Genomic DNA, 113,460 nt, shown 5'->3' with positions numbered 1-113,460 from the left:
CAAGCATGGCGATTAAAATTGGCGCGCCGCGGGAGGTCACCGCAAGCGAGGCGCGCGTGGCGCTGACACCTGACAGCGCGGTGCAACTTGCGAAACTTGGCTATAGCAGCATCATCGAAACGGGTGCTGGTGTTGCGGCTGGTTTTTCCGATGATGCCTATCGCGCCGCGGGCGTCGAGGTGGCGCCGTCGGCAGAGGCGCTGTGGGGTTCGGCCGATGTGGTCGTCAAGGTACGGCCGCCCGAGCCGAGTGAAGTCGCGCACCTGTCTGCGGACAAGACGCTGATCTCGTTCTTCTATCCCGGCCAGAATGCCGAACTGCTGGAGCTTGCCAAGGCGAAGGGCGCCAACGTCATCGCCATGGACATGGTGCCGCGCATCAGCCGCGCCCAGAAGATGGATGCGCTGTCGTCGATGGCCAATATCGCCGGCTATCGCGCGGTGATCGAGGCCGGCAACAATTTCGGCCGCTTCTTCACCGGCCAGGTAACGGCCGCCGGCAAGGTGCCGCCGGCAAAGGTCCTGGTGATCGGTGCCGGCGTCGCCGGACTTGCCGCGATCGGTGTCGCCACCTCGCTCGGCGCCCAGACCTATGCCTTTGACGTGCGTCCAGAGGTCGCCGAACAGATCGAAAGCATGGGCGCCGAATTCGTCTATCTCGATTTCGCTGATGGTGAGGGGGGCACTCAGCAGGACGGCGCTGCCACCGGCGGCTATGCAGCCCCGTCTTCGCCGGAGTTCCGCGAGAAGCAGCTTGCCAAGTTCCGCGAGCTTGCGCCGCAGATCGACATCGTCATCACCACGGCGCTGATCCCGGGCCGCGACGCGCCGAAACTCTGGCTTGCCGACATGGTGGCCGCAATGAAGCCGGGATCGGTGGTGGTCGACCTTGCGGCCGAACGCGGCGGCAACTGCGATCTGACGGTTGCCGACCAGCGGATCGTCTCCGACAACGGCGTCGTCGTCATCGGCTATACCGATTTCCCGAGCCGCATGGCCGCGCAGGCGTCCACGCTCTATGCCACCAACATCCGCCATATGCTGACCGACCTGACGCCGGGCAAGGATGGCAAGCTCGTCCACAATATGGAGGACGACGTCATCCGTGGCGCGACCGTCACCTTCGAAGGCGCGATCACCTACCCGCCGCCACCACCGAAGATCGCCGCGATCGCGGCGCAGAAACCCAAGGAGAAAGTGAAGGAACCGACGCCGGAGGAAAAGCGCGCCACCGAGGCCGCAGCCTTCAAGGCCCAGACGAAGAGCCAGTTGACGCTTCTCGCCGTCGGCACGGCGCTGCTGCTTTTGGTCGGCGCCTTTGCGCCGCCGGCCTTCATGAGCCATTTCGTCGTCTTCGTGCTCGCCTGCTTTGTCGGCTTCCAGGTCATCTGGAACGTCTCGCATTCGCTGCACACCCCGCTGATGGCCGTTACCAACGCGGTATCGGGCATCGTCATTCTCGGCGCGCTGCTGCAGATCGGGTCAGGCAACTGGCTGGTGGTGCTGCTTGCGGCGCTGTCGGTGTTGATCGCCACGATCAACATCGTCGGCGGCTTCCTCGTCACACGGCGCATGCTCGCCATGTTCCAGAAATCCTGATCGGGCAGGGGTAGATATTATGATGATCGGTATCGTATCGGCCGCCTACATCGCGGCAGCCGTCCTCTTCATCCTCTCGCTCGGCGGACTTTCGGGCCAGGAAAGCGCCAAGCGCGCCGTCTGGTACGGTATGACGGGCATGGCACTCGCCATTGTCGCCACGGTCTTCGGACCCGATGTCGGCAACTGGTTCATCATCGTCCTGATGATTGCCGGCGGCGCCGTGCTCGGCCACTTCGTTGCCTCCCGCGTCCAAATGACCGAGATGCCGCAGCTTGTTGCGGCCCTCCATTCCTTCGTCGGTCTCGCCGCAGTCTTCATCGGCTTCAACGCCCATATCGAGGCGGCTGATGTCGCCGCCCTCGATGCGGCGGCCCGCTCCGCATTGACCGGCTTTGCCGCGATCCTCGCGCACAAGGAACCGGTGGAACTGTCGATCATGAAGGTCGAGGTCTTCCTCGGCGTCTTCATCGGCGCCGTCACCTTCACCGGCTCGGTCATCGCCTTCGGCAAGCTTGCCGGCAAGGTCGACGGCAAGGCGAAGAAGCTGCCGGGCGGTCACCTGCTCAACGCCGGTGCTGCTCTTCTCTCGCTCGTTCTGCTGGTGCTCTACGTCAATGGTGCCGGCACCTGGACGCTGCTTGTCATGACGCTCGCCGCCTTCTTCATCGGTTATCACCTGATCATGGGCATCGGCGGCGCCGACATGCCGGTGGTGGTGTCGATGCTGAACAGCTATTCCGGTTGGGCGGCCGCCGCCATCGGCTTCACGCTCGGCAACGATCTGCTGATCGTCACCGGCGCGCTGGTCGGCTCCTCGGGTGCGATCCTCTCCTACATCATGTGCAAGGCGATGAACCGCTCGTTCCTGTCGGTCATCCTCGGCGGCTTCGGTGCAACCACCGGTCCGGCAATGGAAATCACCGGCGAGCAGATCGCCATTGATGCCGATGGCGTGGCCGCTGCCCTCAACGACGCCGACAGCGTCATCATCGTGCCGGGCTACGGCATGGCGGTTGCGCAGGCGCAGCAATCGGTCTCCGAGCTTACCCGCAAGCTGCGGGCGGCCGGCAAGAACGTCCGCTTCGCCATTCATCCGGTCGCCGGGCGCCTGCCGGGCCACATGAACGTACTCCTGGCCGAGGCGAAGGTTCCCTACGACATCGTGCTCGAGATGGATGAGATCAACGAAGACTTCCACGAAACCGACGTCGTCATCGTCATCGGCTCCAACGACATCGTCAATCCGGCCGCCCAGGAAGACCCGAACTCGCCGATCGCCGGCATGCCGGTGCTCGAAGTCTGGAAGGCCAAGCAGGTGTTCGTCTCCAAGCGCGGCCAGGGTACCGGTTACTCCGGCATCGAGAACCCGCTGTTCTACAAGGACAACACCCGCATGTTCTATGGCGACGCCAAGAAGAGCATCGACCAGCTGCTGCCGGCACTGGCGTGACGACAGACTGAAACGGAAACTCACCGCCCTGCATATAGGGCGGTGAGTTTGCTTCCGTTGACGAACGGCTGGCGCGGAGAGCTGCGAGTTGCGTTGAAGCGCTGGTCGGTACTTTAATGAGCGTTTCGTTCTCGCCACAATCCTGTAACTTGAGCCGTGACTGCATTGAGACTATATTGCAGTCAATGAAATCAAGATGGAGTGTCTGACTGTGGCTGTTTTGACAATCCGAAATGTGCCTGAAGAAGTGCACAGAGCCTTGCGTGTTCGGGCGGCGGTTCACGGCCGCAGCACAGAGGCGGAAGTCCGAGATATCTTGGAACTAGCTGTAAAACCGGAAGAACGTGTCCGGATGGGAGACGCCTTGGCTGAACTCGGCGCGCGGGTTGGTCTGACCAACGAGGATTTTGAAGTGTTCGACCAGGTGCGGGACAAGGTGCCGGCGAAGCCAATGAGGTTTGGATGATCATCCTGGACACGAATGTTGTCTCGGAAGCGATGAAGCCGGCGCCGGATCTGGCAGTGCGCACTTGGTTGAATGACCAAGTCGCCGAGACTCTTTATCTGTCCAGTGTGACGTTGGCGGAGCTGCTGTTTGGCATCGCCGCGCTGCCGGAGGGGCGTCGTAAGAAAGCGCTCGCCGAAACACTTGATGGCCTGCTCGAATTGTTCGGTGATCGCGTATTGCCGTTCGACGCTGCGTGCGCGCGGCATTATGCGGATCTCGCAGCAAGGGCGCGAGCGGCGGGGAAGGGCCTCCCGACGCCTGATGGGTACATCGCCGCTATCGCAGCCTCCAAGGGTTTTGCAATCGCAACACGCGATACAAGCCCCTTTGAGGCGGCAGGTGTCCCTGTCGTCAATCCTTGGGACCGCCTCTAAACTTGGCATTCGCCAAACAGCGAGGCTGACTTAGACGTTATTGTCGGGGTCGTCCTGCGCGGGCCGTGCAACGCTGCTGCGCCCGCCGGCGTCGCCCTAGGCGCCGAAAATGCCGGGTAGGTCGGGTTTGACGACCATCAGGGCTATGACCAGGGCGAAAAGTAGGATCGATGCCAGGCGGCCGCGCAGGGCGCGCTTGTTCCCAAGAAGCGCCCGGATTTCTATTTTGTCGATCGCGCCTTGAAGGGCTGGTTGCACCTGTGCCTCCCATGGCCGTACGAACCTGCTTTCGACAACCATCAACGTGGCGATCAGGGTGAATGACACCAGTAGCCAGGGTGTCGATAGCGGCCACCCGCCCAAGACGATGAGCCCAATGCCTCCGGCAATCCCTATGCCCGTGAGCAGGCCCGCAATTCTGTTTGCGGTCAGGGCCAACTTTGCGGCCCCGATTTGCCCTCGCGAGGCAGTAATGAAAAGCAGCTCCCGTGCTGCAAGCAGCAGAAATGCCGTGCCCATGGCCGCGGCATGAATCATCACGACGTGTGCGTACATCTTCCTGTTACCTTGGTCTGGGGCTTCGAGAAGCGGTTGCTTGACCGCTCGTGTGGCATTCGATGTCGAAACGAGGCTGGTTGTCGGAACGGCCGCGTGCAGACAAATTGTGAGCGATTGCTCGCAAAAATCTACTCGCGTTCGGGACGCTGTCTCGGCGCGCGCTACGCCTCCAAATTTCCCCGGCAATTCACGCAGTTGGCCGCAGGCGTTCACGGAGCGGCGTCACGTTACCAAGACCCTGCTCGCATCTTAGATGTCTGGACCCGGAGGACGTTACTTCAGGTAGCGTGTGATCAGCGTCGTCACTTCGTTGATGAAGGCGTCGACGTTCCCATCGTTTAGCTTCTCTGGACTGTCGACGACCGCGCCGTGCGTCAGCGCTTCCGTGCAACTGACGCAGATGTAAGCGGCCAGGTCCAGGTCCACCGGCCGCAGTTCTGCCTTGTGCAATTCGAGATACGCCCTGATCAGCTCGTAGAACTCTCTGCCAAAGCCGTCGATCGTGCCAATCCGTCCCGCACGTGGCGTTTCCTCAATTAGCACCCGATGGAGGTCCGGGTCCACACGATGCGCATCGATCATCGCCTTGACCAGTTCGCGCACTGCATTGTCGAGCGGTAGCGTCGCCACCTTTGCGAGGGTACCCCGCAAGACATCGACCATCTCGCCCTTATGCCGTTCGATGACGGCAACGACGAGCGCTTCCTTGCTCGGAAAATATTGATAGAGGGAGCCGATGCTGACGCCGGCCTCCTCGGCAATGCGATTTGTGTTTGCGCGTTCAAATCCTTCCTTGATCAGGACACGCGCCGTCGCTTCCACCAGCGCCTCGATCATCGCTCGCGAGCGTTGCTGCGAAGCGGCCTTTCGGGGCGTCAGGAGAACTTTCTTATCCATTCGGCTTTGATCCGGTCGCGGCGGCTCACCTTCAGTTGGCGATCGATAGCGTCTGACGCGGCGTTTCCATTGGCGAGAAGCCGAAGCGCTTTTTGTAGCAGGTGGCAAAATACTGGCTCGATGAGAAGCCGCAATCAAAGGCGATATTGGTGACCGAATGGGCGCCGCTCTCGAGAAGCTGCCGTGCGGCGTTGAGCCGGAGCGTCTGGAGGTAGCGAACCGGCGTCATGTTGGTCAGCACCTGGCAATGCTGCGAAAATTGCGTGCGGGAAAGATTGCACTCCGCCGCCATGTTCTCGAGCGTCCACTCCTCGTCGAGCGCGTGACGCAGCCGTTTCAGAAAGATCTCGACCGTGCGTTTCGAGCTTGCGAGAGCAAGATCCAGAACCGGTGCCTGGCTTTCCAGCATCTGGCGGAATTGCAGCAGCATCATCGAAATTAAAAGGCGCAGATGCGCTTCGCCACCGTCGATATCGCCGCCTGCCACCACCTCGTGGATATCGAGGAAGGTGCGGGCGACCTCGCGCGAGGCGTTGTAGGAAATCTGTTCGTTCTTCGACAGAAGTTCGCTCAGGCGCTTTCGGTCGCGTTCGGGCCAGCCGATCCAGTCGGGCCACAGCCAGGTTTCGTGCGGGCGGCGCACGCCCATATCCATGAGCACCCAGATGATATGGCTGGCGCCGACATTGGGATCGCCGAGCGCGTGCAACTGCCAGGGTCGTACGACGAACATCTGGCCTTCCTTGATCGTCGTCCTGCGGCCATCCATTGTGATCGTCAATGATCCGCGCGCCAGATAGGCGATCTTGACCCCCTCGTTGCAATGTTCGCGCAGGCCCCAATCCTGCGGGGTGGTCGCATCCCAACCGCCGACGGAGCAGACCTGCGGCAGCGCCGCGCCGAGATCGATGCCGGGATAGCCGCGCCGCGTCCAGGCGTTGAGCGACACCTGGCCCGCAAGCGAGGCCTTCATCAGGTCCTGGCAATTGCCGGCATAGAGCAGGGCGCCCGGTTCGCGGAAGACCGCGGGCCGATTGATCGCCCGTTCGTTGCTGCTCCTCGTCATGCTGCTCCCCCGCAGATGTATAAAATTTACCAGTCGTCTATTTCGAACGCCGGCAGCGATTTATTGCGCAATGCTTGGGCATCATCAAGCGACATTTTGGAGGCGCTGGTGATTTGCCGTTGAAACTCAATGGCATGGAGGGGGATTGGGAGGATTTTGCCGGTGCGGATAGGCTTCCACACGGATGCGTTCAACGCGGCCTACTGGTCGTTTGAAAAATGCTTGCAATGGGCAAGCGACAACGATTTGCACTTCATCGAATGCGGTCTGATCGACGGCGTGAGCTGGATCCACGGACTGGGTTATCAACCGCATGTCGCGCTCTACGAGGATCCCGTCCTCTTGCGTCGCAAGATGGATTGCTACGGCGTGCGCTTTTCGCAGGTCGATGCGGCCTATCCGCTGTCTGGCGAGGACGGGCCGCTTAGAGGTGTACCCTATGTGCTGAAGTCGATTGCCTGGGCAGCGCAGGCCGGTAGCCCCTGTGTCGACACGACAGACGGGCTCCACATGCCGCCCGGACTGACCGAAGAACAATCGATGGCGCTGATGAAGCGCAGCTACGAAAAGATCGTCGAAGTCGCCGAGGCGCACGAGATCGTCGTCAACATCGAGCCCCATGGTCATTTCACGACGCGTCCGGAATTCATGGAGCGCATGCTCGCCTTCGCAGACAGCAAGTGGCTGCGCATGAACATGGACACCGGCAACACGTTCATCGCCGGGCAGGAACCGCCGCAGTTTCTGTCGCGGTTCATCGACAGGGTGTCTCATGTCCATCTGAAGGACGTGTCGCCGTCGCTGGCAGCGGCCGCCCGCGGCGGACAAACCGGGATCGCGGTCAGCCATTGCGCGCTCGGCGATGGCGTCAATGCCGAGAACATCAAGGCTTGCCTCGCCACGCTTCGCGACCATGGCTACGACGGTGTGCTCAGCCTCGAATGCGAAGGCGCCGGTGGCCCGATGAACGAAACGTCACTGGCCTGGATCCGCGCGACCTGTCGCGATCTCGGCATCTCTTTGAATTGAGTGCCCCATGAAGCTTGGTATCAATCTCCTTTGCCTGACCGATTTCGTCGAGGAGAGGCATCTCGACAACATCGGCCGGTTGCGCGATCTCGGTTATGACGGCGTCGAAGTGCCGGTTCTATCGGGCGAGGTAAGCCATTACGAACGCCTGGGCCGCGAACTGGACGGGCTCGGCCTTGGCCGGTCCACCACATCGATCGTCCCGACGCCTGAGGCAAACCCCGTCAGTTGCGATGCCGACGTGCGGGCGCGCGGGCGCGCCCATCTCGACTGGGCGCTTGACTGCGCCATCGCCCTTGGCGCCGAAAGCATGGGTGGGCCGTTTCATGCGCCGATCGGCTTCTTCACGGGCCGGGGCGCCAGCGAAGACGAGCTGAAACACGGGGCCGACGCGCATCATGCACTCGCGGAGCGGGCGGCGGCCAACGGCATGCATTTGAGCCTCGAGCCGCTCAATCGTTTCGAGACCTATTATCTCAACACGATGGAGCAGGCGCGTGCCTATGTGGATCGCGTGGCCCATCCTGCCTTCAAGATCATGTACGACACCTTCCATGCCAATGTGGAGGAGCGTCGGCCGGAGGCGGCGATCCGGCTGATCGGCCAGGATATCGGTGTCTTCCATGTCTCCGAGAACGATCGCGGCATACCGGGGCGCGGGCATATCGACTTTGCGGCGATGTTCACGGTGTTGAAGGAGATCGGCTATGACGGTTGGCTGACGCTTGAGGCATTCGGCGCCGGGCTTCCGGCGATTGCGACGGCGACCCGCGTCTGGCGGCCGCTGTTTCCCGACTTCGATACGCTCTTTTCCGAGAGCGCGACATTCATCCGCAAGACATGGGCTGCAGCATGAACACGCAACATCCCGCCATCGAAATGCGCGGTATCACCAAGAGTTTCCCCGGCGTCAAGGCCTTGAAAAGCGTCAGCTTCTCCGCCCATTGCGGCGAGGTTCATGCGCTGGCTGGCGAGAACGGTGCCGGCAAGTCGACGCTGATGAAAATCCTTTCCGGCGTCTATCGGCCGGACGCAGGCGCGGTTGTCGTGAACGGCGAGGAACGGCATTTCACGCATCCGCTGGCGGCGATCCGGGCGGGCATTGCTGTCATTTATCAAGAATTCTCCCTGCTGCCCGAGCGAACCGTCGCACAGAACATCTTCCTTGGCCGCGAGCCGACGCGTCGCGGTCTGATCGACCACAGGGCGATGAACGACGAAGCGCGGCGCGTGCTTGCGCTGTTCGGCTCGGCACACCGGATCGAGCCGAGCACTGTGGTCGCCGACCTCGACGTCGCCAGCCAGCAACTGGTCGAGATCGCCAAGGCGGTGTCGCTCGAGGCACGGGTGATCGTGATGGACGAGCCGACGGCAGCGCTGAACGAGGCCGAATGCGAGGTGCTCTTCGGTCTCGTCGACACCCTGAAGAAGAGCGGTGTGGCCATCGTCTACATCACCCACCGCATGCCTGAAATCACGCGGTTGGCCAATCGTGTGACCGTTCTCAAGGATGGCGAGGTGGCGGTTCGCTTCGACCATGTGCCCGAGCCGGAGGCGATCGTGCGCGCCATGGTCGGCCGTGACCTTGGCGATTTCTATGCGGAGCCGGCTGCACCGCAGGAGATCGGCGACGTCGCGCTCTCAGTCCGTAATGCCGGAAACGGCCGGCTGAAAAACGTGTCCTTCGAGCTGCGCGCCGGCGAGATCGTCGGCTTTTCTGGCTTGCAAGGGGCAGGGCGCGTTGCGCTCGCGCAGGCGATATTCGGCCTTTCTCCCTTCACCGAGGGCGAGATCACCCTTGCTGGTAAGCCGGCGCGGTTTGTCAGTCCGCGCGAGGCGATCCGCGCCGGGGTCGGGCTGCTACCGGGCGATCGCAAGGCCGAAGCGCTGGTGTTGATGCAATCGGTCGTCGATAACGGCATGCTGACGTCCCGCGCGCTGTCCTCCCTTTCCGGCAATGCCAATGCGACGTCATTCGCCTCGACGGAAGCAATGGAAAAGCTGCTGCGTGAACTCGACGTGCGTGCCGGCAGCTTTGCCCAGGACATCAAGGCACTGTCGGGGGGCAACCAGCAGAAAGCCATTGTCGCGCGCTGGCTGGCGCTGGCGCCTCGGCTGTTGATCTTCATCGAGCCGACACGCGGGATCGACGTCAACGCCAAGGCCGGGATCTACCACTTGATGCGGGATCTCGCGCGCAAGGGCACGGCCATCATGATGGTCTCGTCCGATCTTCCGGAGGTTCTCGGCGTATCCGACCGCGTCCTTGTGATGCGGAATGGCGAACTCGTCGCGGCGTTTTCGCGCGGGGTCAGTGAGGCCGACGTGATGTTGGCGGCAACCGGCGAGGAGGCGGTGGCAGCATGAACAAGGCAAGTCTCATCCGGCGTCCGGCCTGGCGCATGGAACACTACGCGCCGGCGCTGCTGCTCGGGCTGGCCGTCCTCATCTATGTCGCGATTGCGCTCAGCCTCGGCCTGACACGCTTCCTGACGCCGGAGGCGACCGTCTCCATCCTCAATCGGTCCATCGCGCTTGGCATCACCGCCGTCGGGCAGACCTTCACCATCCTCGTCGGCTCGATCGACCTGTCGGTGGCCCATCTCATCTCGGCCTCGGCCGTGGTGTCCTCCGCGATCATGAACGGCGATCCGGCGATGATGGTGCCGGCGGTTGTTGCGGTGCTCGTCATGGGGGCGGTGGTCGGCACGCTGAACGGGCTCCTGATCACCCGCCTCGACGTCAACCCGCTGATCGCGACGCTCGGCATGGCACTGATCATTCAGGGCTGTCTTGCCTCCTTTCATGGCCGGTTCGGCGGTTCGGTGCCGGATGCGTTCCAGTATTTTGCCTATGGCGAGGTGCTCGGGCTACCGGTCAGCCTGATCGTCTTGGCGCTGCTCGTCCTCGGCGCATGGATCGTGCTGCGCTTCACGCGCTTCGGATCCAACATCTATTCGGTTGGCGGCAACCGCGACACGGCGCGTGCGGCTGGCATCAATACGACGCGGGTCGTCATGGCGAGCCATATCATCTGCAGCCTTTGCGCAGCGCTCGCCGGCCTCTACCTGGCCAGCCGCCTGAAATCCGGCTCGCCCTGGATCGGCACGGAAGGCGCCTACGATCTGGAATCGATCGCGGTCGTCGTCATCGGCGGGACGATCCTTGCCGGCGGCAAAGGCGGGATCTGGGGCACGGTCGCCGGCGTGATCATCTTCTCGCTGATCGATTCCATCTTCAATCTCGCTGGCATCGACGCCTTCGCCAAGCAGGTGATGCGCGGCATCATCATCGTCGCCGCCGTCGCCTTCTACGCAGTCCGTTCAAAGAGGATAGTGGCATGATCCAGGAAACCGTCGGCTCCGCAAAGACGCGCCGCGTGGCAAGCGCTGGGCGACTGCCCAAGATCAATCCCGTCTTCTTCGTGCTGGCAGCCCTTCTCGTTGCCATCACGTTTTCGAACCCGAACTTCATCGAGCCCACCGGCTACATGAATTTCCTGAAGCGTGCCGCTCCTCTCGCCATCCTCGCGGCCGGCCAGATCTACGTCATCGTGTCGGGCGGCTTTGACTTATCCGCAGGCTCGCTCATCACGCTGACGGTGGTCGGCTCGTCGATGCTGCTCGACAACAGTGCCGATGCGACCTGGTGGGTGATTGCGGTCATGTATGCGGTAGGGCTTGCCGTCGGCGTGGTGAATGGCCTGGTCGTTTCCTACCTCCGGGTGCCGTCATTGATCGCCACGCTCGGCATGATGATCACGCTCAATGGTGCTGCCTTCATGTGGTCGAGCGGTTCGCCGCGCGGCTATCTGCCGGAGACGTTCCGCTTCTTCGGGCGCGCCAGCCTTCAGGGCATTCCGCTGATCCAGTTCCTGCCGGTGGCATTGCTGGTGCTTATGGTTGTCGGCTTCGTCCTGTTCTGGCTGATGCATCGCACCAATCTCGGGCGCATGTTGCACGCGCTCGGCGACAATCCGCGGGCGGCGCAGATGTCGGGTGTGCCGATCGTGAGGGTGCGCGTCATCGCTTTTGTCGCCTCGTCGCTGAGCGCGGTGACGGCGGGCATCCTGCTCGGTGGATTTGCAGGCGTATCGACTGATGTCGGTGTCGGCTACGAGCTGCAGGCGATCACCGCCTGCGTCATCGGCGGCGCGCAGCTTCTCGGCGGTCGCGGCTCCGTTTCGGCCTCGATTGCAGGCGCGCTGACGCTGACCGCCATCTTCACGCTGCTCAATTTCATCGGACTGCCGAAGCCGACGCGCGATGTCGTCCAGGGCCTGATCCTGATCGCCGCAGTCGTGCTTGCCACCTACCGGCGCAACCGCGCCGGCGGGACCTGATTTCGCCGGCCTCAAGCCGTCGGGAGGAACTGAAAAATCATGATCAATGGGAGTGAGACATGAAAAGATTGCTGACCGCCGCCCTTTCGGCGGCACTCGTCGCCGGCACGGCGCATAGCCAACAGCTGAACTTCGACGATACAGCCGAGTTCGACAGACAGCGGACGCTGCTGACGGCCAAGGCCAATGGTCCGGAAGGAGAGCCGTGGCAACAGTACTACGGCGACCAGATGGCCGACACCGCAAAATACAAGAAGCCAGGTCTCTACACGATCTGCTTCTCGAACGCCGGCGTGAACAATGCCTGGCGGGTAACCGGCTGGACGAACATGCAGGCCGAAGTGAAGCTCCATCCGGAGATCAAGGAGCTTATTCACGTCGATGCCGAAGGGTCCGACGACAAGCAGATCGCCGACATCGACGACCTCATCAATGGCGGCAAGTGCTCGGCCCTGATCGTCTCGCCGAATACGACGGCAGCCCTGACGCCGGCGGTCGAGAAAGCCTGTGCCAAGTTGCCGGTGATCGTCTTTGACCGCGGCGTCAACACCAAGTGCCCGGTCACCTTCATCCACCCGGTCGGCGGTTACGGCTTCGGTATCCAGGCAGGCGAGTTCGTGGCGGCCACGGCACCGGCGGGGGCCGACGTCCTGATGCTGCGGATCGTGCCGGGTGTCGATGTGCTCGAGACCCGCGCGTCCGCGGCCAAGCGCATTTTCAAGGAGACCGGCCTGAACGTCATCGGCGAGGAATTCACCGAGGGCGACAATGCCAAGACCAAGTCGATCGTCGAAGACTACCTGCAACGGGGCAAGATCGATGCGATCTGGATGGATGCGGGTGCGACCGCGGTTGCAGCCCTCGAAGCCTTCGAGGATGCCGGCCTGCCGCCTCCGATCATTACCGGCGAGGACCAGCAGGACTTCCTGGTCAAGTGGAAGTCGGAAGGCTTCAAGGCGATTGCCCCGACCTATCCGACCTACCAATGGCGCACGCCAATCATCGCGGCAGTGAAGGTGCTGCAGGGAGAGGCCGTGCCCGGCCCGGAATGGGTCATGCCGCAGCCGGCGATCACGGCAGAGACGCTTGACCAGTATGTCGACGCCAAGATGCCGCCGCTGCATCACGCCATGTGCGGCTGCGAGAAGCTGCCAGACTATCCCGCCGCCTGGGGTGGAAAGTAAGCTTGGAGACCGAGCCGCTTGCGGCTCGGTCTTAACTCCTCAGCTGAGTAGCCCGGCTTTCTCATCGTTTTGGGCGGCCTTCGGCTGACGACCGAAACGTCCAATCGCTACGGCCGTGACAACAGCATCGAAATGCCCTGTCCGACGCCGATGCACATGGTAGCAATCGCACGCTTCGAACCCTGCGCCTCAAGCTCCAAGGCCGCGGTGAGGGCCAGACGCGTGCCGGACATGCCGAGCGGATGGCCGAGCGCGATGGCGCCGCCGTTCGGATTGACGTGGGGCGCATCGTCGGCCAGCCCAAGCTGCCGCATGCAGGCGAGCGCCTGTGCGGCAAAGGCTTCGTTCAACTCGACGATATCGATGTCGCCGATGCCGAGACCAAGGCGCTCCAGCAGCCTCCGCGTGGAAAAGACCGGACCGATGCCCATGATGCGCGGCGCGACACCGGCCGTTGCCATCCCGTCGACGCGGGCCAACGGCTGAAGTCCGTAACGCTCGACTGCGCCGGCCGAGGCGAGAATGAGCGCGGCAGCACCGTCATTGACGCCGGAAGCATTGCCGGCTGTCACCGTGCCATTGGCGCGGAAGGGTGTCTGCAGGCTGCCGAGCTTTTCGATCGTCGTCTCGCGGGGATGCTCGTCGTGTTCGACCCATGTCGTCTCGCCCTTGGGTCCTTTGATCGCATAGGGGGCTATTTCGCGGGCGAAGCGCCCACTCTTTTGCGCAGCTGCCGCGCGCGCCTGGCTGCGCAGCGCAAAGACGTCCTGGTCTTCGCGCGAAATGGAAAACTCGGCGGCGACGTTTTCGGCGGTCTCCGGCATCGAGTCGATGCCGTATTGGTGTTTCATGACCGGGTTGACGAAGCGCCAGCCGATCGTTGTGTCGTGGATCTCGGTGCTGCGCTGGAACGGGCCTTCCGCCTTCGGCATGACGAAGGGTGCGCGCGACATGCTTTCGACGCCACCGGCGACCATGATCTCGGCTTCGCCCAGCCGGATCGCCCGGGCGGCGTAGCCGACAGCGTCCAGACCGGAACCACAGAGCCGGTTGATCGTCGTTCCCGCAACCGTCTGCGGTAGACCGGCGAGCAAGGCGGCCATGCGGGCAACGTTACGATTGTCCTCGCCCGCCTGGTTGGCACAGCCAAGTACGACTTCGTCGATCGCTTCGGCCGGAACGGACGAAACGCGCGCCAACGCCTCGCGGATAACATGCGCTGCCAGATCGTCCGGGCGGGCGCTCGACAGCGCACCGCCGTAGCGGCCGATCGGCGTGCGGACGCCGCCGATGATATAGGCTTCAGCCATGAGATTTATCCTTTGTTTTGCCCGGCGGCGAACATCGGCCCACCCTTGTGCGCGGGAAATCCGTAGCCGTTGATCATCACCAGATCGATGTCGCCGGGACGCGCCGCGATGCCTTCGGCGAGCAGCGCGTTACCTTCGTCGTGCATGGCGTCCAGAAGCCGGCTCATGATCTCGTCGGAATTAAAGGCGCGCGGCGTGATGCCCTTGGCTGCCCGCGCCGCCTCGATCACCGCCGTGACATCAGGATCGACGGTGCGCTTACCATCGGGATAGGCATACCAGCCGCGGCCACTCTTGCGGCCGAGACGGCCGGCCTCGCAGAGCCTGTCGGCGATTTCGACATAGCGTGCAGCAGGATCGCGGGCCGCGGCCTGTCGCTTGCGCCGTGCCCAGGCGATCTCGAGCCCGGCCATATCGTTGACGGCGAAGATGCCCATCGGAAAACCATAGGCCTCGAGCGCGGCGTCGATCTCGTGCGGGAGTGCTCCATCCTCGAGCATGAACTCCGCTTCGCGGCGATAGGCCGAGAAGATGCGGTTGCCGATGAAGCCTTCGGTGACGCCGGTGACGACCGGCAGCTTGCCGAGGCGTTTGACGAAGGCAAGTGCCGTCGCCAGCACGTCCGGCGCCGTCTCGGCACAATTGACGACTTCGACGAGCCGCATCACGTTGGCGGGCGAAAAGAAATGCAGGCCCACGACGCGCGAGGGATCGCCGGTAGCCGCCGCGATCGCATCGGGATCGAGATAACTGGTGTTGGTCGCGAGAATGGCGCCGGGGGCGACAATGCCGTCGAGCTTCTGAAACAGCTCCGTCTTGACCGTGAGGTCGTCGAACACCGCTTCGATGACGAGGTCAGCCTTCGCCAGCTCCGCAGCGTCAGCCGGCGTCTGAAGCCGCGCCAGGCATTCGTCGCGCCCATTAGCGGTCAACCGTCCGGCCCGCACGGCCTTCTCCAGCGTCTCGGTGATGCGCGCCCGTCCGCCGGCGGCGGCTTCTTCCGTCTGCTCCAAGGCGACCACGCGGTAGCCGGAGGTCAAGGCGGAGACGGCGATGCCGGACCCCATCAACCCGGTGCCGACCACGCCGACGGTGACGACCGGCCGAAGCGAAACTTTATCGAGCCCCTCGACCTTGCCGGCGGCGCGCTCGGCAAAGAACACATGCCTGAGGGCTGCTGACTCGGTGGAATCGCGAAGCCTCAAGAAGGTCGCGCGTTCCTCAGCCAGTCCCTGTTTGAGGTCGAATTCTCCGGCTGCCTTGACGAGGCGGGTTGCCTCGGCGGGGGCAGCCTGGCCGCGGGCCTTCGCAAGAACCCTCGCTTCCGCCGCGCCGATGGCTTCGCCGTCCGCAGGCAGAACCGCGATCATGCCGGTCCGACGGAGCGGCTTGCCAGCATGCACTTGAACGAAAGCCAGCGCGGCGGTGACGGGATCGGCGGCAAGGCCGTCGGCAAGCCCAAGCGTCACAGCTTCGGCGCCCTTGACGACACGCCCGGTTCCGATGAGTTCGATCGCCGCGACCATGCCGATCAGGCGCGGCAGACGTTGCGTCCCGCCGGCACCCGGGACAAGGCCGAGTTTTACCTCCGGCAGGCCGAACGACGCCTTTTCGCCGGCGATGCGGCCGTGGCAGGCAAGCGCCATCTCGCAGCCACCGCCAAGGGCGGCGCCGTTGATGGCGGCGATGACAGGTTTGTCGAAGGTCTCGATGCGCTCCATCACCTCAGGCAGCACCGGTTCGATCGGCGGCTTGCCGAACTCCCTGATATCCGCGCCGCCGATGAAGGTGTTGCCGGCGCCGGTGATGACGAGACCCGCAATCGCCGGCTGTTCGGCAACATGATCGAGCGCCGCCGTCAGGCCGGACCGCACATGCGCGGAGAGCGCATTGACGGGCGGGTTGTCGATCGTAGCGACGAGAACATCGCCTTCGAGACGGGCGGAAACGCTTTCGGAAAATCGGATCTCGGTCATCGCGGCCAACCTCAATCGGGGACGACGGCGGTGGCCTGGATCTCGATCTTGGCGCGGTCTTCGACGAGCGACACCACCTGCATCGCCGCCATCGCCGGGAAATGCCGGCCGATCGTCTCGCGATAGGCCTGGCCGATGCCGCGCAGATTGCCGACATATTCCTGCTTGTCGGTGAAGTACCAGGTCATGGTGGTGATGTGCTGCGGTTCGGCGCCGCCGGCCGCAAGCACCGCCACCACGTTCTTCAGGGTCTGGCGCACCTGCTCGACGAAATCGTCGGTCTCGAACTCGGACTGCGCATTCCAGCCAATCTGGCCGCCGACGAAGACAGTGCGGCCCTTGGCCGAAACGCCGTTGGAATAGCCGATGGGCTTAGCCCAGCCTTCAGGTTGCAGGATGGTGTGCATCGGTCGTCTCCAGATGTTGTGTCAGCGCGGCGCGGATATCGTCCGGCCAGGCAAAAGAAGCGTGCGTGTCGAGCGAGGTGGCAACGACCCGCTGTCTTGCGGCCCAGAGCACCGTGTCCCTTGCCGAGACCGTATGCTCCATGTCGAGCGAGGAGCGGCCGATGCCTACGACCTTGAGCGCGAAATCCAGTTCGTCGCCCTGGAAGCCCGGTCGAGAGAAGGTGAGATCGAGCCGCACCGTCGGCACGCCGATCCGCCGCTCGTCGTTCATGGCCTTCCAGGGAAAGCCGAGCGAGGCGAAGAAGTCCTCCGTCACCCCGACGAGAATGTTGAGGTAGGACGGGAAATAGGCGATCCCCGAGGGGTCGCAGTCTCCAAAGCGCAGCGGTCTACTGGTCCTGAACATTTGTGCCGGACCTCAGTTCGCAAAGGCAGCGATGCCGGTGATGGCACGGCCGAGGATCAGCGCATGGATGTCGTGCGTGCCCTCATAGGTGTTGACCACTTCGAGATTGACGAGATGGCGAGCGACCGGAAATTCGTCCGAAATGCCGTTGCCGCCGAGCATGTCGCGCGCCGTTCGGGCGATCTCCAGCGCCTTGCCGCAGGAGTTGCGCTTGAGGATCGAGGTCAGTTCGACCGGTGGATTGCCTTCATCCTTCATGCGGCCGAGGCGCAGGCAGCCCTGCAGGCCAAGGGCGATCTCGGTTGCCATGTCCGCGAGTTTCTTCTGGATCAGCTGGTTGGCGGCGAGCGGCCGGCCGAACTGCTTGCGGTCGATTACATATTGCCGCGCCGTTTCGTAGCAGGATTCCGCTGCACCGAGCGCGCCCCAGGCAATGCCGAAGCGCGCGGAGTTGAGGCAGGTGAAGGGGCCCTTCAGGCCGGTCACCTCGGGCAGCATGTTTTCGCCCGGAACGAAGACTTCCTCCATGATGATCTGGCCGGTGATCGAGGCTCGCAGGCCCACCTTGCCATGGATCGCCGGGGCGCTCAGACCTTTCCAGCCCTTTTCGAGAATGAAGCCGCGGATCAGACCATCCGATGTCTTCGCCCAGACGACGAAGACGTCGGCGATCGGCGCATTGGAGATCCAGGTCTTGGAGCCGGAAAGCAGATAGCCGCCATCGACCTTGCTAGCCTTCGTGATCATCGATCCGGGATCTGAACCGTGGTCCGGTTCGGTGAGGCCGAAGCAGCCGATCTTGGTGCCGGCAATCAGTCCCGGCAGGTATTTGCGCTTCTGCGCTTCGCTGCCGAAGGTGTAGATCGGTACGATGACAAGCGAAGACTGTACGCTCATCATCGAGCGGTAGCCGCTGTCGATGCGCTCGACCTCGCGGGCGATCAGGCCGTAGGAGACATAGTTGAGGCCGGCGCCACCGTATTCCTCAGACACCATCGGACCGAGCAGGCCAAGCTCGCCCATCTCTGCGAAAATCGACGGATCGGTTTTCTCGTGACGGAAGGCCTCTTGGACGCGCGGAGCCAGCCGGTCTTCGGCATAGCGCTCAGCGGTCTGCCGCACCATGCGTTCTTCTTCGCTCAGCTGCCCATCCAGGTTGAACGGATCCTGCCAGTCGAATGACGCTTTCGAACCATGCATGTTCGACACCCCCTCGTTATCGTCCCGTGCCCTTCATCAGCTCGCGGCCGATGATGAGCTTTTGCACTTCGGTCGCGCCCTCGTAGATCCTGAGCGCGCGGATCTCGCGATAGAGCCGCTCGGTGATCTCGCCGACGCGCACGCCGCGGCCGCCAAAGAGCTGCAGCGCCTGGTCGATCACCCATTGCGCGTTCTCGGTCGCCGTCATCTTGGCCATCGCCGCTTCGCGCGTCGTCGGTCGTTTCTGCACGTCGCGCTGCCATGCCGTACGGCCGGTCAAAAGGGCTGCCGCGTCGATCGCGGTCGCCATCTCGCCGAGCGTGCTTTGCGCCGTCGGCAGATCCGAAAGAGTCGCGCCGAACATCTTGCGGCTCTTTGCGTGCGCCACCGCCTCGTCGAGCGCGCGGCGGGCAAAGCCGATTGCGGCAGCAGCCACGGAGGGGCGGAAGATGTCCAGTGTGCGCATGGCGATCTTGAAGCCTTCGCCGGGCGTGCCCAAAAGCTGCGAGGCTGGGATGCGGCAATTGTCGAAGCGAAGACGGGCAAGCGGATGCGGCGCGATCGTCTCGATGCGCTCGGCGATCGTGAAGCCCGGCGTATCGGCAAAGACCACGAAGGCCGAAATGCCGCGCGTGCCGGGCGCCTCGCCGGTGCGGGCAAAGACGGTGTAGACATCGGCGATACCGCCGTTCGAGATCCAGGTCTTTTCGCCGTCGAGCACGAAGTGATCGCCGTCGCGCCGCGCGGCGCATGCCATCGCCGCGACATCAGAGCCGGCCTCTGGTTCGGAAAGCGCAAAGGCGGAGATCCATTCGCCGCGGGCGACCTTGGGCAGGACAGCCTGCTTCAATGCCTCGGAGCCGGACAGGCTGATTGCACCGGTGCCGAGTCCCTGCATGGCGAAGGCAAAGTCGGCAAGGCCATCTGCATAGGCAAGCGTCTCGCGGATCAGGCAGAGCGAGCGGCTGTCGATCTCCTCGCTGACGCCGCCGAACGCTGAGGGCACGCAATGGCGCAACACGCCTGCATCGCCGAGTGCTGCGACGAGCTGCCGACAGGCAGCATCGACATCGGCGTGGTCGACTTCGCCGAGGCCGCCACGGGCCACGAATGCGTCGAGCTCAACAGCGAGCGCACGGTGGCTGTCATCGTAGAACGGCCAATCGAGATGATCGCGAGAAGGCGGGCGCAAGGCCGTGTCATGGGAACTCATGCTCAGTTCCCCTTGAATTCCGGCTTCGCCTTGGCGGCAAAGGCCTCGAAGGCGCGACGGAAGTCGCCGGTCGCCATACAGATCGCCTGCGCCTGCGCTTCCGATTCGATCAATTGGTCGATGCCCATCGCCCATTCCTGGTCGAGCATCTTCTTGGTCATTGCGTGTGCGAACCACGGACCGTCGGCGATATTGCGCGCGAATTTCTGGGCCTCTCCAAGCAGCGACGGACGCTCGTGCAGGGCATTGTAGAAGCCCCAGGCGTGGCCTTCCGTCGCGGTCATGACGCGGCCGGTGAAGAGCAGTTCGGCGGCGCGGCCCTGGCCGATGATGCGGGGAAGTATGCCGCAGGCACCCATGTCGGCACCCGCCAGCCCGACGCGGGTAAAGAGAAAGGCCGTCTTCGCCTCCGGCGTTGCCACGCGGAAGTCCGACGCCATGGCCAGGATCGCCCCGGCACCAGCACAAATGCCGTCGACCGCAGCGATAACGGGCTGAGGGCAGGCGCGGATCTGGCGCACCAGTTCGCCGGTCATGCGGGTGAAATCCAGAAGATCGGGCATCGGCATGCGCGTCAGGGGCTCGATGATCTCGAAGACGTCGCCGCCGGAGGAAAAGTTATCGCCGGCGCCGGTCAGCACTACGGCGCGCACGTCGCTGGCGCGAGCAAGCGAACGGAAAAGATCGCAGAGTTCCTCGTAGCTTTCGAAGGTTAGCGGGTTTTTCTTTTCCGGACGGTTGAGGGTGATCGTGGCGACCCGCCCGTCGGCATCCGTCTCGAACAGGAAGTGCTTGGCCTTGTGGTCCTTGAAGGCGCGCTTCTTGGCCTGCATCGGATTTGTCATCTCTATCCTCCGAGAACTTCGCCGCCGGCGACGGCAACCGCCTGGCCGGTGATTGCGGTCGCTCGCTCCGACGCCAGCCAGGAGACGGTGTGGGCGACTTCTTCCGGCGTCACCAGGCGCCCCTGTGGGTTGGAGCGAGTAAGGCTGGCGCGCGCTTCCTCGCGCGAGCGGCCGGTCTTTTCGCTGATCGTATCGAGCGCACCATCGATAAGCGGCGTGTCGGTGAAGCCGGGACAGACGGTGTTCACGGTGACGTCGGTGCGGGCAAGCTCAAGCGCCAGTGCGCGCGTCAGGCCGACGACGCCGTGCTTCGATGCGCAATAGGCCGACACATAGGCATAGCCGGTGAGGCCCGCGGTGCTCGCGACGTTGACGATCCGGCCGTTGCCGGCCCGCCGCACGGAGGCAAGCGCTGCCTGCGTCACCAGGTAGACGCCGGTGAGGTTGATGGAAAGCACCCGCTGCCAAAGCGCGAAGTCGGTCTTTTCGAACGGTGCCGAGGGCGCTTCGCCGGCGCAATTGACGAGAACAGCGATGTCTCCGGCTTCGGCAATTGCGGCCGCAATGCCTTGCTCGACCACCTCCGGGTTGGTCACATCGAAGCCGGCACGGACAAGGGCATGCCCGCCGGCAGCAAGGATTTCGTCCCGCACGGCTTCAAGTGGTGCTGCGCGCCGACCGGCGAGACTGACCACGTGGCCGTCGGCGGCGAGCCTAAGGGCGATCGCCTTGCCAATGCCGCTTCCGGCACCGGTGATGAGGGCGTGTCTCTTGCTCATGGCTTGCCCGCCGTCGTTGCGGCGCGCGCCAGGTTGTTCACATATTGCGCTCGAGCCGAATGGTACTGCTTCGGCCAGAGCTGCTCCTCGTAGCCGATCTTTGCCGCCTCATGCATGACGAAGGACGGGTCGGCCAGATGCGGACGGGCGATCGCGCAAAGATCGGCGCGACCGGCGGCAATGATCGAATTCGCGTGGTCGGCCTCGGAAATCGCCCCGACGGCGATGGTCGGGACCTGGATCTCGTTGCGGATCTTGTCGGAAAACGGCGTCTGGAACAGCCGGCCATAAATCGGCTTTTCCTCCTTCACCACCTGGCCGGAGGAGCAGTCGATCATGTCGGCGCCCGCCTCCTTGAACAGGCGGGCAAAGATCGCCGCATCCTCGGGCGTGTTGCCGCCCTCGTGCCAGTCATGGGTCGAGAGGCGCACCGACATCGGCCGGTCCTCGGGCCAGACCTTACGGACTGCGTGGAAGACTTCGAGCGGGAAGCGGGCGCGGGCGGCATGGTCGCCGCCATAGTCGTCGGTGCGCAGATTGGTGAGCGGCGACAGGAAACTCGACAGCAGGTAACCATGCGCCACGTGCAGTTCCAGAATATCGAAACCGAGGTCTCGGGCCTGTTCGGTGGCATGCACGAAATCAGCGATGACCCGGTCCATATCCTCCCGCGTCATTTCGCGCGGCGTGTCCGAATGCTTGAGGTAGGGCAGGGCGGATGCGGAGATGAGCGGCCATGCGCCTTCGTTCAACGGCTGGTCGATCCCCTCCCAGGCGACCTTCGTCGCGCCCTTGCGGCCGGCATGGCCGAGCTGGATGCCGATCTTGGCGGGGGTTTGATGGTGCACGAAATCGACGATGCGCTTGAAGCCCTGGGCCTGCTCATCGTTCCAGAGCCCCAGGCAACCGGGCGTGATGCGGGCATCGGCCGACACGCAGGTCATCTCCGGGAAGATGAGGGCGGCGCCGCCCATGGCGCGCGCGCCGAGATGGACGAGATGAAAATCGTTCGGCACGCCGTCGGTCGCCGAATACATGGCCATCGGCGAAACGACGATGCGGTTCCTCAGTGTCAGGCCGCGAAGCCTGAACGGCGTAAACATCGGCGGCGGAACCGTCCCGTTCGCCGCGGGCTCGACACCGGCGCGCTCGGCAAACCAGCGCTCGAAACCCTCGAGCCAGTCCTTGTCGCGCAGGCGCAGGTTCTCGTGGCTGATGCGCTGCGAGCGGGTCAGCATCGAATACATGAACTGCTCGGGCTCAAGTGTGTCGGCATAGCGCGTGCCGACCACTTCGAACCATTCCATGGCGTTGCGGGCGGCGTTCTGGATGCGGGCAACATCGACGCGGCGCACTTCCTCGTAAGCCGAGAGCACGGCCGGGATGTTCGCCTTGTCGTGGCCGAGAATGTCGAACTGGCGCGTGAGCTCGATGGCGTCATCGATCGCAAGCTTGGTGCCCGAGCCGATGGCAAAATGGGCGGTGTGGGCGCTGTCGCCCATCAGGACGACGTGGCTGCGCCCGTTGAAATGGCTCCACTTCTCGCAGATCAGCCGGCCGAAGTTCAGCCAGGCAGAGCCGCGCAGGTGCCGCGCATTGGTCATCAGCTTGTGGCCGTCGAGCGTGCCGGCAAAGAGCTTTTCGCAGAACGCGATCGACTGGTCCTGGTCCATCTGGTCGAGGCGGTGGGCCTTGAAGACGTCGTCGGTGGTCTCGACGATGAAGGTCGAGGTGTTCTCGTCGAAGCGGTAGATATGCGCCTGGAACCAGCCATGTTCGGTGCGCTGGAAATCGAAGGTGAAGGCGTCGAACTTCTTGTCCGTGCCAAGCCATACATAGCGGTTCGGCCGGATCACCATGTCGGGCTTGAAGATGTCGGCGTATTTGTTGCGGATCCTCGAGTTGACGCCATCGGAGGCGATGATGAGGTCCGCATCGGCGAACTGCTCGTCGCTTTCCACGTCCTGCTCGAACAGCAGCTCGACGCCGAGTTCGAGGCAGCGTTCCTGGAGGATGTTGAGCATCTTCTTGCGGCCGATGCCGACAAAGCCGTGGCCGGTCGTGCGGATCTTGCGGCCCTTGAAGACCAGCTCGATATCGTCCCAATGGTTGAAGGAAACCTCGATCGCCTCGGCCGTTTCCGGATCCCACTGCCGCATCGACTGCATGGTGGCGTCAGAGAAGACCACCCCCCAGCCGAAGGTATCGAAGGCGCGGTTTCGCTCGACCACCGTGACGTGGTGCTCCGGATGCTGCCGCTTCATCAGCAGCGCAAAATAGAGGCCGGCAGGTCCGCCACCGATACAGACGATCCGCATGTCGTTCTCCTCCCGAGTTCCGGCTGCGCGCGTCACCGTCGAGCTGGCGCAAGCGGCCATGCCGGACTGTTGCAAGCAGGGTGGACTCGTTCCGGAGAAATTTCAAGCTTAAAATTGTTTTGAACAGACGGGACGCCGACGCCGGCTTTTGCAGCGCAGGCAAGCGCTGTCGAATCGCTTCAAGGCCGGTGCGGCAGAAGGCAAGGGAGGATAGGAAGGGGCGAGGCGCGCGGCCTCAGGAGTTTCGGCCAAGCGAGGCGATGATCGACCGCTTGAGCGTGGCAAGCTCATCCATCAGCACGCCGCCGTCCTTGGCCGGAAGGCCGGCGAACAGGTCCGAGATCCAATCGGCATGCCTTGCCGCCATCTTCTCGAATTCGGCGCGGCCGAAGGGGGTAAGGGCGATGATCTGAACACGCCGATCGGTCGGAAGCGTCGTACGGTTGATGTGGCCGCTCTCGGTCAGCCGCTCCACCAGCACCGTGATGTTGCCGGGCGAGACCATCATCCGCTTGGAGACCTCGCCGAGCACCATGCCGTCAGGCGCGCGCTCGAGCTGGGCCATCAGGTCGAAACGCGGCAAGGTCGAATCGAAGTCTTCCCGCAGCCGCCGACGGATTTCGCTTTCGACCAGCGTCGAGCAGGTCAGAAGACGCAGCCATAGCCTGAGCTCTGCGCGGTGATCGCCCGGAGCCTCGAGCGCCTTGGTCTCGCCATCCACCCATTCCGGCGAGGTGTCGAACTTGTCTTCACCCATCATTCCCAACGTCCGCTTCCAACCCTTAGCCGCAAATCAGCGGCTCTTTCGTTTTTCTGCTTTTAGAGAGGTAAGCAGGTCTTGGACAGGTTGTCACGGGCCGTCATTTGGACGCAAGGCCGGGCACTGCCTGGGTGAGCGATGGCGACGCGCGACCGCCATCCTCGGACTGGACATAGACGTTGACGGTAAAGCCGATGTGCTCGGCCATCAGGGTGCGGGCACGCTCGATATCGCGATCGAGTGCTGCCTCCATCAGCTCGGTATGGTGCTCGATCGCCATGGCGTCCTCAAGCGCGGCAACGGCCTCCTCGTAGCCTGCACTCATGCCGGCAGCAGCCCGCATCGTCGGCGCCAGGCTTAAGAAGCGGTGGTGACGGCGAAGCTGGTCGGAGATCGTTGCCTGAAACCGAGCGAGCCAGCGCGATCTTGCAGCGCTGATGAGAGCCGTATGAAAGCCGGCATGTTTTTCGTCCCACTCGTCGACTTCGCTCTCGGAGAAGCGCTCGACGGAAACCTTGCAGCGCGACAGCCGGTAGTGTGCCGTGACCACGGCGGATTCCCAGGCGCTGTCGCCGTTCTCGATCGATTCGATGAGCAGCGGCATTTCGACGGCAAGGCGGGCGCGGGTGAGGTCGTCGAGTTCTTCGCGTGACACCGGAGCAACGGCAAAGCCGCGATTGCTGATGGCCGTCACCAGCCCTTCCGCCTCCAGCCGCGAGAGGGCCTCGCGAAGCGGCGTCCAGCCGATGCCGTAGCTCTCTCGCAGCGTGCTCAGCTTCATCGGCGCGCCCGGCTTCAGCCGCGTCGCAAGGATGTCGCGGCGCAGCAGCCGGTAGGCCGATTCCGTCTTGGTCGACTGTTCTTGGTCTTGCATCCAAGTTCCCTTAGCGCCCACACTCGGGTTGAGACAAATATATATAGTTCAGCGCCTCGAATGAAAATATATATATTAATTTGACAAGAGGCCGGGGCGGTCCCATGATCCGCCCAAGCCGCCGAGGAGGGCGGTAACGCTCGTCAAATTCTGGGAGGGATGTATGAGCAGGCTTAAGAGCACGTGGCTTTCGGGATTGGTTGTCGCCGGCGCAATGGCATGGGGACTGGGCGCGGCTGCTGCCGATCCGATCCGCATCGGCATTGCCAATTTCGGCGAGCATCCGCAATTGAACGCGTCGATCGCCGGCTTCAAGAAGGCACTGGCCGAAAACGGCTTCGTCGAAGGCAAGGATGTCGTCTACACCGAGAGCCACACCAATTTCGACGCCTCGCTGGTTCCGCAGATGATCGCCAAGCTGCAGGCCGAACAGCCGAAGCTGGTCTATACGATCACCACGCCGGTATCGCAGATCGCCAAGAAGGCGCTCGCCGGGTCCGGCATTCCGGTGGTCTTCTCGGCCGTTACCGACCCGGTGGCCGCCAAGCTCGTCCCGTCCTGGGAAGCCGGTGACGACGGCATGACCGGTGCGACCGACCTTCAGGACGTGGCCGCCGTCATGGCCTTCACGCACAAGCTGCTTCCGAACGCCAAGCGTTTCGGCGTGCCCTATAATCCGGGTGAAGCGAACGACCAGGCCCTGCTCGACAAGATCAAGGAAGCGGCCCCTGCTGCAGGCTTCGAGGTCGTGGAGGTCGGCGTCGACAACGTCAACGACATCCAGCAGCGCATCGCCTCCTTCGCCGGCAAGGCCGACGTGATCTACACGCCCGCATCCAACCTGCTGCAGCCGGCGATCGGCGCCGTTTCGGCAGCCGCGCGTCAAGCACAGATCCCGATCGTCAACTCCGACGACGGTGCCGTGCGTGACGGCGTCGTGCCGGCAAGCTTTGCGGTCAACTACGAGCAGGTCGGCGTCAATGCCGGCAAGATCGCCGCCCAGATCCTCAAGGGTGCAGACCCGAAGACCATCGCACCGTCGCGTCCGGCCTATGAAGATCACGCGCCGCTGATTTCGAAGAAGGCGGCCGCCGCCTTCGGTATCGAAGTGCCGGCAGCGCTTGCGACCGAATGCAACTGCGTGGTCGATTGATCTCCGTCTTGTCTCTTCAGTGACGGCGCCCCGAGCGCCGTCATCTCATAAGTTAAGGGGGAGCCAATGCTGGAAATCAGATCGGCCCGCAAAGTCTTCTACAAGGGGCAGCCGGACGAAAAGGTCGCGCTCGACGGCCTCAATCTCAGCCTTGCCACGGGCGAATTCGGCGTCGTCATCGGCTCCAACGGCGCCGGCAAGAGCAGCATGCTCAACGCCATTTCGGGTGCATTGGTGCTCGATACCGGCCAGATCGTCATCAACGGCGACGACGTGACCGCAACGCCCGTGCACAAGCGCGCGATGCGGCTTGCCCGCGTGTTCCAAGACCCGATGCGCGGCACCGCCGCCTCGATGACGGTGGCCGAAAACATGCTGCTTGCCGAACTGCGCAGCAACAAGCGCACCCTGCGGCGCGGCCTGAACGCGACGCGGCTCGCCACCTACAGGGAACGCCTGTCGCTTCTGGGTCTCGGCCTTGAAAACCGTCTCGACACTCGGGTGGAGCTTCTGTCCGGCGGCCAGCGGCAATCGCTGTCCTTGATCATGGCGGTCGGTGGCGAGCCGGAACTGCTGCTGCTTGACGAGCACACCGCAGCGCTTGATCCGCGCACGGCAGATATCGTCATGCAGGCGACGATCCGTGCGGTCGAAGCCTTGAAGCTGACGACGCTGATGGTGACGCACAACATGCAGCATGCCGTCGATTTCGGTCACAAGGTCATCATGCTCGATGCCGGGCGCGTGCGCCTCGAGATCGATGGCAAGGAAAAGGCGCAGACGACCGTGCCGGATCTGATTGGCCACTTCTCCGTCAAAACCGACCGCATGTTCCTGGCGAGCTGACGATCATGGATATCATTCAAAACACCGTCGCGAGCTTCATCTCGCTCGTTCCCGTCACGCTCGCGCAGAGCCTGATCCTCGCCTTCGTCGTGCTCGGGATCATGATCCCGTTCCGCATGCTGAGCTTTCCTGATCTGACCAGCGAAGGCGCATTTCCGCTCGGCGGCTGCGTCTGCGGCGTGTTAATGGCGGCCGGCATGTCGCCGCTCGCCGCGATCGCCATCGCGCTTCTCGCCGGCTTCCTCGCCGGCTGCTGCACGGCCTTCATCCATCTCAGGTTCCGGATCCACACGCTGCTTGCCGGCATCCTGATGATGACGATGCTCTATTCGATCAATCTCCGGATCATGGGCCGCTCGAACCTTTCCGTTTTCGGTGCGCCGACGGTGTTCGACTGGGCGCCGGGGCTGCAGCCGGGCTTCCCGGCAAGCAAGATCGTCGTTGCCGGGCTGATCGCCCTCATCGTCTTCTTCCTGCTCTATCACTTCTTCCGCACGGAGAAGGGCACGGCCGTACGCGCCGTCGGGGCCAATCCCGATATGGCCGAAGCCCAAGGCATCAATGTCTGGATGGCGACGATCGGCGGCGTTGGACTGGCGGGCGCGTTTTCGGCGGCAGGCGGCGCGCTAATGGTGCAGTCGCAGGGCTTTGCCGACGTCAACATGGGCCTCGGCATCCTGATCAACGGTCTTGCAGCGCTGATGATCGGTGAAGCGATCGTCGGCAAGCAGAGTGTGGCGCGCCAGCTCGCCGCGCCGTTCGTCGGTGCGATCGTCTATTACCAGCTCGTCTCCTTCTGCCTGGCCGCCGGCATGCCGCCGCCGGACCTGAAACTGGCGACCGGCCTCTTCGTTCTGGCCATGCTGGCTCTTCCGAGCCTCAAGCGAAGCCGCGGGCCCGCGCCCGCCCGCGAAACCGTTCGCGAATAAATGAGGACTACCTTTATGAATGCTGTTCCCGATTTTGCTGCGATCAAGGCCATGGATGCGGCCGACGTGCTCGCCCCGATGCGCGAGCGCTTCATCCTGCCTCCGGGCCTTATCTATCTCGACGGCAACTCGCTCGGCGTTGCCTCGACCGCCGCCTTCGACGAACTTCAGAAGGCCGCGACCGTGGAATGGGGGCAGGATCTCATCCGCAGCTGGAACACCGCCGGCTGGTTCGAGATGCCGCTGACCCTCGGTGACCGGGTCGGGCGGCTGATCGGGGCTGCCGCCGGCCAGACCGTCGTCTGCGACACCACCTCGATCAACATCTACAAGGCGCTGCATGCGGCCATGGCGCTCCGGCCCGATCGCTCGGTGATCGTCAGCGAAGGCGGCAGTTTCCCGACCGACCTCTACATGGCCGAAGGCGTGGTCTCGACACGCGCCGGTGCTTCTCTCCGGCTCGAAGGGGTCGATGCGCCCGAGATCGAGGACCTGATCGACGGCAGCGTCGCCGTGGTTCTGGTCAACCACGTCAATTACAAGTCCGGCGAACTGCGCGACATGGCGGCGCTGACCCGCAAGGCGCACGAACACGGGGCGCTGGTCATCTGGGACCTCTGCCATACGGCCGGCGCCCTGCCGGTTGATCTCGATGGCGCCAATGTCGATTTCGCCGTCGGCTGCACCTACAAGTACCTGAACGGTGGCCCCGGCGCCCCCGCCTTCATCTATGCCGCCACCCGTCACCACGGCGATATCCGCCAGCCGCTTAGCGGCTGGTGGGGCCACGCCCGTCCCTTCGCCTTCGAAAAGCACTATGCCGCCGGCGAGGGCATTCGACGGTTCCTCTGCGGAACGCAGCCGATCCTGTCGCTGCGGGCGCTGAAGGGCGCGCTCGACGTCTGGGACGCGGTTGACATGAAGGCGCTGCGCGAAAAGAGCATCGGCCTCACGGACCTCTTTATCGCGCTGGTCGAGGCGAAATGCGGTGCCTATGGCCTCGAGCTTGAAAGCCCGCGCGATGGTACGAAGCGCGGAAGCCAGGTTTCGTTCAAACACCCGAACGCCTACGAGATCATGCAGGCGCTCATTGCCCGCGGCGTCATCGGCGATTTCCGTGCACCAACGACGATGCGCTTCGGATTCACGCCGCTCTATGTGAGCTATGCCGACGTCTGGCAGGCGGTCGAAATCCTGGAAGACATCCTCAAGACCGGTGCCTGGCAGGATGCGCGCTTCGCGGTCCGTGCGGCCGTGACCTGATGGGTTGTAGGTAGCGGGCGGCATTTTCGCCCGCTGCCTTCTCGTTCAGACGCGTACTGAGGTAGCCGCCCGCAGCGTTCGTTCAGAGCTACCGTGCCCTGGGGCGAGAGGACGGCGAACGGGGGACTTAAGCCATGACTGCGCCACGCCGCCCGACCCCGGGCGAAATCGCCGATGCCCGCAAACGCATCGCGCCGCATTTCGCGCGCACGCCGCTGGTCAGGCTCGATCTTGGGTTTCCGGACCGTCAGATTTTTCTCAAGCTGGAGACGCTGTCTCCGATCGGCGCCTTCAAGCTCCGTCCCGCCCTGAACGCCGTCTTGTCGCGCGATCCGGCCGATCTGAAAAACGGCGCCGCCGTCACCAGTTCCGGTAACATGGCTTATGGCATGGCCTGGGCGGCACGCCTTATCGGCGTGCCCATGGTTGCCTACATGTATCGCGGCGCGCCGCAGACCAAGATCGACGGCGTCCGTGCGCTTGGCGGCGAAGTACGTTTCGTCAGTGCCGAGACCTGGTGGGATTACATCACGGACGTCGATCGCCCGGACGCGCCGGAGCTGTTGATCAATCCGGTAACCGACCAGGCGGTGCTGGCCGGCAACGGCTCCATCGGCATGGAAATCCTCGAGGACCTGCCCGAGTTGGATGTCGTGCTGACGCCCTTTGGCGGCGGCAGCATGACCACCGGGGTGGCCAGCGCCATCAAGGCCGCTTCCAGTCGTTGCCGTGTCTTTGCCGTCGAGGATGACAGCGCCGCGCCGGTTTCGGCAGCTCTTGAGGTCGGGCAGATCGTGACGATCGAAACCCGCCCGTCCTTTATCAAGAGCATCGGTGCGCCATCGCTCGTGCCGCAGCTTTGGCCGGTCGCGCGGGACCTGATCGATGGGGCGATTGCCGTCAGCCCGGGAGAGGTGTGCGACGCGATGCGGCTGCTCTTCAAGAAGGCAAAGGTCGTCGCTGAGGGAGCCGGGGCTGCCTCGCTTGCTGCCGCAATCGCCCGGCCGGATCTCAAGGGAAACATCGTCTGCGTTATCTCGGGCGGCAACATCGATACCGAGGCCTATTCCACCGTGCTCGGCGGCGGCATTCCCTCGGCCTGAGCGACAGATCAAACGCCGAGATAACGGTCCTGAAGTTCAGGCGTCAACGCTGCCGGCGCGCCTTCGAAAACGGTCGCGCCCTTTTCGAGCACGAAGCAGCGGTCGGCAACAGGCAAAAGTTCGGAAAGCGTCTTGTCGACGACGAGGATCGATTGCCCCGCCGCCTTCAGTGTGCGGATCGCCGACCAGATGTCCTGGCGGATGACAGGCGCAAGTCCCTCTGTTGCCTCGTCGAGAATGAGCAGGCTGGGATTGGTCATCAAGGCCCGGCCGATCGCCAGCATCTGCTGCTCGCCGCCAGAGAGTGTGTTGGCATATTGGTCGCGCCGTTCGCCGAGGCGTGGGAAGAGCGCGGTCACCTTCTCGAAGGTCCACTGGTTGCCGCGGGCGGTGGCGACGAGGTTCTCCATGACGGTGAGATTGGGAAAGCAGCGCCGTCCTTCGGGCACGAGGCCGAGGCCGAGCCTGGCGATCCGGTGCGGACGCAGGCCGGAGATCGTCTTGCCCGCAAAGCTGATGGCGCCCGAGCGCGGGCGCACGAGCCCGAGGATCGAGTTGATGGTCGTCGTCTTGCCCATGCCATTACGGCCCATGAGCGCGACGACCTCGCCCTCGCGCACATCGAGGTTGACACCGAAGAGCGCCTGTGACGCGCCGTAGAAGGTCTCGAGACCGTTGATTTCGAGCAGGCTCACGCGGCTTCTCCCAGATAGGCCCGTCGTACTTCGGGATCGCTGCGGATTTCATCGACCGTGCCCGACGCGATGATGCGGCCATAGACCAGCACGGAAATGCGGTCCGCCAGCGCAAAGACCGCATCCATGTCGTGCTCGACCAGGAGCATCGGCGCTTCGTGGCGCAAACCGTTGAGGAAGGAGGTCAGCCGCTTCGAGCCCTCCGGTCCCATGCCGGCCATCGGCTCGTCGAACAGAAACGCCTTTGGCGACAACGCCAGCGCGATCGCGATTTCGAGCTGCCTGCGCTCGCCGTGCGAGAGTTCAGCTGCCGGCACATGGGCACGCGCGGCAAGATCGACGCGCTCCAGCATGGCCATCGCCGGTTCGACCAGGTCCTTGTCGCGGGTCACCTGGCGGAAGAAGCGAAAACTGCTGCCCTGTCGTGCCTGCACCGCCAGCATGACGTTGCGAAGCGCCGAGAACTCCTGCGCCAGCGAGGAGATCTGGAAGCTGCGCGCAAGGCCGAGCCTTGCGCGGGCGGCCATGTCGAGGCCGCCGATATCCTGGCCGAGAAAACGGATGGTGCCGCTGTCGGCCTTGAGCGAGCCGGCGATCTGGTGGATCAGCGTGCTCTTGCCGGCGCCGTTCGGGCCGATCAGTGCGTGGATTTGGCCGGGGCGGAGCTCAAGACTGACACCATCGGTCGCTTTCAGCGCGCCGAAGGATTTTCTGAGATCGCGGATTTCGAGAACGGGCTCAGACATGGCGCGGCTTTCCGGAGAGGAGACCCAGCAGACCACCGCGAGCAAAGAGCACGATGCCGAGCAGGATGAGGCCGAGGAAGAACTGCCAGCGCTCGGTGATGCCGCCGAGCACATATTCGAAGAAGACGAAGATCATCGCGCCGGCGACAGGTCCGAACAACCGTCCCTTGCCGCCGAGGATGATCAGCACGATCAACTCGCCCGACATGTGCCAGGAGAGCATCGAGGGGCCGACGAAGCGGTTGAGATCGGCATAAAGCGCGCCGGCAAGCCCGGTGATCATCGCCGAGACGGCAAAGGCGACGAGGCGGATGTTGAAGGGCGCAATGCCCACTGCCGCAAGGCGGATCCCGTTCTGCCTTGCCGCCTGCAGGGCGCTGCCGAAGCGTGAACCCTCGACGACGCGAAACAGAAGCAGCGCCGCCATCAGGGCCGCGTAGCAGATCAGGAAATAGGGCAGGGGCTTGGCGGTGTTGACGCCGGGAAAGGCGTTGCGCATCGACAGCGACAGGCCGTCCTCGCCGCCATAGGCCGGCCAGGAGATCGCGAAATAGTAGATCATCTGCGCGAAGGCGAGGGTGATCATGATGAAATAGACGCCCGACGTGCGCAGGCTGATCGCGCCGATCGGCAACGCGATGAGGCCGGCGACCGCGATCGCCGTAACCCAGATAATCGGCATCGACGTCGTCGCCGGAATGCCAGCGAAAAGCGGCTCGGCATTGAAGGCGTGGGTCGCAAGGATACCGGCGACGTAGCCGCCGAGGCCGAAAAAGGCCGCATGCCCGAACGAAAGCAGCCCGCCGAGCCCCAGCGCCATATTGAGGCCGACGGCGGCAAGAGCCAGCACCGCGATGCGGGTTGCGAGCGTCACATAGAAGGGTTCGCCCAGGCTTGCGGCCAGGATCGGTGCGCCGAGAAGCAGGAGGGCGAGCAGCAGGTTGATTGTGGTTTCGCGGGTCATTTTGGCCTCACGACTGCGCTGCAAACAGGCCGCTCGGCCTGAAGGCGAGGATGAGGGCCATGACGACATAGATCAGCATCGAGGCGACAGCAGCGCCGATCGTGGTTGCCTGTGAGGCGGGCATGGTGAGTGCCAAAAGCGAGGGAAGCAGGAAACGGCCCATCGTGTCGACGACGCCAACGATGATGGCACCGACCAGCGCTCCTTTGATCGAACCGATACCGCCAATGACGATGACGACGAAGGCGAGGATGAGCACCGGCTCGCCCATGCCGACCTGCACCGACTGCAGAGCGCCGACGAGAGCCCCGGCAAGCCCCGCAAGGGCGGCGCCGAGCGCGAAGACGACGGTATAGAGCGTGCCGATATCGACACCGAGCGCTCCGATCATCTCGCGATCGGACTCGCCCGCCCGGATGCGCATGCCGAGCCGGGTACGGGAGATCAGCAGATAGAGGCCAATGGCGACGGCGATACCGACGCCGATGATCGCTAGGCGGTAGAGCTGGTACTGGCCGCCGCCCGGCAGCGGCACCGCGCCCTGGAGCACGGGCGGGATGTCGAGATAGAGCGGGAACGAGCCGAAGAGCCAGCGGGCCCCTTCCGACAGGACCAGGATCAGCGCGAAGGTGGCGAGCACCTGATCGAGATGATCGCGATCATAGAGCCTGCGGATGACCGCGACCTCGATGATCGCGCCGACGCCGGCGGCGGCCGCAAGGCTCGCGATCAGCCCGATCCAGAAGGAGCCTGTCGCGGCTGCGACCGTCGCGCAGGCAAAGGCGCCGATCATGTAGAGCGAGCCGTGTGCCAGGTTGATCAGACCCATGACGCCAAAGATCAGCGTCAGGCCGGCGGCCATCAGAAACAGCATCACACCGAGCTGAAGCCCGTTGAGCAGTTGTTCGATCAGGAGTGCGGTGAACAAGAGACCGGTCCAAGCTTCATTCGGGACGACACGGATCATCGACCGGATGCCGGCCTCGAAGCCGGGCATCCGGGTGACGGGCGACAAGCGTTACATGCTGCACTTGTCGGCGTAGGCGTCCTTGTGGTCTTCGAAAGCGGTGGCGATGATCTTGTTGGTGAGTACGCCGTCGGCTTCCTTCACCACCTCGCGAACGTAGATGTTCTGGATTGGGTGGTTGTTGTTGTTGAAGACGAACTTGCCGCGCACCGACTGGAAGTCGGCTGCCTTAAGCGCTGCGCGGAAGGCGTCCTTGTCCTTGACGCTTGCCTTCGACAGCGCGGCGAGGATCAGGTTTGCCGTGTCCCAGCTCTGCGCCGCGTAGATCGAGGGCAGGCGCTTGTATTCGGCCTTGAAGGCTTCGACGAACTTCTTGTTGGCCTCGTTGTCGAGGTCCTTCGACCAGGTCGCGGAGTTCTTGACGCCAAGCGCCGCATCGCCGATCGCCGGCAGAACATCCTGGCTGAAGGAGAAGCCGGGGCCCATGACCGGGATGTTCACGCCCGACTGGGCGTATTGCTTCATGAAGGCGATGCCCATGCCGCCGGGCAGGAAGAAGTAAACGCTGTCGGCGCCCGAGGCGCGGATCTGGGCGATCTCGGCGGCATAGTCGGTCTGGCCGACCTGCGTGTAGATCTCGCCGGCAAGTGCACCCTTGTAGTAGCGCTTGAACCCGGTCAGCGCATCCTTGCCGGCCGGATAGTTGGGCGCCAGGATGAAGGCGTTCTTGTAGTCCTTGTTGGCGTATTGCCCCATCGCCTCGTGGAAGTTGTCGTTCTGGTAGGCGACGTTGAAGTAGTTCGGATTGCAGTTTGCACCGGCAAGCGCCGAAGGACCGGCGTTCGGCGAGAGATAGATCACGTCCTGCGCCACCGTGTTCGGCACGACGGCCATTGCGAGGTTCGACCAGATGATGCCCGTCATCAGGTCGACCTTGTCGCCCTGGATCATCTTCTCGGCGATCTGCACCGCAAGTTCCGGCTTCTGGGCATCGTCCTCGATCACCAGTTCGACGTCCTTGTTGCCCGACTGCTTGATCGCCAGGGTGAAGGCGTCGCGCATGTCGATGCCCAGGCCGGCACCGCCGCCTGAAAGCGTGGTGATGACGCCGATCTTCACCGGCTCGGCATGGGCAAGGCTCGATGTCGCAAGCGAAAGGCCAAGAAGGCCCGCGGCCAGAATGCGGTTCATGCTGTTCTCCTCTTTGTTGGTTCCCTTTTGGGTTGTGTTCTATCAGAGACCCGTGCGCACGTGCCAGAGCTCGGGGAAAAGTTCCACTTCGAGCATCTTTTTCAGATAGGACGCGCCGGATGTGCCCCCGGTTCCGCGTTTCATGCCGATGATGCGCTCGACCGTCGTGACATGGTTGAAGCGCCAGCGGCGGAAATAGTCCTCGAAATCGACCAGCTTCTCGGCAAGCTCGTAGAGCATCCAGTAGCGTTCCGGATCGCGGTAGACGGTCTGCCAGGCGGCAAAGACCTTGTCGCTTTCCGCTCGCGTTTCGCGCCAATCGGTCTTGTCGGCTTCCGCGCCGACGTCGAAGCCGTTGCGCGAAAGCAGCCGGATCGCCTCGTCGTAGAGCGACGGCGCTGAAAGGATCGCTTCCAGCTTTTCCATGATGTCGGGGCGGTGCGCATGGGGGCCGAGCATCGCGACATTGCGGTTGCCGGCAAGGAACTCGATCGCCCGGTACTGCCAGGACTGGAAACCGGAGGATTGGCCGAGCGATTCGCGGAACGTGGTGTATTCGCTCGGGGTCATCGTGCGCAGCACGTCCCAGGCGCTGTTCAACTGCTCGAAGATGCGGGCGACGCGCGTCAGCATCTTGAAGGCGGGTTCCAGCCGGTCGTCGCGGATCGAGCGGGCCGCCGCGTTGATCTCGTGCAGCGCGAGCTTCATCCAGAGCTCGGACGTCTGATGCTGGATGATGAACAGCATCTCGTCATGGGCTTTGGAAAGCGGCTCCTGTGCGTCCAGCACCTTTTCCAGCATCAGGTAGTCGCTGTAGGACATGCGTCCCTTGAACGACATTTGGGCGCCTTCTTTCGAAGGGTCGTATGACTTGCTCATATTTTCAGTTCTCCGACCGCAATCGGAACCGCTGGATCTTGCCCGTGGCTGTCTTTGGCAGGTTGTCCAGGAACTTTACCGATCGCGGATATTTGTAGGGTGCGATCGTCGCCTTTACATGATCCTGCAGCCGCTTGATCGTTGCGTCGTCCGCCGACACGCCAGATATCAGAACGACATAGGCTTCGACAATCTGACCACGCTCCGCATCCGGCGCGCCGACGACGGCGCATTCGGCGACTTCCGGGTGGGAAATCAGGGCCGCCTCGACCTCTGGCCCGGCGATGTTGTAGCCGGCGGTGATGATCATGTCGTCGGAGCGGGCGGCAAAATGGAAGAAGCCATCCTCGTCCTGGTAGAAGGCGTCGCCGGTGAGGTTCCAGCCGTCGCGGACATAGTCGCGCTGGCGGGCATCCGACATGTAGCGGCAGCCGGTCGGGCCGCGCACAGCAAGCCTGCCGATCGTGCCGCGGGGCACTTCCTGCATGTCGTCATTGACGATCCGCGCCTGGTAGCCGCCGACGGGCTTGCCGGTCGAGGCGGCCTTGCGATCCTCGAACCGGTTGGAAATGAAGATGTGCAGCATCTCGGTCGCGCCGATGCCGTCGAGGATCGGCTTGCCGGTCTTGGCCGTCCACTCCGCAAAGACCGGACCGGGCAGGGTCTCGCCCGCGGAAATCGCGACGCGCAGTGATGAAAGATCGGCGCCGTTGTCCATCGCCTTCATCATCGCCCGATAGGCGGTGGGGGCGGTAAACGAGATCGTCGCCCTGTATTTCTCGATAATCTCCACCATGTTGGCGGGGGTCGCATGCTCGAGCAGCGTCGCTGCGGCTCCAAAGCGCAAGGGGAAGATCGCAAGGCCGCCAAGGCCGAAGGTGAAGGCGAGCGGCGGCGAGCCGACGAAGATGTCGTCAGGCGTGACGCCGAGCACTTCGCGGGCATAGCCGTCGGCGATCGCCAGGAGATCGCGGTGGAAATGCATGGTCGCCTTGGGGATCCCGGTCGTGCCCGACGTGAAGCCGAGCAGCGCCACGTCGTCGCGGCCGGTATGCACGGCCTCGAACACGACGGATTTGTCGAGCGCGATGCGGTCGAGTTCGGCGTCGTGGTTCGCCGTGCCGTCGAAGCTCACGACCTGCTTCAGGAAGCGGCTGTTCTTGGCGCAGGCGATCATCTCTTCCATCAGCCGCGTGTCGCAGAGCGCCAGACTGACTTCGGCCTTGTCGACGATCTTGGCGAGTTCCCCGGCTCTCAGCATCGGCATGGTGTTGACGACGACGGCGCCGGCCTTGGTTGCCGCCAGCCAGCAGGCGACCATGGCCGGATTGTTGGCGGAGCGGATGAGCACGCGATGGCCGGGTTTGACGCCGTAATTCTCGACCAGAGCGTGGGCGAGCCGGTTGGTCCAGTCGGACAGTTCCTTGTAGGTCCGGCGGCGCCCGTTGCCGATCAGCGCGGTATGATCGCCGAACCCCTTCGCGACCATGGCGTCCGTCAGTTCGACGGCGGCGTTGAGGTGATCCGGATAGTCAAAACCTTCGAGAAGGAACTCCGGCCATTCTTCCGGTGGCGGAAGATGGTCGCGGGTGAACGTATCGACGTGCGAAGTCGGTCCAAGCATGTGGCGGCTGTTCCCTATTTTCGTTCGTGCCTGTTGCCCAGGCATTGTTCAAAGCCGGCTGAAAGTCTTGCGGTGGTTCAAAGCCCTGGTCTGCAGGCACGCGACGAGCGTCGCGTCACGGTTCAAGGTGACACGGGCGGTCGCTGACGCGATCCCAGTTATGGCGATAGGCACAGCGAGACCTCCACTTCTCGGCTGAACATGAGGCAGCATCGCACCAGTCCAAAATTATTTCAAGCCTAAAGTTTTTTCGAATTCCAGCATTGCCTTTCCCGGTGGGGCAGGCGATTGCTATCTGTAAGGAGACATCAAGGGGAGGATGAAATCGATGCTGGAACACCGCATTTCCGACTGGGACGACGCCTACGCGAACGGCTCGAACATCGCGCGCGGCGATCGCTGGCCGGAGGCTTGGGTCAAGCCGGCCGAGGCGTTCCGCAGCGCCCTCTTGAACGCTGGACGCGCCAAGCTCGACCTTGCCTATGGCGATCGGCCGAGGAACCGCATGGACCTGTTTTTGCCCGATGGTTCGCCGAAGGGCCTGGTGGTTTTCGTCCACGGCGGCTACTGGCTGCAGCTCGACAAGAGCTTCTGGTCGCACCTAGCGGCCGGCGCCGTGGAGCACGGCTATGCCGTCGCGATGCCGTCCTACACGCTCTGCCCGGAGATCCGCATTGCCGGGATCGTCGAGGAGGTCGCCGCCGCCATCAGCGAGGCATCGAAACGCGTCGAGGGTCCCTTGATGCTGACCGGCCACTCGGCCGGCGGCCATCTGGTCAGCCGGATGATCACGACGACAGCGCCGCTTTCGCGGGATGTCCAGACCCGGATCCGCAACGTCGTGTCGATTTCGGGCGTCCATGACCTGCGCCCGATCATGTCGACGACCATGAACGAGAAGCTCGCGATCGACGAGGCCGAGGCACTTTCGCAGAGCCCGGCGCTGCTGCGGCCCATGAAAGATGCCCGCATCACCTGCTGGGTCGGCGGCGGCGAGCGTGCGGAGTTCTTGCGCCAGAATGCGCTTCTAGCCAATATCTGGACTGGGTTGGGCGCAAGGACGGCTGCTGTCGCCGAACCGGACAGGCACCACTTCAACGTCATCGACGGCCTTGCCGACGCCAGGCATCCTCTGGTTCGGACGCTGCTGTCGGACGAGTGATCGTCAGGCCGGGTCGCTTCGCTATTGCCTCGACAAGGGTATGACGCGCTTCCATCCGGGTCATACCTCTCGTGTTTGCATCGCTACTATATCCGCAAGGTATGCTCTCCAACCCAAATGGTGTTGGACGCTTTCCCGCGCCTGTTCGATCTTGTGACCCTGGTTGCAATGACGCGGGAGGAAAACATGAGCAGCGATATCGGCAAGACGCTTCTGCAGGAAAGACATATCGGCGGTGTCCTGTTCGACGGCGGTTGGAGGGCGGCCGCGAATGTGGTGGACGCCGTCGAGCCGGCGACGGGTGCGAAATTGGGAAGGGTCGGTATGGCCAGCCCGGCCGCGGTCGCAGAGGCAGCAGCGCGCGCTCGGCTGGTACAGCCGGCCTGGGCGGCGACGGCCTATGAACGGCGGGCGGAGATCTTGCGCAAGGCGGCGCAGGTCGCCGAGGAACACCGTGCCGAGATCGCCGGCTGGATGGTGCGCGAATCCGGCTCCGTTCCGGCAAAGGCCGAATTCGAGGTCGCGCTCACCATCAAGGCGCTCTACGAGGCGGCTGCGATGCCCTCGCAGGCGGCCGGTGCCGTGTTACCGTCGCAGCCGGGCCGGCTGAGCTTTGCCAAGCGCCGACCGATTGGCGTCGTGGGCGTCATCTCGCCGTTCAATTTCCCCCTCTATCTCGCCATGCGCGCCGTTGCGCCTGCGATTGCCGTCGGCAATGCCGTCGTTCTCAAGCCTGATCCGCGCACAGCCCTTTGCGGCGGTCACGTTATCGCCCGCCTCTTCGAGGAAGCGGGGCTTCCTGAGGGCGTGCTTGCGGTGCTGCCGGGCGACGGCGCGGCCGGAACTGCGCTGACGGAAGACCGAAACATTGGCATGATCCAGTTTACCGGCTCGACGGCGGCCGGGCGCCGGGTCGGTGAGGCGGCGGGGCGCAATCTGAAGAAGGTGTCGCTTGAACTCGGCGGCAAGAATTCCTTCATCGTGCTCGACGATGCCGACCTCGACCTTGCGGTCAGGAACGCCGTCTGGAGCGTCTATCTGCATCAGGGGCAGATCTGCATGTCGGCAGGTCGCGTGCTGGTGCAGTCGGGTATCGCCGAAAAGTTCACCACCATGCTCGCAGACCATGCCGGCAGGTTGCCGGTCGGTGATCCGGCCTCGGGCCAGGTGGCGCTTGGCCCGCTCATCAACCGCGCCCAGGCTGACCACGCGCTTGGCATCGTCAGGGCGGCGGTCGCAGGCGGTGCCAAGCTCGAAGCGGGCGGCAGCAGCGACGGGCTGTTCTTCCAGCCGACGGTGCTAGCCGGCGTTTCGTCCGGCAACCCCGCCTTCGCCGAGGAGATTTTCGCGCCCGTGGCGGTGGTCACGACCTTCGATACGGACGAGGAGGCAGTCGCGCTTGCCAACGACACCGATTACGGCCTGTCGGCAGCAATCGTCTCGCGCAATGTCGGCCGGGCACTGGCGCTCGGCGAAAGGCTGAATGTCGGTCTGCTCCATATCAACGATGCCACGGTCAATGACGAGGTCGTCAATCCGTTCGGCGGCGTCGGCGCTTCCGGCAACGGCACCAGCATCGGCGGCCCGGCCAACTGGGAAGAGTTCACCCAGTGGCAGTGGGTGACGATCAGGGCGGAGCCGCCGGCATACCCGCTCTGAGGCGACAAGGGCCACGGAATTGCGCCCGTTACGCAGGGTGCAACATCCCTTGGTTCTTCGGCATTCGATGACGTCGCTGCGGCACGTGGCGAGGAAGCGGGCTCGACGCTTCCCGCTGCCCGCAAGAATGCGCGTTCCGCGAAACCGAAACCGACCGCTTCCGATAACGGTTGAATTTATCGGTTTTTGACGCCTGCAAAACTGACTAGAGTGCTGCTCCCGGTCTCGCCGGAAGCGAGCGACGCAAAATGAAGGCACGCATGGAGACACCGTCGACCGTCATCGATCTCGCTTCGATCGTGCAAACCTCGCTGGCGCCTGTCTTTCTTCTCGCAGGCACTGCCGGCTTCGTCAGTGTCTATGCGACCCGTCTCGGCAGGGTGTCCGATCGGGTCAACGAGATCGGTGAGAAGGACGAGCAGAGCGATGCGCGGCGGATGCAGCTAACCTATCTGCGCCGGCGGACGCTGGCGCTGGAGATCGCCGTTGCCCTGGGGACTTTGGCGGCGATCTGCACGGGCTGTGCCATTCTCAACCTGCTGGCGGGCGCGCTTGCCTTCGGGTTTCGTGAGGACAACCTTTTCTGGTTTTTCGGCGGTGCGATCGTCTCGCTCATCGGATCACTTCTCGCGTTCCTGTTCGAGATGCTGATCGCCGGGCGCAACATGCTGCGCCAGATGCGGATCGATCAGGCAGAGCCGGACGGCGACTGACGCCGATGCTACCGTCAGCTTTCAGGTGAATTCGACGGTCGCCTGGGCCTCGCTGACCACCCACTCGATAAACACCTTGGCGAGCGGGGAGCTGTCCCGGTTCTTCTGCGTGACGATGTAGTAGCCTTTCGTCGCCGATTTGATGAAACCCTTGAGCGGCCGAACGAGCGCGCCCTGGGCAAGCTCCTCGGCTGCGGTGATGTTGTCGCCCATCGCAATCCCGATGCCGCAACGCGCGGCGGCCAGGTTCTGGTTGAAGTCTTCGAAACTCAGCCGGCGAACCGTCGCGGGAATTTCCTGTCCGTGATGCTTGAACCAGTCGTTCCAATGGGTGGAGCCGACGCCATCGAGAAGCACGTGCCGGGTCAGGTCCCGGGTGCGCTTGATGTCGCCATCACGGTTGATCAGGATCGGGCTGCAGACGGGAAAGAACTCCATCTGCTTGAGGGGTGTCGCTTCGCCCTTTGCGACTGCCGGGTCACCGAACATGATGGCAAGATCGGCCTGGCCGTCGGGGAACGGTTCGCCCCATTCCGGCATCGAGAGGATCTGAAGTTCGACGCGCTCGTGGCGGTCGTAGAATTTTCCAAGCCGCGGCACCAGCCAGCGGGTTGCGAAAGCCGGCATGCAGCGCACCGCCAGCCGTCCGGCGATCGGGTTGCGCTGGAGGCCGAGCACCGCATCGTTGAGGGTCTCGAAGGATTGGGTGAGCTTGGAGAACAGCTCCTGGCCTTCGGGCGTCAGGACGAAGCTGTCGCGCGATTTGACCGCAAGCGCAAAGCCGAAATGCTCTTCCAGTTGCCGGAACTGCTTGCTGACCGCTCCGGGCGTGACGTGCAGTTCGTGCGCGGCCTTTGTCAGGCTTTTGTTGCGGGCGCTCGCCTCGAAGGCGCGCAAGGCGTTGAGTGGCGGCAGTCTTGTCACGGATCTCGCTCCCCGATCTCGTCCATATATGAGAAAACCTCAATTGAAGGCGGAAATCAATTCGCTATGAGGGAGGAAAACGATCCGTTAGCATCTGCTTTAACGAAACGACGGGCTGCTATGACAGCCGGCCAACACCAAGGGAACCAGACATGAACGCCGTGCCGCCGAAGAAAAAGGATCTCTACTCCGCAACGATCAAGTATTTCGGCTCTGTCGCCGAACCCGCTTTCGAGGCGCCCGAGCGGCTGAGCAACCTCTGGGGTCGAAACTGGGGCTGCAACAACGACGTCGGACGGCTCCGCACCGTGCTGATGCACCGCCCGGGAGACGAGTTTTCCGTTATCGACCGCACCAAGCGCATTGAGGAAATCGGCACCTATGGCGACCTCGAGGCCGGCTGGTACTGGCAGAGCGACAGCATCCCGACCCTTGAGGAACTGCAGGCCCAGCATGATGGTCTCGCCGATTTGCTGCGGGCCGAAGGCGTCGAGGTCGTTTATGTCGAAGGCGTCGATCGCGGCCGCTTCAAGTCGGTCTACACCCGGGACTCGTGCATCGCCGTGAAGGGCGGGGCGATCATCCCGCGGCTGGCACCGCGCATGCGCCATGGCGAGGAACTCGCCGTGACCCGGACGCTGGCAAAACAGGGCATGCCGGTGCTTCGCACCCTGCACGGAACCGCGATGGCCGAAGGCGGCAGCTTTGCCTGGCTCAACAGCCGCACCGCCGTCATCGGCCGCGGCATCCGCATCAACGACGACGGCATCAGCCAGATCGCCGAGGTCCTGCGCTACCAGGGCGTTGAACTTCTGGTCGTCGACCTCTGCGGCTACGACATTCATATCGACGGCCATTTCCTGATGATCGACGTCGATCTCGCATTGGTCTGGCCGCGCGGCCTCTCCTTCGTCTTCCTGGAAAAGCTGCGCGCGCTCGGCATCCGTACGATCGAAATGAACGAGGACGACAATCCCTGGATCGTCAACGGCCTGGCGATTGCGCCCGGCCGGGTGATCATGCCGCGCGGCCTCTCCGACCAGACCCGCGAGGCGCTCGCCCGCCACAATGTCACCGTGCTTGAGATCGACTACGACAAGGTTCAGCTCAACGGCGGCGGCATCCATTGCTCGACCAGCCCACTGATCCGGGACAGCGTCGACTGAGCGGAGTTAGAGACCATGCCAGCCCATATTTCCATTCGCAAAGCCTGCAAGTCCTTCGGGACCTTCGAGGCCTTGAGAAACGTCTCGCTCGACATCGAGAAGGGAGAATTCCTCACCTTTCTCGGCCCGTCCGGATCGGGCAAGTCGACGCTTCTGAACGCGATCGCCGGCTTCGAGCCATTGTCGTCAGGCGCCATCTTGAGGAACGGTGAGGATATCGGCGCGACGCCGGCCGACAGGCGCAATTTCGGCATGGTGTTCCAGGGCTATGCGCTGTTCCCGCATCTGACCGTCGCCGAGAACATCGCCTTTTCGCTCCGGGTCCGGAAGGTGGCACGGGCGACGGCGGACGAGCGGGTGGCTCGCATGGTCGACCTCGTCGGCTTGAAGGGGCATGAACACAAGCGCCCCTCGGCATTGTCAGGCGGCCAGCAGCAGCGGGTGGCGCTGGCGCGCGCGCTGGTGTTCGAGCCGGAACTTCTGCTTCTCGACGAGCCGCTGTCGGCGCTCGACAAGAACCTGCGCGAACAGTTGCAGGACGAGCTGGTCGATATCCATCGGAAAACAGGAACGACCTTCCTGTTCGTTACCCACGACCAGATGGAAGCGATGGCCATGTCCGACCGGATCGCGATCTTCGATCGTGGCCGCATCGTCCAGCTCGACCGGCCGAACGTTCTCTACGACGAGCCGAATTCCCGCTTCGTCGCGGAGTTTCTCGGCACGATGAACTCGCTCCCGGTGACCCGGCAACGAGCGGTCGGTGGCGAGCTCCATGCGCATATCGGCGAGTTCGGCGTGCGCGCCGTCCTGCCCGGTGCAGACCAGTTGGAGGGCAAACCGGCCGTGCTCGCCATACGCCCCGAAAAACTGACGCTTTGCCGCGATCGGCCGAAGGTGGACCACAACCTTTTGCCGATGACCGTCGACGGCGTCGTCTTTCAGGGCGGCACGACCATCGTCAAAGGCACCGCTCCAGAGGGCACCAGCCTGACATTGACGACGGCCCGTGATGCGCTCGGTTTGCCGCCGGCGCGCGGCGAACAGCTCTGGGTGCACTGGGGCCACCTGGACGGACGGGTGCTCGCCGGCTGAGGGCGCCTTCAAATGCATGCGAACCAAACAACAACAAGGGGAAATGCTATGAAAAACGATCTGAAAGCGGAATGCCTCGAACTCCTGCGGGACGGTCATCTTGCCGGTCGCATCGACCGGCGGACGTTCCTGACGGGCCTCGTCCTGCTCGGCGTCGCACCACATCTTGGGGCCCGACCGGCTCGCGCAGCCGAAGGCCAGTTGGTGGTCACCAACTGGGGCGGCGACGCGGTCGGCGCATTTGAGGCGGCGCTGACCGCCAGCTACGCCGAACAGCAGGGCATTGCCGTCAAAATCGACGGCTCCGGACCGACCAAGGGTGCGATGAAGGCGCAGTTCGAAGGCGGTGCCGTTTCCTGGGATGTTTGCGACTGCGATCCGGGGGCTACGAAGTCGCTCGGCGAAGTCGGCATGATCGAGCCTATCGACTACAAGGTCGTCGATCGCGAGAAGGTGCAGGCGGGCTTTGCCTACGAATACAGCGTTGCCAACTATTTCCTGAGCTACGTCATCGCCTATGACGCCAAGCAGTTCGGCGACAACCCGCCAAAATCCTGGGCGGATTTCTGGAATGTCGAGAAGTATCCGGGCAAGCGGTCGCTCTACAAGTGGATGTCGGGCTGCATGGAGGCGGCACTTCTTGCCGACGGCGTGCCGATGGACCAACTGTACCCGCTCGACGAGGAGCGGGCGATCCGCAAGCTCAACGAGATCAAGCCGCACATCGTCAGCTTCTGGGACTCCGGTGCCGAAAGCCAGCAGTTGATGCGCGACGGCGAGGCGTCGATGGCGCTGCTGTGGCACACCCGGGCCAATCTCGTGGAAAAGGATACCGGTGGAGCGGTCAGCTGGACCTATGCAGAAGGTATTCTGGCACCTTCGGGTTGGGCCGTGATCAAGGGCAATCCAGCGGGATCTGCCCGTGCCATGGACTTCATCCGCTATTGCCAGGACCCGGCTCGCCAGGTCGATCTGCTGCGTACCCTCGGTTGCGGACCGAGCAATCCGCTTGCGCACGACCTCGTGCCGGCGGAGCTGAAGCGGCTGGATTGCAGCTCGGCTGAGAACATGGCGCAACAGGTGCTGATGGACATGGACTGGTATTCGGCCCGCGGTGATGCGGCGCTCGAAAAATATCTGGCGATGACCGCGTCATGATCGAGAGGCGTTTCCTGTTGCTCAAGCCCCTCGGCGCGAGCGGGTCGCTTGTCATGCTCTGGGCATTGCCGGTGATCCTCTTGGCTGCCTATGTGCTGCCCTTTGCCGGCGTGACGCTCTGGAGCGTCACGCGGCCCGAGCTCGGCGTCGGCAATTATGTCCGCATCTTCACCGGTGCGGACTTCCAGGCGATCTTCTTCAGAACCTTCTGGGTGTGCGTGTTGAGCACGGCGATCACCATCCCGATCGCCTATCTGCTCGCCTACTACTGGGTGATGGGCAGCGCGCGCCGCAGTCGGCTGATCGAGATCTGCATCTTCATTCCGTTCTGGATCTCGGTGCTGGTGCGCGCCTTCGGCTGGGTGGTCATCCTGCGCAACAACGGGCTTGCCAGCGACGTCGCAGCGGCCTTCGGTCTGAGCGGGCTTTCGACCGGCCGAAACGTCTGGTCGGTCATCACGGGCATGGTGCACTTCATGGTGCCCTTTGCGATCCTGCCGATGGCCTCTGTCATGCGCAAGATCGACAGGCGTGTGCTTCTGGCCGCACTCGGTCTCGGCTGCCGGCCGCTCGGGGTGTTCTGGCGGATCTACCTGCCGATGTCGTTGCCCGGCGTATTTTCGGCACTGGCCATGACCTTCATCTTCTCGCTCGGTTTCTTCGTCACGCCGATGATCCTCGGTGGCGGTCGGGTGGTGATGACGGCGGAATCGGTATTCGTGCAGATGTTCCAGACGGCCAATTGGGGGCTCGGTGCCGCCCTCGGTGTCGTATTGCTCGTCGTCGTCTTTGCCATCCTCTGGCTGTCGCAGCGCGTCATGCGCATCGAACAACTCATGTCGCGGTAGGTGGATCATGTTTGGTACATCACGTCTTGGCGGCTTTCTTGCCGGTGCGGCCGGGCTCTTCCTGCTCTTGCCTCTTGCCGCCGTCATCCCGTTTTCCTTCACCGCCAAGCGTTTCCTGTCGATGCCGGACGGGGCGTATTCGCTCAGGCATTACCTGGCGATCTTCGACCCCGATACCTGGCTTGCAAGCATCGGAACGAGCACGCTCGTCGCGCTGCTCTCGAGCGTCATTGCAACGGCGCTTGCGGCCGCCTTCGGCATCGGTATCTGGCTGCGGCGGCCGGCGAGCGGGCGTTTCCTGATCGGCCTGGTGCTGTTGCCGATCATCGTTCCGCCGGTCACTTCGGCCGTCGCGCTCTATTTCCTGCTGGCGCAGATCGGCCTGCTCGACACGATCCCCGGACTGGTGCTCTCCCATGTGGTGATGATCGTGCCGTTTGCCGTCATCGCCATCCTCGGCGCGCTCAGCCGGCTGGACCGGAACCTCGAGCTTGCCGCCCGAAACCTCGGGGCAAGCCAGTTGCAGTCGATCTTCCGGGTGATCCTGCCGAACATCCGCTTCGGCCTTTTCGCGGCCTGGTTCGTCAGCCTCGTCATGTCCTGGGAGGAGAGCTCCGTGACCCTGTTCGTCAGCGGCGTCAACGTCGTCACACTGCCGAAGCGCATTTGGGACAACCTGCGCCTGGATCTCGATCCGGCCGTGGCCGCCATATCGGTGATCATGATCGTCGCGACCACTTTGGTGATCCTTTTGCGGAAGTCGGAGACGTAGGCATCGCGAGTTTCCGGATGACAATCCGGTAGCGAAAACAGTCGCTTGCGGTTCAATGGCAATATCTGGCTGCGCTTGGCGGCCCCTCCCAGCGAAGGCGGCCTGCGGGCCGCCTTCGGCGTTTCGCAACGGCCGAAAACCATGACTGTCGGCGATACCCCCTCTGGGGGACTAACGCCCCTTCCGGACGCCACGCATAGTCCTTTCATGCCGAACGGTATCAGTTCGCTCCCGTCGGCTTAAGTGGAGGAGAACCATGCAGCGCGCCATCATAGAACCCAATCCGACACCGCCCGCCGACAGCAAGGCTGCGTCGCTGAGCAAGCCCGGCTCCCTTCTGCAGCATCCAAACAGCGTCGCCGCCGAGGTTCGAAACCTGCGCAAGACCTACAATGCCGGCACGCCGCAGGCCCACGAGGCGCTGAAGGACGTCAACCTCTCCATTCGCGCCAACGAATTCTTCACGCTGCTCGGTCCCTCTGGCTGCGGCAAGACCACCTTGCTGCGTATCCTCGGCGGGTTCGAGATGCTGACATCAGGCACCTGCCGGATCTTCGGCGAGGATGTCAGCCGCCTTCCACCGGAAGCGCGACCGGTCAACACTGTCTTCCAGCAATACGCGCTGTTTCCGCACATGACGGTCCGCCGCAATATTGCCTTCGGTCTGGAGATGCTCGGCAAGCCGCGCGCAGAGGTCGAACGCACCGTCGAGCGCATGCTCGATATGGTGCACATGACCGAATGCGCCGACCGCCGGCCAGACACGATGTCGGGCGGCCAGCGCCAGCGTGTTGCTCTTGCCCGTGCGCTGGCGCCGCAGCCGAAGCTGCTTTTGCTCGACGAGCCGCTGTCGGCGCTCGACCTGAAGCTCCGGCAGAAGATGCGGCTGGAGCTGAAGTCACTTCAGCGCGAGACCGGCATCACCTTCATCTTCGTCACCCATGACCAGGAAGAGGCGCTGGCGATGAGCGACCGGGTCGCCGTCATCAGCAACGGTCTCCTGCAGCAGGTCGGCACGCCCGAGGACATCTACGAACAACCGCAAAGCCGCTTCGTCGCCGACTTCATCGGTGAATCGAACCTGATCGCGGCGAAGGTCGCAGGTGTCACAGGCGGCGAGGCGGCCTTCGATATCGAGGGGCTTGACCAGGTTCATGCGCCGATCGCTGAACGCGTCGAAACCGGGCAGCAGGTCTGGCTCTCGATTCGCCCCGAACGGCTGGTGCTCGGCAGCGGGCCCAGCGACGGACAGGAACGCGCAAAGGTCACCGATCGCACCTATCTCGGCAATGCGGTCGAATACCACCTGCGCGCCGGCAACCACGCGCTGACGGCACGGTCGCCGCGTGGCGGCCTGCGCGGTCGCCAGGATTTCGCCCCCGGCGACGTCGTCAGCCTCGGTTTCGAGCCCGGCTCCGTGAAGGTTCTGCTGTCATGAGCGCCCGGCCTCTCGCCCTCTCTTCGCGCATTCCGGCCGGGCTCGCCCATGCCGGCCTGCTGTGGCCGTCGCTCGGTATCATTCTTGTGTTCATGGTCGCGCCGATCGCGATCATGCTCACCTATTCCTTTCTCGTGCCGGGCGCCTATGGCGGCGTCGAGTGGACGTTTACGACGGCGGCCTACGAGCAGATCCTGTTCGAGCGGGATTTCCTCGACGACAGCCTGACCTTTACGCCCGACTATCTGATCATCGTCGCCCGCTCGCTCATGCAGGCGTTTGTCGCGACGCTGCTCTGCCTCGTGATCAGCGTGCCGACCGCCTATTACATCGCCAACCGCACCGACCGGGTGAAGAACATCTGGCTCTTCCTGATCACGATCCCCTATTGGGTGAACCTCCTGATCCGCACCATCGCTTTGCTTTTCGTGTTGCGTGACGATGGCCCGGTCAACAGCGCTTTGCTCGACCTCGGTTTCATCGACCAGCCCCTGGCGCTGAGCTACAACGGCTTTGCCATCTCGCTCGGGCTGATCTACTCGTTCCTGCCCTTCATGGTGCTGCCGCTCTATTCGGCCTTCGAGCGCTTCGATTTCCGCCTGCTGGAAGCCGCCTACGATCTCTATGCCAGCCGCAGGGTCGCCTTCTTCCGCATCGTGCTGCCGGTCATGCGACCCGGGCTAATCGCCGGCAGCCTGCTCGTCTTCATTCCCTCGGTTGGCTCCTACCTGGCGCCCGACATTCTCGGTGGCGGCAAGACGCTGATGATCGGCAACCTGATCGGAACGCAGTTCCAGGCGGCGCGCAACTGGCCGTTCGGTGCGGCGCTGTCGATGATCCTGCTCACCATCACCCTCATCGTCCTTCTCTGGCTGGCGCGACGCGCCGCCCAGCAGCAAGAGCAGCACTGAGAGAGGTCCGCCATGTCCATCGCCCGCTTGCGCGACCTGCGTGTCTTTCCCGGCTTCGGCCTTCTTTCCGTCGGCTGCGTCGTCTTCCTCTATGCGCCGATCGTCGTTTTGGCGATCTACTCCTTCAACGATGGCCGCTCGGTCACCCGCTGGACCGGCTTTTCGTTCCGCTGGTACCAGACCGTCTTTGCCAATCAGAACATTCAGACGGCCGCCATCAACTCGGTGGTGATCGCCATCATCGCGGCGACCGTCGCCACGGTCTTTGCGCTTGGCGCAGCCATAGCGACCGTCAATCGCAAGAAGGGCGGCGGCGAGGGCGCCTATGTCGTTCTCACCTTCCCGCTGATGGTGCCGGAAATCGTCACCGCCGTCGCCTCGCTGGTGTTCTTCGTCGCGGTCGGCATCAGTCTCGGCTTTGCCACCATCCTGATTGCCCACATCGTCTTCTGCATCCCCTTTGCCTACCTGCCGATCAAGGCACGGCTCGAAAGCATGGACGCGACGCTGCCGTCGGCTGCGGCCGACCTCTATGCCTCGCCGGCCAAGGCCTTCCTGCGCATCACCCTGCCTTTGCTGGTGCCGGGCCTCGTCTCCGGCTGGCTGCTCGCCTTCATCATCTCACTCGACGATTTCATCATTACCGCGCTCGTCGCCGGCCCCGGCGCTACCACCCTGCCGCTCCACATCTACGGCATGCTGAGGCTTGGCATGACGCCGGAGGTCAATGCGATCTCGACGCTGATGCTCGCCGCCTCGACCGTGCTGGTCTTGATTTCGGGACTGCTGGGGCAGGCGGGCCGCAAGCACTGACATCGCGAAAACTCAACGAAAATCAAAACAAGAAAGGGAACATCAGATGAAAAAAGCTGCCGTCTTTACCGCCCTGCTTGCCTCCACCCTTGCCGGACCCGCATCGGCCGCCGGCGACCTCTTCATCTACACCTGGGGCGAATACACGCCGCCGGAGATGGTGGAGAAATTCGAGAAGACCTATGGGGTCAAGGTCCATATCGACACTTACGACTCCATGGAGACCATGCTCGCCAAGCTGAAGTCGGGAGCCGGCGGCTACGACATCATCGTGCCTGGCCACGATACGATGACGATCCTGATCGGCGAGAATCTGCTCGAGCCGATCAATGTCGCGGCGATGCCGAACTATCAGCATGTCGACGAGATGTGGCGGGACGTCTTCTGGGACAAGGGTCGCCTTTACTCGGCCCCCTGGGCCTGGGGCTCGACCGGTCTTGCCGTCGACCGCGACATCGTCAAGGGCGACGACACCTCGCTGAAGATCCTGTTCGAACCGGATGATGCGGTGAAGGGCAAGATCAACATGCTGCGCGACGTCAATGACGTCATCAACATGGCGCTACGCTACCTCGGCAAGCCGCGCTGCAACGACAATCCCGAGGACCTCAAAGCGGTTCTCGACCTGCTCTCGACGCAGAAGCAATTCGTCAAGAGCTACAACTCCGAGACCAAGGAACTTCTGGTTTCGGGCGAGGCGGCCGTTTCGATGAGCTGGAACGGTTATGCCATGCGCGCCCGCGACGAGCGACCGTCGATCGAATACATCTATCCGAAGGAAGGCTACACCGGCTGGATGGACAATGTCGCGGTGCCGAAGGGCGCGCCGGACCTCGAGAACGCCAAGCTCTGGATCAATTTCATCATGGATCCGGAAAACGCGGCGATGATCACCAACTACGCCCGCTACGCCAACGGCATCAAGGGGTCGGAAGCATTCGTCGACAAGGCGCTCGCCGGTGCACCCGAACTCAGCCCGCCCGAAAGCGCGCCGGCGCCGGAATTCCTAACCGCCTGCACGCCCGCCGTCACCAAACTTTACGACCGCGTCTGGACCAAGCTTCTGCGGTGACGCCGATCTCGCAGACCATGCCTCATGCCATTCTGGAGAAACCAATGACCATCGTTCAATCCGTCGTTCCCGCCGATCGGCCGAACGCCCGCTCGGCCTTCGAGAAGGACCGGGATCACGTCCTGCACCCCTATACCGACTTCTCGACCTTTGCTGCGACCGGCAGCCAGATCATCGAGAAGGCCGAGGGCGCCTATGTCGTCGACAATGCCGGGCGCCGACTGCTCGACGGCATCGCCGGTCTCTGGTGCGTCAACATCGGCCATGGCCGTCGCGAGATGGCCGATGCGATTGCCGCCCAGGTCATGGACATGGACTATTACAATCCCTTCGGCGCGTCGGGGAACGTGCCGGCCGCAGAACTCGGAGCGCGGCTTGCGGAGCTTGCGCCCGGAAGCCTCAACCATGTCTATTACACCTGCGGCGGTTCGACCGCGAACGATGCGGCGATCCGCATCGTGCACTACTACTTCGCCATGCGCGGCAAGCCGGGCAAGCGCAAGATCATCTCGCGCAACAACGGCTATCACGGCGCGACCTATGTGGCGGCGGCGCTGACCGGTATTCACGGCACCAAGTATGGCTTTGCCCAGGTCGGCGAGGATTTCATCCACCACATCTCGGCTGCCGATTGTTACGCCCGCCCTGATGGTATGACCGAGGAGGCCTATTGCGACCTGCTGGTGCGCGAATTCGAGATGCGCATCGAACAGCTCGGCCCCCAGAATGTCGCCGCGTTCATCGCCGAGCCGATCATGGGTGCCGGCGGCGTGCTCGTCGCACCGAAGGGCTATCACAAACGCATGCAGGCGGTCTGCCGTCGCAACGATATCCTCTATATCGCCGATGAAGTCGTGACTGGCTTCGGCCGCTTGGGCGAATGGTTCGCGTCCGACGCGATCTACGGGACCCAGCCGGACATCCTGGTTTCGGCCAAGGGCATCACATCCGGCTATATCCCGCTCGGCGCAACCCTGCTTTCCGACGAGATCTACGACGTCATCAGCCGTCCGCAATGCGAAGGCGGCGTGTTCTCGATGGGTCTTACCTATTCCGGGCATCCGGTCGCCTGTGCGGCGGCGCTTGCCAACATCGAGATTATGGAGCGCGAACGGTTGCTGCCGCATGCAGCACGGACTGGCGCATACCTGCAGAAGCAGGCGAAGGCCCTGCTCGCCCACGACATCGTTGGCGACGTGCGCGGCGCCGGTCTGATGCTCGGAATCGATCTGGTCGCCGACAAGGCGACGAAGCAGCCGCTGCCGATCTACGAGAAAGCAAGCGAAACCATCTTCCAGGGTTGCGTTGCTCGCGGCGTCGTCGTTCGCCCGGTCGGCAACCGGCTCATTGTGTCGCCACCTTTGATCGTCACGGAGGCCGAATGCGACGCGATCGTTTCCGCTTTGTCGGAATCGATTGCTGCCTTCACGGCATCCCGCCGCAGCGCTGCTTGAGGAGCAAGACATGAGCGAAGTCACCGTCGCAGCGACGCAGATGGCCTGCGGCTGGAACATCTACGAGAACATCGAAAAGGCCGAGGAACTGGTGCGGCTTGCGCACGAGGATGGTGCGCAGATCATCCTTCTGCAGGAGCTGTTCCAGACACCTTATTTTTGCCTGGAGCAGACGATCCACCATCTCGATCTCGCCGCGAGCCTCGGCGAGGATCGCGCCATCAGGCATTTTCGCACGGTTGCGAAAGAGCTCGGCGTGGTTCTGCCTATTTCCTACTACGAGAAGGCCGGGCCGGCGCAATACAATTCGCTGGCGATCATCGATGCGGACGGCGAGATCCTCTGGAACTACCGCAAGTCCCATATTCCGCAGGCGCCGGGTTATGAGGAGAAGTTTTATTTCAGCCCCGGCGATACCGGCTTTCGTGCTATCGATACGAAATACGCGCGGATTGGCTGCGGCATCTGCTGGGATCAATGGTTCCCGGAAACCGCCCGGGCACTCGCCTTGCAAGGGGCGGAACTTCTGCTCTTCCCGACGGCGATCGGCAGCGAACAGAACGTCGAGATCGACAGTTCCGGCCATTGGCGTCGCACGATGCAGGGGCATGCGGCCGCCAACATGATCCCGGTGATCGCCTCCAACCGGGTTGGCCGGGAGGCAGCCGGCAACAGCGAGGCGCTGTTTTATGGCACATCCTTCATTGCCGACCAGACGGGGGCGATCGTTGTGGAGGCGAGCCGGACCGACGAAACCTATCTGACGGCACGTTTCGATCTTGATGCGGTCCGCGCCTTCCGGCGCAGCTGGGGCATCTACCGCGACCGCCGGCCGGATCTCTACGGCGCCATTCGCACCCTCGATGGCCAGACGGCGATTGGCTGACGGTCGCCTGCAAATTTCTCAACGACAACAGGAAGAGCCAGGTCTTCGGTCGTCTGCGATTTCGCAGATGACGGGGCCGGGCGAAAGGATATGAAATCATGAAGAACCAGACACCACGCGAAGCCGGGTTTCGCATGCCGGCCGAATGGGAGCCGCATAAGCGCACCTGGATGATGTGGCCATGCCGTCACGAAGTCTGGGACGACATTGCCGCCACCCGCCGCGACTATGCGGCCGTCGCCCATGCGATCCGCGAGTTCGAGCCGGTGACGATGGCCGCGCGTGCGGAGGATATGGCAGAGGCACGCGCCATCCTCGATCCGTCGATCGATCTCGTCGAGGCCGATATAAACGACAGCTGGGCACGTGATGCCGGGCCGTGCTTCCTGACGGCTGCCGACGGCCGGCGCGCCGGCGCCCGCTTCAAGTTCAACGCCTGGGGCGGAAAATATCATCCGTTCAATGGCGATGCCGCGTTTTCCGGGCTGGCGCTGGAGAAGGCAGGGGTCGCAGGTTTCGTCTCGAACCTGATTGCCGAAGGTGGCGGTGTCAGCGTCGACGGCGAGGGCACGATCATCACCACCGAGACCTGCTTTCCGAACAGCAACCGCAATCCCGGCTGGAGCCGCGACGACATCGAGCGCGAGCTCCTCGACATGCTCGGCGGTGAAAAGGTGATCTGGCTGCCCGGCAATCCGATCGAGGACGAGACCGACGGCCATGTGGACGGCATCGCCGTTTTCGTCGCGCCCGGCGTCGTCCTGATGGAAAGCCCTGGCGAGGGGGGGAGCAAGGAGGAGGACGAGTGGAACCACTACATCCGCCTGAACCTCGAGGCGATGCAGGGCCAGACCGACGCCAAGGGCCGGCCGATCCGGATCGTCACGGTTCCCGAAGCCGTCGATGCGCCGTCGGATCATCCGAAGTTCTGCCGTTCCTACGTCAATTCCTACCTCGTCAATGGCGGCGTGATCATGCCGTGTTACGGCATCGAGTCCGACACGGTCGTGCGGCAGATGTTCCGGTCGCTGTTTCCGGACAGGCGGGTCCGTGAGGTCCGCATCGACGCCATTGCCATCGGTGGCGGCGGCATCCATTGCATTACCCAGCAGGAACCGCTTTGATCGTCGAGGGATTCTTGACGACAAGGCGGGGAATGACGGGATTTCCGTTTGAGCAGATGACATTGATCGGCAAGGCCGTGGCTGCGATCGGCAGCCCGGCCTTTCCGGATGCGTTGAGGCAATTGTGCCTCGACGTCTACGGCTTCGACAGCCTGTTCGTTTCGGTCTTTTCCACGGACCAGCCGCCGCTGCAGCTTTATAGCGACCTCGATCCCGAGGCGACCCGTCGCACTGTCGGCCCCTATCTCAGCTTCGCCTATTTGCTGGATCCGTTCTACAGCCTCTACAGAAGCGATCCCGGCGACCGGGTGGTGAGCCTCGACGACTGCGCCCCGGACGATTTTCGCACGAGCGAATACTACCGCATGTTCTATTCGGAGACCGGGCTCTACGACGAAATCGTCATGCTGGTCGCAAGTGCCGAGGGCACCGCGATCGCACTTTCGCTCGGGCAGCGGACAGAGGACTGCCGTCCCGGGCCGCAGGCCCGCGCCCATCTCGACGGGCTGTTGCCTGTTGTCTCCGAGCTTTGCCGCAAGCACTGGCCGCAACCGATCGCCAACCAGGGACATGGCGAGCCGGCGGCCGATACGGTCTTTGCCACGCTGTCGCAGTTGAAGGTGAGCACGCGCGAGGGCGAGATCATCCGGCTGATGCTGAAGGGGCATTCGACCAAGAGCATTGCGCGCATTCTCGGCAACAGCCCGGAGACGGTGAAGGTCCACCGCAAGCGCATCTATTCCAAGCTCAAGATTTCCTCGCAGGGCGAGCTGTTCTCGCTCCTGCTTGGCGGTACAGGCGGGTAAAGACGCCGCTTTCACGCGAGGGCTTGCGGCAAGCAGAGCCCTGCAACGACAGATGCCGTGCGTTCGCATGAACGCACGGCATTTTAGCGCTTAGTGTTCGGAGAAAAGACCTTCCGCATCATAGACTGGCTCGCCCTGCAGAAGCGTCGCTTCGACGGCGGCCTTGCCGATCTCCTTGACCGGGACCTCGAAGATATCCTTGTCGATGACGACGAGGTCCGCGAACTTGCCTGGCTCGATCGTGCCCGTCTTGTCGTCCTGGTTCAGAAGCTTCGCCGGGTTGATCGTCATCCATTTGACGGCCGTTTCGACATCCGGCGCGCCATCCTTCTTGCGCTGAAGGGCGGTCTGGATCTTGACGAGCGGTGACAGTTCATCGGCGTCGAAATCGCTGCTCATCACCACGGTTGCGCCCGTCTTCTCGATGCTTCCGGCCGGCATCATGGTGTCGGCGCGATCGCCGATGAACTTGCGGATGAAGGCATCATATTCCCGGCTGAGCGAACTTGGTGCCAGCTGGAAATCGGCAACGACGCCCTCGTCCTTGAAGCGGCCGTAATCGGCCTTGTCGAGCAGGTAGATATGCGTCAACCGGTGCGGACCCGGCGCCGGGTCGGACTGTGCGATGGCGTCAAGCGCCAGGCGCGCACCGCGGTCACCGGTCACGTGATAGTGCAGCTTGAAGCCCTTCTGCGAAAGAACCTTGGAGTAGCGGTCGAGCGTCGCCTCGTCGAAATAGAGGAACCCGCTATCGAAGCCGTGGTCGATGCCCGGACCCTTTCTGTAGGGCGCAAGCAGGGCACCGGTGCGCTGCTCGAGGATGCCGTCGACATAGATCTTCACCTGGTTGAACTTCAAAAGCCGGTTCGGATCGCTGCTGTAGAAACTTGACAGCTTTTCCACCTGCTCGTCGAAAGGCAGGTCGGGATAGACGTAGACTGCGTTGGCGGCCCTCAACGTCAGTGTGTCGTTCTTCTCCGCCATCTCCCAGGCCTTCAGGTGCCCCTGCGGCCAGAAGCCGCCGGCATCGCTGACGGTGGTGATGCCGTTTTCGGCCATCGTCTTTAACGTCGGCAGCATGCTTTCATAGGCAAACTTGACGTTTTCGGGTGTATCCGGAAAGGCGAGGTTGCGCAGCTTCTGCTGGGCGTTTTCGAGCACGATGCCATTTGGGGCGCCGGTCTTCTTGTCGCGCAGGATGATGCCGCCCGGCGGGTTGCCGTCGATCTTGTCGTAACCGGCAGCCTCAAGCGCGACGCTGTTGGCCCAGGCGCCGTGGCCGATGTCGTCGAGGATCAGGATCGGCCTGTCCTCGGAGATCTCGTCCAGCACGCCGACCGGGTCGTCGGTTTCGTCGAGCAGATTGGTCATGCTGACGCCGGAGCCGACCACCCATTCGTTGTCGCTCTGCTTGACGCAATCGCGAACGGTGTCCTTGGTCTCCTCAAGAGAGGCGAAGGGCTCGAACTCGCAGAGGCTGGCATTGACCCCGGCCTCGATCAGATGCACGTGGGCATCCTGGAAACCCGGCAGGAGCATCCGGCCGCCGAGCTTGACGACGTGGGCGTCCGCTCCGGCTTTCTCAAGGACAGCCGCCTCGTCGCCGACGGCAAGGATCACCCCGTCGTCGTCGATCGCCACCGCCTCGGCCAAGGGGGCGGCGGGGTTCATGGTGCGGACCTTGGCGTCGGTGATGACGAGCGTCTCGGCGGCGGCGCCGGCAGCGGCGCTGCAAAGTGCCGAGGCTGCGAGAAGCAGGCCGGTCAGCGACCGCAGCGTTCTCCTGGTGTTTGGGGCCATGGGGTTCGTACCTTTCCTGTCGAATGTTCTAGATATCACGCCCCTCACATCAATGCAGGTGAACTCTCCGATAATCGATGCTGCGGGCGCTTGGGTGCCGACACCACGTGTGGTGGGCTGTCGGCTGTCGCCGGCGCTCAGTCGAGCGTCACCCAGACGGATTTGGACTGGGTGTTGTCGAGGAGCGCCTGCAGACATTTGTCCCGGCCGTGGCCGGAGAGTTTCCAGCCGCCCCAGGGCTGGCTCATGTCGCCGTTCATATAGCCGTTGATCCAGACCATGCCGCATTCGAGATCGTGGGCGATGCGGTGGGCTTTGCCGAGGTTGGACGTCCAGACGCCGGCGGCCAGGCCATAGGGGCTGTCGTTGGCGATCCTGACGGCGTCCTCTGCTCCGTCATGGGCAATGATCGCGCCGACCGGGCCGAAGATTTCTTCCCGCGCAATCGTCATGCGGCTGTCGACGCCTGCAAAGAGTGTCGGCTCCACGAAGCATGCTTCGCTTGACGCCCGATCGAGCGCGCCGCCAATCACGGGTTTCGCCCCGTCCTTGCGCGCCCCGTCGATATAGTCGAGCACCCGTCCCTGATGGGCCTTGTTGACGAGCGGTCCCATCGTCGTCGTCGGGTCGAGCGGATCTCCCGGCCGATACTTCCAGGAAGCGTGCCCTGCGAGGAGCTCGCAGAATTCGTCGTGAATGCTGCGCTCCACCAGAATACGGGAACCGGCCGAGCAGACTTCGCCCTGGTTGCCGAACAGTCCGTCGGCGACCTTCTCGGCAACCGTCGACAGGTCCTCCACATCGGCAAGTACGATCTGCGGCGACTTGCCGCCAAGCTCGGCCGAAACCGCCTTGAGGTTCGTATCTGCGGCGTAGCGATACATCTGCCGGCCGATTGCCGTCGAGCCGGTGAAGGCGATCTTTTCGACATGCATCGAACGTGCCAGCGCCTGGCCGGCGACGGCGCCGCGTCCCGGCACGACGTTGAGGACGCCGTCCGGTCCACCCGCCTCCAGAAAAAGGCGACCGAGCAGAAGGGCGCTCAGCGACGTGTCCTCGGCCGGCTTGAGGACGACACTGTTGCCGGCGGCAAGGGCCGGTGCGATCTTCCAGACCGCCATCATCAGCGGATAGTTCCACGGCGTGATGCAGCCGACGACGCCCAGCGGCTGGCGCAGGATGTAATGCAGCGCGTCCGGATTGGTGAGCGGTGCAGAGCCTGCGATCTTGTCGATGCTCTCGGCCATATAGCGCATGGTCAGCACTGCGCCGGGCACGTCGATCGTGCACATCTCGGCGATCGGCTTGCCCATTTCCATCGTGTCGAGCACTGCCAGGATGTCGCGGTTCTCGGCGATCAATTCGGAAAACCGAATGAGGATGTGTATCCGCTGCCGGAGCGGCATGCGCGACCAGACACCCTGTCGAAACCGCTTGGCCGCGACCTCGCAGGCCGCCTCGATGTCGGTGGCGTTGCCGCAAGCGACATTGGCGACGAGAGCGCCGGTTGCCGGATTGATCGACGCCAGCGTTTCACTGTCGGCGGCTGCGCGAAACTGCCCGTCGATCAACAGTCGCGTCTCGGGGCGGAGTGCGTCCGCAATGCGGTGCCATCGTCTGTCCGGTGTCGTGTCCATGACCTGCCTCCACGGTTGACCTTGCCTCCGTTCTAGCGAGCGGGAGAGAGCCCGGCACAGTCCCCCTCATGGGTGACTGGCGCTCCCTCGAATAGCCACGGACCTTGGCGGCGACGAACACATGGGTTCGGAGGACAGGATGCGAAGCGGGATCGACGGGGATCGTTTGTGGGCACGGCTGATGGCGATGGCCGACGTCGGGCCGACGGCGGAAGGAGGCTCGTGCCGACAAACGCTTTCGGACGCGGACGAAGCCGGCCGCGCGCTGTTTCTCGGCTGGTGTGAGGCGCGTGGCTACGACATCCGCAAGGATCGGATCGGTAATCTCTTCATTCGCCGTCCCGGTCTCGACCCCGAAGCATCGCCGGTCCTGATCGGCAGTCATCTCGACACACAGCCGACCGGCGGACGCTTCGACGGCGTGCTCGGCGTGCTTGCCGGACTTGAGGTCTTGGAGACTCTGGACGATGCGGCGGTGGAAACCGCCCGGCCGATTGATCTCTGTGTCTGGACCAATGAAGAAGGCTGCCGCTTCCAGCCCGCGATGATGGGGTCGGGTGTTGCCTGTGGCGTGCTCGACCTGGAAAAGGCCCTGTCGGCGCGTGACAGCGCCGGGATCGTGTTGGCCGACGAGATCGCCCGGCATGGGTACGATCGCGAGGTTGTACCCGGCCTACCGGGTGCGGATTGCTACCTCGAGCTCCATATCGAGCAGGGCCCGATCCTGGAAGCGGAGGCAAAGACCATTGGCGTCGTTACCGGCGGCCAGGGTATCCGCTGGTACGAGATATCGGTTCGCGGCGAGGAAACCCATGCCGGCCCGGTGCCGATGGCGCTGCGCAAAGACCCGGTGCCGGTGCTCATGCATGTGATCGAGCTCGTGCATGCGATCGGTCGCGTCGACGAGGATGCACGCTGCACGATCGGCCGGATCGACCTGTCTCCTGGTGCGATCAACGTCGTCCCCGGGCGCGCAGACATGACGGTAGACTTGCGGCATCCCGACGAAGCCGTACTCGATAGCATGCACCAACGGCTGACGGACGGACTGGAGACACTTCGTCAGCGCCATAAAGCGATCGATCTTCAGGGGCGCCTGACCTGGCATTCGCCGGTGATCGCCTTCGACCGCGATTTGATCGCGGCCGTTCGAGCAAGCGCAAGCGAGCGCCAGCTCTCCCATCGCGACATCGTCTCCGGCGCCGGCCATGACGCGTTCAATCTGGCGCGCCGGCTGCCGACCACGATGATCTTCGTACCCTGCCGCGACGGGGTCAGTCACAATCCGCGCGAATACGCGTCACCCGACGACGTCACCGCCGGCGCGAACGTACTCCTCGACGTCACATTCGATCGTGCGTCGGCGTGATGGGCCCGCAAGACGTGGACGGGAGCAACGGAATTGTCGGCCCCGCACGGGAGAGAACATCGACGGGACGCATCGGCTGAGCCGTAAAGCTGCCGTTGAATGGTCAGCAAATGGCCCCGATACGGCCGCATCGAGCCCATTCCAGCGTTCCATCGTCGCGGCGCATTCGGTATCCGGCCGACCTTGGGGGCGATTGAAAGTCAGTGTCGCTCCCGATCACGTCATGCGCATCAGAGAGGAATGAATATGATCACCGGTTACAAACCCGTCGCGTCACTCGCAGCCGCGGTCTTCAGCTTCATGGTCGTCAGTCCCGCATCCGCCCTTGAGATCGCTCAGGCTGAAACGACCCAGCCGACGCAGGGCCAGGCTGGCAACAAGGCCCCGGACGCTGCAATCAGCGACCAGAAAATCGAGGCCTTCGCGGTTGCCTATCTTCAGGTCGATAAGGTGAGGCAGGAATATTCCGCCAAGATAGAAGCTACGTCGGATGCAACGGCGAAGAAGGACCTGGAGACCGAAGCCAGCAAGAAAATGGTAGAGGCCGTCCAAGCCTCACCGACCATTTCGATCGAAGAGTATTCGGCAATCCTGACAGCTGCACAGAGCGATCCGGCAGTCGCCAAGAAGATTCAGGCAAAACTCCAAGACACGGCTCCCGCACAGCAATAGCTGGGCTTGGATGCAACCCGTTTGACTGAGATAAATGGGTAGCCCGCACCAGGTTGCGGGCTACCCGCTATGAAATGGATCTTCGCCGATCTGCCTGGCCAAGGTCCAGCGGCTTCAAGATCGCCTGGTTAACCTCTCCCGCTGTCCTTTGACCTACGCGCGTTCGCGATCTACGTCGCTGAAGCCGGCAAAAAGCGCTTCAGTTCGGGCGCCTGGCAAGAATTCCGGCGAGTGCCGTAATCTCGCGCTCGAGCACTTCGGGCGTTATCCCGATGAACCGTCCTTCGAGGCTGAGAGAGATCACGCCATGCACGGCGGCGAAGAACGTGCGGGCACGAATTGCCACGTCTTCCCGGCTGGCATGCGGCAATTGCTGCGCGAGCGGTGCTGCGATGAGACCGATCAGGAAGCCATGTTCGGCAAGATGCCACTCGGGGACCGGGGCGCCCTCGGGCATTCTGTGTTCGAAAAGCGCCGCCCATAGATTGCGCTCCGCGAGCGCGAAACGGAGATAGGCGAGCGACAGGCTCAGGAAGGTTTCCTGAACATCCGCCGCCGGCAGGACCGCCGAATTGAGGGCGGCTTCCAGGCGCTTCAGTGTACCCGAATTGACATGCAGGATCAGCCCGTCGAGATCATCGAAGACGGTGTAGAGCCCACCGAGTGCCGCACCTGCACGCTCGGCTATGTCGCGGGCGCGCAGGTTCTTCAATCCTTGCTCCCGGATCAGCTCCGTGCCGGCGGCAACAAGCCTCGATCTCAGATCTTCCTTCTTCGCTTCACGCTTTCCGACCACTGGTCACCTCTTTTTGAACGGCGTTCATTTTTATATTGAACAACGTTCATTTTTATGAGAAAACATTATTGAACATTGTTCATACATGGAGGTGAGGAGATGTTCAAACAAATCGTAACGCTCATGCGCGGTCGTGCCCATAGGGCGGAAGAAGCCTTCACCGATCGGCATGCGCTTCCCATTCTGGCGCAGCAGATACGCGATGCTGCCCGCGGTGTCGAAAGCGCGCGTCGGGCCGTCGCCTTGGCGATAGCGCAAAATCGCCTGGAAAAGGAAAATGCCGAGAGACTTTCGGCTCACATCGAGGAGCTCGAAATCCGCGCCATTGCAGCGCTTGAAAAGGGGCGAGGGGATCTGGCCGCGGAAGCCGCAGCCTCGATCGCGCGACTGGAAACCGAATTGCAGAACGCGCGCCAGGTTCAGGCGGAATTTGCAGACGGAATAGATCGGCTAAGGCAAGCGGTGCGGCAGAGCGAAACGCGCCTGGCGGCGCTGCGCCGCGGCGAACGCCTGGCCGCCGCACGTGACCGGACGCAGCGGCTTTCCCGCGAGGTGCCCGGCAACGATCTGGCGACACTCGGCGACGCCGAGGCAACGCTCGCGCGGCTCGCAACGCGCCAGCGCGAGGCTGAATTGACCGCCGAGGCGCTGATTGAGCTTGAAGAGCGGCCGGATCCGGCAGCACTTGCCCAGAAACTGGCCGCGGCCGGTTGCGGGCGTCCTCTCGTGACAAGCGCCGACGACGTGCTCGAGCGCCTGCGCGCCAAGATGAACCTCACGCTTTGAAACCTCTGTTTCTCAAAGGACAACGACGATGAACGACAGCCTGATGAAACACTCCCCGGCCTGGACCTCTTTTTCCTATGTTAGCTTCGGCGTGGCCGCCTTCATGGTGGTGATTGGCCTTTACATGATGCCGATCGACCTCTGGGGCAAAGGCTACCTGGCCATGGGCATCCTGATGCTGCTGCAGACGGCCGTGAACGTGACCAAGACGCTGCGCGACAATCTGGAGGCAGAAAAGCTCATCCGCAGGATCGATGATGCCAAGACCGAGAAATTGCTGCTCGGCATCAAGGCGGACGAAGTTTAAATCCTCGTTAGCCTTGTCGTGATGGCTAGCAACCTGTGGACGAGTGCGTAACTATTTTCATCTAGAACGCTCAAAAAAGGGAGACGTTCCGTGAAAAACAATCTGATGACTTCCCGGCGCTTTGCGCCACTCTTCTGGACGCAGTTTCTATCGGCGTTCAACGACAATTTTCTTAAGAATACGCTCGTCTTCCTCATCCTCGCAACCGTGGCGGCCGATGACGCGGGATCGCTCGTCACGCTGGCCGGCGCCGTCTTCATGGCGCCGTTCCTGCTCTTTTCCGCGCTTGGCGGCGAACTCGCCGACAAGTTCGACAAGGCGATCGTTGCCGAGAGACTGAAGCGCTGGGAGCTTGCGGCCGCCGGTGTCGCGGTTGTCGGGATTGCCTTCTCCTCCATCGCGGTGCTGCTGGTTGCACTCTTTCTGTTCGGCGCGATCTCCGCGCTCTTCGGGCCGGTCAAATACGGCATCCTGCCCGACCACCTGGAGCGCAAGGAACTGCCGCGCGCCAACGCCTGGATCGAAGGGGCAACCTTCATCGCCATCCTCAGCGGCACGGTCGTGGCAGGGCTTGCCGCGGCCGATGGCGTCGATCCCTGGGTGTTCGGTCCCATGATGCTCGGCCTGGCGCTCGCCTGCTGGCTTTCCAGCCGTTACATCCCTCGTCTCGGCGCAAAGGCTCCGGATCTCGTCGTCGATCGCAACGTCCTGCGCTCGACCGGTCGGCTCGTTGCCTCTTTGCGCGGCGACCAGCGGCTTTGGCGCACCGCGCTGATGGCCGCCTGGTTCTGGCTGGCGGGCGCCATCGTGTTGTCGCTGCTGCCGCCCATGGTGAAGAACCATCTCGGCGGCGACGAGACGGCGATCACCGCCTATCTCGCCGTTTTTGCCATCGCAATCGGCATTGGCTCGGCAATTGCCGCCTGGATGTCGGCCGGACGCATCGTGCTCCTGCCGGCCCCCGTCGGCACCCTGATCATGGCGCTGTTCGGTCTCGATCTCGCCTGGTGCGTGGGACAAGCCGGCACAGTCGCTCCGGCTGAGACGCTCTCTGCCTTCTTCGCCAATCCCTATACGGTGCGTATCGCCATCGATCTTGCCGGCATGGCGATCGCCGGTGCCTTCCTCGCCGTTCCCACGCTCGCAGCGCTTCAGGCCTGGGCGCAAGAGGACCAGCGGTCGCGCGTCATCGGTGCGTCGAACGTGCTGTCTGCAGCCTTCATCACCACCGGCGGCGGCCTTGTCGCCATCCTGCAGGCGTCCGGAATGTCGACACCGGTGCTCTTTGCCGGTCTCGCCTTTGCCAATGCCGTTGCGGCCTGGGTCATGCTGCGCACGCTGCCGACCAACGCTTTCCGCGATTTCGTCTCCATCCTCTTCCGCGCCTTCCTGCGTCTGGAAGTCGAAGGCCTCGACAATCTCAAGAAGGCCGGTCGCGCACCGATCATTGCGCTCAACCATGTGTCCTTCCTCGACGGCGCGCTGGCGCTGGCGCTGACCGAAGAGGAGCCGACCTTCGCGGTCGACTACACGATCGCCAAGGCCTGGTGGGTAAAGCCGTTCCTGAAGATGTGCAACTTCCTGCCGCTGGATCCGTCAAAGCCGATGGCAACGCGTACGCTTATCAAGACGGTCAACAACGGTGAGCCGCTGGTGATCTTCCCTGAGGGCCGCATCACGGTGACCGGCGCCTTGATGAAGGTCTATGACGGCGCCGCGATGGTGGCCGACAAGACCGGCTCCATGGTCGTGCCGGTGCGCATCGACGGGCTGGAGAAGAGCTACTTCTCGCGCCTCAGTTCCATGCACGTGCGCCGCCGCCTGTTCCCGAAGGTGAAGGTGACCATTCTGGAGCCGGTTCGCCTGTCTGTGCCGCAAGAGCTGAAGGGCCGCAAGCGGCGCATGGCCGCGGGTGCCGCGCTCTACCAGGTCATGTCGATGCTGATGTTCCGCACCACCGACACAGACACCACCGTGCTCGAAAAGGTGATCAAGACCGCCAAGGAGCGTGGGTTCAACAAGCTCGCCGTGCAGGACCCGGTTACCGGTTCGCTCACCTATGGCAAGCTGTTGACCGGTGCGGCCGTGCTCGGCGCCAAGTTCCAGTCGCTCTTCCCGAATGAAAAGGCGCTCGGCGTTCTCCTGCCCAACGCCAACGGTGCGGTCGCCACCATCCTCGGCGTGATGTCGGCCGGCAAGGTCCCGGCCATGCTCAACTTCACCGCCGGTGCGGCCAACATCACCTCGGCCTGCAAGGCAGCCGAGGTCCGTCATGTGTTGACGTCGCGTGCCTTCGTCGCTCAGGCGAAACTCGGGCCTGTCGTCGAGGAATTGTCGAAGACGGTGGAGATCGTCTGGCTCGATGATCTGCGCCAGACGATCGGACTTGCCGACAAGTTGCGTGGTCTGCTGCGAAAGGGGCGGCCGCTTGTGCGGCGCACGGCCGACGAGCCGGCGGTCATTCTCTACACCTCCGGATCCGAGGGGACGCCGAAGGGCGTGGTGCTGACACACCGCAACATCCTCTCCAATGCGGCCCAGGCCGCGTCGCGCATCGATTTCCACTCGGGCGACAAGGTGTTCAACATCCTGCCGGTGTTCCATTCCTTCGGTCTCACGGCCGGAACGGTCCTGCCGCTCATCTCCGGCGTGCCGGTCTATTTCTACCCGTCGCCACTGCACTACCGGATCATCCCGGAACTGATCTATGCGTCCAACGCGACCATCATCTTCGGGACCGACACGTTCCTGAACGGTTATGCCCGGACGGCGCATCCCTATGACTTCCGCTCGATCCGCTACTGCTTCGCCGGTGCCGAACCGGTCCGTGCCGCAACGCGTGCGCTCTACATGGAAAAATTCGGCGTCCGCATCCTCGAAGGCTATGGCGTGACCGAGGCCGCGCCGGTGATCGCGCTGAACACGCCGATGTTCAACAAGGCCGGTAGCGTCGGCAAGATCATGCCGGGCATGGAATACAGGCTCGACGCCGTGCCGGGCGTCACCGAAGGCGGTCGTCTCTTCATCCGTGGCGCCAACGTCATGGCCGGGTATCTTCGCGTAGAGGCGCCCGGCGTGCTCGAGCCGACGCCCGACGGCTGGCATGACACCGGCGACATCGTCACGGTCGATGAAGACGGCTTCATCGTCATCCGCGGGCGGGCCAAGCGTTTCGCCAAGATCGGCGGCGAGATGGTGTCGCTTGGCGCTGTTGAAGCGCTGGCGGGCGAGATGTGGCCCGGCCAGTTGACGGTCGTCGTGTCGTTGCCTGATCCCAAGAAGGGTGAGCGTCTGGTCATGCTCACCGATGCTCCTGGTGCGACACGTGCCGCCTTCCTCCGCTTCGCCAAGGACAGGGGGGCGATGGACATGATGGTTCCCTCTGACGTGAGGGTGGGTGCCGTACCGGTGCTTGGGACCGGCAAGGTGGACTTCGTCAGTGCGCAAAGGCTTCTTGCCGAGACGGCAACGACCGAGAATGCCGCCTGATAATGTCGAAAAGGGAGCTGGCCTCAGGCCGGCTTCCCGTCCAGCACGAGATCGCCTGCTGGAAGGCGATACTTCGGAACCGTCGACGGCGCCGGCCCCACGCGCAACACGTTGATGAGCCGGTGTCCGGGTGGAAGCGGGAAGCGCTCTCGCAACGCCAGGGCAGCGGATGGCAGGTCGGCAAGCACCGCCATCGGCCAACCGGCGAAACCAAAGCGGGTGAAGCTCAGCCAGAAACGATAGAAGGCCTGTCCGGAGACGATCGGGCTCTCATTCTCCGGCCGGTGAAACAGGAGGCAGGCGGCTGCCGTCATCGTCTTTTCCGATTCCGCGACGAGCGCTTGGCCAAGCCCCAGGCGGTCGGCAATGTCGAAAAGCGGCGAGGCCAGGACATGTCCCGCCAGCGCCCCTTCCAGTCGTCCCATCTGCAATGCAGCGAGGTTGAGGCCGTCGGTGGAATAGGCCGGATGCCGGGGGGACAGCCGCATCCATCTGACGAGTTCATCGCGGAACGCGCGTTCGCGCATGATTGTGAGGCTTGCGCGATCGTTGAGCGACGAAATGAAAGCAAGGTCCTCTTGGCCGCAAGCAAGCCTCACATCGGCCGCCTTGGCGGCCCAGTGCTCGAGCCTCTCGATCTGCTCGGTTGAGGTTGGCGAGAAACGCGCTCGCCATGTGAAGCGCCGGGTGATCCACTCGGAAAGCGCCTGCGGCGCTGCGTCGTCGCCGGTAAGCTCCAGCCGTGCGGCCAACCGATAGCCAGGTTTCCAATCCCGTAAATTGTCCGTCCAGAGATCATCGATCACCACACCGATCCCGCGGGCGGCGAGCGCCATCACCATGCCCTCAAGTGCCGCCCCGCAGGAAAGCCCCATGTCGCGGCTGCTCGGATCGCCGACGCTGAGCTGCCGGGAGAGGTCGGCGGCGAGCAGGATGCGTCCCGCCTGGTCGAGCGCCCAACGGGCGGGCTGGGTGTTGTGGACGGAAGGGGCGAGGTTGGCTTCGGCCGCGAGAGCGGCGAGCATGGTGGCATCAACGCGCTTCATAGCGTCTTTCCGAAGAGATGCAGACGATGAAGCGGAGTTGCGCCTGCCTTCTCCGCCTGTCGCAGGCTCGCCGCGTTGACGTCCGCGATCCAGGTGCCGCCGGCAGTCTCGTAGCCGGCACGGCGCATCTCGCCCAGCACATGGGCAAGCAGCAGCGGGTTCAGGCCGCGTCCCTGATGTTCCGGTTTCACACCCTGGAATATGATCACGGCGCGGCGACGCTTCAGGCGGTGCTTGAGCAGGTGCCAGGGCGCAGTCAGCCCCAGTCGCGAGCCCATCGCCTTTAGCATCGGATTGACGTCAGGAATGGCGATCACCGCCCCGGCGGGCGCGCCGTCCTTTTCCGCGACCGCCGAAATGCGTGGATCCATGATCCACTTCATCTCCTTGGCCTGAAACTCGAACTCGGCCCGGCTGACGGGCACGAACATCGGATTGTCGGCGAAGCTCTCGTTGAGGATCAACCGGGAGTCCTCGAGCCTTCGTTCGAGCGTTGCGCGCCGGATCGGCGAAAAGCGGAACCCGTCGTCGAAAAGAGCGCGCATCTGCGCGCTGGCAAGCAATCCGTCGATCGCCACGGTGCGAATGTCGATTTCAAAAGTGGTCATCGGGAAACAGGGCGCATAGCCGCGGCTTTCCAGCAGGCGAGGCAGATAGGGCGGCCCCCAGACCTGGTCGGTATAGGGCGCGTTCTCGAAACCGCCGGTCATGACGCCGACCTGCTGCATGGCCGTCAGGTTGAAGTTTCCAAGGATCTCCCGAAATCCCTTCGCGCGCGCCCAATCCTCTGCCCGCTCCAGGAGGGCGGCCGCGACCCGCTCGTCGTCGGCGCAGTCGAAGTAACCGAAATAGCCGCGATCAAGCGCGAACGTTGCGTTCGATGCGCGATGCACATGCGCCGTTATGCGCCCGCGCACGGCACCACCGTCATGAGCCGTGAAAAAGGCGAAGTCGGCAGCCGTGTCGAAGAGCGGATTCGTCTTGGCGGAAAGGAAGCGCTTGAGGTCGCTGAACATTGGCGAGACATAGGGTGCCCGCGCGCCATAGATCTGAAAGGGCGCTGCGAAGAAGGCGTCGATATCGCCGGTGCGGATCTCAATCATGAAGCGGGTTTCTTTCGGAGATCAACATGGCCATGCGCTGGACGACCTTCAATTCGGTTTCTGCACCCGGTGTGGCGGAGACGGAGGGCATGTTGAGCGCGATCAGCCGGAACGGCCGGTTGGACACCAGCATCAGGTGGGTTGCCTCGTATTTTTCGAGCAGCCAGGACATCTGCTCCGCATCCGCTTGAGAAAGGCTCCCCGTTTCAGCAATGCGCAGCAGGGGGCGGGCCGCAAACAGCGCCTTGACCGCAGGCAGGTCGAGGTCGCAGAGCTCATCTTCGCCAAGCAGAAGGGCGCCATCGACCAAGGGATGGTTCTGCAGTTCCTTGAGAAAGCCCAGCGTGTCGTCGATGCGGTCCTCCGCCAGATGGCGGATCAGGCTTTGCCGCCTTTGCTCCGTGCGCAGGCTGATGCTGTCCTTCCAGATCACGCCGAGCAGGGCGGCACTGAGGATGACGCTTGCCGCTCGCACCAGCGCGGCTGGTTCGAGGCTGTTTTCGACGCCGATGACGAGGGCCGCAAGGAGCGCAACCGAGAGAAGGATGACGAAGGAGACCACCGTGTCACGGTGCCCGACGGCGCGCTGGCCAAGGCTGATCAGCAGCCAGCACAAAAACAGGATGGCGACCCCGCCGAGCCGTACCGGCTGGTCGATGTAGACGGAGCGGAAGTCTGTCACGAGCAGCGGCAGGATCAGAAGCAGCGAGAGAGCAATGCGGTCGACGGCCTGATTTTCCGCTTTCGACAGGCTGGTCCGATCGCGGGTCACGGTCATGTGTCCGGCAAGGGCGAAGGTGACCAACTGGTAGAGGAACAGCAGTGTGACCCGCCAGGGTTCGGCGAACGATGCCGGCAGGAAGGCGAGGACGAAGAAGGTGGCCGCGCCGCCGGCCGCGATCCACTTCGTTGTTCTCGGCGCGTGCCGCCGCAACAGCCCTTCGGCAAGCAGGACGGTCGAGAGCGGGACGAGCCCTGCGGTTATGATCGTCGCGGCCTTGAAGATGAAAAGGTCCGTCCACCAGGCGAGCACCCGGCTCGCCATCAAGGCCGCCAGCACCTGCAGACCGAAGAGGAACCGACGGTTCAGCGGGCTCTTGGCGTCGAAGCTGCGGATCACGCCGATCAGCACGAGCAGACCGCCCAGCGCTGCCAGCGAAACGAAGCTATCGGCAATCAGCGAGGTGTTCATGGCGTCGCCGGAGCCGCAAGTCGGGTGAGATAACGCCTGACCAGCGGGCGCAGCAGGGCCGCAACGAGCGCATTTCGCGGTCGCTCGACGCGCCCGGCATGCGGGTTGAAGAACCAGCCGCGGCAATCGGCAGACCGTGGGCGGCCGAGGACCGCATGGATCGCCTCATAGGCCATCAATGTGCCCGTGGAGATCACCATCGGCGCGAAAGACATGCGGCTGCGGGTGCCGGCGATCACTTCACCGGCAAGCGACAGGTCGACATGGTGGCGGGACGACGAATGCACCATCACATGCTCCGCCTCGCGCAGGAACGCCTCGGCCCGCTGGTTCTGCGTCAGCGCGTTCCAGGCGGTGCCGACAGTCGGATAGCCGAGCCGCTCCTCGGGCATCGGATCCTGCGGCCGCGTCACATAGACGGAGGGCAGCGGCGAGGCGTAGGCGTCGATTACCGTCCGGCCGTGGTCTCGTGAGGTGCGATAAAGCAGCAGGCTGGCGCCGAGATCGTCGGTTCCGTTGATGACGACATCCGCTTGCGCAATGATCGCATCGACATGGTCGGTCCATTCCGGTCCGTAGACGGTGACATCAAGGCCGGGATTGATCTTGAGGCAAAGGTCGCGGGTCGCCTCCGCCTTCGGCTTGCCGATCGTGTCGGCAAAGCAGAAGACCTGCCGGTTGAGGTTCGAAAGCTCGAAGTCATCGATATCGGCAAGAACCAGCCGACCAATCCCGGCACGTGCGAGCGACTGGATACAGGCGCCGCCCATGCCGCCGGTTCCGCAGACGAAAACGGTCGCCTGGCTCAGGCGCCGTTGTTCCGCCTCGGTGACGAAGCCGATGTTGCGTGTGGTGAAGGTCGCGTAGGAAAATTGGCTGTTCATCGGCTCGGCCTCAAGACGCCCCACTGCCGGCGGCTGTCGGCCCAATGCAACGCCGGCAGCACGAGCCTTTGTACGAGGATAACGATACTTGCAACGGCAAGGCGGCCGAGCGCGTTGCGCGGCACGCTTTCCATGAGGTAGCGCTGCGCCGCATTGAGGTCCAACTGTCCGATTTGCAGCAGGTCGTCACCGCGCTCGTAGTCGAGTTCGGCGGCGCAGAAGTCGTTGTACTCCGCCTTGCGGTGTTTCGGTGCCGCCTCGAACGTCTTCTTCAGGTTGTCGGAACCGCCGGTATAGGCATTGGTGATGACGAAGCGATCGGCATCGAAACCGGCGTCAGGGCCGACCCCGAACACATGGCGATGCGATTCCATGATGGCCGTGGCGATCAGCTGCTGGCGCAGCGATCTGCGTGCGCCGCGGGTGGGTGCGGGAAAGACGCCGCTGAAGGTTTCGGCCACCATGCCGGCAACGGCCGGCACCTGGGTGACGTTTGAAATCCAGAGCGGGCGAAGCTGGTTGCGCAGAAAGAGAAGGAAACAGGTGAGGCCGTAGAGGATCCAGGAAAGTCCCTGGCTGCGAACCGCCGGGTCGATCATCACAAGCCCCAGGTGGAGGACTTCGACCGGTTTGCCGGAAAGAGAAACCTGGAGGACCGGCAGTGCGTTGAAGGCAACCGGCTCGCCGTCGGAAAGCCGATAGACGAGCGTGACGATCGTTCGGGCGAGCGCATCGTCACGCTCGGAGAAAATGCCGTAGTCGAGCTCCCCGTCGGGAACCGATCGTTGCGCGACTTTTCGCAGCTCCTGCCGCAGCCTGGCGACCTCGCGCTCGTTCATCCATAGCCCGGGAGCCTCCACGATCCGTGCGCGGAAGTCTGGCGATGTCTTGAATGAAAGATCGAGGCGCTTCTTCAGAACGACCGATATCAGATTGTACAATGTCCCGTGTCCGCAGCTTCAATTCCGGAATGGAGCCTTCTGCAAGCTTCGGTCGCATCCTTGCGGAAGAGGACAAACATTTGGTTTAATTTCTGGAACAGATGTCGGGGCGGGAGCATTCACGCTCCCGCCCGTCTGATCTTGCTCGGGCGTCCGGCGCCTTCAGAGGCCCGTCGTCTTCAGCAACTGTTCCGGGTAGCGCTCCCCCTCGATCGGGATTGCCGCCGCCGCCGTTTCGATTTCCGCGAGATCGGCTGCCGTCAGCGCGACATCGACCGAGGCAAGGTTTTCTTCCAGACGGTGAAGCTTCGTCGTTCCCGGGATCGGGACGATCCATGGCTTTTGTGCCAGCAGCCAGGCGAGCGCGATTTGCGCAGGCGTGGCGCCCCTGTCTTTCGCGATCCTCTTCAGGAGGTCGACGAGCGCCTGGTTCTTTTCCATCGCTTCGGGCGTGAAGCGCGGCAGGATCTTGCGGAAGTCGCCTTCGCCGAGCCTGGTATCCTTGCTCATCGCACCGGTGAGAAAGCCCTTTCCGAGCGGGCTGTAGGGCACGAGGCCAATGCCAAGCTCTTCGCAGGTTTCAAGGATGCCGTTCGTCTCCGGTCCGCGGGTCCAGAGCGAATATTCGTTCTGGAGCGTGGTGACCGGCTGGACCGCATGTGCCCGCCGCACCGTTTGCGCCCCGGGCTCCGACAGGCCGAAGTGCCTGACCTTGCCTGCAGCGATGAGGTCCTTCACGGCGCCTGCGACATCCTCGATCGGCACGTTCGGATCGACGCGATGCTGATAGAAAAGGTCGATGACGTCGACGCCGAGGCGTTTCAGCGATGCGTCGCAGACCGTGCGGATGTGCTCCGGCCGGCTGCTCAAACCCGACTGCTTGCCGTCGACGATGTTGAAGCCGAACTTGGTGGCGATGACCACGCGGTCGCGCACGGGCTTCAGGGCCTCGCCGACCATCTCCTCGTTGGTGAAGGGGCCGTAGACCTCCGCGGTATCGAAGAAGGTCACGCCGCGATCGACCGCCTCGCGGATCAGCGTAACGCCCTCCTGCCTGCTGACCTTGCTGGCATAGCCGAAATCCAGGCCCATGCAGCCAAAGCCGAGGGTCGAGACTTCCAGGCCGGCTTTTCCGAGAATTCGCTTCTTCATGTCTTTTCTCCGTTCTTGATGGCGGCGAGCGCGCACGAGACCGGCCAACGCTCTTTTCAAGAGGGCACGGCGGTTCAACGCGTCCTGGCCCGAATCTAGATCTCGCGGAGAAATTCGATTAGATGCTAAATCAAGTATGAACCTATGTTGTGGATTCATGAATGAAGCGAGATGAACTGGGCGATCTTGTCGCGTTTTTGACGGTCGGCGAGGAACGAAGCTTCACCCGCGCGGCCGCCCGTCTCGGCACGTCCCAGTCTTCGCTCAGCCATACGGTGCGGCGGCTGGAAGAGCGCATGGGCGTACGGCTCTTGACCCGGACGACGCGCAATGTCGTGCCGACGGATGCAGGGGAACAGCTGATGGAGACGCTGCGCCCGGCCTTCAACGACATTCGCAGCCGGCTCGACGCGCTGAGCGCGATGCGCCAGCAGCCAGGTGGCACCATCCGTTTAACCTCAAGCCGCCACGCGGCCGAGACGATCCTCATGCCCGCCGTGAAAAGGCTGATGGCCGAGTATCGCGAAATCAGTGTCGAGATCTCGATCGACCAGCGTTTCGTCGATTTGGTGACGGAACGCTATGATGCCGGCGTGCGGCTGGGCGAGAGCATCGAAAAGGACATGATCGCTGTCCGCATCGGTCCGGATCTCAGAATGGTGGTGGCGGGCGCGCCCGACTATTTTGAGCGCTACCCCAGGCCGCAGACGCCTCACGACCTGACGGGGCACAACTGCATCAATCTGCGCCTGCCTACGCTTGGCGGACTGTATGCGTGGGAGTTTGAACGCGACGGTCGCCCGCTGAATGTCCGCGTCGAAGGGCAATTCGTCTGCAACGACGTGCCGATGATCATCGATGCGGCCCTGAGCGGCCTGGGCCTTGCCTGTCTTCCCGACGATCACCTGGGGCCGCTCGTCGAAGCGGGGCGGCTGGTGCCCGTGCTCGAGGATTGGTGTCCGCCTTTTCCCGGATTCCATCTCTACTATCCGAGCCGGCGGCTGCCATCGCCCGCATTTGCGCTGCTGGTCGAGGCATTGCGCTTTCGCGGCGGCTAGCGCGCCAAGCGCTGGGCCGTGGAAATGCAACATCGATGGTGTGGGATTGTCGTTGTGAGGGGTGCGCAGCCGCGCATTCGGCGCGACCGAGCCGGTTTGCCCCAGCTGTTCCGTTGCGCACGCTTTTGGCGACCGCGAAGGGGCGAGGGAGCCGGGCAGAGCGCGGCTCCCTGTTGGTCCGTAGCGATATCAGGGCTGGTAATCGGCCGGGGCGATGATCTTGCTGAAATCGTAGGTGGCGACCTTTTCGCGAGTCACCAGCAAAGCGGGGGCTTCGATGCGGCCCAGCACCTTGCCGCCTTCGATCGCGGCCGTCGCCTCGCGCATGGCATCGCGTCCCATCGACACTGCCGGCTGCAGCGACGCGCAGGTGAGCGTGCCGTTTTCAAGGGCGGCGCGCGCCTCGTCGTTGAGGTTCGAGGTCGAGACCTTGATCTTGTCGGTCGCCCCGGCCTGTGTCAGCGACTTGATCGACTCCACAGCCATGGTGTCGGCCGCGGTGAAGATGCCGTGGATATCCGGGTGGCTCTTGGTCCAGTCGGCCGCCGCGATGCCCGCATCCTTGGTACCGCCAGCCTTCTCGGCGACGATCTTGATGTCGGGGAAATCGGCTTCCATCGTGTTCTTGAAGCCGGTGACGCGGAGCTTTGCCCAGATCTCGTCCGGTCCGGCAAAGAGGCCGACTTCACCCTTGCCGCCGATCGCGCGACCGAGGCAGATGCCCTGCAGGCGGCCCATGCCGATGTTGTCGGCGCCGACAAAGGATGTCAGCCGGTCCGATTTCGGCGGGACGGAGAGGGCGATGACCGGAATGCCCTTGTCGATCGCTTCCTCGACGGCCGGTCCGACGGCCGCAGCATCGGCGGCGCCGATGATGATGGCAGCGACCTTTTTGTCGATGAAGTCGCGGATCTGCTTGATCTGGACGTCGGCGGTGTCCTTGGCGTCGCCCTTGATGATGGCGTAGCCCTTTTCCTTGCCCGCTGTTTCGACGCCGTAGAGGCCTGCCTTCCAGAACGGCGAGCCGAAATAGGGGACGGTGACGCCGATGGTCTTTTGCGCCTCCGCGAACGCCGGGGCCGCAAGCGCGCTCGAAGCGGCCAGCGCCAGCGCCAATCTCATGTACCGTGCAGTCTTGCCCATGTTTTCTCCTCCAGAACTAGGGTCGTGAACTCGGTCGGTCAGACGGCAATACCAGAATTTGGTATTCATTACGGTAATTATGTATGCACAGATTCAATATGGAATGCAAACTTATAAGTTTGCGCACCAGGCTGCGCGCGCCTCTGCGCGATAATTCGAAAAGAACGGAAGGGAACGGCGGGATCGCTTGGGTCCGTTGCCGGAGCCAAGGGATCGAGATGTGGCGCGCATGGGGGCACGCGGGGAAATGCTGCGCTGTGAGATTTCGGACCGGCAACGCGGGCGCGCCTATAGTCTACGCGGCGAAATTGGTTCGACGGCAGGCCGCGTCGAAGACGTCAGCGTTACTTCGCGGCTTCGGTGAAGCGGCGCATGACGCCGGCGCTCAGGCGGGCGTTGTGTTCCGAAAGCGCCGCATAGGCGCCGCCGGCGTCGTTGGCCCTGATCGCGTCGACGATCTTCTGGTGTTCGTCGAGCGACTGCTGCAGGCGGATATCGGCCGGGCCGGCCTGGTGCTGGCGGAACGGCGCGAGCCGCGCGCGAAGGTCGACCGCCATGGCAGCGATCGTCTGGTTGTGGGCGCCGCGGCAGATCGCGTCGTGGAACTTGCGGTTGATGTCGCGTGCGCCTTCGATGTCCTGGTTTGCCACGCAGTCGGCATAGAGGCGGTGCAATTCATAGAGCTGCTCGCGTTCCATGGCCGTCATGCGTTGCGCGGCAAGCCTTCCGCAGGAAGCCTCGATCTCGCATTCGGCCTCCAGCATGTCGGCCATCTGCTCGACATCGATGCGGGCGACGATGCCGCCGCGACGCGGGTTCATTTCGATCAATCCGCGCGCGCCAAGCTCACGCATCGCTTCGCGAACGGGCGTCCGCGATACGCCGAACTTCTCGGCGATCGTCTTTTCTTCGAGCTTTTGCCCAGGCACCATCACGCCCTTGGCGATCTCGTCGGCAAGTTGCTGGTAGATCTGGGAGGCAATCGTTGTCATGCGTGCAGCTTTCCTGTCTTCACGACGCAGTCAAGGCCGGCTACGGCCAGGAATCGGTTTAATGACCGCATCCAATTTATGCAAGTTGCGCCGTCAGGGCGCCACCGGCGCTTGCCGCCGCGAGGTTGTTGATGAGGGCATCGATCTGGGCCGCATCCGAGGCGGGTGAGCGGCCGGCCATATGCGGCGTCACGACGAGGTTGGCAAGGTCGCGAAGCGCAAGCGGCAGGGTCGGTTCGCCTTCGAAGACATCAAGCGCGGCTCCGGCAATCGTCCTGTCACCGAGCGCCTGGACGAGGTCCTCGGTGTTGACCACCATCCCGCGGGAGATGTTGACGAGAAAGCCCGTCGGGCCGAGTGCATCGAGCACGGCGCGGTTGACCAGGTGGCGCGTCGAAGGTCCGCCCGGACAGGCGACGACCAGAAAGTCGCTGACCTTTGCCAGGGATACGGCATCCGGCAGATGCGGCTGGGTGACGCCCGGCATCGGTTCCGGCGTCGTATAGGAAACCCGCATGCCGAAAGCCTCGGCGCGTCGGGCGATCGCCTGGCCGATGTTGCCGAAGCCGATCACCCCCAGTCTTGCGCCTGACAGCGTCGGCCGCGGCGAGCGGATCATTGCCCAGCCGCCGTCGCGCAGGGCACGATCGCGGTTGCAGATGTCGCGGGAGACCGCAAGCATCAGGGCGAGCGCGTGATCGGCGACCGTTTCCATGTTGGTGTTCGGGGCGTGCGTGACGCGCACGCCTCTTTGTCGGGCCGCCTGAAGGTCGATGTTCTCGTAGCCGGCGCCATAGGAGCAGACCAGTTCGAGCTTCGGCAGGCTCGCCATCTGTATATGGCTAAGGCCGGTGCTGCCATTGGTCACGACAGCCCAGACGGCGTCGCCATCGAGCGACGGTGATCCGCTGCCCAGTCCGTTGGGCAGCGCGATCACGTCGTAGTGGCTGGATAGTCGTGACAGGCAGGCTTCCGAAACCGGTATGGAAACCACGATCGTCTTTCTGGTCATGTCACTTTCTCCAGTCGTTTTGCCCCCTTCGCCTGGCGAAGGGCATGGTTTGTTTCACCGCGCCATTTTGGGCTGACGCGATGTCACTCAAGTCTTTCAGGCGGCGTTGACGTTCTTGACGGCACCCTTCCAGCCATTTTCCGTGACGTCGAAGACGATGCCTTCGGGCGTCTTGTACTTGACCTCGTAAAAGACGTTCGGGCTCGATTCCTTGCGGCCGGCCATGTAGGAGCCGCCGGCGGCGCGAACGAGCTCGTCGGTTTCCTCGACGGAATCGACCCACATGCCGAAGTGGATGAGACCGTTGTAGTCCTTCTCCGTTTCAAAGCCCGGAACCGGCTCTTCGCCGAAGTTCAGGAGGGCGACGTTCATGATGCCGTCGGTCATGTAGACGCCGCGCATCGCCTGGCCCGCGCGGGTCATGCCGAATGCCTTTTCGAAGAACTGCGCAGCCGCTTCCGGGTCGGAGACGGCGATGGCGAGATGGCGCAACTTTGCCATGTGAACTTTCCTCTCTCTGCAGATGAGCGCGGCGCGACATGCGCCGGGCAACACGGCTGAAATCGATCCGTGTATGCAATTAGTAATCTGTGTATGCAAAATGGTTGTCAAGTGTGATTTTGAGTGTTATCGAAATGCACGCTGATGACGACGCGCGGATGCCGCGCCGTCAGCGTGACTTGGAGGAAGTCGATGCGATTTGAAGGGTTGTCACCGGCGGAGAAGGACCGGTTGCGGCAGGTTGGGACGGTTTGGAACGACGACCTAGCGGCGAGCCGTAAGGTCGTTCTCGAGGTTTACCGGCCGCATGCCGAAGCGAGCGTCGCGCGCCAGCCGCTGGTGGAGCATCGCGACATTGCCTATGGGCAAGACAGCGCCCATCGGCTCGACGTCTTCGAAAGCGCCCATGTCTGCGCCGGTGGCCGTGCGCGCCCTGTCGTCGCCTTCGTCCATGGCGGCGCTTTCACGCGCGGCTCTAAAAGTGGCGACGGGCTGATCTACGACAATGTCCTGCGCTGGTTTGCCCGCCAGGGGTTCGTCGGCGTCAACATCGAATATCGGCTCGCACCCGGTGCGCAGTATCCAGAGGGCGCGCGCGATGTCGCCGCAGCGATGGATTGGATCGCCGGCTCGATCGGCGCCTATGGCGGCGACCCGCAATCCATTCTTCTTATCGGCCACTCTGCCGGCGGCTCTCATGTCGCAAGCTATCTGCTGGATCCGGCCGTCGGACGGCTGCCGCATCCGGCGATCAAGGGGGCGGTGCTGATCAGCGCTCGGCTGAGGGCCGATTGCCTGGCGGACAATCCGAACGCCGCCAATGTGCGTCAGTACTTCGGTGAGGATGCCGGCACCTACGACGAGAGGTCGCCGGTGGCCTTTGCCGGATCACGCGATCTGCCGGTATTCATTGCCGTTGCCGAACATGAGAACCGTTACATCGATGCCTATGGCGCGGAATACGCCCAGCGCCACGCGATGCGCCGGGGCAAGGCGCCGCGCTTCCTTCAGTTGAGCCGGCACAACCACACCTCCATCGTCGCCCATTTCGATACCGGCGAGGACGAGCTCGGACGCGAGATCATCCATTTCGCCCGGGAAGAATGCGGCTTCTTCCCCTGCGGATTGTCCTGTCAAAAGGGAAAGTGAACACCATGAAGCCAGAACTGCCTTCCGTCTATGCGCCGGTGCTGACACCGTTCAAGTCGGATCTGAGCTGCAATACACCGCGGTTCATCGAGCATTGCCGCTGGATCGTCGACCAGGGTGCGGGCCTTGCCATCTTCGGCACCAACAGCGAGGCAGCGTCGCTGTCGCTGCGCAAGAAGCGGCAGTTGCTCGACGATGTGGTGCAGGCGGGGATCCCCGCGCGGACCCTGATGCCGGGCGTGGGAGCCTGCAGTCTGGAGGAAACGGTCGAGCTGGCGCGCGCAGCCGTCGACGCCGGCGCACCGTCGGTGCTCGTGCTGCCGCCGTTCTTCTACAAGCCGGTTTCGACCGAAGGGCTTGCCCGCCACTACGGGCATCTGATCGAGGCCATCGGCTCGGATCGCCTGTCCATCGTGCTCTATCATATTCCGCAGTTCACCGGCGTGCCGATCACCATCGAGCTGATCGAGACGCTGCGCCGGCGCTATCCCGCCAATATCTCGGGCGTGAAGGACAGTTCTGGCGATCGCGACACCCTCAACCGCTATCTCGAGGTCGGCAACGGCTTCAAGGTTTTCCCGGCTTCCGAAATCCTGCTCGGCGAAACCATCGAACGGGGCGCGGCCGGCTGCATTTCCGCCACCGCGAACGTCAACGCCAAGGCGATGGTCGAGGCGGCTGCGGCCAGCGCGAAACATGGCGCGGCCGTCGCCTTTGCGCCCGTCGGGCCGGTGCGCGCGCTGTTCCAGCAGTTTCCGATGATCCAGGCGATGAAGATCATGATGGCGCGCCACACGGGTGACGCCACTTGGCGCACGGTGCGGCCGCCCTTGATGGAACTCGACCAGCAGACCGAGCAGAAGTTCATCGCCGCCTGTACGGAAATCGGTTTTAGGCCATGGACCGTCGTCAGGGAAGACGCGTGAGCGCGCCGGGTACGGCTGCCGTCAAGCCGCTTGCGAACTATGCCGAATTGCGGCGGGCAGGCGGTCTTCTTTTCCTGTCGGGGATCAGCGCCCGGCAGGCGGATGGCACGATTGCCGGCACGCAGGTGGCCGCCGACGGCAAGCGCGTCCATGATGTCGCGGTGCAGTTGCGGACCATCCTGCAGAAGGCCTCGGACACGCTGGAACGAAACGGCGCTCGCCTCGATCACCTGGTGGACGTCACGATATTCCTGACCGATATGGCCGACTACGGCGCCATGAACGAAGAGTATAACCGGTGGTTTGCCGCCGGCGGTCCGGCGCGAACGACCGTTGGCGTCCGCGCGCTTCCGCATCCCGACATGGTGGTGGAGTTGAAGGTCGTCGCGTCCGCGGCCGAGTAAACGATAACAGTTGAAATTCCTGACCCCCGGCGCGGCGGCGCCGGGGGTTTTCCTTTTTAAAGGACCGTGCAGACGTCGTCGAAGGCGAAGCGGGGATGCCGGGGAAAGAGCTTTGACGGATCGCCATGCCCGATGCCGCAGATGAAGTTTGACTTCGTCTGCGTCCCCGCAAAGAAGATGCCATCGACCGCGGCGGCGTTGAAGCCCGATATCGGGCCGCAGTCGAGGCCGACGGCACGGGCCGCCAGCATGTAGTAGGCGGCCTGAAGCGTGGCGTTGCGAAAGGCCGTGTCGGCGACGAGATGCGTGTTGCGCTCGAAGAAACCCTTGCCGTCCGTGTGCGGGAACAGGAAGGGCAGGTGCTCGGCGAATTCGAAGTCGGTCGCAAAGATCGCAACGACCGGGCAGGTCATCATCTTGTCGACATTGCCGGCGGCAAGCGCCGGCCGCAGCCGCTCCTTTGCCTCCTGGCTGGTGAGATAGAGGATCCGCAATGGCGAGCAATTCATGCTGGTCGGGCCCATGCGGGCAAGCTCGTGAACGTGCTGCAGCAGTTCGGGTGGTACCGGCTGGTCGAGCCAGCCGTTCTGGCTGCGCGCTTCGGTGAACAGTCTTGCGAGCAAGGTTGCGTCAGTCTGGGCGTGCTGCATGCTTTGGTGGTCCATGGGATCTCCTTGAAGGTCAGGGGTGGTTTTGTGGATGGGCGTCGGCGGCGGCCATGAGGCTGTCGACGAGATCGCGGTTGACGAGCGGGTCTGGGCGTTCGGCCTGTGGACCCTTGGCTGCGGTGAAACTCGGCCGCTGCCGAACCCGGTCCGCCCAGTCGGCAACGCGCGGAAACGGAGCGATGAGCGCCTCCATGGCGAGCCGGTCGAGCCTGTCGACAAAGGCGGCCATCGCCACATCGGCAAGTGTGAAGTGATCGCCGGCAAGCCAAGGCGCGTGCGACAGATGATTTTCCATGCGCGCGAGCACGGACCGGAAGACGGCGATCGAAGCGACGACGGCTGCGCCATCGATCGGTGCCGCGACGGCCTGCCGGTAGGCCTCGGCGCGGGCGGCAACCGGGTGCCTGTCCATCGCAGCCGCGACCTCGCCTGATGAAAACTGTCGAAGCCGTGGCTTCAGGATGAGATTGAATGTCGGCGGCCTCACCGCCGGGTGAACGACCGTGTCCTCGAAATTTGTCCAGTCGCGCACGCGCCGGCGGACCGCGGCATCGTCCGGCAGCAGTGCGCCTGCGGCGAACGCATCGAGGCGTTCATTGATCTGCGACGACTCCGTGACGATTTCGCCGTCGATCCGCAGCGCCGGTACGAGGCCTTGCGGATGGATCGCGAGATAGCCGGCATCAAGATTCTCGAAACGCGAGAGGTCGATCCGTCGCGAGACCCAGGAAAGGCCGAGTTCCGCGAGGCATAGGCGCACTTTGAAAGACTGGATCGATCCCCATTCGTGAAACAGTTCGAGCTGTCGCTTCCGCATTTCGCCCTCATTTCGTGTGCACTTGTTGCTTGACAAGAATACATAAACACGAAATTGTATGCAACTGGATACCGACAACGAGGGAAGGAGATGTCTGGTGGTTTGGCATGCGCTGGGGCAAAGGCTCATCAGGGAGGAAGTTCGGCCGGTCATCGTGACCGAGCAGGGCGTCTATGATCTCGATCTGGTTTCTCGGGTTCTGCAGCAGCCGGGTGAAGCCTGGAGCAAGTGGCTCGCAGGCGGGATCGAAGGCATGCTCAGCGCCTGGACCGACGTCGAGCCGGCGCTGGCCGGTCTGGCCGAACGTCTTGTCGACAGTGGCCGCAAATTCGAACCGCTGGGCACGGGCACAAAGCTCTGCGCGCCCTATCGTCCCGTCAGGATCTTTGCTACCGCTTCGAACTATGTCGAGCATGCGCAGGAGATGGGTACGGTGCTGGCCGCCAAGTCCGAGAGTCAGCCCTTCGTCTTCATGAAAGCGGATTCAAGCGTCATTGGCCCGGACGAAGCGATCATCCTGCCGGCGCGCGCAGAAAAGGTCGACTGGGAGGTCGAACTTGCTGCCGTGATCGGCATCGGCGGCCGTGACATTCCGGTCGAGCGCGCTCTCGACCACGTTGCCGCCTACACGGTCATCAACGACATCACCTCGCGCGACCTGACCCGGCGCACCGACTTCCCGTTCAAGCACGATTGGTTTCGCGGCAAGAGCTTCGACACGTTCGCGCCGCTCGGGCCCTGGCTGGTGCCGTCCGATTGCGTCGGCGACCCGCAGGATCTTCGCCTGACGCTCGACGTCAACGGCACGCGCAAGCAGGACGACAGCACCGGATCGATGATTTTCTCCGTCGCGGAGCAGATCTCCTACCTGTCGTCTATTCTGACGCTGCGGCCGGGCGATCTGGTCGCAACAGGAACGCCCGACGGGGTGGGCATGGGGACCGGGGAGTTCCTGAATGCCGGCGATATCGTGACGGCCGCCGTGGAGAAGGTCGGCACGATCACCAATCCGATCAGAGGAGCTCGGATCGAATAACCAAGGCCAACAATGGCTGAACTGAGGAGGACAGTATGGCTCGTAAGTTTGGGAATTCACTGCGTCTGGCTGCTTTGGCTGGAGCGTTCGCATCAATGGTGACGGCCGCTTCGGCAGCCGACAAAATCTCGTTCAACATGTCGTGGCTGCCACAGGGTAGCGTCGGCGGCGTGCTGGTGGCCAAGGCCAAGGGCTTCTACGACGAGGCCGGGCTCGATGTTTCGGTCTATCAGGGGTATGGCGGTCAGCGCACCGTCAACGAGATCGACCAGGGCCTGTTCGACATCGGCTACGGTGATCCGGTCAGCGTTATCCTGAACCGCGTCAACGGCGGCAAGGCTGTTTTCGTCGGCTCGATCAACACGGTCTGGCCGGGCGCTCTCTGCTACCTGCAAAAGGATGGCGGCAAGGAAATGACGCTTGCCGACTTCAGCGGCAAGTCGGTCGGCGGCGGTGCCACGTCTCCGGTGCAGAACATCGTTCCGGCCTGGCTGGAACAGAACGGCCTGCCGAAGGACCATCTGAAGCTCTTGCGCATGAACCCGGCCGTCATCACCTCGTCCTTCCTTGAAGGGCAGGTCGATCTCGCCGAGTGCTGGGAAGGCGCTAGCCTTGCCATCCTCAACGAGAATGCAGGCGAGACCGGCAAGAAGATCGGCATGATCAAGTACCGCGATTTCGGCCTCGACATGTATGGCAGCGGCTTCGTCACGACCGAGGCGCTGCTTTCGGAAAAGCCCGAGGTGGTCGACAAGTTTCTCGACGCTTCCTATCGCGGTTACGACTACATGGCCGCGCATCCGGAAGAGGCCGCCGACCTGATCGTCAAGCAGTATCCGACCTTGAAGAAGAGCGTGGTGCTGGAGCAGATCCGCCAGATCAATGCGCTCGTTCGCGATCCGCAGGCGGAAAACAAGGACCTCGGCTTCGTGCGGGCCGACCGCATGGAAAAGACGATGAACTTCGTGCGTGAAGCCTTCGTCGTCGACGACAGCATTAAGACGACCGACCTTTATCGCAACATCAGTCGTTAGAGCATTCTGCCCGCAAGTGACATCGCTTGCGGGCGGAAAGATGCTCTAGAATCAAAGTGCTAGAGCGTCCTTGGTGCGTTCCTATGAACGTGTGGCGCTCCAGAAAGTCCGTTCGGTTCAGGGAAGAGGAACATGAAGAAGAAGATAAATGTGAGGAAGCTGGGCCATATGGTCCTGATGGTCCGCGACATCCACAAGTCCGTCGAGTTCTACACCAATATCGTGGGCCTCGAAGTGTCCGACTGGATCGAGGACAAGATGGTCTTCCTGCGCGCGGGCGCCGACCACCACGATCTTGCCCTGTCGCAGATCCCGGCGGACTCGCCCGATTTCAACGACCTGCCACGCTACACGCGGCCCGGCCTGGAGCATTTCTCCTACCTGGTCGATAGCCTGGAGGACATGGAAGCCGCGGCCGAAATGCTCCAGGAGCGGGGCGTCGAAATCGTCCGCGGCATCGGCAAGCACGGTCCAGGCGCCAACTGCTTCCTCGTGTTCAAGGATCCCGACGGCAACAACTGCGAAATCTACTGCGACATGATCCAGGTCACGGAAGACAGCCCGCATACCGCAAGGGTGTGGGAGCGCAACATCGATGCTTTCGACCAGTGGCGGTTCAAGCGCTTCGTCGTGCCGCCGCCGCATCAGGTAGTCAAGGACAAGCAAGGACAGTGACCTCCAAGGCGCCGGGTCAGCCCGGCGCCTCTCACCATATGCCTGCCAATTCTGTCGTCGGAGGCCTCCATGCCAGGCTCTAATTCGCGGCTTGTCGCCTATAGCCAAGTCGTTCTCTTTTTCGGTGCGTTCCTGCTTTTCTGGGAGTACGGCGTCCGATATTTCGAAGTCAAAAGCTACATCCTGCCGCCTTTGTCCTCGATCGTCGTTGCCGTGTGGGAAGCACGCGGCGAAGTGTTCGAGCACTCGATGTATACGCTTGCCGAAGTGTTGATCGGTTTCGGAGCGGCGGTCGTCATTGGCGTCATGCTCGGCATGGCCGTCTATGTCTCGCCCTTTGCCCAGCGCACCATCTACCCGCTCGTCACGGCGCTGCAGACCACGCCGAAAAGCGCGCTCGCGCCGCTGATGATCGTCTGGTTCGGCTACGGCTTCATCTCCAAGGTCGCAATGGCGTTCCTGTTCGCCTTCTTTCCGATCGTCGTTGCGACGCTCGGCGGTTTTGCCGGGACGGCCAAGAACCTCGAGGAACATTTCCGCGCGCTCAACGCCGGTCCGTGGCGCACTTTCACCACGCTCCGCCTGCCGAGCGCCTTGCCGAGCTTCATCGACGGCTGTCGCGTTGCCATGCCGCTCGCGATGATCGGCGCGATCATCGGCGAGCTCGTCGGCTCCGAGCGCGGTCTTGGCAATCTCATCATGATGGCGACCGCATCTTCGCGCACCGATCTCGTCTTCGGCTGCATCATCGTCATCACCCTGATTTCGCTCGCCCTTTATGCCCTGATCGAATTCGCGGCCAAGGCGGTCTGGTGGCGGGGTATCCAGGTATGAATATTTCAGTTCGGGAGGAAAAAATGGCGTCGGTAGCCACCGCCGGGGTGTCACAAAAGCAAGAGGGCACCGGCCCTGCGGCGGATACGGCCGCCAACCACATCGAGGCGCATGGGCTGAACAAGACCTTCGGTCAGTTCAAGGCGCTCGAAGACATCAACTTCGGCATCAGGCCTCAGGAGTTTGTTTCGGTTCTCGGCCCAAGCGGCTGCGGCAAGAGCACGCTGTTGCGCATCGTCGCCGGCCTCATCCCGTATGAAACGGGCACGGCGACGATCAAGGGCGAAAAGATCCGCTCGCCACGACCGGATATCGGCGTGGTGTTCCAGACCAACAACATGCTGCCCTGGCTGACCGTGCGCGGCAATGTCGAGCTCGGCGCGCGCATCCGCAACATGCCGGCAGACGCACGCAATGCGGCGGTCGACAAGATCCTCGACGTGCTGTCGCTGACGAAGTTTGCCGATGCGCATCCGCACCAGCTGTCGGGCGGCATGCGCCAGCGCGCTTCGATCGGCCAGGCCCTGGTGCTCGATCCGCCGATCCTGTTGATGGACGAACCTTTCGGCGCGCTCGACGCGCTGACGCGCGACAAGCTCAACGTCGAGCTGTTGAGGATCTGGCAGGAGCACCGCAAGACGGTCATGCTGATCACCCACAGCATCGCCGAGGCCGTCTTCCTGTCGGACCGCGTTCTCGTCATGGCGGACCGCCCCGGCAAGATCGTCGAAGAAGTGACGATCGACCTGCCGCGCCCGCGCGACGCGGCCGCGACCCGCGCCCTGCCGAAGTTCGGCGAGTATGTCGCCTATCTCGGCAAGGTCATGGGCGTCACCAACTGAGGCAAGCCGGCCCGCGCTTTGGACTTACGGTTCAACGCGCGGGCTCAAGCGTCTTCTGCAAGGTCGGCGCTTTTTGAGGTTCGGCCGGCCAGTGCCCATGGTGGTGGAGATTGGACCTGTTGCGAAACCCTGGTAAGAGCAGCGCGGTGAAGGCTCCACCAGGAAAGGCAGCGCGTGAATATACAAACCGTTCGTATCGCCAGGCCAAGCGACGATCTGGATGCGCTGTTGCGGTTCTATCGCGACGGGCTCGGATTGGAGCTTCTGTCGCACTTCAAGGATCACGACGGATTTGACGGCATCATGCTCGGTCGTCACGGAGACCCGTATCATTTTGAGTTTACGAAGAAACACGGGCATCCGGTCGGTCGAGCTCCAAGCCAGGACAACCTGACCATCTTCTACATCCCTGACACCGATGAATGGATGGCTGCCGTCGAGCGAATGCGCGAAGCAGGCTTTTTGCCGGTTCCGTCGTTCAATCCCTTTTGGGACCGCAGCGGCAAAACCTTTGAGGACCCTGACGGCTACCGAACGGTTTTGCAGAACGCGGCCTGGCGACCGGCATCTGGCGCCGCAAGGACTGGGTGACCGCGTCGTTGCCGCCGTTTCGCGCCGGGTTGTTCTCTTCCCGCAGCTCCGATTGACAATATACATACGTATGTATATTTATTACGGGGTAGCGGATGAGCGACCAGGAGGGCCAGCATGAAGGCGAACGACAAGCGGAAGGAGCGCGGCGATCGCGCCCGGGCGAATATTCTTCATTACGCGACGCAGATCGCGTCGGTGGAGGGGCTGGAGGGGCTGACGTTCGGGCGGGTCGCGGCAGACGCCGGCGTGGCGCGAGGCAACGTTCAGGTCCTGTTCGGCGACCGGGAAGCCCTGCAACTGGCGACGATCGAAAACGGCGTGGCGCTTTATGCCGAAACGGTGGTTGGCCCCGCGATGGCGCTGCCGACAGCGGCCGAACGCCTGATCGCTCTCATTGAGGGATGGTTCACGTTCGTTGAACACAGAACGCTGCCTGGCGGTTGCCTGGTACATGCGCTCAGCAGCGAATATCGCACCCGGCCGGGCGAGATCCGCGACCGTGTCGAACATCATCGGGCCGAGGCGAGGCAGCGTATCGTCGATCTCGCAAACGAGGCGGTCACCGCAGGCGAGCTTCATGGCGGTATCGATGTCGGCCTGCTGGCCTTTGAACTGACGTCTTACCAGGCATCGGCCAATGTGGCAGCCCTGATGGGGGAACCTGACCAGTTCGAACTCGCGCGCCGTGCGTCCCGGGGGCGGCTTGCCGCGGCGCGGGGCTTGTGATGGACGGCGATCCCTTTCATTCCGGAGAGCAGCATCTCCAGCGCCTCTTTGCCGTCCGGGAGCAACTGGCCGGATCGCGCGCGATACAGACGAGCCTGCCACCTGGCTTTGCAGGCTTCCTTGCGGAACTGCACTACGTCGTCCTGGCCGTGCCTGACCGGGAGGGGCGCATCTGGGCCACCATGGTCTTCGGTCGCCCCGGCTTTCTGAGTGCGCCAGACGCCATGCATGTGCGTGTCGCAGCGCGCCCTGACGCCGGAGATCCGGTGGCGCGCGGCATTGTCGAGGGAGCTCCGATCGCTCTCCTTGCGATCGATCTGTCGACCCGGCGGCGCATCCGCGTCAATGGCCGCATAGGGCGGGTGGGGCAAAGCGATTTTGCCGTCGATGTGCGGCAGGCCTTTGGAAACTGTCCGCAGTACATTCGCCCGAGGGACGTCGAAGAGGCGGCCGGCGCGAGCCGAGAGCCGGTTCTGATCTCGGCCGATACGAGCTTGGCTCGCCGCGTCGTCGCTGGTGCCGATACGTTTTTCGTTGCGACCCGCGCCGCCTCCGATGCCGGCGGCGATATGGATGTCTCCCATCGCGGCGGCCCGGCCGGATTCGTGCAGTGGGACGGCGACAGTCTGATCTGGCCGGAATACCGCGGAAACTACTACTTCAACACCCTCGGCAACCTGCTCGTCGATCCTGCCTGTTGTCTGCTGTTTCCGGATCTTGGCACGGGCGAGATGCTGGTCATGACCGGTCAGGCCGCGCTCGACGGCTTCGACGGGCGCCTGAGGCGCTCGCACGAGGGCCTGCCGATGAACGGGCTGGTTCGCTTCAAGCCCGACCTCCTGATGAGCCGCGCCACACTGTTACGCCCGTAGTTCGTTCCGATCCCGGTTTTGTCGCCCACATCTTGGCACCGGCCGTTCCATGGCCGTGCCGGAAAGGTCTTGTCATGGTCAATGCCACGCTCGAAACCCCGCATGAGGCCGATCGGCCGCAGGCGACCAATCCATGGCTTTCGGTGTCGATGCTCGCCTTCGGCGTCTTCGTCGTCGGGACGGGTGAGTTCGTTCTGGCGGGCCTGTTGCCGCTTCTCAGCAGTTCGCTCGACATCGCCCCCTCCGTTGCAGGGCAGGTCATCACGATTTTCGCTTTGACGTGCGCGATCGCGGGCCCTGTTCTCGTGGCTGCGACTGGCGGCTGGGAACGCCGAACCGTCCTCCTCGTCGCAGCCCTTGTTTATCTCCTCGGTAGTGTCTGGACCGCGCTTGCGCCGAGCTATGCGCAGGTTCTGACCGGTCAGGTCGTGGCGGCGCTTGGCGTCGGGCTGTTCGTGCCGACCGCCACTGTCACCGCCGCCGCCATGGTCCTGCCGGCGCAACGGGGCAGGGCAATCGCCCTGGTCGTCAGCGGCTTTACGGCGGCCACGGCGCTTGGCGCGCCGCTCGGCACGGCTTTCGGCGGCGCGTTCGGCTGGCGATCCACCATGTGGCTTGCAACGGGGCTCGCAGCCCTCGGCGTCGTCGGTATCGCCGCCTTCGTTCCGAAGTCGATCAGAATCGCAGCGACGACGGGCTTGCTGCAGCAGTTGCGGCTGCTGCGTAACCCGCAAATTCTGGCGGTGCTCGGCGTAACGCTTCTCGCCTTCACCGCCGTCTATCTACCCTACACCTATATGGGCATCATCTTTGCGGCCGCCACGCAAGGAAACAGCGTGTATCTGGCCGGCCTGATGACGACGCTCGGCGTGATCGGCACGATCGGCAACCTGGGTGCAGGCATGCTCGCCGACAGGGTTGGCGGCCAGAAGGTTGTGGCAATCGCCCTGCTTTGGCTCATCATCAGCATGCTGATCCTGCCACTGACCACCGACACGCTGGCATCGGCTTTCGCAATCATCGCATTCTACGGGATCGCCGCCTTTGCGATCACGACGCCGCAGCAACACCGGCTGATCTCGCTGAAACCAGAGGCCGCCGGCGTCCTGGTCTCGCTCAATCAGGCCATTCTCTACCTTGCCATTGCGCTGTCCGGCTCGATCGGGGGCCTTGGACTAGAGTGGGCAGGGGCCGGCAATCTCGGCTTCATTGCGGCGGCGCTTGCAGCAGCGGCATTGCTGTTATCGGTGTCGATGAAATCGAACCCTGACAACGACCGATAGACAGGCAGCCCGCCGGGTGCGTTCGGCCACCGCGCCCGGCTTGCGCTCCCCAAACTATCCGCCGTGCCGCAAGGCGGGATAGAGCGAGGCAATCAACAGCACCGCCATGGCGATGTTGAATAGACGAAGCCTCCGGCCGACCAACAGCCAATGCTGCAGGACGGTTCCCATCCAGGCCCAAACGATGTTGGCGGCAAACCCGATAATCGCGAAGGCTGACGCCACGACAACGACGGAAACCAGGACCCGTTCCGGTGCGAACAGGCTGGTCGCAGACAGGCCTGTTGCCCAGACTTTCGGATTGACCCATTGAAACGCTGCGGCCTGGAAAAACGAAAGTGGCTTGCCGACAGCGTCGCCGACGCCGGGTGGTGACGCGTTTGCGATCTTCCAGGAAAGCCACAAAAGGTAAGCCGTCGAGGCAATACGCAACACCGTTTCGAGTTGGGGAACGACCTCGAAAATGGCCATGAGCCCGACGCCGGCCAGCAATATGATCGGCAGAACGCCAGCGGAAATTCCGATCAGATGCGGGATCGAGCGGCGGAAGCCGTAATTCGCACCGGACGCCATGACCATGATGTTGTTCGGGCCGGGCGTGATTGTCGCGGCAAAGACAAAGCTGAGAAGTGCCGGAATAATTGCGTCGTCCATGTATTTCTCCGATTGGGAAGCGGACGCCGCAATTGAGCCGGAGAAACGAAAAGGCCGCCCATTGCGGCGGCCCATGTTGCACATAGCAGTTGGAGCCGCCTTAAATCGGCAGCCACCAGCTCGCGTCATGCGTGAATTGATCGAATAGCGTGACCATCGCTTGAGTATAGCCACAAACCTTGCAAGGCAGCAATTGGCCGGCGGCGACGGCGGTGCCTTTGGCGCAACGCTCGCTGGGAAATGTCGTGCACCGGGCGCGGCCTCACCGAACGGGCGATCTCTTCAGTGGGCCATTCGATGCCGTTGCGTCGTTGGCTGAGCGCTGCGGTATGTTCGTCCGTTTCACTTCGGCTCCGTGTGCCGAAGCGACGGGAACCCGCGCTGCCGCCGCTGTGGGTTTCTCAGGGCTGCATCCTATAAAACCTAGGCGTCACGACCGGGAGGCACGGGAGACGCTTGATCGCAGAATACGCCAAATGGTTGTGGAGCGGTTGATCGGGGTAGGCGGCTCCGGTTGCTGGCCAGTTTTCGAGTGCTCAAAGGAAATCTGACGCGCAACCCTTTTAACCGGTCCAGTCGCACGCGAAGGGTTCTGCCGCTGACGGCAAACCCATTTTAGTTGCGCTGCCTCAAAGAGATGATGGCTCGCCCCTGACATTACACAGTCGCGGCCGGGCCTGCATGCCCGCCGTTCTTATTGGTCGTGCCCGCCAGCAGGGGTTGCATTCATCATCATCGCCCTAGATTCTGAGCAAATGTTTCTCTGCAGGTCTGCCCGGGATAACGCCTGCCGGAGAGTTCGTCGACTGACGGTTTCAAACCAAACAGCTTCGCAATCATTTAGGAAGACCAAGACATGAAAATCGTACGCAACATTATTCTCGCCCTCGCAGTCCTAACGGCGACGCCCACCCTTGCCGACGAAGTTCGTCGTGAGACCGTCCATTTCGCTGCCGGCTCCTCTGGATCAACCATCGACGGCACTGTGAAGGGCTACCAGAGCGTCCAATACGCGCTCGGGCTCACAGCGGGTCAGAAGCTCAGCATACAACTCGATCCAAGCAATTCCAGTCTGTACTTCAACGTAACGGCGCCCGGCGCGGACGCTGCGATGTACAACAGTTCGATCAATGGCAATAGCACGAGCGTCACGATTCCATCGAGCGGCAACTATGTGATCGACGTTTATCTGATGCGCAACGCCGCTCGTCGTGGAGAGACTGCAAACTATACCCTGACGCTCTACGCCGAATAGGCGCCAATCATCAGGCCTGCGCAGCGCCCGGCGTCTGCCTGCGCGCATAAACGACAAGCCGCAGATGCTGCCCGCCGTCGATTGTGAGCGAGGTGTGCTCGAACTCGACGGCTGTTTCGTCCACCATGATCGTCCGGGTGCCGGTGCAGGGGGCGTGCACGTCCTGGCGCCGCCACCAGTCCTTGAATTCGGGCGAGACCCGTTCCAGCTCTTCGACCAGGGTGCGGGCATCCGCATCGTCTCGCGCGCCGGCAAAGTCGCGGCGGAAACTGGCGAGCATGGCCGGCGCCTGTTCCTCCCACTTCACGAAGGCCTTCCGCAACGCGCCATCGGTAAACAAGGCCCAAAGCAGGTTGCGGCGGTGAGGCTCGTGGCTTTCAAACCCAAACAGCCGGTCGGCCGGCGCGTTGAAGGCCAGCACGTCCCAGCGCAGGTTGATGATGTAGGCGGCGTGGGGCGCGAGGTCTTCCACCAGCCGTGTGACCAGCGACGGCGCGATGCAGAACGTCTTGCCGGGCTCCGCCGGCGGACGCTCGTGGGCAAGAACGAAGAGATGCCGGCGTTCGGCGGCATCCAGCTTGAGCACGCGGGCGAGATTGTCGAGGAAGCCGGCGGACACCCCGATCTCCCGGCCCTGTTCGAGCCATGTGTACCAGGTCAACCCGACGCCTGCGAGAGCCGCGACCTCTTCCCGCCGCAACCCCGGTGTGCGCCGGCGCTTCGCGCTTGGCAGGCCGACATCTTCGGGCAAGAGCCGCTCACGACGGCTACGGAGGAATTCGGCAAGCTCGGGACGGGTTCTTTCAAGGGCGCGCATCGTTCAGCCAATTGCAAAAAGTAACAGCATAAGTGGTTAAATTGTAAAAGAATAATGGCTGTGAAATCGCTGGCGCGTCAACAAGAAGAGGACGCCCATGAGCTCGCACACCTGCGCCACCGACAGACTTTCCCCGGCATCCGCCGGAACGACCCACAGTCCGCCCTGGCTTGGCCTCTGCATCCTGTTGCTGGCCGGGTTCGTGACGATCTTCGACCTCTTCGTTGTCAACGTCGCGATCCCCTCGATGCAGGCGGAACTGGGCGCCAGCCTCTCGCAGATCGGCTTCATCGTTGCGGGTTACGAGCTTGCCTTTGGTGTCCTGCTTGTCACCGGCGGGCGGCTCGGCGACCTCTACGGGAGACGCCGGTTGTTTGTCCTCGGCATGGCCGGTTTTACGGCGGCCTCGCTTCTTTGCGGCATGGCTCCGTCAATTGAAATCCTGATCGGCGCGCGGGTGTTGCAGGGGCTGGCGGCTGCGCTGCTGTTCCCGCAGGTCTATGCCTCGATCCGTCTGAACTTCTCTGGCGACGACGGTCGCCGCGCCTTCGGTCTGCTCGGCATGACACTCGGTCTTGCCGCCATCGCCGGCCAGATCCTCGGGGGCTTTCTGGTCGAAGCCGATCTCTACGATCTCGGCTGGCGCACGATCTTCCTGATCAACGTACCCATCGGTCTTTTTGCAATCGTGATGGCGCGGTTCATTCCCGAAACGCGGGCGCCCGAACGCTCTACGCTGGACTGGCTCGGCGTGGCACTGGTCAGTCTCGGGCTGACGCTCCTGCTGGTGCCGCTGGTCGAGGCGCCGACCCGCGGCTGGCAGGCCTGGAGCTTCCTGTCGCTTGTCGCCGCCGCCTTTCTGCTTGCCGCCTTCTATCGCCAGCAGGAACATCGCCGCAAAGCCGGACGCCAGCCCCTCGTCGACATGAAACTGCTGCAGCAGCCGCGGTTTGCGCAGGGTGGATTGCTGGTCCTCCTGATTTATTCGACTGCCTCTTCCTTCTTCCTCTGCTTTGCGCTCCTGGTGCAGATGGGCTTCGGCCTCAGCCCGTTTCAGGCCGGTCGTGTCTTCGTGCCATGTTCCATCGCTTTTGTGATCGTTTCCCTATGCGCTCCGCGCCTCCTCGTCCGTTTCGGAACGCCTGCCATCGCCATGGGGGCGCTGATCTACGCAGTCTCGTTCGGCGTGCTGGTCGGGCAGGTGTGGATTGCCGGGGCGGGTCTCGTGGTTGCTCACCTCGTTCCCGCGCTGGTCGTCATCGGTGGGGCGCAGGCGATGATCATGACGCCGCTGCTCAACCTCGTGCTTGGCTTCGTGGACGAGCGGCAGGCGGGTATCGCCTCCGGGATCATTTCGACGCTTCAGCAGGTCGGTGCAGCGCTCGGCGTGGCCGCGGTCGGCATCCTCTTCGGTGCGACGCTTGGGACGGGTTCGCAGGAGCAGGCTGCGCGCTACGCATTGGCCTTCGTCTCCGGCATGGGCTACAACGTCGCGGCGGCTGTAATCGTTGCGATCCTGCTGGCGCGGCTGGCGGTCCACGGACGCCCCGCGAACTGAACCTCTGTCCTAAGGACGCGGACGCCATCGATCGGGATGCTGACCCGCTGCGGTCGGCATCCGCAGGGTGTCAGCCAATGCGTCGCGCGTTCCGAACTTCGCCGGAGGCATCGGTCAGCTGTGTCTTCTCCACGTTGAGTATCCAATCCCGGAAGATCGCGATCTTTGGATTGTCCTGGGCGTGCTCGGGACACACCAGGTAATAGGCAAACTCGTCTATCAAAGTTTCGTCCAGGAGCTGCACCAATTCGCCGCTGGCGAGTTCCGCTGCAATCATTGCAGCGGGCAGCAGGCCTGCGCCATGGCCCGACAGGATCGCCTTCAGAATAAGGCTGCTATCGTCAAAGGACGCGCCACGGGGAGAGCGGAACTCTTCCACGCCATTTGCCTGGAACCACAGGCTCCATCCCCTTCGGTCGGCATCATGGACATGCGGCCAACGGATGAGATCGGCCGCGCATTGGGGAGCGCCGAGGCGATCGACGAGATCAGGGGCTGCCACGGCGACCATCTCGACGGCTAAGACGTGGTCGCTGCGCAGGCCGGGATAGCGGCCGACACCATGACGCACCGCGACATCGACGCTGCCGCGGGAGAAATCGGCAAGAGCATTGCTTGCGACGATCTGGAGATCGATTTCGGGGTTGCTTTCCTGAAAGGATCTCATGCGCGGCACGAGCCAGGACGATGCGAAAAACGGCGTGACGCTGACCGTTAGCATTCCGTTGTCGTTGGAGGCCATGACGCGTCGCGAGGCTTCGGCAATCTGGCGAAAGGCGTTGCGGACCGCCGGCAGATAGTCCCGGCCCGCATCGGTCAAATAGATGCCGCGTGTCACCCGTTCGAACAGCTTCACCCCAAGATGTGCCTCCAGCGACTTCAGCATCTGGCTGACGGCGCCCGGCGTGACGCAAAGCTCGTCGGCCGCCATCTTGACCGAGAGATGGCGGGCGGCAGCTTCGAAAGCCTTCAGGGCGTTGAGCGGAGGAAGGTGGCGGCTCATGATTTAGTTTTTCTAAGTTATAGGGCTGATTAAATCTGGTTTGTCGGCCGAGTACGACGTGCATTATCACATTATATGCCGCTTGTCTCACGGTTCACGAGGAGCAGGAGGCGCGATTGAGAAAAGACAGATTTTCTAATGTATATGCCCTTGCCGCAGTCGGGAAAAATTGCATGACGATAGTTTCGGACGAATTTAGTTTGCTGACCCTCACGGAGATCGCAGACAAAATCAAAAGTGGGAGCGTTTCCTCGCTTGCGGTCACCGAGGCCCAACTTCGGCGCATCGCGCGACTGGAACCGGATCTCCACGCCTATGCGCAGGTGATGGAAACAAGCGCGCTGGAACAGGCGAGGGCGGCGGATGAGGAAATGGCCGCCGGAGGCCGTCGCGGCCCGCTGCACGGCGTTCCCATCGCCGTCAAAGACCTGTGCTGGATCGAAGGCGTGCCAACCAGGGCCGGGACGCTCGTCCATGGCAATTTTGTTCCGGGCGAAGACGCCACTGTCGTCAGACGCCTGAGGCAAGCAGGCGCAATCATTGTCGGCAAGACGCAGATGACCGAGGGCGCCTATTCGGACTACCATCCGGCAATCACTCCGTCTGTCAATCCGTGGCACGCGGACTATTGGGCCGGGATTTCCTCGAGTGGTTCAGCTGTCGCGACGGCGGCGGGCCTTTGTTTCGGTGCGATCGCGTCGGACACGGGTGGCTCGATCCGCTGGCCGGCTGCCGCAAATGGTGTCACGGGCCTCAAACCGACATGGGGGCGGGTCAGCCGGCACGGCGTCTTCGATCTCGCTCCCTCCCTCGACCACATCGGCACGATTGCGCGAAGCGCCATGGATGCGGGCATCCTTCTTGCGGCCATAGCGGGAAGTGATCCGAAGGACCCGACGGCGGCCGCGCAAGCGGTGCCGGATTTTGCTTCGGCTTTACAAGGCGGGATCGGCGGCCTTCGGATAGGCTTCGATCCCCTGTGGAACAGCGAGGACGTGGAACCCCAGACACAGGCCGCACTCGCCGCTGCCGCGGACGTTTTTACTGCTCTTGGCGCGCACATGGTCGAGATCAGGTTCCCGGATGTGGGCCAGGCCGTTGCCGACTGGGTGCCGAACTGCGCCGTGGAGGCGGCAGCCGTTCACGAGCGAGACTTCGCCGCGAACACGGACTTGTACGGGCCCATCCTTGCCGGCGTCATCGAAATGGGCAAGGCCGTTTCGGAGGCTGAGTATCAGCAGATCCTTCTGCGACGGGCGATTTTCCGTCGCGACGTCGAAGCCCAGTTTGCGTCCGTCGATCTGATCCTGACCCCCGTTCAGCCGTTCGCTCCCCTGACGCTCGCTACCATCGCGACACTTGGTGAGCAGCCGGATCTGATCGCCAGGCTGCAACGCTACACCTGCCCTCTCGATATGAGCGGCCATCCGGCACTGACGTTCCCTGCAGGCATCGCAAAGGACGGCATGCCGATCGGCCTTCAACTCTTGGCCGGTCAGTTCCAGGAATTGACCCTTGTGCGCGCCGGAGCGGCATTCCAGGGGCACACGGCTTGGCACAAGCGGCACCCAGGAAAAGGCTGAGGGGGAGGACGATGATGAACAATCACCACCAGCGCCAAGGCATCTTCTACGGATGGGTCGTCGTCGCCGCGACGTTTACGCTGACATTCGTAGGCTTCGGTAGCGCCTATACTTTCAGCGCCTTCATCGAGGTGTTGCAGCAGGATTTGGGGGCATCGCGTGGCTCCGTTTCGCTCGTTTTTTCTTTGGCAGGCTTTTTGTACTTCTGCCTGGGCGTGGTTTCCGGCCCGCTTGCGGACCGGTTCGGGGCCAGATCGCTCTGCGTTGTCGGCATGGCGCTTGTCGGTCTCGGCCTTGTCTTGGCGGGCCAGGCGCGCACCATTGCCGAGGTCTATGCAGCCTACGGGCTCGGCATCGGCCTGGGCGTCGGATGCGCCTATGTGCCTGCCCTTGGGGCCGTGCAGCGCTGGTTCGTCGCGCGACGTGGCCTGGCTTCGGGGCTCGCGGTCAGCGGTATCGGGCTCGGCACGCTTGTCATGCCGCCGCTGGCGACGTGGTTGATCGCGACCCTGGGCTGGAGAGAGGCCTATCTGGTGCTCGGTGGCGCGGCCGCTGTCGTCGGCATCGGCGCGTCGCTGCTGCTCGAAAGCGATCCGGGGCGACGGGGGCTGCGTCCGGACGGAGCCTTGGCCGAGCCCGGCGTCGCGAAGTCGGTGGCAACGGAGGGCGTTTCGGTCAAGGATGCAATCCGGATGCCGCAATTTGTCGGCCTGTATGTGGCATGCCTGTTGAGTGCAATCGGCGTGTTCGTTCCCTTCGTCCATCTCGTCCCGTTTGCAGTCGATCACCAGATCGCTCCAACCGTCGCCGTCCTCCTCCTGAGTGCGATCGGCGTTGGCAGCACAGCGGGGCGCTTCTGCCTTGGGGGGCTTGCGGACCGCTTGGGCCGGGACACCTTCGTGGCGGTCATGTACGCGGGCATCGCCGTGTCGCTTGCAGTTTGGGCCTTTGCGACCGGGCCTTTGGCCCTCGCTGCCTTCGCCCTGCTGTTCGGATTGTTCTATGGCGGCTGGGTCGCCGTGCTGCCGGCCGTGGTTGCCGATCATTTCGGCCGTCGCAATGTCGGCGGTATCATCGGTCTTCTTTACACGAGCGTTGCAATCGGCACGCTGATCGGCCCGAGCCTTGCCGGCTTTATCTACGACGCCAGCAACAGCTACTTCCCGGCTATCGCAATCAGTGCAGGCGCCAACGCGGTGGCCGCGCTTGTCGCGATCGTGACGATCAGCTTCAAGTCAAGGACAGTTGCCGAAGGGTCTTGAGCCGGCATTACAGCTTTTTCGTTCCCGCCTTCTGTATTGGATATCGCTGCCACGCGCCCGCAAGATTGCTTGCATTGGTTGTGGCGAATTGAAAATGACACAACCAATTAGATATGGTCGGAGGCGAGAGGACGAACGGCGTTTCATCCGTTGCGCGTTTCGCCTGTCGTCACGCATGGCGCCAATCGAAGCGGGCCGCAGCAGTGGCCGTCTTCACGGTTGAGCAGTGCGACCATCGACTTGCCGATCGAACGGTTCAAAGGTTGGCTGGATGAGCGGGGAGCAATTTGACGACTATTATCAGACGCTGTCGATGCTGCTTCGTTCCTCGCTCGATGAGGTCAAGGAGAGCCTTTCGGAAGAAGACTACACCGCGATAAGGGACCACCTCGATCATGGTGCGTACGGTGTCGCATGGGAGCTCCTTTGGGATCTGCTTCATGCACATCCTTTGCCGATACCGGCTGATCTCGTCGAATGCGGGCGAAGAATGGGTATCGATGCTATGTGAGCTGAGATTGCTGAGATGCCAGAGCAAGGGCGCAGACATCCCCTCTGGGGGTGCAGCGTTTCGGCCAGACCGTCGGCCATCGACGCCGTTGCGGGGTGTCGGTCTGATCCGGGCCGTCACCGCGAAGGAGCGGGGCTATAGACTTCAGACGCGCGGACAAGGGCTGACGATTGAACTGCAAAGGACGAACACGGTGAAGCATCAATCCGAAAAGCCAATCGCGCCCGACTCCATTCAGGGGGAAGTCGACGCCACTCGTGGCGGTGCGATGTTCCTGGCAAGGATCGTTGCCGAACTTGGCATGCCGTCGGAGCCTCCGGCCGTCCTGATCGGCTCAGGGCAGAACTCTGTCGCCTATCAGCTTGGCGGTCGGATCCTTCGATTGCCGCGCCATGCCGGCGCCGAGCGCGACCTCGTGCGAGAAGCCTCAACGCTTCGTGCGGTTCGGCCTCTTCTTCCCGTGTCGGTGCCTGATCTTGAGGTGCGCCGCATCGGCGGCCAACTCATCTCGCTGCACGCCAAGATCCCGGGCGAACCGCTTTCGGACCTGGCCGGCCTGACAATCGGCGCACGGAAGGCCTTGGCCGTGGACCTTGCCGCATTTCTACAGGCCCTGCATTCGGTCCCCATCGACCGCCTGGAGGCCGGGCCCGCCGAGGCGCCTTCGTCTGAGTGGCATCGGCTTCTGGCGCAATGCGAAGATGTGGCCTTTCCGCTGCTTTCGCCTGATGTCGTCACCGGTCTGCGGACGCGTTTTTCCGATTTTCTGGCGACCTGCGACGCGCTTCCGCAGTGCCTGATCCACGGGGACTTTGGGACTGGAAACATCCTCGTCGATCGCGTCCGCCTCTCCGGCGTCATCGATTTTTCCGGCTGCGGCCCCGGTGACCCAGCCTATGATTTTGCCAGTCTCGCGGCAGGACTTGGTGACGGGTTCGTCGATCTGGTGCTTGAGTACCTTCCGGCCGACACGGCGGCGAGGGAGCGTATGAGCTTCTATCGAATGACGTTTCCGCTTCTCGACATCCTGTATGGCGTCGAAAACCGCGACCCGGAGACAATCCACGCGGGCGTGCGCGCCTTTGCGGCCTAGTCGTCGTTCGGCCTTCAAATGCTTCCGCAGCGCACAAAGAAGCAGAAGTGCGAGATTTCGAAGGGACTTGTTCATCGACGACAAGGCGCCAGCAATACCGGAAAGCGAATAACACCATATAATTGTGTTGCGACGCACAACGAATCTGAAGTTGTATTCCGCCTCGTTTGAGTGTAAAGAAGGCGTCCTCCAGAAATGAATATGCGAGTCCAGAGTGGCTCGCCAAGAACAGGGCTCGAACGATTGCGAGTTTTCCTGGGAGGATTGCTATGCCGATTCAGCAATTGACTGACGCGGGTGATCCAGGTGTGGACGATCGTCCGCTATGGGACGTCATTTTCGGCATCTTCGGACTGCCGGCGCTGTTCATTTCGCACCGGCTCGGTCTCTTTCGGTTCGTTGCCGACAGGAACCCGACCTTCGAGCAGCTCTGCGACGGCCTGAAGCTCCAGCGGCGCAGCGCCCAGATTCTGGTCAGCGCCGCGACCTCGCTCAATTTCCTTGAGTTCGTCGATGACCGCTATCGCCTGACGCCGTTGTCAAAGTCCTATCTTCTGGAAAACAGCCCGAATTACTTCGGGCATTACTGGGATTTGTTGATCGACAATCGTGAGGTCTTTTCGTTCGACGCCCTGAAAGCTGCGATCGTCAGCGGCGCCCCGCGGGCCTATGGCGTCGAGGACATCTACGCGACCCATCGCGAGGATGCCGAACGGACCCGGACGTTCACGCGGGCGATGCATTCGGTCAGCGTATCGGCGGCGCACGGATGGGTGCACAAGCTGGATCTTACCGCCCATCGTAGAATGCTCGATATCGGCGGAGGCTCGGGCGCCCATGCGCTGGCGGCGGTCAGCACCGCTCCGCAGCTGCTTGCGACCGTGTTCGATCTTGCGACCGTCTGCCCGGTGACGGAAGAGTTCATCGCTCGCTACGGTCTTGCCGATCGCGTCGACGCCCGGGCCGGCGACATGTGGACGGATCCGTTTCCGCGGGCCGACCTGCATTTCTATTCCCACGTCTACCATGGCTGGGCGCCGGAAAAATGCCGCTTCCTCAGCCACAAGAGCTTTGGCGCTCTGGAGCCCGGCGGGCGGATCGTCGTCCATGAGATCCTCTATGACGACGCCGGCAAGACCGGCCCCTTTCCCGCCGCTGCGACGAGCATGATCATGTTGGGTTGGGGCGAGGGCGCGCAGTACTCCGGTCCTGAGATATGCGGCTTTCTGGAGGAGGCCGGTTTTCGCGATCTGCAGGTCATCCCGGCTTTCGGCTACCACAGCATCGTCACGGCTTTAAAGCCATGAACGGGTCGCAAAGTGCTCCAACCGCCGCGCAAATGATGCGCTTCACCCAGGCGATCGAGGGCCGGGTGCTCGGCCGCCAGTCGCCCGATTATGATCTCGTTCGGCGATCGCTCGTCTGGAACGGACGTCCGCCGGAACGCTCCCCACTCCTGATCGTCGAGGCGCGTTCGGACGCCGACGTGGCGACCACGGTCGATTTCGCGCAACGCCACAATCTCTCCGTCAGCGCGCGCGGCACGGGCCACAGCTACAGCGCGATCTTCCTGTGCGATGGGGGCGTGCTGCTCGACCTCTCCCGCTTGAACGATGTGGCGGTCGATCGGGTGTCGCGTCGGGTAAGCGTCGGACCGGCCGCGACGAGCGGGCAGATTTGTGCGGCGCTGGAACGGGAGGGGTTGGCGTTTCCCGTTGGCCACGACGCCTCCGTCGGGATCGGCGGGTTCCTTCTGGGGGGCGGGCTTGGGGTCAACAGTGCCGCCTGGGGCGGCATGAGCACCTTTAACATTCTGGCGGCAGACGTCGTCACGGCTGACGGCGTTTCGCGACGGGTCAGCGCCGATGAAAATGCCGACCTCTTCTGGGCGTTGCGGGGAGGCGGACCCGGACTTCCGTTCATTGTGACGCGCTTCCACCTGCGTTGTTACGATTACCCCGGTGCGATCACGAGCAAAACCTATGTGTTTCGCTTTTCCGACCTGCCGCGCCTGGCAAAAGCTCTGGAGGAGATCGCCCCCGCTCTCGATCGGCGGCTTCAGGTGATGCTGGCGGCCGTCGCGGCACCGCCGGGGCTGGCCGAGACATGTACCGCCGAGGACCATGGTCGCATCGCGGCCCTCACGGCCATCGCCTTTGCCGATGATGCCGCAGCGGCCCGGTCGATGCAGGCGCAACTGGCAGCGTTGCCCATTCTCGCGAACGCTTTAGCGCCCACCGACGATCAGGCCATAACGTTCGCGCAGGTCCTGGAACAAGGAAAAGACATTCTCGTGTCGAAACGCTATCGCACGGACAACGTGCTTTGTGATGCCATCGGAGACGCGGCAGAGATCATCATGCGGCATCTCCCGGCCGCACCGTCGCCCGCCACCTTGTCCCTGATCGTCTGGCGTGGACAGCAGGCGCAACCGGACGCTGCCTACTCCGTTTCGGGTCGGTACTTCGTTTCGACCTATGCGCAATGGGATCTGGCTGGGGACGACGCGATCAACGCCACCTGGCTGCGCCGCTTTTATGACGACATGGCTGGCATAGCGACCGGCACCTACGTCAACGAGTTCGATCTGGAGGGGCGGCTTGGTGAGGTCGGTCGGTGCTTTTCGGCGATCGCGCTCGATCGTCTCCGGACCTTACGACGACAGCATGATCCGCGCGGGGTTTTTCATAGCCCGTTTTCTCACCTGCATCCGTAATGGGGGTATGTCGATGCGCGTTCGTACCTACGGCAAGATCGACGAGGCAGGCCCAGGGCGCTGGGACGAGTTGGTCGCCAGTTGCGGCGCGCCGCTCTTCTACCGTTCGGCGTTCTTGCGGGCCTTCGAGAGATTTCCGCTGCATAGCGTGCAGGCGCATTTCTACATCGTCGGTGAGGACGCGCAGGGCGGACTGGTTTTTGCGACCCCGGTCTACCTGCTGAAAGGCGTCGATCCGATGAAAATCCTCAACAATTACTTTGCCGACTATGGCGGCGAGCTCATCCTCGTCAACCATGTCTGGCATTGCTACGACACGTGGATCCCGGCGCGTGGTCTCGACCCCGATGTCGTCGGTGCTGTGCTATGGGCCATGGAAGCGCTGGCCGCGGATCTGGGCGTAGCGCTCTGGGGGTTCACCAATGTCGATGGCACCGGCGAACTGAGCCGTGCTCTCACGGCTGCAGGCATGGTAGGGGTCCAGGTCGAAGAACGGTTCCTTGTCGATCTCACGCCCATTCCCGACATCGATCGATACCTTGCCCTGTTAAACCAGCCCGTGCGCCAGAACTTGCGGCGCTACATGCGCATTGCGGAGCGCGCGGGCATCGTCGCCCAAGTCGCCCCTGTGGAGCATGCCGACCTCGACGGCTTCGTTGCGCTCGCCCGCGCCGGTGCCGCCAAGTATGGCAATGCCGACTACTACCGTCCGGGTATCTTCGAGGACTTTCTGCGAGCTCTTGGTGGACACGTCCGGGTGTTCGAGCAGAGGCTGGAAGGCAGGTTGATCGGTTCGACAGTTCTTCTGGTCGATGAGACGACACTGCATTGGTGGGTGGCCGGAAACGACTATACCGCCGTGCCTCAGATCAGCCCGTTCTACCTTGCTTTCCTGGCCGCCATCAAAGAGGCGATGGCCACCGGCAAGGTGGTCGTCGAAGCTGGCCGCCGCAACCCGCGTTTCAAGACGCGGCATGGCCTGCGACCCCGGCCGGTCCAATCCCATTTCCTGCCGACATTTCAGCGCGCTGTCGAGGGATAACGCAGGTCGTTATCGCGAGGCGCTGGGTAGGCGGCGCCCGTTGGCCAATGGTGCCGATAAATGGGACGGAGGGAAACCTAGGAGGAGGCGGAACCCATGACGTCAAGCGTCGCTCACGATGGCATGTATCAGCATTTCGTCTGGACTCTGCCGCCGGCCGATCCGGAGGCGTGGCTCGCGGCGCTGATCGCGCTCCACCAGCTTTTCGATGGCGCCTTCACCGCCAAAACCTGGCTATGCCGCTGGGTCGGCGGCGGTCCTCCGGCGTTCTCGTCAATCGAACTGGCGCAGCTCACCGATGGCCCGATTAGTCTCGTCGCGTGCCATCGACTGGTCCGCGCAAGCGATGGTGCCGAACGAAATACGCTGGGTCAGGGCGAACATGTGATCGTCTTCGCCCGCACAGCCGTTGACCTTGCGACCGTCGAACGCTGGCATCCGCGCACGGCACTGGTCCTTGAGGCCACCGAGAACCGGGACAACTTGACCGTCACCTACATTCAGCGGCGCGGTGTCATCGATCCGGGCTTCCCGGCGATGTTGGAGCGCGCGGTCAATGGGTTGGTCCCGCTTACACGCCGCGGCGTGGATGATACGGCCGATATCGCAGCTACGATCCGGGCTGTGCTTCCCACTCAGGCGGTCACGCCGAAAGCCGTCGAAACGGCTCCGGATCTGTTCATCCACCGCTTCTCCGCGCTCGCGGCACAGGCCCCCGATCGCTCGGCGATCATCACGGCGGACACGAGGATGAGTTATGGCGAACTCGCCCGTGCGAGCGACAGTCTTGTCCACAACTGGCGGCGTCTCGCTTTTGCGAAGGGCGATCGCTTGATGGTGATTGCGCCGCGCGGGCCGGTTCTCGTGGTGACAGTGCTTGCTGCGTTCAAGGCTGGCCTTGCCATCTGCCTGGCTGATCCGCGTCAGCCGCCTGCCTATGTCGCGACCTGCCGGCGCATTGTCCGCCCCGCCTTGGTCATCGATCTCAGCGGTCGGGATCTCGCGCCGCCGGGCGTTCCTGCTGTGACCGCCATCGACCTGACGCTGGACGCCGCGGCACCCCCGATTTGCACGGACCGCTTCGAGGGCGACGACTGCGCGATCATTACGCTGACATCCGGCACGACGCGTGAACCGAAAGCGGTTCTGGGGCGCTACAGCTCGCTGACCCGATTTTTCGATTGGATGGATGATCGTTTCGGCCCGATGGCGGATGCCGCGTTTGGAATGTGCTCGAGCATCGGCCATGACCCGCTGCAGCGTGACATCATGACGCCGCTCTATCTCGGCGGGCGCATTGTCATACCGGACGAGCGTGACCTGAGCGAACCACAGCGCCTTCCCCGGTGGCTGGCGTCCAACAGGGTCGAATTCGTTTGCCTCAATGCGGCCCTGGTGCCTTGGCTCGGATCATCGGCCCACCTGCCGCACCTGCGCGCGCTCTTCTGTGTTGGCGGTGCGCTGACGCGATCGCAGGCCGTCACGCTGCGCGCGGCGGTGCCGCAAGCGCGGATCGTCAATCTCTACGGCGCAACCGAAACGCAGCGCGCCGTCGGGTTCTACGAGGTGCCGTCCGATCCCGATGCGCTTGCGGAACTCCCGGAAATTGTCCCGCTTGGACGCGGCATGAAAGATGTCGATCTTATCGTTCGGGACGTCGCTCATTGGCGACTGACACTACCGTTCCAAGTCGGAGAAATCGCCTTGCGCAGCCGCCACCTGGCTCTTGGTTATGCCGGCGACCCCGAACTGACGGCCCGCAAGTTCAGGCATGACATTGTGCCCGAACCGGACGACGTGCCCACCTATCTGACCGGCGATCTCGGCTACGTCTCGGCGAGTTATGGCGTTGTCTTTACGGGTCGGATGGACGACCAGATCAAGATCAGCGGCTATCGCATCGAACTCGCAGCGATCGATGACATGTGTCGTCAGCACCCGGCCATAGAAAATGCCGCGACACTTGTTTTGCCGATCGACGGCTTGCCGACCTTGGTCACATGTTTCGTCCCGTGGGATGCAGCGGAGCATGATGGCATTGACGGTCTTCGCCAGTGGCTCGCGCAGCGATTGCCACATTACATGGTTCCACATCGCCTGTGCGCGATGGGTGAACTTCCCCTGACGCTCAACCGCAAGATCGACGCACAGGCGCTCACCGCACATGTACGCTCAGAGATCGGGTTGGATGAGACGAATGTGTCGGCCCCAGCCACCGCCTTGCTCGACCGGATCGTCGCGTTCGTCCATCGGCACACCGGACAAGACGATCCCGCAAAGGATCTCGCCCTGGCGGATCTGGGCATCGACTCGTTGCGTTTCGTCGAGCTGACTACGCAATTGTCTGGCGAAACGGGCGGCGGCCCGCATGGTTTCGACGGGTTTCACAACGGCATGTCGATTGCCGACCTTGCCTCGGCTCTGGCGGATCGGGGGATGTCCCGCTTGGGCCGCTCCTCCCCAGTTGCGCCCTTGTCGCCACGTCGGGTGGCAAGCCCCCAGACCCGCCCGCGCGACCTCCTCGGATCGGTACTGGATGTCACCGAGACAGATATTCGCTTTGCCCAGGGCGCCTTCGATCACTGCTGTTCCAACAGCTATCTCGGAATTGCCGGGCGGCCTGAAATCCGTGCGCAGATCGCTCGTTTTCTCGACCAGAGCGGTCCGCACGGTGCACATGGCTCGGCGGAGCTGAATGGGTTCACGACCTGGCACGAACAGCTGGTAATGGCCGTGAAGGTGATCCACGGCAGCGAGGCTGCGCTGCTCTATGGGTCCGGCTACCTGGCCAATATCTCGGCAATTTCCGCCGTGGTTGAGGGCGACGCCCACCTCTTCGTCGACGAGGATTGCCATCAGTCCATCGTCGATGGTTGCCGCTTGAGCGGTGCGAGGATCACGACCTACAGGCACAATGATGCGAGCAATCTCGAAAGCCTTCTTTCCGCGACGCCTCGATCCGGGACGGAGAGGAGAGCGATCGTGACCGAGGGGGTCTTCAGCATCGAGGGCGACGTGCTGGATCTGCCGGCAATCCATGCGATTGCCCGCCGCTTCGACTGCCTTCTCATCGTCGATGAAGGCTGCTCGCTGGGCTTGCTCGGTATCGACGGGGCCGGAGTGGAAAGTCATTTCGGCCTCCCGGGATCGATCGACATTCGAACCGGCACGCTGGCCAAGGCGATCGGGTCGACGGGTGGATATGTCACCTGCCGGCTTGCCGACATGGCGCGCTTGCGGTTTCACCGGGCCGCCAGCTTTTCAACCAGCCTCTCTCCGCTCAATGCCTTTATCGCCTTGCAAGGAGCGCGACTGCTGCGGCTGGAAGGGCGTGCGCTGAAGGCACGGCTTGATCGCAACGCCGCCTTGTGGCGCGAGGGCCTGAACGCACTGGGCTTCGACACGGCCCGGTCGGCGACCGCGATCGTGCCGCTCCTGTGTGCCGGCCCTGACGACGTGGCTGCCTTGTTCCAGCGCGCCCTTCGTCTCGGGGTCTATGCGCTGCCCGTGTCCTCGCCTTGGTCCCGGCGCGTAAACGGGCTTCGCACCTCGGTGACGGCTGCGCACAGGCCTGACCGCTTGCGGGAGATCATCGGGCGCTTCGCTGCTGACGCAAGCGGTGCCGCCGATGCTTCGTTTCTAAGGGCCTAGCGTTGCGGTCCGGAACGTCTGGTTCTTCGGCGGATTGGGTGAACCCTGGCAGGAAGCAGATACATCACTGCGAATTTGCCGATCTGATTGCGAAACACAATCGGTCCTGATAAATACCGATTGCGTATTGCAAGCAGTATGCGCACGAGAAACTCTGGGGGGACGGGCGATGGAGCGAATTATGGACTATGAAATCGGGCATAAGACATTCGAGTTCGAACGGCGTTGTGAAGCTCCGGTGGCGTCGGTTTTCAAGGCATTTGCCGATCCGGTCATCCGCGCCGGCTGGAGCGCGCCGTCTGACGACGCAACGTTTGTCTACACCGCGGCCGACTTTCGCGCGGGTGGCGAAGACCATTTCCGCTGCGGTTCACTGGAGAACCCGCAATACACCGGGCGCACGACCTACATCTCGATTGTCCCGGACGAACTCGTGGTCAGCGCCGAGATCGTTGAAGCCGGCGGGAGAAAACTGATGTCGAGCCTGATTACAACGGAACTGGCGGCCGACGGCGATGCAACGAAGGTCAAGATGACCGTCCAGGTGACGTCCCTCTTCGGTGACCGAATGATCTCAGGCACGGAGATCGGGACCAATGCGGCCCTCGACAATTTGGTGGAGTATTGCTCGCTCGGTCGCTTGCTTGAACGGCGGTGAAGGGACGGTCCGCCGGTCTTCGATCCTCAACGGGTGGAGAGAGGCGGGGGAGGTGGCGGGGTCGTGGATCCGGTCCCGAGTGAGCGTTGGACCATGACGCTATCGGCCCAGCGTCCGTAGCGGTAGGCGACACCTGGCAGCAGGCCGACGCGAACGAAGTTGAAGCGTTCGTGCAAAGTGAGCGAGGCGACATTGTCGGCGTCGATATAGCCGATCATCTGGCGAAAGCCGGCTGCGGCGCAGGCATCGATCAGGCCCCGCATGAGCAGGCGCCCGACGCCTTGGCCGAGATGTTCGTGTTGAACATAGATCGAGTGCTTGACGGTATAGCGGTAGGCAGGGCGCTTGCGAAACAGGACGACATAGGCATAGCCGACAACGGCGCCCTCCTTGATCGCGACGAGATGGGGCAAGCGGCGACTTTTCAGGTTCTTCCGTCGCTCGCGCAGGTCGTCGGGCTGCGGCGTATCCCCCTCGTCCACGCCTTCTTCTATGCCGCGGCGGATATGCCGGCGATAGATGGCCAGCATGGCGTCGACGTCGCTCTCCCGGGACGGGCGAATAATAATCGTTTCATCCTGCGGCATGAAGGGTCTCGATACTCCTGAGTTTTATTCAGCGACGACGTAGGTATGAAGTCGAATGCGGCCGGACGCGTCGGTTTGGCGGTAAAGGCCCTGGATCTCCACGTCGAAGCCGGGGAACGTGTTGAAGCAGGTTTCGAACATCTTGAGATAGTCAATCATCGGCTGCGCGCGCGCGGTTAGCCTTTCGCCCGGCACGATGGTGGCGATCCCGGGCGGATAGACGACGAAAGGCGTCGTTGCGATCCGCCCGGCAATGGCGTCGATCGGCAGAAAGTCCACGTCATTGCGCACGAGGCAGCGCGCCGCGTCATGGGGCGAAAGGGCGATGTCAGGCAGGTGCTCTTCGGAAAACTGCCTGGCCTGCAGGGCGCTGACATTGGCGTCGCGGAAGAAGCGGTGCATGTCGCCGCAAAGGTCGCGCAACCGCACGCCGGCGTAGCGGCCGGGGCGGCGGCGATAGAACTCCGGGATGACCTCTTCCAGCGGCGCGTTGTCGTCGTGAAGCCGCTTGAATGCGACGAGGCCGCTGATCAGCGTGCCCGCCTTGCTTGCCTCGACGCCGGGCGTGAGCAGAAACAGCAGGGAGTTGAGGTCGTTCTTCTCAGCGACGATCCGGTTCTCGCGCAGGTATTGCGCAACGATCGGTGCGGGAATTCCGTGCTCGGCATAGGCACCGGTTGCCCTGTCGAAACCCGGCGTGAGCAGCGTCAGTTTGTTGGGATCGGTCATCGCGAATCCCGGCGCCATATCGGAAAAGCCGTGCCATGCGGCCCCCGGGGAGAGGTGCCAGAAGGCCGGATTGGTGGCGAGCTGATCGGTGGCGACACTCTCCCATGGCACGTCGTGGACCGCTCCGGGGCTTGCCACATCCGGCATGGCCACGCGATCCGGCACGAAGGGCTCGAAGAACCAGCGGCGCTCGGGCCGGCGTTCCTTTTCCTCGAACTCCCGCCGCACCGCCCGGATCTTCTTGCGAAGCTCGATGCCGAGCCGGATCGTATCATCCCACAGCACTTCGCCGGAACGGCCCTTCATCATCTGCGCTCCGACATCAAGGGACGCGAAGAGCGGATAGAAGGGGGAGGTTGACGCGTGCTGCATGAAACTTTCATTGAAGCGCCGGTGTTCGACCCGGCGTTTCTGGCCGGTGATGTGCCGATCCTTCATGTGGATCTGCGAGGCCTGGGAAAAGCTTGCAAGCTGCTTGTGCGTTGATTGCGTGGCGATGATGCCCGGGGCCTCGGGGCCGAGTTCGGCAAGGCCCATGGCAAACCGACCGGCATAGAGCGGATGAAATTTCATGAAGCCCGCCCAGGCCTCGTCAAACAGGATATAGTCGCACAGATGCCCGATGGCTTTCAGGATCATCTCGGCATTGTGGATCGTGCCGTCATAGGTGCACTGTTCCACCACCGCCACTCGAAACGGGCGCGGCTTCCGCCAGGCATCCGGGTCCTTGACCAGCGGATGGGTGCGAATGCGCTCGCGAAGCGTCTCTTCGTTCAAGCTGCCGAAATCCATCGGACCGATCAGGCCATGGGCGTTTCTGGCGGTCGGCACGTAGACCGGGATGCCGCCGGAGATCATCAAGGCACCGTGATGGGCGGCCTTGTGATTGTTGCGGTCGAACAGAACCAGATCGCCATCGGTAACCAGGGCGGAGAGAGCGACCTTGTTCGAGGTCGAGGTGCCGTTGAGCACGAAGTAGGTCTTTTCGGCGCCGAAGATCTTGGCGGCTTCCTTCTGGGCGGCGAGCGCGGGCCCTTCATGGGTCAGAAGATCGCCGAGATCGAGCACGGAATTGTCGAGATCGTCGCGAAAAACCGCTTCGCCCAGATGCTCCATGAACACGCGGCCGACCGGGCTGCGGCTATAGAACACGCCGCCATTATGCCCGGGGCAGGTCCAGAGCTGGTTGCCTTCCTCGGCGTAATCCACCAGCGCGCCAAAGAAAGGCGTCTTCATCGTCTCGGCATATTGCTTGAGGCGGCTGATGAGGTTTTTCGCGATGAAGGCAGGGGTCTCCTCGGACAAAAAGACATAGCCGTCGATGAAGTCGAGCACTTCGACCGGCACGTCCTCGAAGCGCTTGCGCCTGATCAGCAGGATGATCGGAAATTCGAGGCCGCGCCGGCGCATCAGGTTGATGAGGGAGGCGGTCTTGCCTTCCATGCCCTTCTTGCCCCAGTCGACCATCATGCAGCCGATGGCTGCATCCGTCTGGACGGCGATCTCCGCGTCCTCAAGACTGCGCGCGCGGACCACCTCGAAACCGGACCGCTCGATCTCCTCGACGATCTGCTTATACCGGGCCCCTTCGAGATCCTCGTTGTCGAAGGCAGGTGTCGCGAACAAAAAGGTGAAGCGTCTGAAGTAATCCATCGGTGCCTCCGCCATTTACACGAAGCGAGTTGTTCGTGCGTTTCGTGACGATGTTGTGACGGCGGCCCTGGTTAGACGCGATCGTCGAGCCGCAGGAGGTTGCGGAACGCCTGATGCGCTCTTGAAGTTCCACCGCGGCGAGGCACGTGCGAAGGAATACGGATGACGGGTCCAACGGACCTCGAATGCCTGGTTCAGGCGAGCGGATCGCTGTTGTTAGCAGCAAGTGTTCCTATGAGGCATGCAAGTCGCGCGATATCGGAGCGCCCAGGCAAAATCCTTCGAACCGCGCGGTAAAGCCTTCGCGCTCGGGAGAACAGGCCATGACGCCTATCCGTGCGTCATCAGCGGAGAATGGACATAATCTCGCCATCTGCCATAGACCATCGCCAAGATGAAACTGGACCCTGAGCGCAGCATCGTGCCGCGTCAGCCGGATATGCACTTCAGCGTTCGACTGCGCTCGCGCAAGCGGGATTACCGACCAGTCCGACGTTCCGTTCGTGACGACAACCGAGAAATGCATGAGGCCGTCGGTGAACTCTACGCCGGTCTTCAGCCAGTGAGTTTCGTCGATAATGAGCATCAGTCCGGCTTGATCGTAGAGTTCGCGATAGTCGCCGCGCACGACCACCGATGCGGTAAAGTCTCCGCTCACCGGCTGCAGCCTGGCATGACCGGAATGGCGTCTGAAGCCATAGAAGGTCGTCTGCCAGAAGTCGGTATTCGCCTCCGTTTCGAGCGTGAGCACGCCATTTTCGACGGTCCAGTTTCGCGGCTCATTCAACCAGCTAAAATCCGTCAAAACGCCCTCCAGCCCTGTGCGATCGGCGCGCACGGGCGCGCCCACCATTGCGGTACCATCTATGGCTGGAGCAGGCGTCGGTAAAGGCTTCTTGGGCGACGGACCGCCATGCCTGTGCGGACGACTTTCGGCCGGACGCCCAGCTTTCACCGGCATTCGTAGCGCCGGCCGTCACGCCCAATGAATGTTCCGCTGCGCGGGTCATAGGAGCGGTAGCGCGCAAGGCACCGCGCGTCGCGGTCGTTGCGCCGATAAGCTTCCGCCTCGCGCTTGCGCTCCGCCTCCTGCGCCGCTCCGATAATGATGGCGCCGAGCGCCAAGCCGATCGCGCCGGCAGCCAAACCAGCCTTCAGATCCTTCTTGTCCTGTTTTTCCTGGCGCTCGCGCCACCGATCGCGCCGCGCTTCCTCACAGCGCCACCGCTCCCTTCCGTGAAGGTCCCGACAATGGCGCCAACCTCCATCGTAATCGTCAGCAAGGACGGTTGGGGCAGGCACGGTCGCTCCCAAAGCTGCAGCCAGCGCGAGAACCTTACCGAAGACCGACGCACGCATGGGACCTACTCCTTCAAATATCGAACCGATTGGTTCCGGAGTCTTGCGACCACGCGTTGCGGGAACATTGCAGCGAAGCGGAGGGATTTAAACCGCCGCGGCGAGGAGAGTGCTGAAGCTCGATCTCGGCCATGGATTCGGATCAGCGCGGCGCGTCCGGATCGGAATACTGGATCACCCACGCCGGTGGCTCTTCCTCCTTGCTTCCATGCACCTTGACGTTCCGCTCCTTTGCCCAGCGGTATCCCCACATCGGTCCGAACTTCGTGGAAAAGCGAGGAGGGGCCTTGTACGCCGGATGGCCTTGCGCCTCCTCCAGGGAGACGAAGCGGTAGCCAGCACTTGTGAAAAGCTCGAGTATGCGATCGATGGTGGCCGCATTGATGCGGTTGGCATGGAGCAGCAGGATGCCGGGCGGTTCGCACCCGAGGACATTGCGGTTCAGATCCGCATAATACGCAATCTCGACGCGGCTATAGTCCATGTAGGCGTCTTCGATCTTTTGGATCATCGCCGTATCGGATCGCGCCAATGCACGTTCATAGGCGGCATCAAACACGTAATCCGACGTATCGATGGTGGATGCCGCAAGATGATATCCGCGTTCGCCAAGTACCCGCTCGAATGCCTCGCGACGTTGATCCGTGTCCCCGACGTGATTGTAGGGAAACCGGAAGAACCGAAGGCTACGGCCCGCCCTTTCCACCATCGGCCGAATGCTGGCCTCTCCATCGATCACTTCGCGACGAAACGCATCGACGTCCAGAGTATTGCTGTCGAGGTGGTTTGCACTGTGATTGCCAAGCTCCAATCGACCAGCGTTCCACGGTTCCAACAGCGCCCGACCGATCTCACCCAGCGCCTGCACGCGCCGTTCGACGACAAACCCGATAGCGGGAACGTTGCCACGGGCGAGTCCGGCCAGGATGGCTTCATTCGTAGCCTTCGCGACCGCTTCGAGGTCCCGGGCTTCCGCATCGCCTGCGCGGGTATAGGGAAGATCGTCGAACGTGACGGCAACTGTCCTGTCGTGCGGAGCAGCGCAACTGCTTTCGAGCGCCTGCGATCGGGCCGCTTCTGCCGGCGTCAGCAGCATCATCAGGCCCGCCATCACCAGTGTCGCGCGCATTCGATATCCTCGCTTGGTTTCTCTGGCCGTGCCCGGGGGCCATTTGCGTCGTGTCGCGGTCACCAATCGTCAAGGCCGCTTCGCTTCCGGTTTGAAGCGCGTGCCTTCATGTCGGACGCCCGCCTTCGCCGATCTCTCCATTGCCCCGTGAGATCACAACGCCCGGATTGCCTCAACATTGCGCACGATCGACAAGCCTTTCGACGACGGTCCACCCGTTGTTCGACCAGATCTGACGACGCTGTCCTGACGGTTGCTGTCCGGTTCGCCTAGCGCTTGATTGCAACCGCCTCGCAGTGGATAAACGCGGGCAAGCCATAGGGAGAATTCTTGCATGAGAGCACTTGTCCAGCGCGTTTCATCTGCGCGTGTCACTGTAGACGGAACGGTCACGGGAGAAATCGCCAACGGCCTGTTGGTCCTCGTGTGTGCGATGAAGGGCGATACCGAGACGGAAAGCGAATGGCTGGCGCGCAAGATCGTCAACCTGCGCATCTTCAGGGACGATCAGGATCGCATGAACCGTTCGCTGGTCGATGTGGGCGGATCAGCGCTCGTCGTCAGCCAGTTTACCTTGGCCGCAGAGACGAAAGGCAACCGGCCGGGTTTCTCGACGGCCGCGCCACCGGAGGAGGGAAAGCGCCTCTATGAGCATTTCTCGGCGCAAGTCTCGACCCTTGGCGTTGCTGTTGCGAATGGCGTTTTCGGTGCGGATATGCGGGTGGAGCTCGTCAATGACGGTCCTGTGACGATCTGGCTGGATACGGCGGCTGGCTGAACGGCCACTTTCCGCCCGTTTACCCGGGCGGACAGTGGCCGTTGTTGCTTGTGGATAGAAATACCGTTTGTTTTCAATGTGTTGTTAGAATTATGTCGGGTCCATGAAAATCCCTGTTGACGTCTGTGAGGATGGGGGTCTATAAGCCCGATCACTGACGAGGGCGGCGGCGCTGCTGGCGACGACGACCTTCGCTCTAGAGTTTCCTGGGTTGGCTGATGCTG

General features: G+C 63.0%; 105 protein-coding genes. 60 read left to right on the top strand and 45 right to left on the bottom strand.

Annotated features, from left to right (window positions below; all coding sequences use genetic code 11):
- Window positions 1–11: 11 nt before the first annotated feature.
- From OKW20_RS20520 to OKW20_RS20505, 4 genes are all read left to right on the top strand, one after another.
- Window positions 12–1,598, top strand: coding sequence for a Re/Si-specific NAD(P)(+) transhydrogenase subunit alpha (locus OKW20_RS20520; protein WP_429175779.1), 1,587 nt, complete (start codon window positions 12–14; stop codon window positions 1,596–1,598).
- A gap of 19 nt (window positions 1,599–1,617) precedes the next feature.
- Window positions 1,618–3,051 carry an NAD(P)(+) transhydrogenase (Re/Si-specific) subunit beta gene (locus tag OKW20_RS20515; protein WP_043612377.1) on the top strand — a complete coding sequence of 478 codons (1,434 nt, stop codon included), beginning with the start codon at window positions 1,618–1,620 and terminating at the stop codon, window positions 3,049–3,051.
- 211 nt (window positions 3,052–3,262) lie between these two features.
- Window positions 3,263–3,517 carry a FitA-like ribbon-helix-helix domain-containing protein gene (locus OKW20_RS20510; protein WP_429174760.1) on the top strand — a complete coding sequence of 85 codons (255 nt, stop codon included), beginning with the start codon at window positions 3,263–3,265 and terminating at the stop codon, window positions 3,515–3,517.
- Window positions 3,514–3,933 carry a type II toxin-antitoxin system VapC family toxin gene (locus OKW20_RS20505; protein WP_429174758.1) on the top strand — a complete coding sequence of 140 codons (420 nt, stop codon included), beginning with the start codon at window positions 3,514–3,516 and terminating at the stop codon, window positions 3,931–3,933. Before OKW20_RS20510 ends, OKW20_RS20505 begins: the two co-directional genes overlap by 4 nt.
- A 96-nt stretch (window positions 3,934–4,029) precedes the next feature.
- Here OKW20_RS20505 and OKW20_RS20500 read toward each other — a convergent pair whose 3' ends face one another.
- The 3 genes from OKW20_RS20500 to OKW20_RS20490 all read right to left on the bottom strand — a co-directional run bounded on the left by OKW20_RS20500 (window position 4,030) and on the right by OKW20_RS20490 (window position 6,454).
- Window positions 4,030–4,488 (bottom strand): hypothetical protein, encoded by a 459-nt coding sequence (locus tag OKW20_RS20500; protein WP_429174756.1) that lies wholly within the window; start codon window positions 4,486–4,488, stop codon window positions 4,030–4,032.
- A gap of 276 nt (window positions 4,489–4,764) precedes the next feature.
- Window positions 4,765–5,328, bottom strand: coding sequence for a TetR/AcrR family transcriptional regulator (locus OKW20_RS20495; protein ID WP_429174754.1), 564 nt, complete (start codon window positions 5,326–5,328; stop codon window positions 4,765–4,767).
- Between the two features lie 91 nt (window positions 5,329–5,419).
- Complete coding sequence (locus OKW20_RS20490) at window positions 5,420–6,454, bottom strand: helix-turn-helix domain-containing protein (protein ID WP_429174752.1); 1,035 nt, start codon at window positions 6,452–6,454, stop codon at window positions 5,420–5,422.
- A 162-nt stretch (window positions 6,455–6,616) separates the two neighbouring features.
- Here OKW20_RS20490 and OKW20_RS20485 point away from each other — a divergent pair, with 162 nt between their 5' ends.
- Genes OKW20_RS20485 through OKW20_RS20460 form a run of 6 tightly spaced genes read left to right on the top strand, consistent with a single transcriptional unit; the run spans window position 6,617 to window position 13,009 of the window.
- Window positions 6,617–7,483, top strand: coding sequence for a sugar phosphate isomerase/epimerase family protein (locus tag OKW20_RS20485; protein ID WP_429174750.1), 867 nt, complete (start codon window positions 6,617–6,619; stop codon window positions 7,481–7,483).
- Window positions 7,484–7,490: 7 nt separating this feature from the next.
- Entirely contained in the window at window positions 7,491–8,339 is an 849-nt protein-coding gene (locus OKW20_RS20480; protein WP_429174748.1) for a sugar phosphate isomerase/epimerase family protein, read from the top strand.
- Window positions 8,336–9,850, top strand: coding sequence for a sugar ABC transporter ATP-binding protein (locus OKW20_RS20475; RefSeq protein ID WP_429174746.1), 1,515 nt, complete (start codon window positions 8,336–8,338; stop codon window positions 9,848–9,850). Before OKW20_RS20480 ends, OKW20_RS20475 begins: the two co-directional genes overlap by 4 nt.
- On the top strand, window positions 9,847–10,827 hold the full coding sequence (locus OKW20_RS20470; RefSeq protein ID WP_205239992.1) for an ABC transporter permease: 981 nt from the start codon (window positions 9,847–9,849) through the stop codon (window positions 10,825–10,827). Before OKW20_RS20475 ends, OKW20_RS20470 begins: the two co-directional genes overlap by 4 nt.
- Entirely contained in the window at window positions 10,824–11,825 is a 1,002-nt protein-coding gene (locus OKW20_RS20465; protein WP_429174745.1) for an ABC transporter permease, read from the top strand. Before OKW20_RS20470 ends, OKW20_RS20465 begins: the two co-directional genes overlap by 4 nt.
- 59 nt (window positions 11,826–11,884) lie before the next feature.
- Window positions 11,885–13,009, top strand: coding sequence for a substrate-binding domain-containing protein (locus tag OKW20_RS20460; RefSeq protein ID WP_429174744.1), 1,125 nt, complete (start codon window positions 11,885–11,887; stop codon window positions 13,007–13,009).
- A gap of 107 nt (window positions 13,010–13,116) precedes the next feature.
- Here OKW20_RS20460 and pcaF read toward each other — a convergent pair whose 3' ends face one another.
- The 11 genes from pcaF to OKW20_RS20405 form a co-directional block, all read right to left on the bottom strand.
- Window positions 13,117–14,319 (bottom strand): 3-oxoadipyl-CoA thiolase, encoded by a 1,203-nt coding sequence (pcaF, locus tag OKW20_RS20455; RefSeq protein WP_429174742.1) that lies wholly within the window; start codon window positions 14,317–14,319, stop codon window positions 13,117–13,119.
- 5 nt (window positions 14,320–14,324) lie between these two features.
- Entirely contained in the window at window positions 14,325–16,295 is a 1,971-nt protein-coding gene (locus OKW20_RS20450; protein WP_429174741.1) for a 3-hydroxyacyl-CoA dehydrogenase NAD-binding domain-containing protein, read from the bottom strand.
- Between the two features lie 11 nt (window positions 16,296–16,306).
- Window positions 16,307–16,702 carry a RidA family protein gene (locus tag OKW20_RS20445; RefSeq protein WP_043612409.1) on the bottom strand — a complete coding sequence of 132 codons (396 nt, stop codon included), beginning with the start codon at window positions 16,700–16,702 and terminating at the stop codon, window positions 16,307–16,309.
- Complete coding sequence (locus OKW20_RS20440) at window positions 16,680–17,108, bottom strand: acyl-CoA thioesterase (protein WP_429174739.1); 429 nt, start codon at window positions 17,106–17,108, stop codon at window positions 16,680–16,682. The genes OKW20_RS20445 and OKW20_RS20440 overlap by 23 nt, the downstream gene beginning before the upstream one ends.
- 12 nt (window positions 17,109–17,120) lie before the next feature.
- A complete protein-coding gene (locus OKW20_RS20435; protein ID WP_429174737.1) occupies window positions 17,121–18,308 on the bottom strand; it encodes an acyl-CoA dehydrogenase in 1,188 nt (395 codons plus the stop codon).
- A 16-nt stretch (window positions 18,309–18,324) separates the two neighbouring features.
- Window positions 18,325–19,521, bottom strand: coding sequence for an acyl-CoA dehydrogenase family protein (locus tag OKW20_RS20430; RefSeq protein ID WP_429174735.1), 1,197 nt, complete (start codon window positions 19,519–19,521; stop codon window positions 18,325–18,327).
- A 2-nt stretch (window positions 19,522–19,523) separates the two neighbouring features.
- Window positions 19,524–20,366 (bottom strand): enoyl-CoA hydratase family protein, encoded by an 843-nt coding sequence (locus OKW20_RS20425; protein ID WP_429174732.1) that lies wholly within the window; start codon window positions 20,364–20,366, stop codon window positions 19,524–19,526.
- Between the two features lie 2 nt (window positions 20,367–20,368).
- On the bottom strand, window positions 20,369–21,145 hold the full coding sequence (locus tag OKW20_RS20420) for an SDR family NAD(P)-dependent oxidoreductase (protein WP_429174730.1): 777 nt from the start codon (window positions 21,143–21,145) through the stop codon (window positions 20,369–20,371).
- Window positions 21,142–23,463 (bottom strand): bifunctional salicylyl-CoA 5-hydroxylase/oxidoreductase, encoded by a 2,322-nt coding sequence (locus OKW20_RS20415; protein ID WP_429174728.1) that lies wholly within the window; start codon window positions 23,461–23,463, stop codon window positions 21,142–21,144. Before OKW20_RS20415 ends, OKW20_RS20420 begins: the two co-directional genes overlap by 4 nt.
- 235 nt (window positions 23,464–23,698) lie before the next feature.
- Complete coding sequence (locus OKW20_RS20410) at window positions 23,699–24,223, bottom strand: MarR family winged helix-turn-helix transcriptional regulator (RefSeq protein WP_245281579.1); 525 nt, start codon at window positions 24,221–24,223, stop codon at window positions 23,699–23,701.
- 100 nt (window positions 24,224–24,323) lie between these two features.
- Window positions 24,324–25,097, bottom strand: a complete 774-nt coding sequence (locus tag OKW20_RS20405; protein ID WP_429174726.1) for a GntR family transcriptional regulator — start codon at window positions 25,095–25,097, stop codon at window positions 24,324–24,326.
- Between the two features lie 163 nt (window positions 25,098–25,260).
- Between OKW20_RS20405 and OKW20_RS20400 the strand changes: the two genes are divergently transcribed.
- From OKW20_RS20400 to OKW20_RS20380, 5 genes are all read left to right on the top strand, one after another.
- A complete protein-coding gene (locus tag OKW20_RS20400) occupies window positions 25,261–26,250 on the top strand; it encodes an ABC transporter substrate-binding protein (RefSeq protein WP_043612423.1) in 990 nt (329 codons plus the stop codon).
- Window positions 26,251–26,316: 66 nt separating this feature from the next.
- Complete coding sequence (locus tag OKW20_RS20395) at window positions 26,317–27,096, top strand: ABC transporter ATP-binding protein (RefSeq protein ID WP_043612424.1); 780 nt, start codon at window positions 26,317–26,319, stop codon at window positions 27,094–27,096.
- A 5-nt stretch (window positions 27,097–27,101) separates the two neighbouring features.
- Window positions 27,102–28,025: an ABC transporter permease gene (locus OKW20_RS20390; protein WP_192449182.1), complete on the top strand. Its 924-nt coding sequence runs from the start codon at window positions 27,102–27,104 to the stop codon at window positions 28,023–28,025.
- 15 nt (window positions 28,026–28,040) lie between these two features.
- Window positions 28,041–29,288, top strand: a complete 1,248-nt coding sequence (kynU, locus tag OKW20_RS20385) for a kynureninase (protein ID WP_429174719.1) — start codon at window positions 28,041–28,043, stop codon at window positions 29,286–29,288.
- A gap of 134 nt (window positions 29,289–29,422) precedes the next feature.
- Window positions 29,423–30,391, top strand: a complete 969-nt coding sequence (locus OKW20_RS20380) for a threonine ammonia-lyase (protein WP_429174717.1) — start codon at window positions 29,423–29,425, stop codon at window positions 30,389–30,391.
- An 8-nt stretch (window positions 30,392–30,399) separates the two neighbouring features.
- On the opposite strand, the gene OKW20_RS20375 is transcribed toward OKW20_RS20380, so the two are convergent.
- The 7 genes from OKW20_RS20375 to OKW20_RS20345 form a co-directional block, all read right to left on the bottom strand.
- Window positions 30,400–31,086 (bottom strand): ABC transporter ATP-binding protein, encoded by a 687-nt coding sequence (locus OKW20_RS20375; protein WP_429174715.1) that lies wholly within the window; start codon window positions 31,084–31,086, stop codon window positions 30,400–30,402.
- Window positions 31,083–31,832 carry an ABC transporter ATP-binding protein gene (locus tag OKW20_RS20370; protein ID WP_429174713.1) on the bottom strand — a complete coding sequence of 250 codons (750 nt, stop codon included), beginning with the start codon at window positions 31,830–31,832 and terminating at the stop codon, window positions 31,083–31,085. The genes OKW20_RS20375 and OKW20_RS20370 overlap by 4 nt, the downstream gene beginning before the upstream one ends.
- Entirely contained in the window at window positions 31,825–32,796 is a 972-nt protein-coding gene (locus OKW20_RS20365; RefSeq protein WP_043624020.1) for a branched-chain amino acid ABC transporter permease, read from the bottom strand. The genes OKW20_RS20370 and OKW20_RS20365 overlap by 8 nt, the downstream gene beginning before the upstream one ends.
- A 7-nt stretch (window positions 32,797–32,803) precedes the next feature.
- Window positions 32,804–33,724, bottom strand: a complete 921-nt coding sequence (locus OKW20_RS20360; RefSeq protein ID WP_429174711.1) for a branched-chain amino acid ABC transporter permease — start codon at window positions 33,722–33,724, stop codon at window positions 32,804–32,806.
- A 90-nt stretch (window positions 33,725–33,814) separates the two neighbouring features.
- Complete coding sequence (locus OKW20_RS20355; protein ID WP_043624018.1) at window positions 33,815–34,954, bottom strand: ABC transporter substrate-binding protein; 1,140 nt, start codon at window positions 34,952–34,954, stop codon at window positions 33,815–33,817.
- A gap of 42 nt (window positions 34,955–34,996) precedes the next feature.
- Window positions 34,997–35,833, bottom strand: a complete 837-nt coding sequence (gene kynA / locus OKW20_RS20350) for a tryptophan 2,3-dioxygenase (RefSeq protein WP_429174709.1) — start codon at window positions 35,831–35,833, stop codon at window positions 34,997–34,999.
- Window positions 35,834–35,837: 4 nt separating this feature from the next.
- Window positions 35,838–37,457 (bottom strand): benzoate-CoA ligase family protein, encoded by a 1,620-nt coding sequence (locus OKW20_RS20345; protein ID WP_429174707.1) that lies wholly within the window; start codon window positions 37,455–37,457, stop codon window positions 35,838–35,840.
- A gap of 328 nt (window positions 37,458–37,785) precedes the next feature.
- Between OKW20_RS20345 and OKW20_RS20340 the strand changes: the two genes are divergently transcribed.
- The 3 genes from OKW20_RS20340 (at window position 37,786) to OKW20_RS20330 (ending at window position 40,991) form a co-directional block, all read left to right on the top strand.
- A complete protein-coding gene (locus tag OKW20_RS20340; RefSeq protein WP_429174706.1) occupies window positions 37,786–38,619 on the top strand; it encodes an alpha/beta hydrolase in 834 nt (277 codons plus the stop codon).
- 186 nt (window positions 38,620–38,805) lie between these two features.
- Window positions 38,806–40,278 (top strand): benzaldehyde dehydrogenase, encoded by a 1,473-nt coding sequence (locus OKW20_RS20335; protein WP_429174704.1) that lies wholly within the window; start codon window positions 38,806–38,808, stop codon window positions 40,276–40,278.
- A gap of 260 nt (window positions 40,279–40,538) precedes the next feature.
- Window positions 40,539–40,991, top strand: a complete 453-nt coding sequence (locus OKW20_RS20330; protein ID WP_429174702.1) for a DUF2721 domain-containing protein — start codon at window positions 40,539–40,541, stop codon at window positions 40,989–40,991.
- A 21-nt stretch (window positions 40,992–41,012) separates the two neighbouring features.
- Here OKW20_RS20330 and OKW20_RS20325 read toward each other — a convergent pair whose 3' ends face one another.
- The gene (locus OKW20_RS20325) at window positions 41,013–41,915 is read right to left on the bottom strand and encodes a LysR substrate-binding domain-containing protein (RefSeq protein WP_429174700.1); all 903 of its coding nucleotides are present in this window, start codon (window positions 41,913–41,915) and stop codon (window positions 41,013–41,015) included.
- A gap of 152 nt (window positions 41,916–42,067) precedes the next feature.
- Between OKW20_RS20325 and OKW20_RS20320 the strand changes: the two genes are divergently transcribed.
- From OKW20_RS20320 to OKW20_RS20260, 13 genes are all read left to right on the top strand, one after another.
- Window positions 42,068–43,081: a dimethylarginine dimethylaminohydrolase family protein gene (locus tag OKW20_RS20320; protein ID WP_429174699.1), complete on the top strand. Its 1,014-nt coding sequence runs from the start codon at window positions 42,068–42,070 to the stop codon at window positions 43,079–43,081.
- 15 nt (window positions 43,082–43,096) lie between these two features.
- Window positions 43,097–44,176, top strand: a complete 1,080-nt coding sequence (locus tag OKW20_RS20315; RefSeq protein WP_429174697.1) for an ABC transporter ATP-binding protein — start codon at window positions 43,097–43,099, stop codon at window positions 44,174–44,176.
- Window positions 44,177–44,224: 48 nt separating this feature from the next.
- On the top strand, window positions 44,225–45,334 hold the full coding sequence (locus OKW20_RS20310; protein ID WP_429174695.1) for an ABC transporter substrate-binding protein: 1,110 nt from the start codon (window positions 44,225–44,227) through the stop codon (window positions 45,332–45,334).
- The gene (locus OKW20_RS20305; RefSeq protein WP_402324538.1) at window positions 45,331–46,182 is read left to right on the top strand and encodes an ABC transporter permease; all 852 of its coding nucleotides are present in this window, start codon (window positions 45,331–45,333) and stop codon (window positions 46,180–46,182) included. Before OKW20_RS20310 ends, OKW20_RS20305 begins: the two co-directional genes overlap by 4 nt.
- 7 nt (window positions 46,183–46,189) lie before the next feature.
- Entirely contained in the window at window positions 46,190–46,954 is a 765-nt protein-coding gene (locus OKW20_RS20300) for an ABC transporter permease (protein ID WP_043623998.1), read from the top strand.
- A 256-nt stretch (window positions 46,955–47,210) separates the two neighbouring features.
- Window positions 47,211–48,392 carry an ABC transporter ATP-binding protein gene (locus OKW20_RS20295; RefSeq protein WP_429174693.1) on the top strand — a complete coding sequence of 394 codons (1,182 nt, stop codon included), beginning with the start codon at window positions 47,211–47,213 and terminating at the stop codon, window positions 48,390–48,392.
- The gene (locus OKW20_RS20290; protein WP_429174691.1) at window positions 48,389–49,303 is read left to right on the top strand and encodes an ABC transporter permease; all 915 of its coding nucleotides are present in this window, start codon (window positions 48,389–48,391) and stop codon (window positions 49,301–49,303) included. Before OKW20_RS20295 ends, OKW20_RS20290 begins: the two co-directional genes overlap by 4 nt.
- A 12-nt stretch (window positions 49,304–49,315) precedes the next feature.
- A complete protein-coding gene (locus OKW20_RS20285; RefSeq protein ID WP_052202055.1) occupies window positions 49,316–50,116 on the top strand; it encodes an ABC transporter permease in 801 nt (266 codons plus the stop codon).
- Window positions 50,117–50,162: 46 nt separating this feature from the next.
- Entirely contained in the window at window positions 50,163–51,188 is a 1,026-nt protein-coding gene (locus OKW20_RS20280; protein ID WP_052202054.1) for an extracellular solute-binding protein, read from the top strand.
- Window positions 51,189–51,232: 44 nt separating this feature from the next.
- Entirely contained in the window at window positions 51,233–52,642 is a 1,410-nt protein-coding gene (locus OKW20_RS20275) for an aminotransferase (RefSeq protein WP_429174689.1), read from the top strand.
- A gap of 10 nt (window positions 52,643–52,652) precedes the next feature.
- Complete coding sequence (gene aguB, locus OKW20_RS20270) at window positions 52,653–53,528, top strand: N-carbamoylputrescine amidase (RefSeq protein ID WP_429174687.1); 876 nt, start codon at window positions 52,653–52,655, stop codon at window positions 53,526–53,528.
- Between the two features lie 98 nt (window positions 53,529–53,626).
- Window positions 53,627–54,652 carry an agmatine deiminase family protein gene (locus OKW20_RS20265; protein ID WP_429174685.1) on the top strand — a complete coding sequence of 342 codons (1,026 nt, stop codon included), beginning with the start codon at window positions 53,627–53,629 and terminating at the stop codon, window positions 54,650–54,652.
- A gap of 32 nt (window positions 54,653–54,684) precedes the next feature.
- Window positions 54,685–55,458 carry a helix-turn-helix transcriptional regulator gene (locus OKW20_RS20260; protein WP_082006186.1) on the top strand — a complete coding sequence of 258 codons (774 nt, stop codon included), beginning with the start codon at window positions 54,685–54,687 and terminating at the stop codon, window positions 55,456–55,458.
- A gap of 90 nt (window positions 55,459–55,548) precedes the next feature.
- On the opposite strand, the gene OKW20_RS20255 is transcribed toward OKW20_RS20260, so the two are convergent.
- Together OKW20_RS20255 and OKW20_RS20250 are read right to left on the bottom strand one after the other, a co-directional pair.
- A complete protein-coding gene (locus OKW20_RS20255) occupies window positions 55,549–57,258 on the bottom strand; it encodes an amidohydrolase (RefSeq protein ID WP_429174683.1) in 1,710 nt (569 codons plus the stop codon).
- Between the two features lie 137 nt (window positions 57,259–57,395).
- On the bottom strand, window positions 57,396–58,895 hold the full coding sequence (locus OKW20_RS20250; RefSeq protein ID WP_429174682.1) for an aldehyde dehydrogenase family protein: 1,500 nt from the start codon (window positions 58,893–58,895) through the stop codon (window positions 57,396–57,398).
- 139 nt (window positions 58,896–59,034) lie between these two features.
- Between OKW20_RS20250 and OKW20_RS20245 the strand changes: the two genes are divergently transcribed.
- Window positions 59,035–60,264: a Zn-dependent hydrolase gene (locus OKW20_RS20245; protein ID WP_429174679.1), complete on the top strand. Its 1,230-nt coding sequence runs from the start codon at window positions 59,035–59,037 to the stop codon at window positions 60,262–60,264.
- Window positions 60,265–60,510: 246 nt separating this feature from the next.
- A complete protein-coding gene (locus OKW20_RS20240) occupies window positions 60,511–60,936 on the top strand; it encodes a DUF4168 domain-containing protein (RefSeq protein ID WP_429174677.1) in 426 nt (141 codons plus the stop codon).
- 199 nt (window positions 60,937–61,135) lie between these two features.
- Here OKW20_RS20240 and OKW20_RS20235 read toward each other — a convergent pair whose 3' ends face one another.
- Entirely contained in the window at window positions 61,136–61,732 is a 597-nt protein-coding gene (locus OKW20_RS20235; protein WP_043623975.1) for a TetR/AcrR family transcriptional regulator, read from the bottom strand.
- A gap of 99 nt (window positions 61,733–61,831) precedes the next feature.
- Between OKW20_RS20235 and OKW20_RS20230 the strand changes: the two genes are divergently transcribed.
- The 3 genes from OKW20_RS20230 to OKW20_RS20220 all read left to right on the top strand — a co-directional run bounded on the left by OKW20_RS20230 (window position 61,832) and on the right by OKW20_RS20220 (window position 66,314).
- The gene (locus tag OKW20_RS20230; RefSeq protein WP_429174675.1) at window positions 61,832–62,518 is read left to right on the top strand and encodes a PspA/IM30 family protein; all 687 of its coding nucleotides are present in this window, start codon (window positions 61,832–61,834) and stop codon (window positions 62,516–62,518) included.
- 28 nt (window positions 62,519–62,546) lie between these two features.
- The gene (locus OKW20_RS20225) at window positions 62,547–62,825 is read left to right on the top strand and encodes a YiaA/YiaB family inner membrane protein (protein WP_034796305.1); all 279 of its coding nucleotides are present in this window, start codon (window positions 62,547–62,549) and stop codon (window positions 62,823–62,825) included.
- A gap of 90 nt (window positions 62,826–62,915) precedes the next feature.
- Window positions 62,916–66,314: an acyl-[ACP]--phospholipid O-acyltransferase gene (locus OKW20_RS20220; protein WP_429174674.1), complete on the top strand. Its 3,399-nt coding sequence runs from the start codon at window positions 62,916–62,918 to the stop codon at window positions 66,312–66,314.
- Window positions 66,315–66,337: 23 nt separating this feature from the next.
- On the opposite strand, the gene OKW20_RS20215 is transcribed toward OKW20_RS20220, so the two are convergent.
- The 6 genes from OKW20_RS20215 to OKW20_RS20190 form a co-directional block, all read right to left on the bottom strand.
- Window positions 66,338–67,360 (bottom strand): hypothetical protein, encoded by a 1,023-nt coding sequence (locus OKW20_RS20215; RefSeq protein ID WP_429174673.1) that lies wholly within the window; start codon window positions 67,358–67,360, stop codon window positions 66,338–66,340.
- Window positions 67,357–68,463, bottom strand: coding sequence for an N-acetyltransferase family protein (locus OKW20_RS20210; protein ID WP_429174672.1), 1,107 nt, complete (start codon window positions 68,461–68,463; stop codon window positions 67,357–67,359). The genes OKW20_RS20215 and OKW20_RS20210 overlap by 4 nt, the downstream gene beginning before the upstream one ends.
- The gene (locus OKW20_RS20205) at window positions 68,456–69,655 is read right to left on the bottom strand and encodes a hypothetical protein (protein WP_429174670.1); all 1,200 of its coding nucleotides are present in this window, start codon (window positions 69,653–69,655) and stop codon (window positions 68,456–68,458) included. Before OKW20_RS20205 ends, OKW20_RS20210 begins: the two co-directional genes overlap by 8 nt.
- Entirely contained in the window at window positions 69,652–70,539 is an 888-nt protein-coding gene (locus OKW20_RS20200; protein ID WP_429174668.1) for a HesA/MoeB/ThiF family protein, read from the bottom strand. The genes OKW20_RS20205 and OKW20_RS20200 overlap by 4 nt, the downstream gene beginning before the upstream one ends.
- The gene (locus OKW20_RS20195) at window positions 70,536–71,480 is read right to left on the bottom strand and encodes a hypothetical protein (protein ID WP_429174667.1); all 945 of its coding nucleotides are present in this window, start codon (window positions 71,478–71,480) and stop codon (window positions 70,536–70,538) included. The genes OKW20_RS20200 and OKW20_RS20195 overlap by 4 nt, the downstream gene beginning before the upstream one ends.
- Before the next feature lie 162 nt (window positions 71,481–71,642).
- The gene (locus tag OKW20_RS20190) at window positions 71,643–72,632 is read right to left on the bottom strand and encodes an aldo/keto reductase (protein WP_429174665.1); all 990 of its coding nucleotides are present in this window, start codon (window positions 72,630–72,632) and stop codon (window positions 71,643–71,645) included.
- Between the two features lie 161 nt (window positions 72,633–72,793).
- Between OKW20_RS20190 and OKW20_RS20185 the strand changes: the two genes are divergently transcribed.
- Window positions 72,794–73,690: a LysR family transcriptional regulator gene (locus tag OKW20_RS20185; RefSeq protein ID WP_043623957.1), complete on the top strand. Its 897-nt coding sequence runs from the start codon at window positions 72,794–72,796 to the stop codon at window positions 73,688–73,690.
- Between the two features lie 189 nt (window positions 73,691–73,879).
- Here OKW20_RS20185 and OKW20_RS20180 read toward each other — a convergent pair whose 3' ends face one another.
- The 4 genes from OKW20_RS20180 to OKW20_RS20165 all read right to left on the bottom strand — a co-directional run bounded on the left by OKW20_RS20180 (window position 73,880) and on the right by OKW20_RS20165 (window position 77,338).
- Complete coding sequence (locus OKW20_RS20180) at window positions 73,880–74,833, bottom strand: sugar ABC transporter substrate-binding protein (protein ID WP_429174662.1); 954 nt, start codon at window positions 74,831–74,833, stop codon at window positions 73,880–73,882.
- A gap of 344 nt (window positions 74,834–75,177) precedes the next feature.
- The gene (locus tag OKW20_RS20175) at window positions 75,178–75,825 is read right to left on the bottom strand and encodes a GntR family transcriptional regulator (protein WP_043623951.1); all 648 of its coding nucleotides are present in this window, start codon (window positions 75,823–75,825) and stop codon (window positions 75,178–75,180) included.
- 76 nt (window positions 75,826–75,901) lie between these two features.
- The gene (locus OKW20_RS20170) at window positions 75,902–76,837 is read right to left on the bottom strand and encodes a 2-hydroxyacid dehydrogenase (RefSeq protein WP_429174660.1); all 936 of its coding nucleotides are present in this window, start codon (window positions 76,835–76,837) and stop codon (window positions 75,902–75,904) included.
- Between the two features lie 96 nt (window positions 76,838–76,933).
- A complete protein-coding gene (locus OKW20_RS20165; RefSeq protein WP_043623945.1) occupies window positions 76,934–77,338 on the bottom strand; it encodes a VOC family protein in 405 nt (134 codons plus the stop codon).
- A 192-nt stretch (window positions 77,339–77,530) separates the two neighbouring features.
- Between OKW20_RS20165 and OKW20_RS20160 the strand changes: the two genes are divergently transcribed.
- Genes OKW20_RS20160 through OKW20_RS20150 form a run of 3 tightly spaced genes read left to right on the top strand, consistent with a single transcriptional unit; the run spans window position 77,531 to window position 79,817 of the window.
- Window positions 77,531–78,487, top strand: coding sequence for an alpha/beta hydrolase (locus OKW20_RS20160; RefSeq protein ID WP_429174658.1), 957 nt, complete (start codon window positions 77,531–77,533; stop codon window positions 78,485–78,487).
- A gap of 5 nt (window positions 78,488–78,492) precedes the next feature.
- Complete coding sequence (locus tag OKW20_RS20155) at window positions 78,493–79,413, top strand: dihydrodipicolinate synthase family protein (RefSeq protein ID WP_429174655.1); 921 nt, start codon at window positions 78,493–78,495, stop codon at window positions 79,411–79,413.
- Complete coding sequence (locus tag OKW20_RS20150; RefSeq protein WP_429174653.1) at window positions 79,410–79,817, top strand: RidA family protein; 408 nt, start codon at window positions 79,410–79,412, stop codon at window positions 79,815–79,817. Before OKW20_RS20155 ends, OKW20_RS20150 begins: the two co-directional genes overlap by 4 nt.
- Window positions 79,818–79,873: 56 nt before the next feature.
- Here the strand turns inward: OKW20_RS20150 and OKW20_RS20145 are convergent, their stop codons facing one another.
- Entirely contained in the window at window positions 79,874–80,482 is a 609-nt protein-coding gene (locus tag OKW20_RS20145) for a malonic semialdehyde reductase (RefSeq protein WP_429174651.1), read from the bottom strand.
- Window positions 80,483–80,498: 16 nt separating this feature from the next.
- Window positions 80,499–81,302: a glutathione S-transferase family protein gene (locus tag OKW20_RS20140; protein ID WP_429174649.1), complete on the bottom strand. Its 804-nt coding sequence runs from the start codon at window positions 81,300–81,302 to the stop codon at window positions 80,499–80,501.
- A gap of 97 nt (window positions 81,303–81,399) precedes the next feature.
- On the opposite strand from OKW20_RS20140, the gene OKW20_RS20135 reads away from it, so the two are divergent.
- The 9 genes from OKW20_RS20135 (at window position 81,400) to OKW20_RS20095 (ending at window position 89,198) form a co-directional block, all read left to right on the top strand.
- Window positions 81,400–82,338, top strand: a complete 939-nt coding sequence (locus OKW20_RS20135) for a fumarylacetoacetate hydrolase family protein (RefSeq protein WP_197067205.1) — start codon at window positions 81,400–81,402, stop codon at window positions 82,336–82,338.
- 95 nt (window positions 82,339–82,433) lie between these two features.
- Entirely contained in the window at window positions 82,434–83,372 is a 939-nt protein-coding gene (locus OKW20_RS20130; protein WP_197067204.1) for an ABC transporter substrate-binding protein, read from the top strand.
- Between the two features lie 132 nt (window positions 83,373–83,504).
- The gene (locus OKW20_RS20125) at window positions 83,505–84,047 is read left to right on the top strand and encodes a VOC family protein (RefSeq protein WP_043623933.1); all 543 of its coding nucleotides are present in this window, start codon (window positions 83,505–83,507) and stop codon (window positions 84,045–84,047) included.
- 69 nt (window positions 84,048–84,116) lie between these two features.
- Window positions 84,117–84,881, top strand: a complete 765-nt coding sequence (locus OKW20_RS20120) for an ABC transporter permease (protein WP_043623930.1) — start codon at window positions 84,117–84,119, stop codon at window positions 84,879–84,881.
- Between the two features lie 23 nt (window positions 84,882–84,904).
- Window positions 84,905–85,723, top strand: a complete 819-nt coding sequence (locus OKW20_RS20115) for an ABC transporter ATP-binding protein (protein ID WP_429174645.1) — start codon at window positions 84,905–84,907, stop codon at window positions 85,721–85,723.
- Between the two features lie 174 nt (window positions 85,724–85,897).
- Window positions 85,898–86,314 (top strand): VOC family protein, encoded by a 417-nt coding sequence (locus OKW20_RS20110; protein ID WP_043623927.1) that lies wholly within the window; start codon window positions 85,898–85,900, stop codon window positions 86,312–86,314.
- A gap of 117 nt (window positions 86,315–86,431) precedes the next feature.
- Window positions 86,432–87,043 carry a TetR/AcrR family transcriptional regulator gene (locus tag OKW20_RS20105; protein ID WP_043623924.1) on the top strand — a complete coding sequence of 204 codons (612 nt, stop codon included), beginning with the start codon at window positions 86,432–86,434 and terminating at the stop codon, window positions 87,041–87,043.
- Window positions 87,043–87,915, top strand: a complete 873-nt coding sequence (locus OKW20_RS20100) for a pyridoxamine 5'-phosphate oxidase family protein (protein ID WP_429174643.1) — start codon at window positions 87,043–87,045, stop codon at window positions 87,913–87,915. The genes OKW20_RS20105 and OKW20_RS20100 overlap by 1 nt, the downstream gene beginning before the upstream one ends.
- Before the next feature lie 74 nt (window positions 87,916–87,989).
- Window positions 87,990–89,198 carry an MFS transporter gene (locus OKW20_RS20095; RefSeq protein ID WP_429174641.1) on the top strand — a complete coding sequence of 403 codons (1,209 nt, stop codon included), beginning with the start codon at window positions 87,990–87,992 and terminating at the stop codon, window positions 89,196–89,198.
- A gap of 54 nt (window positions 89,199–89,252) precedes the next feature.
- Here OKW20_RS20095 and OKW20_RS20090 read toward each other — a convergent pair whose 3' ends face one another.
- The gene (locus OKW20_RS20090) at window positions 89,253–89,852 is read right to left on the bottom strand and encodes a LysE family translocator (RefSeq protein WP_429174639.1); all 600 of its coding nucleotides are present in this window, start codon (window positions 89,850–89,852) and stop codon (window positions 89,253–89,255) included.
- Window positions 89,853–90,708: 856 nt separating this feature from the next.
- Here OKW20_RS20090 and OKW20_RS20085 point away from each other — a divergent pair.
- Window positions 90,709–91,107: a hypothetical protein gene (locus OKW20_RS20085; protein WP_429174637.1), complete on the top strand. Its 399-nt coding sequence runs from the start codon at window positions 90,709–90,711 to the stop codon at window positions 91,105–91,107.
- 10 nt (window positions 91,108–91,117) lie between these two features.
- Here the strand turns inward: OKW20_RS20085 and OKW20_RS20080 are convergent, their stop codons facing one another.
- Window positions 91,118–91,924, bottom strand: coding sequence for a helix-turn-helix transcriptional regulator (locus OKW20_RS20080; RefSeq protein ID WP_429174635.1), 807 nt, complete (start codon window positions 91,922–91,924; stop codon window positions 91,118–91,120).
- A 97-nt stretch (window positions 91,925–92,021) separates the two neighbouring features.
- Between OKW20_RS20080 and OKW20_RS20075 the strand changes: the two genes are divergently transcribed.
- Complete coding sequence (locus tag OKW20_RS20075) at window positions 92,022–93,482, top strand: MFS transporter (protein ID WP_429174633.1); 1,461 nt, start codon at window positions 92,022–92,024, stop codon at window positions 93,480–93,482.
- Window positions 93,483–93,552: 70 nt separating this feature from the next.
- Here the strand turns inward: OKW20_RS20075 and gcvA are convergent, their stop codons facing one another.
- Window positions 93,553–94,485 (bottom strand): transcriptional regulator GcvA, encoded by a 933-nt coding sequence (gene gcvA, locus OKW20_RS20070; RefSeq protein WP_429174631.1) that lies wholly within the window; start codon window positions 94,483–94,485, stop codon window positions 93,553–93,555.
- A 173-nt stretch (window positions 94,486–94,658) separates the two neighbouring features.
- Here gcvA and OKW20_RS20065 point away from each other — a divergent pair, with 173 nt between their 5' ends.
- From OKW20_RS20065 to OKW20_RS20030, 8 genes are all read left to right on the top strand, one after another.
- Window positions 94,659–96,068 carry an amidase gene (locus OKW20_RS20065; protein WP_429174629.1) on the top strand — a complete coding sequence of 470 codons (1,410 nt, stop codon included), beginning with the start codon at window positions 94,659–94,661 and terminating at the stop codon, window positions 96,066–96,068.
- An 11-nt stretch (window positions 96,069–96,079) separates the two neighbouring features.
- Window positions 96,080–97,330, top strand: coding sequence for an MFS transporter (locus OKW20_RS20060; protein WP_429174627.1), 1,251 nt, complete (start codon window positions 96,080–96,082; stop codon window positions 97,328–97,330).
- Window positions 97,331–97,725: 395 nt separating this feature from the next.
- The gene (locus OKW20_RS20055; RefSeq protein WP_429174625.1) at window positions 97,726–98,934 is read left to right on the top strand and encodes a phosphotransferase family protein; all 1,209 of its coding nucleotides are present in this window, start codon (window positions 97,726–97,728) and stop codon (window positions 98,932–98,934) included.
- Between the two features lie 269 nt (window positions 98,935–99,203).
- Window positions 99,204–100,241 (top strand): methyltransferase, encoded by a 1,038-nt coding sequence (locus tag OKW20_RS20050; protein WP_429174623.1) that lies wholly within the window; start codon window positions 99,204–99,206, stop codon window positions 100,239–100,241.
- On the top strand, window positions 100,238–101,650 hold the full coding sequence (locus tag OKW20_RS20045; protein ID WP_429174620.1) for an FAD-binding oxidoreductase: 1,413 nt from the start codon (window positions 100,238–100,240) through the stop codon (window positions 101,648–101,650). Before OKW20_RS20050 ends, OKW20_RS20045 begins: the two co-directional genes overlap by 4 nt.
- Window positions 101,601–102,692: a GNAT family N-acetyltransferase gene (locus tag OKW20_RS20040; protein ID WP_429174618.1), complete on the top strand. Its 1,092-nt coding sequence runs from the start codon at window positions 101,601–101,603 to the stop codon at window positions 102,690–102,692. The genes OKW20_RS20045 and OKW20_RS20040 overlap by 50 nt, the downstream gene beginning before the upstream one ends.
- 96 nt (window positions 102,693–102,788) lie before the next feature.
- Window positions 102,789–106,343 (top strand): aminotransferase class I/II-fold pyridoxal phosphate-dependent enzyme, encoded by a 3,555-nt coding sequence (locus tag OKW20_RS20035; protein ID WP_429174616.1) that lies wholly within the window; start codon window positions 102,789–102,791, stop codon window positions 106,341–106,343.
- A gap of 181 nt (window positions 106,344–106,524) precedes the next feature.
- Complete coding sequence (locus OKW20_RS20030; RefSeq protein WP_429174608.1) at window positions 106,525–107,001, top strand: SRPBCC domain-containing protein; 477 nt, start codon at window positions 106,525–106,527, stop codon at window positions 106,999–107,001.
- 26 nt (window positions 107,002–107,027) lie between these two features.
- On the opposite strand, the gene OKW20_RS20025 is transcribed toward OKW20_RS20030, so the two are convergent.
- The 5 genes from OKW20_RS20025 to OKW20_RS20005 all read right to left on the bottom strand — a co-directional run bounded on the left by OKW20_RS20025 (window position 107,028) and on the right by OKW20_RS20005 (window position 112,458).
- A complete protein-coding gene (locus OKW20_RS20025) occupies window positions 107,028–107,588 on the bottom strand; it encodes a GNAT family N-acetyltransferase (protein WP_402324594.1) in 561 nt (186 codons plus the stop codon).
- 24 nt (window positions 107,589–107,612) lie between these two features.
- The gene (locus OKW20_RS20020; protein WP_043623887.1) at window positions 107,613–109,970 is read right to left on the bottom strand and encodes an Orn/Lys/Arg decarboxylase N-terminal domain-containing protein; all 2,358 of its coding nucleotides are present in this window, start codon (window positions 109,968–109,970) and stop codon (window positions 107,613–107,615) included.
- Window positions 109,971–110,202: 232 nt separating this feature from the next.
- A complete protein-coding gene (locus OKW20_RS20015) occupies window positions 110,203–110,823 on the bottom strand; it encodes a DUF1349 domain-containing protein (RefSeq protein WP_429174606.1) in 621 nt (206 codons plus the stop codon).
- A gap of 98 nt (window positions 110,824–110,921) precedes the next feature.
- On the bottom strand, window positions 110,922–111,329 hold the full coding sequence (locus OKW20_RS20010; RefSeq protein ID WP_429174604.1) for a BA14K family protein: 408 nt from the start codon (window positions 111,327–111,329) through the stop codon (window positions 110,922–110,924).
- 142 nt (window positions 111,330–111,471) lie between these two features.
- Entirely contained in the window at window positions 111,472–112,458 is a 987-nt protein-coding gene (locus OKW20_RS20005) for a polysaccharide deacetylase family protein (protein WP_429174602.1), read from the bottom strand.
- 334 nt (window positions 112,459–112,792) lie between these two features.
- On the opposite strand from OKW20_RS20005, the gene dtd reads away from it, so the two are divergent.
- Window positions 112,793–113,236 (top strand): D-aminoacyl-tRNA deacylase, encoded by a 444-nt coding sequence (gene dtd / locus OKW20_RS20000; RefSeq protein ID WP_429174599.1) that lies wholly within the window; start codon window positions 112,793–112,795, stop codon window positions 113,234–113,236.
- Window positions 113,237–113,460 lie beyond the last annotated feature (224 nt).

The sequence above is a fragment of the Ensifer sp. LBL genome, assembly GCF_050435225.1.
Classification (GTDB): domain Bacteria; phylum Pseudomonadota; class Alphaproteobacteria; order Rhizobiales; family Rhizobiaceae; genus Ensifer.
The sequence above is the reverse complement of the archived record's forward strand: the minus strand, read 5'-3'. Positions and strand labels throughout refer to the sequence as shown.

What these genes read in the sequence shown, in the direction of transcription:
- OKW20_RS20515 (WP_043612377.1), top strand. Translation starts at nt 1,618, where the DNA reads ATGATGATCGGTATCGTATCGGCCGCCTACATCGCGGCAGCCGTCCTC.
- OKW20_RS20505 (WP_429174758.1), top strand. Translation starts at nt 3,514, where the DNA reads ATGATCATCCTGGACACGAATGTTGTCTCGGAAGCGATGAAGCCGGCG.
- OKW20_RS20500 (WP_429174756.1), bottom strand. Translation starts at nt 4,488, where the DNA reads ATGTACGCACACGTCGTGATGATTCATGCCGCGGCCATGGGCACGGCA.
- OKW20_RS20495 (WP_429174754.1), bottom strand. Translation starts at nt 5,328, where the DNA reads ATGATCGAGGCGCTGGTGGAAGCGACGGCGCGTGTCCTGATCAAGGAA.
- OKW20_RS20490 (WP_429174752.1), bottom strand. Translation starts at nt 6,454, where the DNA reads ATGACGAGGAGCAGCAACGAACGGGCGATCAATCGGCCCGCGGTCTTC.
- OKW20_RS20480 (WP_429174748.1), top strand. Translation starts at nt 7,491, where the DNA reads ATGAAGCTTGGTATCAATCTCCTTTGCCTGACCGATTTCGTCGAGGAG.
- OKW20_RS20475 (WP_429174746.1), top strand. Translation starts at nt 8,336, where the DNA reads ATGAACACGCAACATCCCGCCATCGAAATGCGCGGTATCACCAAGAGT.
- OKW20_RS20470 (WP_205239992.1), top strand. Translation starts at nt 9,847, where the DNA reads ATGAACAAGGCAAGTCTCATCCGGCGTCCGGCCTGGCGCATGGAACAC.
- OKW20_RS20465 (WP_429174745.1), top strand. Translation starts at nt 10,824, where the DNA reads ATGATCCAGGAAACCGTCGGCTCCGCAAAGACGCGCCGCGTGGCAAGC.
- OKW20_RS20460 (WP_429174744.1), top strand. Translation starts at nt 11,885, where the DNA reads ATGAAAAGATTGCTGACCGCCGCCCTTTCGGCGGCACTCGTCGCCGGC.
- pcaF (WP_429174742.1), bottom strand. Translation starts at nt 14,319, where the DNA reads ATGGCTGAAGCCTATATCATCGGCGGCGTCCGCACGCCGATCGGCCGC.
- OKW20_RS20450 (WP_429174741.1), bottom strand. Translation starts at nt 16,295, where the DNA reads ATGACCGAGATCCGATTTTCCGAAAGCGTTTCCGCCCGTCTCGAAGGC.
- OKW20_RS20445 (WP_043612409.1), bottom strand. Translation starts at nt 16,702, where the DNA reads ATGCACACCATCCTGCAACCTGAAGGCTGGGCTAAGCCCATCGGCTAT.
- OKW20_RS20440 (WP_429174739.1), bottom strand. Translation starts at nt 17,108, where the DNA reads ATGTTCAGGACCAGTAGACCGCTGCGCTTTGGAGACTGCGACCCCTCG.
- OKW20_RS20435 (WP_429174737.1), bottom strand. Translation starts at nt 18,308, where the DNA reads ATGCATGGTTCGAAAGCGTCATTCGACTGGCAGGATCCGTTCAACCTG.
- OKW20_RS20430 (WP_429174735.1), bottom strand. Translation starts at nt 19,521, where the DNA reads ATGAGTTCCCATGACACGGCCTTGCGCCCGCCTTCTCGCGATCATCTC.
- OKW20_RS20425 (WP_429174732.1), bottom strand. Translation starts at nt 20,366, where the DNA reads ATGACAAATCCGATGCAGGCCAAGAAGCGCGCCTTCAAGGACCACAAG.
- OKW20_RS20420 (WP_429174730.1), bottom strand. Translation starts at nt 21,145, where the DNA reads ATGAGCAAGAGACACGCCCTCATCACCGGTGCCGGAAGCGGCATTGGC.
- OKW20_RS20415 (WP_429174728.1), bottom strand. Translation starts at nt 23,463, where the DNA reads ATGCGGATCGTCTGTATCGGTGGCGGACCTGCCGGCCTCTATTTTGCG.
- OKW20_RS20410 (WP_245281579.1), bottom strand. Translation starts at nt 24,223, where the DNA reads ATGATGGGTGAAGACAAGTTCGACACCTCGCCGGAATGGGTGGATGGC.
- OKW20_RS20405 (WP_429174726.1), bottom strand. Translation starts at nt 25,097, where the DNA reads ATGCAAGACCAAGAACAGTCGACCAAGACGGAATCGGCCTACCGGCTG.
- OKW20_RS20400 (WP_043612423.1), top strand. Translation starts at nt 25,261, where the DNA reads ATGAGCAGGCTTAAGAGCACGTGGCTTTCGGGATTGGTTGTCGCCGGC.
- OKW20_RS20395 (WP_043612424.1), top strand. Translation starts at nt 26,317, where the DNA reads ATGCTGGAAATCAGATCGGCCCGCAAAGTCTTCTACAAGGGGCAGCCG.
- OKW20_RS20390 (WP_192449182.1), top strand. Translation starts at nt 27,102, where the DNA reads ATGGATATCATTCAAAACACCGTCGCGAGCTTCATCTCGCTCGTTCCC.
- kynU (WP_429174719.1), top strand. Translation starts at nt 28,041, where the DNA reads ATGAATGCTGTTCCCGATTTTGCTGCGATCAAGGCCATGGATGCGGCC.
- OKW20_RS20380 (WP_429174717.1), top strand. Translation starts at nt 29,423, where the DNA reads ATGACTGCGCCACGCCGCCCGACCCCGGGCGAAATCGCCGATGCCCGC.
- OKW20_RS20370 (WP_429174713.1), bottom strand. Translation starts at nt 31,832, where the DNA reads ATGTCTGAGCCCGTTCTCGAAATCCGCGATCTCAGAAAATCCTTCGGC.
- OKW20_RS20365 (WP_043624020.1), bottom strand. Translation starts at nt 32,796, where the DNA reads ATGACCCGCGAAACCACAATCAACCTGCTGCTCGCCCTCCTGCTTCTC.
- OKW20_RS20355 (WP_043624018.1), bottom strand. Translation starts at nt 34,954, where the DNA reads ATGAACCGCATTCTGGCCGCGGGCCTTCTTGGCCTTTCGCTTGCGACA.
- kynA (WP_429174709.1), bottom strand. Translation starts at nt 35,833, where the DNA reads ATGAGCAAGTCATACGACCCTTCGAAAGAAGGCGCCCAAATGTCGTTC.
- OKW20_RS20345 (WP_429174707.1), bottom strand. Translation starts at nt 37,457, where the DNA reads ATGCTTGGACCGACTTCGCACGTCGATACGTTCACCCGCGACCATCTT.
- OKW20_RS20340 (WP_429174706.1), top strand. Translation starts at nt 37,786, where the DNA reads ATGCTGGAACACCGCATTTCCGACTGGGACGACGCCTACGCGAACGGC.
- OKW20_RS20335 (WP_429174704.1), top strand. Translation starts at nt 38,806, where the DNA reads ATGAGCAGCGATATCGGCAAGACGCTTCTGCAGGAAAGACATATCGGC.
- OKW20_RS20330 (WP_429174702.1), top strand. Translation starts at nt 40,539, where the DNA reads ATGGAGACACCGTCGACCGTCATCGATCTCGCTTCGATCGTGCAAACC.
- OKW20_RS20320 (WP_429174699.1), top strand. Translation starts at nt 42,068, where the DNA reads ATGAACGCCGTGCCGCCGAAGAAAAAGGATCTCTACTCCGCAACGATC.
- OKW20_RS20315 (WP_429174697.1), top strand. Translation starts at nt 43,097, where the DNA reads ATGCCAGCCCATATTTCCATTCGCAAAGCCTGCAAGTCCTTCGGGACC.
- OKW20_RS20310 (WP_429174695.1), top strand. Translation starts at nt 44,225, where the DNA reads ATGAAAAACGATCTGAAAGCGGAATGCCTCGAACTCCTGCGGGACGGT.
- OKW20_RS20305 (WP_402324538.1), top strand. Translation starts at nt 45,331, where the DNA reads ATGATCGAGAGGCGTTTCCTGTTGCTCAAGCCCCTCGGCGCGAGCGGG.
- OKW20_RS20300 (WP_043623998.1), top strand. Translation starts at nt 46,190, where the DNA reads ATGTTTGGTACATCACGTCTTGGCGGCTTTCTTGCCGGTGCGGCCGGG.
- OKW20_RS20295 (WP_429174693.1), top strand. Translation starts at nt 47,211, where the DNA reads ATGCAGCGCGCCATCATAGAACCCAATCCGACACCGCCCGCCGACAGC.
- OKW20_RS20290 (WP_429174691.1), top strand. Translation starts at nt 48,389, where the DNA reads ATGAGCGCCCGGCCTCTCGCCCTCTCTTCGCGCATTCCGGCCGGGCTC.
- OKW20_RS20285 (WP_052202055.1), top strand. Translation starts at nt 49,316, where the DNA reads ATGTCCATCGCCCGCTTGCGCGACCTGCGTGTCTTTCCCGGCTTCGGC.
- OKW20_RS20280 (WP_052202054.1), top strand. Translation starts at nt 50,163, where the DNA reads ATGAAAAAAGCTGCCGTCTTTACCGCCCTGCTTGCCTCCACCCTTGCC.
- OKW20_RS20275 (WP_429174689.1), top strand. Translation starts at nt 51,233, where the DNA reads ATGACCATCGTTCAATCCGTCGTTCCCGCCGATCGGCCGAACGCCCGC.
- aguB (WP_429174687.1), top strand. Translation starts at nt 52,653, where the DNA reads ATGAGCGAAGTCACCGTCGCAGCGACGCAGATGGCCTGCGGCTGGAAC.
- OKW20_RS20265 (WP_429174685.1), top strand. Translation starts at nt 53,627, where the DNA reads ATGAAGAACCAGACACCACGCGAAGCCGGGTTTCGCATGCCGGCCGAA.
- OKW20_RS20260 (WP_082006186.1), top strand. Translation starts at nt 54,685, where the DNA reads ATGACGGGATTTCCGTTTGAGCAGATGACATTGATCGGCAAGGCCGTG.
- OKW20_RS20255 (WP_429174683.1), bottom strand. Translation starts at nt 57,258, where the DNA reads ATGGCCCCAAACACCAGGAGAACGCTGCGGTCGCTGACCGGCCTGCTT.
- OKW20_RS20250 (WP_429174682.1), bottom strand. Translation starts at nt 58,895, where the DNA reads ATGGACACGACACCGGACAGACGATGGCACCGCATTGCGGACGCACTC.
- OKW20_RS20245 (WP_429174679.1), top strand. Translation starts at nt 59,035, where the DNA reads ATGCGAAGCGGGATCGACGGGGATCGTTTGTGGGCACGGCTGATGGCG.
- OKW20_RS20240 (WP_429174677.1), top strand. Translation starts at nt 60,511, where the DNA reads ATGATCACCGGTTACAAACCCGTCGCGTCACTCGCAGCCGCGGTCTTC.
- OKW20_RS20230 (WP_429174675.1), top strand. Translation starts at nt 61,832, where the DNA reads ATGTTCAAACAAATCGTAACGCTCATGCGCGGTCGTGCCCATAGGGCG.
- OKW20_RS20225 (WP_034796305.1), top strand. Translation starts at nt 62,547, where the DNA reads ATGAACGACAGCCTGATGAAACACTCCCCGGCCTGGACCTCTTTTTCC.
- OKW20_RS20215 (WP_429174673.1), bottom strand. Translation starts at nt 67,360, where the DNA reads ATGAAGCGCGTTGATGCCACCATGCTCGCCGCTCTCGCGGCCGAAGCC.
- OKW20_RS20210 (WP_429174672.1), bottom strand. Translation starts at nt 68,463, where the DNA reads ATGATTGAGATCCGCACCGGCGATATCGACGCCTTCTTCGCAGCGCCC.
- OKW20_RS20205 (WP_429174670.1), bottom strand. Translation starts at nt 69,655, where the DNA reads ATGAACACCTCGCTGATTGCCGATAGCTTCGTTTCGCTGGCAGCGCTG.
- OKW20_RS20200 (WP_429174668.1), bottom strand. Translation starts at nt 70,539, where the DNA reads ATGAACAGCCAATTTTCCTACGCGACCTTCACCACACGCAACATCGGC.
- OKW20_RS20190 (WP_429174665.1), bottom strand. Translation starts at nt 72,632, where the DNA reads ATGAAGAAGCGAATTCTCGGAAAAGCCGGCCTGGAAGTCTCGACCCTC.
- OKW20_RS20185 (WP_043623957.1), top strand. Translation starts at nt 72,794, where the DNA reads ATGAAGCGAGATGAACTGGGCGATCTTGTCGCGTTTTTGACGGTCGGC.
- OKW20_RS20180 (WP_429174662.1), bottom strand. Translation starts at nt 74,833, where the DNA reads ATGGGCAAGACTGCACGGTACATGAGATTGGCGCTGGCGCTGGCCGCT.
- OKW20_RS20175 (WP_043623951.1), bottom strand. Translation starts at nt 75,825, where the DNA reads ATGACAACGATTGCCTCCCAGATCTACCAGCAACTTGCCGACGAGATC.
- OKW20_RS20170 (WP_429174660.1), bottom strand. Translation starts at nt 76,837, where the DNA reads ATGACCAGAAAGACGATCGTGGTTTCCATACCGGTTTCGGAAGCCTGC.
- OKW20_RS20165 (WP_043623945.1), bottom strand. Translation starts at nt 77,338, where the DNA reads ATGGCAAAGTTGCGCCATCTCGCCATCGCCGTCTCCGACCCGGAAGCG.
- OKW20_RS20160 (WP_429174658.1), top strand. Translation starts at nt 77,531, where the DNA reads ATGCGATTTGAAGGGTTGTCACCGGCGGAGAAGGACCGGTTGCGGCAG.
- OKW20_RS20155 (WP_429174655.1), top strand. Translation starts at nt 78,493, where the DNA reads ATGAAGCCAGAACTGCCTTCCGTCTATGCGCCGGTGCTGACACCGTTC.
- OKW20_RS20145 (WP_429174651.1), bottom strand. Translation starts at nt 80,482, where the DNA reads ATGGACCACCAAAGCATGCAGCACGCCCAGACTGACGCAACCTTGCTC.
- OKW20_RS20140 (WP_429174649.1), bottom strand. Translation starts at nt 81,302, where the DNA reads ATGCGGAAGCGACAGCTCGAACTGTTTCACGAATGGGGATCGATCCAG.
- OKW20_RS20130 (WP_197067204.1), top strand. Translation starts at nt 82,434, where the DNA reads ATGGTGACGGCCGCTTCGGCAGCCGACAAAATCTCGTTCAACATGTCG.
- OKW20_RS20125 (WP_043623933.1), top strand. Translation starts at nt 83,505, where the DNA reads ATGAAGAAGAAGATAAATGTGAGGAAGCTGGGCCATATGGTCCTGATG.
- OKW20_RS20120 (WP_043623930.1), top strand. Translation starts at nt 84,117, where the DNA reads ATGCCAGGCTCTAATTCGCGGCTTGTCGCCTATAGCCAAGTCGTTCTC.
- OKW20_RS20115 (WP_429174645.1), top strand. Translation starts at nt 84,905, where the DNA reads ATGGCGTCGGTAGCCACCGCCGGGGTGTCACAAAAGCAAGAGGGCACC.
- OKW20_RS20105 (WP_043623924.1), top strand. Translation starts at nt 86,432, where the DNA reads ATGAAGGCGAACGACAAGCGGAAGGAGCGCGGCGATCGCGCCCGGGCG.
- OKW20_RS20100 (WP_429174643.1), top strand. Translation starts at nt 87,043, where the DNA reads ATGGACGGCGATCCCTTTCATTCCGGAGAGCAGCATCTCCAGCGCCTC.
- OKW20_RS20095 (WP_429174641.1), top strand. Translation starts at nt 87,990, where the DNA reads ATGGTCAATGCCACGCTCGAAACCCCGCATGAGGCCGATCGGCCGCAG.
- OKW20_RS20090 (WP_429174639.1), bottom strand. Translation starts at nt 89,852, where the DNA reads ATGGACGACGCAATTATTCCGGCACTTCTCAGCTTTGTCTTTGCCGCG.
- OKW20_RS20085 (WP_429174637.1), top strand. Translation starts at nt 90,709, where the DNA reads ATGAAAATCGTACGCAACATTATTCTCGCCCTCGCAGTCCTAACGGCG.
- OKW20_RS20080 (WP_429174635.1), bottom strand. Translation starts at nt 91,924, where the DNA reads ATGCGCGCCCTTGAAAGAACCCGTCCCGAGCTTGCCGAATTCCTCCGT.
- OKW20_RS20075 (WP_429174633.1), top strand. Translation starts at nt 92,022, where the DNA reads ATGAGCTCGCACACCTGCGCCACCGACAGACTTTCCCCGGCATCCGCC.
- gcvA (WP_429174631.1), bottom strand. Translation starts at nt 94,485, where the DNA reads ATGAGCCGCCACCTTCCTCCGCTCAACGCCCTGAAGGCTTTCGAAGCT.
- OKW20_RS20065 (WP_429174629.1), top strand. Translation starts at nt 94,659, where the DNA reads ATGACGATAGTTTCGGACGAATTTAGTTTGCTGACCCTCACGGAGATC.
- OKW20_RS20060 (WP_429174627.1), top strand. Translation starts at nt 96,080, where the DNA reads ATGATGAACAATCACCACCAGCGCCAAGGCATCTTCTACGGATGGGTC.
- OKW20_RS20055 (WP_429174625.1), top strand. Translation starts at nt 97,726, where the DNA reads ATGGTGCGTACGGTGTCGCATGGGAGCTCCTTTGGGATCTGCTTCATG.
- OKW20_RS20050 (WP_429174623.1), top strand. Translation starts at nt 99,204, where the DNA reads ATGCCGATTCAGCAATTGACTGACGCGGGTGATCCAGGTGTGGACGAT.
- OKW20_RS20045 (WP_429174620.1), top strand. Translation starts at nt 100,238, where the DNA reads ATGAACGGGTCGCAAAGTGCTCCAACCGCCGCGCAAATGATGCGCTTC.
- OKW20_RS20040 (WP_429174618.1), top strand. Translation starts at nt 101,601, where the DNA reads ATGATCCGCGCGGGGTTTTTCATAGCCCGTTTTCTCACCTGCATCCGT.
- OKW20_RS20035 (WP_429174616.1), top strand. Translation starts at nt 102,789, where the DNA reads ATGACGTCAAGCGTCGCTCACGATGGCATGTATCAGCATTTCGTCTGG.
- OKW20_RS20030 (WP_429174608.1), top strand. Translation starts at nt 106,525, where the DNA reads ATGGACTATGAAATCGGGCATAAGACATTCGAGTTCGAACGGCGTTGT.
- OKW20_RS20025 (WP_402324594.1), bottom strand. Translation starts at nt 107,588, where the DNA reads ATGCCGCAGGATGAAACGATTATTATTCGCCCGTCCCGGGAGAGCGAC.
- OKW20_RS20020 (WP_043623887.1), bottom strand. Translation starts at nt 109,970, where the DNA reads ATGGATTACTTCAGACGCTTCACCTTTTTGTTCGCGACACCTGCCTTC.
- OKW20_RS20015 (WP_429174606.1), bottom strand. Translation starts at nt 110,823, where the DNA reads ATGGTGGGCGCGCCCGTGCGCGCCGATCGCACAGGGCTGGAGGGCGTT.
- OKW20_RS20010 (WP_429174604.1), bottom strand. Translation starts at nt 111,329, where the DNA reads ATGCGTGCGTCGGTCTTCGGTAAGGTTCTCGCGCTGGCTGCAGCTTTG.
- OKW20_RS20005 (WP_429174602.1), bottom strand. Translation starts at nt 112,458, where the DNA reads ATGCGCGCGACACTGGTGATGGCGGGCCTGATGATGCTGCTGACGCCG.
- dtd (WP_429174599.1), top strand. Translation starts at nt 112,793, where the DNA reads ATGAGAGCACTTGTCCAGCGCGTTTCATCTGCGCGTGTCACTGTAGAC.